The organism is Flavobacterium lindanitolerans (assembly GCF_002846575.1).
Classification (GTDB): domain Bacteria; phylum Bacteroidota; class Bacteroidia; order Flavobacteriales; family Flavobacteriaceae; genus Flavobacterium; species Flavobacterium lindanitolerans.
In genome coordinates, this window is record NZ_PJND01000008.1 from 115,343 (window position 1) to 230,685 (window position 115,343).

Sequence of the window (115,343 nt, forward strand, 5' to 3'; positions counted from 1 at the left end):
TTACTTTTCAATGCAATCATTTCACCAACATATTCACTCAGGCTTTTCTCAGAATGCTCTTTGCTATCCGGTATAATCAGGGCAATAGTTTCTGCCAAATCACCTACTATATGATAGGATTCTTCAAAAAGCCACAACGGAATGTTTGCCAGCTCTGAAGCCCATAATCGGAGTAAGGTTGTATTGACCGGCCTTGGAGGTCTGCGATGCGACAAGAGTGCAATGGTCCACACTTTATCCGGGTCACTGGCATGCAGGAAATATTCTGTCAATGCCTCCACCTTGACTGAAGTCTTATTCGAGCTGTCGAGTGTTTTAATGAGTGATGCAAAGTTTCTCATAGCTCTTCTTTTTTTTCAGCATCCTTTTCATTTCCAACAGAAATTTCCTCTTCATCGCCTTCGTATTGCGTATTTTCGGTCACTGCATCATATCCTAATTCCCTGAGGTAGGCACTAAAAATATCGCTATAGCCATGCGTGCAGATTATTCGTTCTGCTCCGGTTGCCTTGACGCTTTCAAGCAATCCCTGCCAATCGCAATGGTCACTAAGCACAAAACCTTTGTCGATTGCCCTGCGTCTTCGGGCTCCGCGAAAGGCCATCCAACCGCTGGCTGCTGCCGTCACATAGGGAGTCATCTTTCGTATCCATACGGTTCCGTGTGCACTGGGCGGCGCCAGTACCATACTACCGGGGAATGCTTCTTTTTTAGTTTCCTGCGTAATCCGGATTGTAGGCGGGAAATCGACTATAGTCCGCAATACTTCCGTCATATTTTCAACGGCACCATGCGTATAAATGGGTCCTATATCCGAATCCAGATATTTGAGCAATCGCTGGGCCTTCCCCAATGTATAGCCAAACAATACTGAAGTCCTTCCCTCTGCCTTGTTCTGTGCCCACCAGGTATTGATGTCCTGCATCACTTCAGCTTGCGGAAGCCACCGAAATGCAGGAAGTCCGAAAGTGTTTTCTGTAATAAGCGTATGGCAACGGATGGCTTCATAGGGAGTAGAAATCCCATCATCTTCCGTCTTATAGTCGCCGGTAAAAACCCATACTTCCCCTTTGTATTCTACCCTTACCTGCGAACTGCCTATAATGTGTCCGGCCGGATGCAGAGAAAAAGTGACCCCGTTAATTGTAAAGGTTTCACCCCATTCTTTTCCGGTTACAACAATGTCGCCCAAACGGTGCTTTAATATGGGAATATTGTAATGATGTGTGATGTAGTAACGGTGTCCAAACCGCGCGTGGTCAGAATGTCCGTGGGTAATAATTGCATTTTTTACCGGTCGCCACGGGTCGAGATATACATCGGCCTGGGCACAGTAGATTCCTTTATCATTAAATACCAGTAGCTTGTTCTTCATAAGTTAAATTAATAGCCAAAAGGGAAGCCTTATAAAGTTACAATCGTAAAAATAATTTTAAAAGAGGTTTCTGAGAAGTTTAACTTTTAAGGAAGTTTCAATGTTCAATTAATAGCTATTTCAAAAAACAAAATCCCTTTGCTTTCACAAAGGGATTTTCAGATTTTCCATCTTACGGATTATTGTTTTACAAATTTTTTATCAAGAATCTGCCCGTCTTCCATACGAAGTTTTAAAAGGTAAACGCCGGATGACAAATCTCCTATCGGAATTTTATTTTCTTCAATCGTTACGCTTCGTACCAATTGTCCGGTCATAGTGTAAACCTCTCCTGATGCTACTTTATTCTGCGAAGCCACAAACAATCCGTTGGTTGCCGGATTCGGATACAAAGAAATAGCGCTTTCCAAACCATGTTCCTCAACTCCTAAAACAAGACCATTCAGGACAATTATAGGACGTGTTCTCTTAGCCTGCACTGATGTAGCTATAGTTCCTCCGGTATAATTCAATGGCGGGTTAAACGGGTCGGCATTATCAGCCGCGGTATCTGTCCGAATCATTAAGGAAGTGATGTTTGGTGTTGCTGGAATCTGGTAAAACAACGTTGTGTTTCCATCATCGCCAGGTTTATTTGCATCTACAGTAATTACAAGATTATCTGTCCCGTTGTATGCAAAAGGAGTACTAAACGTAAATGTAATCGTGGTGCCTGTTTGCGTAAAAGTACCATTTGCCACTACCTGGCTATGTCCGGCAATACTAATCCAATCGGCTCCGGAAGTACCTACCACAGGACTGTATGATGACCTTGTGGTATGTCCTATCCATACGTCAATCATGCCGTTTGTATTAACCAACGAATTGGTATTGTTGACTTTAAAATCAATAGATGTAATGGTTCCCGCCGTACCAATCTCCGAAGCCATATAAATCATCTGTGCCAACGAAGTGGAATAATAAATCGAAATGGGCGTTGAAAGCCCAGCATTACTATCTGTCAATGTTCCGGAACCGATAGTAACCTGTGCAAAAGAAAAAGTACTTGCTAAAAAAGCAAGAAAGGGTAAAGTTTTTATCATAATTCACTGTTTTTAAGTTAAGTAAAAACAAATATACCAAGTATTTTTAGAAACAATACTACAAAATCCTAAATCACAAACCTTAAATCCTAAATCTTAAATCCTAAATCTTAAATCTAAATTTTCAATCATCTGTACCTATTAAAAAACATATTTCTGTATCTGTAACCAAATCCGAAACCTCTCTACCTTTACTCTAACAATTAGACTCGAGAAATCATGGAAACGCCCTTAACACATCAGGAAACACTTCAATTTGCTGAAGTATACCTTTCCGATATAGCACCGCTAAAAACAATTTTCTTTCAGGCATTCCCAAAAAATCAAGATATTACTCCTGCCTTTGGTGTACCCTTTTTAATAGCCAAAAAAGAAAACAAAACTGTAGCCTTTGCCAGTTTTATATTTAATTCAAAAGATGAAATTGACTTTAACGTTTACAATGCCTCTGTAATGACTGATGAAGAAAAATTAATCTTCGTATCTTTCGTTACCGACTATATTAAAAAACAGGATAACGGAAAATTTCGCAATCCTGAGCAATTAAAAAACATGATAAACAAAATATTGCAATGGCTCAACTAAATCACAACTTTAATAGTGTAAAAAAAAGAAACCATGCAGAAAAACTCAAGGAAACGCTATACCTGAAGATTGCCAAAATTATTGAAGAGCAGATTCAAAGCGATACTTTGCGCTTGGGAGACAAATTGCCATCGATACGTAGCGCCCAGAAGTTATACAATGTTAGTATCAATACTGCCAAGCAGGCCTATCTGGAGCTCGAAAGCCGTTCGCTGATTGAATCACGTCCAAAATCAGGTTATTACGTCAGTAAGACATCGCAACGTAAGCTTGCCCTGCCTACTGTGGCTAAAATTAGCAGTACTGAAAAAGAGAAAACTCCGGAAGACCTGATTGACAAAGTATTTGGAACCATTGCCAAATCTGATTTTACTCAATTTGCGTTGGGAATTCCGGGAAAAAATTTTCTCCCGTTGGCTAAATTAAATAAAAGCCTTATCAATACTGTTCGTCGCAGAAATGACGGCGGTACTGCTTACGAGCCCGTACAAGGCAACGAGCATCTGCTTCGCGAAGTGGCAAAATGGTCGCTCGTTCTGGAAGGAAAAATAACCGAAGACGACCTTGTCATTACTTCCGGTGCGATGAATGCCATTTACAATGCGCTGATGGCCGTAACCAAACCAGGCGATTCCGTAGCCGTAGAAAGCCCTGTTTATTTCGGATTTCTGCAGGCCATACAGTTGCTTGGGTTAAAAGCGGTCGAAATTCCTACCCATCCTATTTTTGGCGTAGACCTGGATGCCTTAAAAAAAGTGCTTCCTAACATAGCAGCCTGTTGTTTTGTGACCAATTTTAATAATCCGTTAGGTTTCCAGATGCCTGATGAGAATAAGAAAGAATTGGTACGGCTCATTACAGAATATAATGTTCCGCTAATTGAGGACGATATTTACGGTAATTTATTCTTTGGTGCAGAACGCCCCAAACCCTGCAAGTTTTATGATGAAGCAGGACTTGTGCTGTGGAGCGGTTCTGTTTCTAAAACGCTGGCTCCCGGTTATCGCGTGGGTTGGATTGCTCCCGGCAAATTCAAAGATAAAATTATACGGCAAAAATTGGTGCAGACCGTCTGTAATCCGTCACTTTATTCGGATGTTATTGCTGATTTTTTAGAACATGGCCGTTATGACCACCATCTTCGCACGTTCCGAAACAAGCTATATGCCAACTACCTGCAGATTCAGCGTGCCGTTGAAGCTTATTTCCCGGACAATACCAAAATCTCCCAACCTAAAGGAGGTTTTATGTTATGGCTGGAATTGGACAAACGCATTTGTACCGAAGACCTTTATGATGTAGCCGGAAACCAGAAGATTAATTTTGCTCCGGGAAGAATGTTCTCCCAATACAACCAATACAACAATTGCATGCGTTTGAATTATGCTCTGGAATGGACTGATCGTGTAGAAAACGACCTGGAAAAATTAGGAAAACTGATAAAAAACAGCATTTAAAATACAATAAAACTCCCTTAATGAACACAAATAAAGAAACAGACAACATCAGGATTGTCACTTATGAACCCCAATACCAGGAAGCTTTCAAATCCTTAAATACCGAATGGATTTCAAAGTATTTTGAAATTGAAGCTGCAGATACTATCGCATTAGACCATCCCAAAGAATATATCCTTGACAAAGGTGGTGAAATTTTTATAGCCCTTTTGAATGATGAGCCTGTAGGCGTTTGTGCTATGATTAAAATGCAGGAAGATTTTGATTATGAAATGGCGAAAATGGCCGTTAGCCCAAAAGCACAGGGAAAAGGCATTGGACTACTGTTGGGCAGATTTGTGATTGATTGGGCTACTAAAAACAACGCTACAACAATCTACCTGGAAAGTAATACTCAATTGGTGCCCGCTATCAATCTTTATTACAAGCTGGGATTTAAAGAGATTAAAAGAAAAAATTCCCCTTATAAACGAGCTAATATACAGATGCTTCTGGAACTTGGAAATAAAGAGTAAAATCGTGAATCATAATGAATAAGTTAAAGGGCTGCAGTAGCAGTCCTTTTTTAACAAATAAAAACAAGTAACAGCCTACACTATTTGATTGTGTTTCCGTAAATTTGCGCTGTGAAAAAAATGGCATCCATATTCGCATTGTTTATGCTCCTGAAGCCCGTGCTTCCAGTCATCGAATATGCCATTAATTACGACTACATCGCAACGGTGCTCTGTATTAACAAAGACAAGCCCGAAATGAAATGTAACGGTAAGTGTCATCTGATGAAGGAGCTTGCCAAATCTTCTCAGGACGATAGCGATCAGCCCAAAGAAAAAAGGTTTATGACTTCCGAAAGCCATATCCTGTTTTTTGAGGAAATACTTGATTTCGGACTCGTTCCTGTAAAAAGCCCTTTGGCCAATCAAAGTTCCAACACCTTCTACTCCAATTTGTACAGTCACTTGGATGGCAGGTCTATCTTCCGCCCTCCCGTTTTTTAATTTTTGATATTCCGAAAAGTGCCTGCTTATGGACTTTTCTCTTTTTTCTCCGCAAAAAAACTTGCGGAGCCAATACTCTTATATCAAATTTTAAAAAAACATCATGAAATCATATATAAAAAACATCGCAGTATGTATTGCATTTACCCTATTTCTAACTTCCTGTTCCAGTGATGACGATAGCAAACCCGTAGAGGGAACTTTTGGCGACGTGGAATTATTTTTTGACAATGGCGTGTCAGGCGATGCACTGACACTTGGAAATTCCTATACCAATTCTAATGGCGAAACCCTGAAACTACAACGTTTTAACTATATCGTGAGCAACTTTGTACTCATTAAAGAAGATGGCAGTCAATTTACCTATCCAAAAGACGACAGCTACTTTATTATCAGCGAAGAAGCCGGAACTTTTACAGTTCACTTAGAAAACGTACCGGTAGGCGATTATAAAAAAATCAAATTCGGTATTGGGGTCGACCAGCAACGCTACCTGCAGGGCGAAACTGCACAGCAAAGCTTCTGGGACCTGGCAGCCGTCAATAATATGACCTGGACCTGGTCTACAGGATATCGTTTCATCAATTTTGAGGGAACGTTTACTGCCGCCGGAGGCGATGGTGTTTCCAGAAACTTTATGGTGCATCAGGGAAGCAATACCGCTACCGATAACTATAGAGAAGTTACCCTTAACCTTCCAACCACAGCACGTGTCAGAACAGGAGAAATGCCAAACATCCACCTCAAAAGTGATGCGAATGTTATTCTGGACGGTGATAATAAGATTGCATTACGCCTGAACATGAATCCGGCCGGCACGGCAGCCAGCATTATGGGAGGAGAAAACCTCATCAGTATTGCGGAAAATACTAAAAAGATGTTTACGGTAGACCACGTGCACAATGGTGCCGGAACCCACCACTAATTCACCGTATTTCTAATCTAAAAAGAGGAATCCGGCCCTGAATAAGTTACAGGGCCGGATAGTCTCCGTATGCTAATCTGGAAACTCCAGGCAAAACTTATACAATGAAAAGAATAGCACTCTTTCTGATACTGCTATCGATATTCTCATGTCAGGATGATGATAGCAATTATACTGAAATCAACCAGCCGCTGGATTTTATTGTCCCGGCAAACTTTCCCGAAACAGCTCAGGACATTGGTCGTAATTTCCCAACACAAAAAGGTTTTGAGCTTGGAAGGAAATTATTTTATGATGGACGGCTTTCGAGAGACGGAACCGTTTCCTGTTCTTTCTGCCATGAACAGTCATCAGCTTTTACGCATCATGGGCACGATTTCAGCCATGGCATTGACAACCTTGCCGGAATCAGGAATGCTCCGGCTGTACAGAACATGGCTTTTCAAAGCGAATATTTTTATGATGGGGCTTCCAACAGTCTGGAAATGCTTTCGATAGTCCCCATACACAATCCCGTAGAAATGGATGAAACGCTGGAAAATATTGTATCCAAACTTAAACAGGACGCTGCCTATGTCAAGCTGTTTGCACAGGCATTCGAAAACAGGGAAGTCAGTTCAGGCAATATGCTTAAGGCATTAGGTCAGTTCATGACGATGATGATTTCCGCCAATTCAAGATATGATAAATTTGTACGCAATGAGCCCGGCGGAACACTCAACAATCAGGAATTACAAGGACGTGCCCTATTCCAGTCCAACTGTGCTTCATGCCACAAAACCGACATTTTTACAGACAATTCCTTTCGTAACAATGGCCTGCCACCCAATCCTAATCTAAATGATTTGGGCAGGGAAACCGTTACCGGATTTGCCCGCGACCGTTATAAATTTAAAGTCCCGAGCCTCAGGAATGTTGCACTTACTGCTCCTTACATGCACGATGGCCGTTTTGGTTCGCTGCAATCTGTATTGAATTTTTATTCTAACGGAGTACAAAACACGGAAAACCTCGACCCTTTGCTTCAACAGCATCCAACCTTAGGTATACCGCTCAATCAAACAGAAAAAGAAGCGATTATCGCATTTCTGAAAACACTAACCGATGAAGAGTTTATCCAAAACCCGCTCTTCTATTTCCGTACCTAAAATCATAATAATGAAAAAGATATTTTTTATTCTCGCATTATTTGCCCTTTTCGGGCAGACAGCCAGCGCAGGCGCCGAAGAAGATTCTATTTACAACCCGTTCCGAAACTACAGCCTGTTTTTTGGAGAAGACTGTGATGCCTGTGGTTGCTCTGCCAATGGCGGAAGCATGGGATTCAGTTCCATGCTGAATAACAATTTTGTGGGCATCCGGTATTTCCATCAAAGTTATAAAAGCCGTGACGGTGTGTTTAATAATTCTCCGTGGATAGATGAAAACTTCAACACCGCCCAGTTATGGGCAAGAATACCGTTGGGAAAACGTATCGAAGTTATGGGCCTGATTCCTTATCACTTTAACAACCGCGAAAAAGCAACAGGAAAAGAAGATATTAACGGATTAGGCGACATTACCGTAATGGGGTTCTATACACTTTTCGGAACCCGAACCGACAGTGCAACCGTATTTCACAAATTTCAATTAGGTGCGGGCCTAAAAGCGCCTACCGGAAAATATGACAGCGCCAATAACGGCAGCGTAAACCCAAGTTTCCAGTTAGGAACCGGAAGTTGGGATTATATGCTGGCTACAGAATATACTGTAAAGAGAAAGAATCTGGGACTTAATGCTATACTCAACTATATTTTCAAAACTGAAAATGAGAAAAAATATCAGTTTGGCAATCAGTTTAATTATGCGGCTACGCTGTTTTACAACGCTAAAATTGAAAACCTGAATGTAGTACCACAATTAGGACTTGCCGGAGAAAAATATGAGGACAATAAAGACCATGGCGAAAAAGTACCGCTCACGGCCGGAGACATATTGTTTGGTAAAATGGGCGTAGAAATAGGACTCCAAAAATGGGCGTTAGGACTAAGTACTATGCTGCCTATTAACCAAAATCTGACAGGTGGCAGAGTCGAGGCTAATTACAGATGGTCATTGAACCTGAACTATTCTCTTTAAATATCCAATTCCGGCTGTTGATTTCACTGCACAGACTCAATAGCCGGAATTTAAAAATCCGATAGGGTTCGTTGTCAGATTATTATAGCTTCTTTTTCTAAAAATCTTTATTTTAGCAGTACTATTTGACAATTCACGGAAACGGGAACGAACCTGTGGGAGTAAATGATTTTATCAAACTGCTTCAGTCAGAAAAACAAAAAGTGTTAGACAAACAATGGCTATTGATATGACCTGAAAGAAAGTATAAGCGAAGAGTTTAAAGAATAACCCCTAACAAGAAATACAATGTCAGTAGATTTTGAAATAATAATACGATTCCTGCTCGCCATCTTATGGGGTGGTCTTGTGGGTGCCGAAAGAGAATATAAAGGAAAACCTGCGGGATTCCGGACTACTATCATGATTTCTTTCGGAGCCTGTTTCTTTACAATAATGTCGATTGCCATTGGAGGCGACAGCAGTCCTGACAGGATAGCTTCTAATATTGTAACCGGATTGGGATTTTTATGTGCCGGAGTCATTTTCAAATCTGACAACCATATTAACGGAATAACCACTGCGGCAACTGTTTGGGCTGTTGCAGCTGTAGGAATGGGAATTGGAGGAGGTTATTATTTCGCTTCTGCAAGCGGCAGCATTCTCATATTATTTATCTTGTTGATACTTCCCTATTTTCAAAAAATCATCGATAAGAAAAATCAGTTAAGGGTACTTACCATTGAATACCGGCAAAACTCTGGGGCTCTTGAACTATGCGAAAACCTGATGAAACAGCACAGGATACGCTATCAGATGGTAAAGCAAATCAGGGAAAAGGAAAATATGACCGCCGTTTGGGAAATACATGGAAATCAGACCCATTTCATATCATTTAACAACAGGATTATGGCTGAGCCTTCCATTGACCGGGTTGAAACATTGCGCTAAAATACCCATCTGAAACCGCCTTTTGAAAAATGTTTTTAAAGAATTCAGCAAAAATATTTCTTCAATAATTTTTTAAAAAATTCTACATTGTTTTTATAAATGAATGAATATTCATTTATATTTGCACCATGAGAATGAGAGATGCAGACAAGATTAGTCTTGTCAGGCAAAAAGCAATTGAATTAATTGCGACACACGGCCTGGAAGGTTTTAGCATGAACAAGCTTGCCAAGGCTTGCGGTATTTCTGTGGCCACACTATACATTTATTATAAGGACAGGGATGACCTTATCCTGAAAATTGCAGTAGAAGAAGGAAACATAATGGGGGCTGCCATGATTGTTGGATTTGACCCTGAAATGTCGCTCGAAGAAGGCTTGCGTAAGCAATGGGAAAACCGTTGCAACTATTCTATGAAAAATCCTAAGACATCACTTTTTTTTGAACAGCTTCGTAGCTCGTCCTATCAGGAAGAATTTCTCGCCTCGTTCCTGAAAGAATTCAAGTCTGTTGTAGGCAAGTTCATGCACAATATCATCGAAAGAGGAGAAATTGAAAAAATGCCTTTTGAAGTATATTGGTCCATAGCTTTTGCCCCACTCTACAATCTCATCCGCTTTCATAACGAAGGAAAAAGCAAAGGAGGGAGACCTTTTAAGCTTACTGACGAAGTATTATGGCTGACCTTCGACTTTGTAATAAAAGCATTGAAAAAATAATTCATACGCTAATTAAAATCATCAATTCATCAAAAATATGGACAAACAACAATCCTTGTCTTTTACGGGTTATCAAAAATTCGTAATCTTTATATTGGCCATAACACAGTTTACGGTCATACTGGATTTTATGGTCATGTCGCCTTTGGGTGATATGCTTATGAAATCACTTGATTTAAAACCTTCGGCTTTTGGCGTTGCCGTTTCAGCCTATGCGTTTAGTGCCGGAGTATCCGGATTGCTAACGGCCGGTTTTGCAGACAAATTTGACAGAAAGAAGTTATTACTGTTCTTTTACATCGGTTTTATTATCGGAACTATTTTTTGCGGACTCGCAGAAAATTATACGATGCTGGTTGCCGCACGAATCTTTACCGGACTCTTTGGCGGTGTTATCGGTTCCATATCCATGGCTATTATTACTGATATATTTGCTTTGCAACAACGTGGTCGCGTCATGGGATTCATCCAGATGGGATTTGGAGCCAGCCAGGTTTTAGGGGTACCTATCGGTATCTATATTGCTACATTGTGGAAATGGGAAGCTCCGTTCTGGATGATTGCTGCTTTCAGTGTTCTCATAGCCATTGCCATTGCTGTCTATTTAAAACCGTTAACAGCTCACCTGTCCTTACAGCATGATAAGTCCGCCTTTGTTCACTTATGGCATACGGTTTCAAAACGCGATTACCGCATTGCTTTTACATCAACAGCCCTGCTTTCAATAGGTGGATTTATGATGATGCCTTTTGGTAGTGCCTTTGCGGTTAACAATCTTGGGGTTAATTATAATCAACTTACCATGTTGCTAATGGTTTCGGGTATCAGTTCGCTGGTTGTCATGCCAATAATAGGAAAACTAAGCGATAAAATAAACAAGTACACTTTATTTGCAGGAGCATCGGTATGGATGATGATTATATGTGTAGTTTATACTAATCTTAGTGTTACGCCCTTGCCAATTGTTATGGTATTGAATATCATGATGATGATGGGTATTATGAGCCGTATGATTCCATCTTCGGCTTTGACAAGTGCTGTTCCTGATATGGCAGACCGTGGCGCTTTTATGAGCATCAACTCTTCACTACAGCAAATTGCGGGAGGAATTGCCGCTGCAGTAGCCGGTATGATTGTTACGCAGGAAAGCAAAGGAAGTCCGTTAGTAAATTACAATATTGTAGGATATGTAATTGTCTGTATCTCCATTATCAGTATTATCCTGATGTGGCGTGTCTACAAGCTGACAATTAAAAAAACACAGTATACTCAGGTCGCCCCGTCAAAAGATGAAGCACCGCAAAACTTAAATGAAGTACTTTAAAAAGAAAAAGCGAAAAGAATATCTTTTCGCTTTTTTTATACTAATTGGATTTGCCCTATGATTTATGAAGGAACTGCCTTAATACATACTGCAATATTCCTTCGTTTCTATAATATTCAATTTCAATTTTGGAATCCAGTCGGGCAATGGCCTTAAATTGGATTTTTTCTCCGTTTTTCCTTTGGGCAGTAACCTCAACTTCTTTTAACGGCCTGATGTCATTGGCAATTCCGGTTATACTAAATTGTTCGGTTCCGGTAAGTCCCAAACTCTCCGCATTCTGACCGGACAAATATTGCAAAGGCAATACGCCCATCCCTACCAGATTACTTCTGTGAATTCTTTCATAACTTTCGGCCAATACCGCCTTAACGCCTAGTAAAAAAGTTCCTTTCGCAGCCCAATCTCTTGAAGAACCGCTTCCGTATTCTTTTCCGGCCAGAATAATCAACGGTGTCTGTGCTTCTTTATATTTAACCGAAGCATCATACACAGTCATTTCCTCTCCTGTTGGCAGGTATTTTGTATAACCGCCTTCTTTATCTGCCAATTTGTTTTTAATACGGACGTTGGCAAAAGTACCGCGAATCATAACCTCATCATGTCCACGACGCGAACCATACGAATTAAACTCTTCTTTAGGTACTCCGCGGCTAAGCAGGTATTTTCCTGCAGCGGATGATTCACCATAAGAACCGGCTGGCGAAATATGGTCGGTTGTAATACTGTCGCCCAAAACCAGTAATGCACTGGCATTTTCTATATCTTTCAAGGGTTGCGGATGGTCAGGAAGATTTTTAAAGAAAGGAGCTTCCTTTATGTAGGTAGACTGATTGTCCCAGACATATATTTTTTCGTTTGGCACCTCAAGGTTCTGCCAGATTTCGTTACCGTCAAAAATAGTCCCGTAGCTGTTGGCAAATTGTTTAGGTGATAATACTGAGCTCATGATGCTGTTAATCTCATCGTTTGAAGGCCATATATCTTTTAAATAGACCGGCTGCTGATTTGGGTCATAGCTAATTGGTTCATTTAAAAGGTCAATGTCAACGCGACCGGCAATTGCATAAGCAACAACCAGCATTGGCGACATCAGGAAGTTCATTTTGATTTGCGGATGTATCCTTGCTTCAAAATTTCTGTTACCGGAAAGTACAGAAGCCATTACCAAATCATGCTCTTCAATAGCTTTGGCTATATGCGCAGGAAGCGGTCCTGAATTTCCAATACAGGAAGTACAGCCATAACCTACGATATGAAACTTCATTGATTGCAGGTCATCTAATAAGTCGGCTTTGATGAGATAATCCGTTACAACTTTGGAACCCGGCGCCAAAGAGGTTTTGACCCACGGTTTTACATTGAGTCCGCGTTCTCTTGCTTTTCGGGCTACCAGTCCTGCTCCAATCATCACATAGGGATTTGAGGTATTCGTACAGGAAGTTATGGCGGCAATAACAACAGCACCATCCGATAACATGAACTGCTCCTGCCCTACAGTTACGGTAACGATTTTCATACCGTCTTCTATTTTTTCCTCAATCTTCGTATCCGGCACCATCGCAGTTTCCGTTTGTATGGGCAAACTGCTTCCTCCTTCGGCAAACCATCGTGTCAGTTGTTCCTGCGGTTTGATGTATTTACGCCCAAATGACTGATTCAGGACATCGATAAACGTTGTCGGAAAATTTTTCAGCAATATCTTATCCTGCGGCCTTTTAGGTCCGGCAACTGTTGGCTCTATCGTTGAAAGGTCTAATTCCAGAACATGTGTATAGGTGATTTCTTCATTTCCGGTACGCCACAATAAATTGGCCTTGCAGTAATCTTCTACAAGCTGCACCTGATTCTCCGAATGGTTTGTCATACGCATATATTCCAATGTTTTCTCATCAATTGGAAAATAGGTTACCGTACAACCAAATTCCGGCGACATATTGCCTATTGTAGCCCGGTCAGGAACAGTAAGATTATCCAGTCCCGGACCAAAAACTTCAACAAACTTTCCAACTACGCCATATTTGCGAAGCAGTTCGGCTATAGTCAAAACCATATCAGTTGCCGTAGAGCCTAACGGAATCTTTCCAGTAAGTCGTAATCCTATGACTTCCGGCATGATAAAATAGATAGGCTGTCCTAAAATGGCAGCTTCTGCCTCTATTCCTCCAACACCCCATGCTATGACGCCTATTCCGTTCACCATTGGTGTGTGGCTGTCTGTTCCTACCAGCGTGTCCGGAAACACTTCCCCATTACGCTCAATCACACCTTTAGACAGGTATTCCAGATTGACCTGATGGCAGATACCCATGCCCGGCGGTACCACACTAAAATTGCTAAACGACTTTTGTGCCCATTTCAAAAACTGATAACGTTCTTTGTTTCGCTTGTATTCTTCATCCATATTACGGGCATAGGAATACTCCGTTCCAAAATAATCGACCTGCACAGAATGGTCAATAACCAAATCTACAGGAATCAACGGATTTATTTCATCGGGATTCTTGCCTTTACGGGCAATTTCGGCCCTTAGTGAAGCAATATCAACAACTGCGGGAACGCCTGTAAAATCCTGCATCAGAACGCGGGCCGGCTTAAAAGGAATGTCCTTATCCGAAGCTTCGGGTTTCCAATTCAGCAGGGTTTCAATATTTTCGCGTGTAATCGCAAAATCATCAAAGTTGCGCAATGCATTTTCCAACAGTATCCGGATAGAAAATGGCATCTTTTTGATGTTGAATCCGTGCTTTTCCATTTCAGGCAGGCTATAATAAGTAAAGGCCCCGTTTTTGGTATTCAGCAATTTCTTAATCTGATAAATGTCTTTTGTCATAAATCACACGTATTAGTTAATTGAAAAGTACTATAAAGATAAGGCATCTCTCTGATACAGCAATATTTGGAATGCTGATTAATCGGGGAAAAATTATGGCTTTAGAAAAATTTACCTTACAAAACCAAAAAGCCCCATTTTCATGGGGCTCATTGCTTGCATAATTTAAGTAACTAATTCAAATCCTATATAATTGAAAACAATTATAAGTTCAAGCAATATATTGATATCGAACTATTTAAACTTAACTATTTACAAATATAGAAATTAGAACCAATTATTCCGAATGAAGTAACAGTCATTTCTGAAATCGATTGTTATTTCTTTTCAGATAATTCCTTGATTTTATTCAGCGCTTTGGGCCAGGTTTCATTGAAGAAATCCTCATATTCCTCGGTTATGCCCATATCAACCAAAAGCTGCGTCTTACCATTTACCATCTTTAGGGTATAATTTTCAAGGGCTCCGGCCCAATCGTTACTCTTTTCGTTTTCTGTATGCTCGATTCCGTCCATTATGACTCCTAAATGCTCAATAGACATGTATTCATTGGGAATGTTTTTTGCAATTCTGGCTATCATGCCTTCATTATCTGCATTCAGGAAAAGTACTTTACTTCCCTCTTTCCAATCCGTTTCTGCTCTCGATCCTTCGCTAAAAGGAGCTGTCCATTGCGGATAAGTATCTTTTCCCCATAAAATGTCCCATACTTTTTCGCGTGGTGCATCCACTTCTATTGAAAATTCTATTTTTTTCATCGTTTTATTGTTTTTTAGTTGTAGCAGTCTGTTTATCAGACCATCTATTACAAATATCCATCCTTTTTGATTAGTGTAAAGGGGTAAAATGCGACAATATCGAGGGTCATTTGGGTAAGATTTTTATTTTTTTTCACAGCCTATGCAACCATTTTCAAACGAGTTGCGTCTATGCTAATAGAAGTCGGTTTTTAATCGGCACCAGAAACACAAACTTTAAAACATATAAAAATGAAACGTATTTTACTTCTAGCTATCTTATTGCCAACATTCAGTTTTGCACAAGAAACAAAAAATGACAACACAGAAACATCCGGGCTAAAACCAAGATTTACCATTTCTGGAAATACAACTTTTTCCGACCCTTCACAAGCTGGATTGAGCCTGGAATATAAAAGCAAGAATTTAGACAGCGGAAGAAACTCTTCCAACATATTGAATCTTTCTTACGGAATGATGAATTATGACAACAATATTGTAGACGTAGACGGAACCGGTTTTGTAATTGAATTGGGAAGCAGAACCTATATTGAAAAAGGAAAATGGGACGGATTTTATGCTGAAAACTTTATTTCTTATGGAAACATAAAATTTGATGAAAATATTGGAGGTTTAGGAAAATTTGACGGAACCTATTCTTACTGGAGTATTATTAATCCAAACGTAGGTTACAGATTCATGATTGGAAAAAATGTAAGTATCGACCCGTATGTTGGAGCTAACTGGAAATGGGAAGTAAAAGGTAAAGGTGATGTAGACAATAAAGATGTCGATAACTTTGTATTCAGAGGAGGAATCAAAATCGGATACAGTTTCTAATTGTACAGTTAACTGCTAAGGCTAAAAATACAGAAACTGTTCCGAATTTTTAGCCTTACATAAATCTACTTAATTCGCAAATACCACATCATCAATGAAAAAATCATTTTTCCTTATTTCTTTAATTGCACTTATGATGCTTACAAGCTGCAGGGTTACCAAAACAATAACCATGATTAATGCCAAATCCAATGCAGCCGAAACCGAAGTAGAGTTCATAAAACATAAGATTACTTCCATTTCGTTCCTGCCATTAAGTGAAGAACAGGAAGAAATTGCCATTGGCATCTGGAAAAAGGAAAAGGAACAGTTGGAAAAAAACAGGCTGAAAAAAAATTCCGATATAGCATTGGTTATTTTTCAATCTGAAAATCAGTTCAGAAGCATCTTGACACCGGAACAGCTAAAGGAATACAAAGCAGAATATAACGATTCCATGATAACAAAATATTTCCTAAGCAACCGGGCTATGAATGAAATTAAAAGGATTTATAAATTGGAAGGAGAAATCAGATAAAACCTATCGGGCAAGCACACGCTCCAGTTCTCTTCTGTAAGTAATGCCCACCGGAATTTTTTGGCTGTTCACGACAAGTACATCTCTTTCATTTTCTTCAATCTTGTCAACGGCCACTATATAGGATTTATGAACCCGTATAAACTGCCCTCCCGGCAAACTCGCTTCCAGCTCATTGGTAGTCATTGAAGCCAAATATGTTTTCCCGGATGTAAAAATCTTGACATAATTGCCATAGCTCTGTGCAAAAAGGATCTTCCTGACATCAAGGTCTACTATTCCCCCATCTGCTTTTATGCTGATAAACAGATTGGAAACCATCGCCTTTTTTTCGGCATAAAAAGAAAAGAAACGCTCAATAGATTTCAAAAAACGTGGAAAATAAATGGGTTTTAAAAGGTAATCAATTACGCCATAATCATAACTTTCCAAAGCAAATTCAGAATATGCCGTAGTGAGGATGGTTCTGGGTTGTGACGGAAGAATCTTTAGCAATTCCAGTCCGGTTATTTCAGGCATATCAATATCAAGAAACATCAGGTCAACCGGGTTTTCCCTAATATAGTTCATTGCCTCAATGCCATTATAGCATTGGTGTACCAGTTCCAGTTCCGGATTTTGACGAATATAATTCGTTAGCACATAATGGGCCGCAGGTTCGTCATCAACAATAATGCATTTTTTAGGATCTTTCATCATTCGGCTATTTTTTTCAGGGGAAGTTCTAAATCGACTGTATATTCCTTACCCGAATTGTTGATGTCCAGTTTGTAATCATTGCCGTAAATAAGCTTTAGGCGTTCCGTCGTGTTCCTGATTCCTATTCCTGTAGAAACGACATTTACTTTCTTTTCGGGTATGGAATTTCGGATTTTCAGACACAATTTTCCTTTTTCTACGACTATGATAATATGTACATAGCAATTTTCAATAGCACAGGTTCCGTGTTTGAACGCATTTTCTACAAAAGCAATCAGCAGCATGGGAGAAATCTTATAGGCATTTTCATTATCAATCCTGCTTTCATAAGTAATCTCGCAACGATAACCAACGCGCTCCTTTTCAAGCTGTATGTAGCTGTTAATAAAAGACAGTTCTTCGTCCAGCGATACGCATTGTTTCGCATTGCTTTCCAGCTGATAGCGCATCAGTTGCGATACTTTCATAATCAAATCCGGAGTTCTTTGCGGAAATTCAAGGCTTATTCCGTAAAGCGTATTAAAAGTATTAAAAAGAAAATGCGGATTCAATTGGCTTTTAAGCGAGTTGAGCTGCATCTGGTTAAAGAGTAAAGCCTCTTCCCTTTTTTTCTTTTCTTCTCTGTAAAACTTAAGGAACATGACAGGCCCTAAAATACAGATTAAAGTTCCCACAACAGTTGCCAGTTGGTATTGGTAGCTCTTCTGGTGAGAGAATTCATATAAGGAGGAAGCTTTGGTTAGCCAAACCGATGAAATCTCATAAACGATAACCGAAAAAAGAAGCGCCAGCAAAATCGTCAGTCCCAGATATAAAAGTCCTTTATGTTTTTTTACCAATATGGGTAATAAAAAAAAGCGGTTGGCCTGTGCATGCAGGTATAGCATCAGGTAATAGCCTACACCGGAAAAAACAGCAATTGGAGAATTAAATAAAATCCAATCGTTTTTCAGGGAAAAAATAGAGAATGAAAACAGTAATATTGCAACCTCCTGCCACCATTTATTGTCCAAAACATTGTCGACTTTCAATTTCATTTTTTGCAATTAAGGCTACAAATTAACGATTTATTATTAAATTTTTATCGGATTTAATGACCAATTGAATTCGTCATTTTTTATGAACGATTTGTCATTTAAAACAGCCTCACCTGCTACGTCTGCTGTAAATTTGCACTTTCAAACTTATATCAGGCTTAAAAAATGACTACAAAAAGAATAAGTCTTTTCCTTCTAACCCTCTTTTTCTTTCAAGGGTTTTCCCAAACCCTTAGCCTGAAAGAAGCTGTAGAAACGGGAATGACTAACTACGGAACCCTAAAGGCAAAAAACAAATATGCCGAGGCTTCCAAAGAAAGCGTAAAACAGGCACGCAGAGACTATCTGCCCAACTTAAATCTGGCGGCCCAACAAGACTACGGAACTGTCAATGGCCAAAACGGACCTTTGTATGGATTTGGCGGACTTGGTGTTGCTTCATCCGGACTACCACTCCCTGAACAAAACTGGAATGCGGCTTTTGGGGCCTTATATCTGGTCAACATGAATTGGGATTTCTTCACTTTTGGAAGAGCAAAACAGCGAATCAATCTGGCAAAAGCAGATGCAGAACGCTCTGAAAAAGATTTGGAACAGGAAAAATTCCAGCACAAAATCAAAATTTCTGCTGCCTATCTTAACCTGCTGGCAAGCCAACGACTGCTTATTTCACAGGAAAAAAATCTGGAGCGAGCCGTTGTTTTCCAAAAAATAGCGGCGGCACGAGTAAAAAACGGATTGCTTCCCGGTGTAGATTCAACACTGGCTTCTGCCGAAGTATCCAGGGCAAAAATCATGCTGAATCAGGGCAAAGACCAGGTCAAAGAACTGAACAACAAGCTGGTGGCTCTTATGGGAACAGACATCAAAGACTATGTTCTTGACAGTACATTCGTAAAAAAAATACCGACGTCCATCCTAAGACTCGAAACAACAACCGACACACTAAATCCGATACTGCAATATTACAGAAGCCGAATTGATTTCAGCAAACAGCAGGTAAGGCTTTTCAAAAGGGAGTACTATCCTACTTTTAGTCTTTTTGGTGTTTACCAGACACGTGCTTCGGGATTCAATTCCAATTATGCTGTAGACCAGACTTCTTATACACGAAATTATTTTGACGGAATCAGTCCTGACCGCCAGAATTATCTTCTTGGTGTTGGTGTTACATGGAATCTTACCTCCATTGCAAGGTCAAGCAAAAAAGTGAGTGCCCAAAAGCTCATCTCAGAAGCTTTGCAGGAGGAATACAATGTAATTGACCAGCAACTCAAGACACAATCTGATGCTGCCGATGCCAAAATCAGATATGCCATGGACAATTATGCTGAGGCTCCAAAACAGGTACAGGCGGCAGAACAGGCCTATCTTCAAAAAACAACCCTCTATAAAAACGGACTGACCAATCTTGTGGATGTCACCCAAACGCTTTATACGCTGAACCGTGCCGAAATAGACAGGGACATCATTTATACCAATGTTTGGCAATCGCTTTTGATGAAAGCCGCCGCAACAGGAGATTTTGAATTATTTATTAATGAATTTTAATTTTTACCACAGATGAATTTAATACGTTTTGCACTTCGCAAACCTATCTCCATATTGGTACTAGTGGCCGGGCTTTTCTTTTTCGGAATTGGGGCCGTTCGTGACGTCAAAGTAGATATTCTGCCAAAAATGAACCTTCCGGTAATTTATCTGGCTCACCCTTTTGGAGGTTATACTCCAAACCAGATGGAATCCTATTTTGCAAAAAACTATGTCAACGTTATGCTTTTTGCCAATGGTGTCAAGTCGATTGAAACCAAAAACATTCAGGGATTGACATTGATGAAAGTGACCTATTATGAGGATACCAACATGGCACAGGCCGCTGCCGAATTAAGTGCGCTTTCCAACAGGATTCAGGCTGCTTTCCCTCCGGGTTCACAACCGCCGTTTATTATCCGTTTTGATGCTTCTTCCCTTCCTGTTGGTCAGTTGGTATTGAGCAGTAAAACGCGTTCCAACAATGAATTACAGGATTTGGCTAACGTGTATGTCCGTGCTTCCTTTACTTCAATTCCCGGATTGCTGTCACCGCCACCATTTGGAGGAAGCCCGCGAACTATTGAAATAAATGTTGACCCGGATTTATTGCGTTCACATAATCTTACCCCTGATCAGATTGTAGATGCTATCCGTATCAACAACCAAACGGCTCCTTCCGGAAACGTAAGGATTGGCGACCAGAACTATATCACGCCAACAAACAATACTATCAAGGAAATTAAGGATTTTGAAAAGATTCCATTATTCAAAGGCGGTATTCAAAACCTGTATCTTGGCGATGTAGCTACTGTAAAAGATGGTGCCGATATTACTGCCGGATATGCTTTGGTTAACGGAAAACGCTCTGTTTATGTGAGTATTGCAAAAGCCGGAGATGCTTCTACCTGGGATGTAGTACAAAAGCTAAAGGCAGATTTGCCAAAAATACAAAGCACGCTTCCGGAAGATGTAAAATTATCCTACGAATTTGACCAGTCTGTTTATGTAATCAATTCCGTAAAAAGTTTGATTACCGAAGGTATTATTGGTGCGGTACTGACTGGATTGATGGTACTTTTGTTTTTAGGTGACCGCAGAGCCGCTATTATTGTAATCCTTACCATTCCTATCTCTATCATTTCAGGTGTATTGTTCTTAAAATTATTCGGACAAACCATCAACCTGATGTCCCTCAGCGGATTGGCATTGGCTATTGGAATTCTGGTTGACGAAAGTACGGTGACTATTGAAAACATACACCAGCATCTCGACATGGGAAAACCCAAGGCACTCGCCATTTGGGATGCCTGTAAGGAAATTGCATTGCCAAAACTGCTGATTCTTCTCTGTATTCTTGCTGTTTTTGCCCCTGCATTTACCATGAAAGGAATACCCGGAGCCTTGTTCCTGCCGTTGGCTTTAGCAATTGGTTTCTCGATGATTATTTCCTTCCTGCTATCGCAGACGTTTGTTCCGGTTATGGCAAACTGGCTGATGAAAAGCCATCCTAAACAAAAACATGGTCCGGAAATGACAGACGATGAAGCTGAATTTATTGCTTCAGGACTTACGCCGGAATCAGAAGATGACACATTCAACCAAAAGAAAATATTAGTTGAAAGGAAGGATTTTAATAATGATGGAAAAATCAGTCGTTTTGAACGATTCAGAAATCGGTTTATGCGAATGCTGGAACGCCTGTTCCCGCTTCGAAAACCGGTTGCGCTTTTCTATTTGTTAGGTATCACAGGATTGGCAATACTGCTCCTTAATGTAATTGGACAGGACGTATTTCCTAAAGTCAATTCAAGTCAGTTCCAGATGCGACTTCGTGCTGCCGACGGAACCCGTTTGGAGCGTACGGAAGAAAAAGCCTTAAAAGCTTTAAAAGAACTTGAAAATATGGTAGGCAAAGAACATGTTTCTATCTCTTCGGTTTATGTTGGGCAACACCCTTCCCTCTTTTCCGTATCGCCAATCTATATGTTTACAGCCGGACCGCATGAAGCCGTTTTCCAGATTGGATTGAAAGATTATCATGCCGATATGGATGAATTTAAAGACCAATTTCGCGAAAGGATTAAGAAAATTCTGCCAGACGTGAAGATTTCTTTTGAACCAATCGAACTCACAGATAAGGTCTTGAGCCAGGGTTCTCCTACTCCTATTGAAATCCGTATTGCGGGAAAAAATAAAAAGCTGAATGAAGAATATGCCAATAAGATTATTGCCAAGCTAAATAAAATCAGCTATTTCAGAGACGTTCAGATTGCGCAACCTATCAAATATCCGTCATTGGATATTAATATCGACAGGACACGTGCAGCGCAGGTTGGCGTTGATATGAACGAAATATCGCGTTCCTTAATCGCTTCGACTTCATCTTCCCGATATACTGAAAAAAATACCTGGATTGATGAAAAAGCCGGACTGTCTTATAATGTACAGGTACAGGTTCCTTTAAACAAGATGAAAAGCGTTCATGATATGGGCGAAATTCCTTTGCTTAAAAATTCAACAAGGCCTGTCTTGAGCGATGTGGCTACAATCACGCCTTCTTTCACCTATGGAGAAAATGACAATCTAGGTGCCATGCCCTATATTTCTGTAACCGGAAATATTCACCAAACCGATTTGGGAACGGCTTCAAAAGACGTACAGAAAACTATCGCTTCTTTAGGAGAACTGCCTAGAGGTCTGTTTATCGAACCTATCGGATTAAGCAAAGTATTGGGAGAAACCATGAGCAGCCTGCAAGGCGGATTATTGGTTGCCGTGGTTGTTATCTTCCTGATGCTTTCAGCCAATTTCCAATCGTTCCGTATTTCGTTAGTTATCCTGACAACAGTTCCTGCGGTAGTTCTTGGTTCGTTATTGCTTTTGTTAATCACCGGCTCAACATTAAACCTTCAATCCTATATGGGAATCATCATGTCTGTTGGGGTTTCCATTGCCAATGCCGTACTTTTGGTCACGAATGCAGAACAGCTCCGGAAACATAACGGTGACGCGCTCCTATCTGCCAGAGAAGCGGCTTCTTTAAGGCTTCGCCCTATCCTGATGACCAGCGTTGCCATGATTGCGGGAATGTTGCCAATGGCCATAGGCCATGGTGAAGGAGGTGACCAGGTTTCGCCTTTGGGAAGAGCCGTTATTGGAGGCTTATTATTCTCTACTTTTACGGTACTGATTATCTTACCTCTGATTTTTGCATGGGTACAAGGTAAAACCTCAACACAATCCGTATCACTGGACCCGGAAGACAAAGAAAGTAAACATTATATATCATCATTACACCCACAAAATGAAAAATAATTTATACAGAACATCGGCCCTATTATTGCTTCTGGCTGTTTTAAACAGCTGTGGCCCGTCAGAAAAGGCTGAAGCCGCACCTGTTGAAGAAACAGCACCTGCTGCTATTGAAACTTTTCAAATCAGCAAAGAAAAATTATCTACAGAACTACGGATTCCCGCAGAACTCACAGGTTTTCAGCAGGTTGATATTTACGCTAAAGTAAGCAGCTTTGTAAAAGAACTGAAAGTAGATATTGGAAGTCAGGTAAAAAAAGGACAGCTTTTAATGGTTTTGGAAGCACCGGAAATCAGTTCCCAACTTGCCGCTTCAGAATCAAGACTCCGCTCTCAGGAAGCGGTCTATATGGCAAGCAACAGCACCTATAAAAGAATTCTGGAAACCAGTAAGGTAGAAGGAACTATTTCCAAAAATGACCTGGAGCAGTCTGAAGCCAGAAAAAATTCGGATTATGCACAGCTACAGGCGGCCAAAGCGTCTTATAAAGAAATCCAGAACATTCAGGGTTATCTGCAAATTCGTGCACCATTTGATGGAGTCGTTGCTGCCCGTAATGTCAATCTTGGCGCTTATGTTGGCCCGGCCGGAAAAGGCTCAGAACTGCCTTTGTTTACATTACAGGAACAAAGCAAACTTCGCCTTTCCGTATATGTTCCTGAAATGTATACAGGCTATTTGAAAAACGGAGATGAGATTAGTTTCAGCGTCAAATCAATGCCGGGACAAACTTTTAAAGCAAAAGTATCCCGTATGTCAGGAGCTTTGGATAGCCGACTGCGTTCAGAACGTGTTGAAATGGATGTTATCAATACTACTAAAAAACTTTTACCGGGCATGGTAGCTGAAGTATTACTACCACTAAAAGCTCAGGACAGCAATTATGTTATTCCTAAAACTGCATTGGTTACCTCAAGTGAAGGAACATTTGTTTTGGAAGTTGTAGATAATAAAACCGTCAGAAAACAAGTTCAAAAAGGCCGCGAAGTAGAAGACCGTGTGGAAATTTTCGGAGATATTCCCGAAAATGCACAACTGGTCAAACTGGCTTCGGAAGAAATAAAAGACGGAACTCCTGTAAAATAAAATTTCCTCCCCTTCTAAATAACCCTTTGGCTCCCGGAATCTTTTTCGGGAGCCTTTTTTATAATTTTAGCATCACAAAACCTTAGCGTCTTAGCGCCTTTGCGAGCAATTATTTTCACTCAAAGACGCAAAGGCGCTAAAATAAACTTATCGAGATTTATTACAAAAGCTAATCCTAAATAATCGCTTTTATTTCTTAAATTCGTAATTGTTCTATCCCAAAGCATGACCGACCTCTTTAAAAAATACATTATTGATACCCAATGCGCCACTGAAAGTCAATATGAAGAAGTGGAGCATCTTGTCCATCCTGTCAATATAGCAAAAGGGCAGTTATTATTACAGGAAGGCGAAATCTGCGACAAGGCCTATTTTGTTTGCAAAGGCATTCTTCGCTCCTATACTTTGGATGAATCCGGCAAAGAGCATACCATCCAATTTGCTCCGGAAAACTGGATTATTGCTGACAGAAGCAGTTTTTATTTTCACGAACCTTCAGAAATGTATATCGATGCTTTGGAAAACACCGAAGCGGTTTATGTGCAAAAAGAATTTTTCGACATTGCTGCAAAAAAGTTTGAAAATTTTACAAAAGTCAATACGCTTGCACTCCATAACAATATCAGGCATATGGAAAAAAGAATCAATTATCTTTTAAGTGCATCGGCAGAAAAAAGATATTTGAAATTCATTGAAACCTATCGCGATTTATCACTCAGGGTTCCACAACTGCTCATTGCCTCCTACCTGGGTATTACTCCGGAAGGTTTAAGCCGCGTCAGAAAAGAACTGGCAAATAAAAACTTCAACAGAGATTAGCCGTTATCCATTTCTTAACCTAGGTTAAGAGCCATGATTTTGATACTGTCTACCTTTACAGTAATAAAAAAACATACAATCATGGACTATACAATCACACATAATGAAAGCCGTAAACGATTCGAAATCAGTTTGGATGGAAAGACGGCCTATGTAAAATATGAACTTTTTGACGGAGGCATTGCTTATATGCACACTATTGTTCCTGCTGAACTGGAAGGTAAAGGAATAGCTTCTGCCCTCGCAAAATATGTCCTCGACTATGCAAAGAATAACGGACTGAAAGTAAAACCTTATTGTCCGTTTATTAATGCTTATATCGACAGGCATCCTGAATATCAGGAAAATTCACTTTTTCACACTAAACATTGAGTATCATGACAACAAAAAAAATAGAACGCATAATTGCACCACCAGCTCCGCATATGGTTGGGGATGGTTTCAGAGTACATAATTTTATCCCGTCTGCATATGGTTTGAGTATGCAACGCATGAGTCCTTTTATTATGATGGACTATAATTCTAAATTTTACTTTCCTCCTACGCAGGAATTAAGAGGCGTTGGCGTACATCCGCACAGAGGGTTTGAAACCGTAACTATTGCCTACAAAGGAAAAGTAGCACATCATGACAGTGCCGGCAACAGCGGTGTTATTGGCGAAGGTGACGTGCAATGGATGACCGCGGCATCGGGAATTCTTCACAAAGAATATCATGAAGAGCAATTCAGTAAAGAAGGCGGAGAGTTCCAAATGGTACAGCTTTGGGTAAACTTACCGGCAAAAGATAAAATGTCGGCTCCAAAATATCAGGGAATCACAAACGATGCTATTAACAAATTCCGATTGCCAAATGACGAAGGGCTAGTAGAAGTAATTGCAGGAACCTATAACGGTATTTCCGGAACTGCCTCTACATTTACTCCCGTAAATCTGTTGAATGCTAAACTGAATAAAGGAGCCTTCGCTTCATTTGATTTTCCGGCTTCCTATAATACGGCATTGCTTGTATTGGAAGGAAGCATCAAAGTCAATGGTGAAGATAAAGTGGCAACAGACCATTTTGTATTATTTGCCAATGAAGGCGAAGAATTTACGATTGAAGCAGTAGAAAATGCTGTGGTATTGGTTTTGGGCGGAGAACCTATTAACGAGCCCATAGCCGCACATGGTCCGTTTGTAATGAACACACAACAGGAAATAATTCAGGCCTTTAATGATTTTAATATCGGCCGTTTTGGATATCTTGAATAAAATAAAGCCCGAACTTAGTTGTTCGGGCTTTATTTTTGCTTAAAATTCCGTCTCAATTCCTATATATTCCTGATCCCCATTAATCCAATAACGTGAAATATAGTTTTCGTCCTCCTCAAGGCATTGAATGGCCTTATCAATTATCAGGGCATCATAAATCTTATAATCCTGTACCTGGTGTTCATCCAGAATAAGAATAACCTCAAAAAAGGTGGCCGGTTCTTCTTTTATATTGTCCGGAGTATCTGACTGGCTTTCAATATCGCAGAACGATTCCACCTTATACAATTCGGCTTTCCCCGATTTAAGGCAGTCTATTATCCTGTCAATGATGTCTCTCGTTGTCTCATCATCAAGGTTTTTACCTGCAATTTTTAATCTCTCCGGCATCTTAAATTGGCACATTGCGACCATTGTAATCTTTTTTAAATTTATTTTCAGCTTTTATAAATTTCGGCTATTTCTGCCAAAAAACCATTATACAATTGTCGCAATGATTTACAGATTTCATTACGTTAAAGTATAGCCAAACCCATCCATTTAGAATTACATTTTCTATCTTTGGTAAACAAACTAATTTGAATCTTGCTTGTAATTAATTTTAAATCAAAAATTTAGTATTAAGTATGAGACTATTCGAAGAAAAGATTAACATTGTATTGGCTGATGATGACAGGGATGAATGTGAATTATTTAAAGAGGCAGTTAGCGAAATCAATGAGAATTACAATCTTATTTTTTTCTCTAACGGCAAAGAACTTATGGACTACCTGAACGACAATGAAATCCATAATCCCGACATCATCTTTTTAGACCTCAATATGCCTTTTATGTCAGGAGTAGACTGTTTGAGACAAATACGTGCCGACGAAAAATATTCTGACACCGCAATTGCCATTTATTCCACCTCATCTTCCGACCAGGACCAGGAAGACACCTTTACATTAGGGGCTAATGTTTATATAAAAAAGCCAAGCGATTATGCTGCCATGAAAAAAATACTCCAGCATATTTTCAAAACCTACTGGCAATACCATACGTCAGACATGAACAGAGAAACTTTCCTGATTTCTGTTTAGTATTTGCAAAGGAATAAAATTCAAACATTTTAAAATAATGGAAAAGCCGGCTTTAAAACAAGCCGGCTTTTTTTATAAATAGAGAAATTGTTTGTTTTATGCAGAACGATAAACAGAAGGTGCCACCTGCATCTGTTTCTTGAAAAAATTATTAAAATGAGCCGGTTCTTCAAAACCCAGACAATAACTGATTTCCGAAATGTTCCAGTCTGTATGCTTTAGCAAGGCTTGCGCTTCATTAACCAATCGCTGTGAAATCAAATCGGTTGTGGTTTTTCCGGTAGTCATCTTAATGGCACGGTTCAGGTGATTGACATGAACATAGAGCTTTTCTGCAAAATCCTTTGCAGAACGGAGCGTAAACCGTTGCGATGGCGATTCTATAGGAAACTGTCTTTCCAGCAATTCCGTAAAAACCGAAGTTATTCTGGAATTTGCATCCGGATGTTGGTATAGTTTTTCAGACGGCTCAATTTTCATAGCACTGTGAATCATTTCCGTAACATAATTGCGAATCAAATCATATTTATAGACATAATCTGAATTGATTTCGTTAATCATCCTCTGGAAAATATCACTAATCTGTTTGTCCTGCTCTTCATTAAGAATATATGCCGGCTTGCCTCCTATTTTGAACATGGGCAGACTGGAAATACTGTTTCGTAATGACTCCGTAAAAAAGGCTTCTTTGAAAATACAGAAAAAACCTGACCTGTCGTCAGACAACGATTCAACAGTATAAGGCACCTGCGGATTGAAAAAAATAAGTGCGGAACCGTTAACTTCAAGGCTTTTATCGGCATAATGGAAAACATTTTTTCCTCTTGCCAGGCTAATTTTATAAAAATCTCTTCTTGTATAACTTATCGGGACATATACATCATTTTTATAACAGTCTTCAGCTCTGATAACATTAAAGTAGCCCAGACCCTGCTGTAAATCCTCAGGTAGGTAATTGAGCTTTTGTTTATAAAAATCTTCTATCGTTTCGGTCTTCGGCATAATTTTATTTTTTAGGAACCAGCCTTTTTACGGGCTGGTTGTATATTGTAAGTTTCAATTGTAAAATTCAAATACGGCTATCATTCCTGAAAGTCGGTTGAAAGTGTGGTATCCTTCCAATCTTCTAACATTTGTGTTAGCGTTCCTAATTTTGCTGACGCTCTTCTGTAAGCATCACTTCCAAGATATAATCTTACAGGAGGATTATCGCTTTCAGCCAGATGAATCATCACTTCTGCTGCTTTTTCAGGGTCGCCTAGCTGATTGCCATTCATTTTATGGAACTTATCGTGTGATGCATGAACCTCTTCATAATCTTCTATTGAATTCTCAGCGAACACCAGCGATTCTTTTGTCAAAAACTGCGTTCGGAAAGCTCCCGGGGCGATAGCCGTAACTTTGGTACCAAGTTGCCTTACATCATCTGCCAATGATTCTGACAAACCAATGATAGCGTGTTTGGCCGCCGCATAAATAGACCATCCCGTAGCAGGTGCAAATCCGGCTATAGAAGAAATATTGATAATATATCCGGAACGTTGTGCTCTTAGATAAGGCATGGCATATTTGATGACATTGATGGTCCCGAAAACGTTGATATTAAAAGCCTCCGAAATTTCTTCCTGCGACAATTCTTCAATAGTACCTCCTATGCCGTAACCGGCATTGTTCACAATCACATCAATCTTTCCATAAACTTCCTGTGTTCTCCTAATAGATTCAGCTACAGATTGTTCATCTACCAAATCTACTTCCAAAGGTAAGAAATTTTCTGAATTTCCTGCACCAACAGCTTCACTCAAAGTAGTAGCATTTCTTGATGTTGCGGCAACTTTATAACCTGTTGCAAGTAATTTTTTTACCAAGGCAAGTCCCAGTCCTTTTGAAGCTCCTGTTACATACCAAATTTTATCTGTTTTCATATTTTTTTCGTTTAATTAATAATAAATAAGGCTTGCGTCGTAAAAGAATTTAGTTGTCGAATCCGGTAGCTGCGGCATACTCCCGAACTGCTTCCATATTTTCTTTTACTGATTGTATTTTGACTTCTGCCATTGCATAAGCATCCTGTCCTAAAAACAAATGCACCGGAGGATTTTGCATTTCGGCTGTTCTGATAAAAGCTAAGGCTGCTTTATGCGGGTCACCAGGCTGATTGCCATTGATTTCGTTTTCATGTGCAGATTGGACATCTCTAACCGTTTTGTATTCCTGGAGTTGATTTTTAGGAACACTCAATGAGGAATCTTTCAGGAAATCTGTCCTAAAATAACCCGGAGAAACAATAGTTGCTTTTATTCCGAAAGGTTTTACTTCTTCTGCCAACGACTCTGTAAATCCCTGAACAGCGAACTTGGTTGCACAATAGATTCCAAAGCCGGGAAAAGCTCCTGTGAATCCTCCAATAGAAGAAACATTAAAAATATGTCCTGATTGTTGCTTTCTCAAATAAGGCAATACTTTTCGGATAACATTTAAAGAACCGAAAACGTTGACATCAAAGTTTTGTCTTGCTTCAACATCAGTAAGCTCTTCCAAAGCTCCTGCAAGACCGTAACCTGCATTATTAACAATAACATCAACTCTACCAAATTGGGCTACAGTTGCCTGTATGCTTTTTTCGATACTCTCTTCACTAAGAAGATTTACCTGCAAAGGCAGAAAATTATCCACATCACCTATAGCTTTTTTAAGTTCTTCTATACTTCTTGATGTGGCCGCCACTTTTTTACCTTCATTTATTAACTGTTTCACCAGAGCCAGTCCCAGGCCTTTTGATGCTCCAGTAATATACCAAACTTTCTGATTTGAATTTTCCATGATTTAGTTTTTTAAAAAGATTAATGATTCTGTTTGAATTTGATAAGGCAAAATTATTGGCAAAGTGGAACACAGTTATTGCGCAGAGCAAAGCAAAAATTGCAAAATTCAAACAATTCTTAATTTCAGGTGGATTGTACTAAGTAAAAAGCAAATGGCTCGCTTTAAGATCTCATAATAAACTTTGCGCCTTGGCGACTTTGCGAGCAACAATTTCACGCAAAGTCGCCAAGACGCAAAAGCTAGATTATTAAACACTTTCAATGAGCGATTAAAACTTTAATCAAAAATTAACAAATAATACCAATCGGTATATTTATCTTTGCCATGAAATTTTATCATATCATGGGCAAGGCAGAAAAAACCCGTTCCTATATTATAGAGAAAACAGCACCAATCTTTAATATTAAAGGTTATGCCGGTACGTCTATGAATGATATTACAGAAGCAACAGGCCTAACCAAAGGCAGCATTTATGGAAATTTCAAAAATAAAGACGAAGTAGCCCTGGAAGTTTTCGAGTATAACAAAAAGAAAATGCAGGACTTTTTTGCATTGGAAATCAGCAGGAAGAAAACCTATAAAGACAAACTACTCACTTTTCCTGAACTGTACAACCATGTTTTTAACGGGCATTTTATTGATGGCGGTTGTCCTATAATGAATACGGCAATTGAAGCAGACGATACCCATCCAATGCTCAAAGAGGCCGCTAAGAAAGCACTCTTAAATTGGAAAGACAGTCTGTCCAGCCTTATTCAAAAAGGAATTGACAGCAAAGAATTTAAACCGGAAACTAATCCTGAAGAAGCTGCCCTGCTAATGCTTTCTATTATTGAAGGAACCGTAATGATATCAAAACTCACCGGAAAAACAAATTACCTGAAGTCTCTCATGCATTCCTTACGCAAAATCATAAACGACTTATAAATTTTTTTTAATCAAAAATATACCGAATGGTATAAAATAAATTATTACTAAAATGAAAACAAGCAAAAACACAATCTTAATAACTGGCGGAGGCTCTGGAATTGGGTTTGAATTCGCCAAAATATTCTCTGAAAATGACAATCAGGTCATTATTACAGGAAGAAATGAGGAAAAATTAAACAAAGCTGCAGCTTTGCTTAAAAACACGACAGCTATAGTTGCTGATATTACCCGTGAGGAAGATATTGACAAACTGGTGCAAACAATCACAAAACAATATCCAAGCCTGAACGTGCTCATAAATAATGCCGGTAATGCTTCTTATTACGATGTTTTGGTTTCGGGTACCGATGCATTCACAAAGGCATCGGATGAAATCAATACGAACTACCTTTCAATCGTAAGGCTTACAGAAAGACTGTTACCCCTACTCAACTCCCAGGAAGAAGCAGCCATTGTCAATGTTTCATCGATTGTAGCTTTGGTTCCAAACAAAACCCTGATTACTTATTCTGCGAGCAAGGCTGCCTTGCATTCCTACACCCAATCCTTACGAATTGCTTTAGACAGGAGCCCTTATGCAACCCAGGTTTATGAAATAATGCCACCATTGGTGAATACTGAATTTTCAAAAGAAATAGGTGGTGAAAACGGAATCAGTCCTGAAGTTGTAGCCCAGGATTTATTGCGCGCCATTGGGGAAAACCAATATGAAATCCATGTTGGGCAGACATCTTACATTTATGAATTGTCACTCACTTCCCCTAAAGATGCTTTACTGACGATGAATTCCCAATCTTAAAAAGAACATGATGAATAAGGATGCCTTTAATTTTTTAAAACAGCATATTGGCAAAGAAGTCACACAATCGCCATCGCCATTTATGAATTGGCTAAAGCCAAAAATGATTGCCGTCACAGAAGGAAGTCTTTCTTTTGAATATACAGTCAGAAAAGAAATGACCAATCCTTTTGGAACGCTTCATGGCGGTGTCATAGGTGCTATAATTGATGATGCCATAGGCGCCACACTAATTTCTTATGGCGAACCTAATTTCTATGTCACCATTAATAATGTAATCGATTATTTCGCTTCCGGCAGAGAAAACGACATCATTATTGCGACAACTGCCATCAATAAAAAGGGAAAAACCATCGTCAATGCCCAGTGCGAAATCTGGAATAGCGATAAGACAAAAATGCTGGCCAAGGGCTATACCAACCTGCTAAAAACAGAAATAAAATGAAACGAGTAGTAATAACAGGCTTAGGAGCCATCACTCCATTAGGAAATTCTATTGACAAATTCTGGAATAATATTGTTGCCGGGAAAAGCGGCGCGGGATTACTGACCAAATTTGATACCTCGAAATTCAAGACGCAATTTGGATGTGAAGTAAAAAACTTCAATCCGGAAGAATATATGGACAGGAAAGAAAGCAGAAAATATGACCTGTTTACGCAATATGCCGTTGCGGCTTCGGAACAGGCTATCAAAGACTCCGGATTGGACTTTGAATCCATGTCTCAAAAAGAACGTTCAGAGATTGGCGTTATTTGGGCATCCGGAAACGGAGGTATTTCCACTTTTGAAGAGCAGTTAAAAGAATTCTTTACAGGTGATGGCACACCTCATTTCAATCCGTTCTTTATTCCAAAAATGATTGTAGACATTGCAGCCGGGGTGATTTCAATCCGGCACAAACTGCATGGTCCTAATTATGCAACTGTTTCAGCTTGCGCCTCCAGCAATACGGCACTAATCAATGCTTTTGACACCATTCGTTTGGGCAAAGCTAAAATCATGATTGCCGGTGGCTCTGAAGCAGCCATTACAGCAGCTTCTGTTGGGGGTTTTAACGCATCACAGGCATTATCAAAAAGAAATGAGGAACCGGAAAAAGCTTCCCGTCCATTTGACAAAAACCGTGATGGATTTGTAATTGGTGAAGGTGCCGGAGCCCTTATTCTTGAAGATTTGGATTATGCCATAGCCAGAGGTGCGACCATCTATGCCGAAATAGTTGGTGGTGGTATGGCAGCAGACGCCTACCATCTGACAGGAACTCCTGAAAATGGATTTGGTGCGGCTTTGGGCATGCAGAAAGCCTTAAACGAAGCCGGAATAACAGCCAAAGAAGTAGATTATGTCAATGCTCATGCTACCTCAACATCTCAGGGTGATAGCAGTGAACTGACCGCCATTCGGGAAGTTTTTGGAAATCATCCGGTGGCTATCAGCGCCACCAAATCAATGACCGGACATTTATTAGGAGCAGCCGGAGCCGTTGAAAGCATTATCACGGTTTTAGCTCTAAAAAATGATATCATTCCTCCAACAATCAATACGACAGAAATTGATGAAGCCATGACCGACCTGAATATTGTTTTGGGCAATTCTGTACGCAAAAAAGTGAATTATGCCCTAAACAATACTTTTGGTTTTGGAGGCCATACAGCCAGTACCGTTTTCAAAAAATATACGGATGGAATAACTGCCGGTTAAGGCTTTTTTTCTAAAAACAGGTCATTCATTTCATCATCAACAGGAGAAACTTCAAGTTTTTCCTGTTCTTTCATTCTGTCTGTAAAAAGGATTCCGTTAAGATGGTCGGTTTCGTGTTGGAAGATAACTGCGGTAAAACCTTCAATGACTTCTTCGTGTTTCTTTCCCGTTTTATCCTGATAGGTCAGTTTGATGCTATAATTTCTATAAACATTACCACTGATGTCGGGAATGGAAAGGCAACCTTCCATTCCTTTTTGCAACATAGACGACCTCCATATTATTTTGGGGTTCAGATACAGTTCAAAAGGCTCGCCTTCTTTATCAAAACGCTGCACCCAGATTACATTCCTGTTAATTCCCACCTGCGGTGCTGCAATTCCTATTCCCGGATTTGCAGGGTCGCGCATTGCCAGAAACATTCTCTCTGCCAATAATGGAAGTAGCTTGTCATCAGGGTCAATATCGGTAGAAACTGATTGGAGTATTTTTAATTCCTTCTCATCAGTAATCTGGATTACCCTGAGCATTGTTTTTGTATCCCCGGACTGAATCAGGCTTCTCTCCGACTTCGTAAAATGCTGTGCTGAAACTCCAAGTCCCAGAAACAAAAACACAAATAGCATGATTCTCTTTCCCATCATAAAAGATATACTTACTTTCTAATTAACAATAGCTGACAAAAAGAATAAAAAAAACAAACCTATAAAGAAAAGGGAACCTAATGACAATCCAATAATAGCGCAAACCCTTCCAGCACTTAAATTAGGATAACCATCATATTCGCCCGGATTTTCCCGATGTAATTGCATATCATTTCTTGCAATCACCAGTGCAATGATTCCCAGCACAATCCCGAAAAAACCATAACAAAATGCGGCTATTATTGACATAATTCCTAAAATAAGTACGGTCACTGCATTAGGAAGCTGTTTTCTGTAATAAAGTTTCCTGTACGGTTCCGCCCTTAATGGTTCCGGTCTTGGCGGTTCGGGTCTACCCGACTCCGGCCAGTGCGATTCTGGCCCAAAATTTCCATGTGATTGGTCTTCCATTGCTTAGATTCCTGCTATTACTTTAATTTCTTCTATAATTCTCAAGGCCAAAGCATCTGCTTCTGCCTGACTTTTTGCTTCAGTATAAATTCTGATGATAGGCTCTGTATTTGATTTTCTTAAATGCACCCAGTTTTGAGGAAAATCGATTTTTACCCCGTCAATTGTCGAAATATTTTCTGATTTGTATTTATCAGTCATAGCTGTTAAAATAGCATCAACATCAATCTGTGGTGTCAGTTCGATTTTGTTCTTGCTCATGAAATATTCCGGATAAGAAGCTCTCAACTCAGAAACTTTCATCTTTTTATTTGCCAGATGCGTCAGGAACAACGCAATTCCAACGATAGAATCGCGACCATAATGAAGTTCCGGATAAATAATTCCTCCGTTTCCTTCACCTCCAATAACCGCATTATTTTTCTTCATTAACTCTACTACATTGACTTCGCCAACAGCACTTGCTTCATATGTTCCCCCGTGATTATTGGTCACATCACTCAAAGCACGTGAGGATGACATGTTGGAAACCGTATTACCGGGTGTCTTGCTTAGCACATAATCTGCAACGGCAACCAATGTATATTCTTCCCCAAACATTTCTCCATCTTCAGAAATAAAAGCCAAACGGTCAACATCAGGGTCAACTACAATTCCAAAATCGGCTTTTTCGCTTACAACTAATTGTGAAATGTCTGTCAGGTGTTCTTTTAAAGGTTCCGGATTGTGCGGAAAATGTCCGTTGGGCTCACAATACAGTTTAACGACCTCAACCCCCATTAATTCCAGTAATTTAGGCACAATGATACCTCCCGAAGAATTCACGCCGTCAACCACCACTTTGAATTTGGCTTCTTTCACGGCTTCAACATCCACCAAAGGAAGCTCCAGCACTTCATCAATATGAATATCCATGTAAGCGTCATTTGGAATAATTTCGCCCAGGCTGTCTACATCCGAAAAATCAAATGCTTCCCTTTCGGCTATATCTAAAATCTTCGCACCTTCGGCACCGCTCAGGAATTCCCCTTTTTCATTTAATAATTTCAACGCATTCCATTGCTTTGGATTGTGGCTGGCGGTCAGGATGATTCCTCCGTCTGCTTTTTCCAACGGAACGGCTACCTCAACAGTTGGCGTTGTTGACAATCCCAAATCAATAACATCAATCCCTAATCCGATAAGCGTATTCACCACCAGATTATGAATCATAGGTCCGGAAATTCTGGCATCGCGGCCAATTACTACAGTCAGTTTTTCTTTCTTTGAGTAATTCTTCAGCCAGGTTCCATAAGCCGATGCAAATTTTACAGCGTCAACCGGAGTCAGGTTATCTCCTACTTTACCTCCGATGGTGCCTCGGATTCCTGATATTGATTTGATTAAAGTCATATTAAGGTTTGATTTTTTGTTTCAGAATTTAAATTGTTAGCAAATATATGAATTGCCGTTTAAGTAATATAAAATTCCTAAATTAGGCGAATGAATTTTCTAGCCCATATTTATCTCTCAGGCAATAACGACTTCATGAAAATAGGCGGTTTCATGGCTGATGGCGTACGTGGTAAAGACTACGAGCATTTCCCGGACGATATCCGAAAAGGAATCCTGCTGCATCGTGCTATAGATACTTTTACAGATGCACATGCCGTTTTTAGAATCAGCAAGCACCGGCTTCATGAACGATATGGCCACTATTCCGGAGTAATTATCGATGTTTTTTATGACCATTTTTTAGCCAAAAACTGGCAGGACTATTCGGATGAAAAGCTGGATGTTTTTGTACAAAACTTTTACCAGTCTCTGGAAGACAATTTTGATATGCTTACTCCAAAAGTCCAAAACATGCTACCGCACATGGAACGAGGTAACTGGCTTTGGAATTACCAGTTTGTTGACGGTATAGGAACTATTTTATCACAAATGGACCGACGTACTAAAAACACTTCAAAAATGGGCGAATCTGTGCAAGAACTGGAACAATTCTACAAAGAATTCGAGCAGGAATTCACTTTGTTTTTTAAGGAACTTCGGGAATTCGTAGCCGAGAAAATTAAAACTTTATAATACTTTTATCAATAAAATTTTAACAAAAGGCTTATTTTAGCGATTCTTTAATCGTAATTTTTCCAAAAGAAAAAATGTCAGCCAAAAAAGCACCTAAAATAAAAGTATTTTTCAGAAACATTTTCCGGCAAATTGAAACTTTGTTTTTTTTGTTCAAGAATTTCCTTTCTGAAAGGCATTTTATTTATTTATCCTGTGTTATCGTAGGGATTTCCTGTGCTTTTGCCGTAATTGTGCTGAAAGGTTTTGCGCACTCCGTTTTTGTATTTGCCACCTATGTGAACGGTTATTTAAAACTGCCTTACATCAATAGTATCCTTCCCATCATAGGAATCCTGCTAACGGTTTTTGTCGTCAAAAACGTATTGGATGGAAGTTTAGAAAAGGGAAGTTCCAGAATATTGTATGCTGTTGCAAAAAAGGGCGGAATACTGCCCAAAAAGCAAATGTATGCGCAGATAATCACCAGTTCCTTAACGGTAGGTTTGGGTGGTTCTGCAGGATTAGAGTCACCAATTACGATTACCGGAGCTGCTTTTGGTTCTAACTTTGCCCAAAAATACAGACTCTCGCAAAAAGACAGGATTCTATTGCTTGCCTGTGGTGTGGCTTCCGGTATTGCGGCTGCCTTTAACGCCCCTATTGCCGGAGTATTATTTGCTATTGAGGTAGTATTGACCGATGTGGCCATTACGGCTTTTATTCCGATTATGATTTCTGCAGCCACAGGAGCTTTGGTTTCAACCATCGTTTTAAACGAAGACGTACTTTTGTCTTTCAAGCAGCAACAGACATTTGATTATCATAACATTCCCTTTTATGTCCTTTTGGGAATTCTGGCGGGATTGGTTTCTGTTTACCATGCCCGAAAGTTTCAAAAAATAGAAGGCTTTTTTAAGAAAATCAAAAACGGCACTTATAAAAAGGCATTGTTTGGTGCTTCCATACTGGCGGTGCTTATTTTCTTTTTCCCGACACTTTTTGGTGAGGGTTATGAAAGCATCAAGACCCTATCTAATGCTAATCCGCAAATGCTTTTAGAAAACACCTTACTTGACGAATACAAGAGTAATGAATGGATTTTACTGCTGTTTGTAGGTATCACGATGTTATTGAAAGTGTATGCCACAGGACTTACTTTAGGCAGTGGTGGTAACGGAGGCAACTTTGCTCCTTCCCTTTTTGTGGGTTCATATTTGGGATTTTTTGTTGCTAAATTCTTCAACATTCTGGGCATTGGAAAAGAACTTCCGGTTGGAAACTTCACAATCGTAGGTATGGCGGGAATATTGAGCGGCCTGTTCCATGCGCCACTAACAGCCATCTTCCTTATTGGTGAAATTACCGGAGGCTATAACCTGATGGTACCCTTAATGATTGTATCGTCTATAAGTTTTGCCGTTTCCAAGCGATTCGAAACGCATTCAATGGATGTCAAGCATCTGGCGGACAAAGGTGACGTATTTACAAGCGATAAAGACAAAAATATTCTTTCCAACATTGATATTTTAAGCCATATCAATTCAGAATACAAAACCGTTAGTCCGGAAGACAAACTGGAAAGCCTCGTAGAATATCTTGCCAATTCCAGACAGGAAGTTTTTCCGGTGGTAAATGCCAAAAATGAACTCATTGGAATTATTGACTTTGAAGACCTGAAACCCATCGTTTTCAATTCTTTCCGGTTAAAATACACTACCATTCCTGAAGTCATGAAACCTCCTTTGGATGTGATTTCTTATGAAGATGGAATGGAAGTCGTCATGGAAAAATTTGAAAATGCCCATCTGGAACAGCTTCCCGTTACTAAAAACGGTAAGTATTTCGGATTCATTTCTAAAGTTCATGTGCTTGAAACCTATAGAAAGAAATTAAAAGAAATGGTCATCGAATAAAACGCAGAGAAAGGTTTAATCGCTATATTTTGCGGCTCTGCACCTTTGCGTGAAAATAATTGCTCGCAAAGACGCAGAGCCGCAAAGCATACATTCTTCTATAATCCAAAAACTTTAAACTAAAAGCTTTATCCTTTTTTAAAGACCATTTTATCTTTAATAAATTTTAAGTTTTGGACCTCAGTCTTTAACTAAAAATAAATTACAAAAACGTACCTTTGCGTTTTGCAAAAAATGCTATGCTAGACACTGAAAATACGATTGAAGTTTTGGGCGCCCGCGTCCACAATCTGAAAAATATTGACGTTACGATTCCTCGTGAAAAACTGGTAGTAATTACCGGGCTTTCAGGTTCGGGAAAATCGTCTTTGGCCTTCGATACAATTTATGCCGAAGGACAACGTCGCTATATTGAAACCTTTTCTGCTTATGCAAGACAGTTTCTTGGCGGTTTGGAACGCCCGGATGTAGATAAAATCGACGGACTTTCGCCTGTAATTGCCATCGAGCAAAAAACCACCAGCAAAAGCCCTCGTTCTACTGTAGGAACCATTACGGAAATTTACGATTTCCTGCGTTTGTTATATGCCAGAGCCGGTGACGCTTACAGCTATGTAACCGGAGAAAAAATGGTAAGCTATAGCGACGAACAAATCAAGGAACTTATTTTCGAACAGTTCAAAGGACGACGAATCAATATCCTGGCTCCTATAATCCGTTCCAGAAAAGGACACTACCGTGAATTATTTGAACAGATTACCAAACAAGGATTCCTGAAAGTCCGCATCAACGGCGAAATCAAAGATATTACTGCAGGAATGAAGCTCGACCGTTACAAAACACACGATATTGAAACGGTTATCGACAGGATGCTCATCGAAAATACACCGGAAAATGACAAGCGCCTGACCGAAAGCATTAAGACAGCCATGTATCATGGTGATGATATTCTGATGATTATTGACCAGGATAGTCAGGAAATACGCTATTTCAGCCGAAACCTGATGTGTCCTACTTCAGGTATCTCCTATCCGAATCCGGAACCGAATAATTTTTCGTTCAACTCACCAAAAGGGGCTTGCGACCATTGCAATGGCCTGGGAACCGTGAACGAAATCAATATGAAAAAAATCATTCCGAATCCGAAACTTTCCATCAAACAAGGCGGTTTTGCTCCTTTAGGAGAATACAAAAGTTCCTGGATTTTCAAACAATTGGAAATCATTGGAGAGAAATTCGGTTTTAAACTGACCGACCCGATTGAAAAAATCTCCGACGAAGCCATGGAAATTATCATGCATGGCGGCAAAGAGAAATTTGAGGTTTCCTCTAAAACACTGGGAGTTACAAAAGACTATAAGATTGACTTTGAAGGAATTTCCAATTTTATAAAGAACCAATTTGACGAAAGCGGCTCTACAACCATCAGACGCTGGGCAAAAGAATTCATGGATGAAGTTAAATGTCCGGTTTGCGAAGGTTCCCGTCTGAAAAAAGAATCCTTATATTTCAAAGTAAACGGAAAAAATATTGCAGAATTAACCGATATGGATATTTCTGACCTGGCGGTTTGGTTTGAGCAACTGGATAACGACCTAACAGAAAAACAAAAGAAAATTGCTTCTGAAGTCGTGAAGGAAATCAAATCCAGATTGAGCTTTTTAGTGAATGTCGGATTAAATTATCTTGCCCTTAGCCGAAGCTCCAAATCGCTTTCCGGTGGAGAAGCCCAACGAATCCGTCTGGCTACCCAAATTGGCTCACAACTGGTTGGCGTACTTTATATCCTGGATGAACCAAGCATTGGATTGCACCAAAGAGACAACGAAAAGCTAATCCATTCCTTAGAACAATTGCGTGACATCGGAAATTCAGTTGTTGTTGTAGAGCATGATAAAGACATGATTGAAAGAGCGGATTATGTTATTGACATAGGTCCAAAAGCAGGACGTTTTGGCGGACAGATAATCAGCAAAGGAACACCCAAGGAACTTTTAAAAGAACATACTCTTACAGCTTCCTATCTGAATGGTGAGATGGAAATTGCCGTTCCGAAAAAGCGACGCGAAGGCAACGGAAAATTCCTTAAACTCACGGGAGCAACCGGAAACAACCTGAAAAATGTTTCGATTGAGCTGCCTTTGGGCAAGCTGATATGCGTAACCGGAGTTTCCGGAAGTGGAAAATCAACACTCATTAACGAAACGCTTTATCCGATTCTGAACGCCCATTTCTTTAATGGTGTCAAAAAACCTCAGCCTTACAAAAAGATTGAAGGATTGGAAAATATTGACAAGATTATTGATATTGACCAGTCGCCTATTGGAAGAACACCGCGTTCCAATCCGGCAACCTATACCGAAGTTTTTTCGGAAATCAGAAGCCTGTTTACACAAACACCCGAAGCCATGATACGCGGTTACAAACCGGGACGTTTCAGCTTTAACGTTTCTGGCGGAAGATGCGAAACCTGCGAGGGTTCCGGAGTACGAACTATTGAAATGAGCTTCCTGCCAGATGTGTATGTAGAATGTGAAACCTGTCAGGGAAAACGCTTTAACCGTGAAACTTTAGAAATACGCTACAAAGGAAAATCCATTTCTGACGTATTGAACATGACAGTTGATGAAGGTGTGGAGTTTTTTGAAAATATCCCGAAAATCTACCGAAAAGTCAAAGCCTTGCAAGATGTCGGTTTAGGATATATTACACTCGGACAGCAAAGTACAACGCTTTCCGGTGGTGAAGCCCAACGAATTAAACTGGCCGGCGAATTGTCTAAAAAAGATACCGGAAATACATTTTACATTCTGGACGAACCTACAACCGGGTTGCATTTTGAGGACATCCGCGTTTTGATGGAAGTAATTGACAAACTGGTCGACAAAGGAAATACCGTCCTAATTATTGAACATAACATGGACGTTATCAAATTAGCCGACTATATTATCGATATCGGACCTGAAGGAGGAAAAGGCGGCGGACAGCTGATTGCCAAAGGAACGCCGGAAGAAGTTGCCAAAAATAAAAACAGCTACACCGCGCAATTCCTCAAAAAAGAGCTATCTTAGCAGGCTGATTAATTTTTAAGAAAGATGAAAAAAGAGACATTCGAAAACGAAGACGACAAAATACAAGAAGTATTTAAACAAAAAACCTGGAACGAAATACGAAGCAATGACTCCTGGGCAATTTTCAAGATTATGTCCGAGTTTGTTAACGGCTACGAAAATATGGGAAGAATAGGCCCTTGCGTTTCGATTTTTGGTTCAGCAAGAACTAAGCCCGAAGATAAATATTACCTGCTTGCAGAAAAAATTGCCTATAAAATAAGTAAAGCCGGATATGGTGTCATTACCGGCGGTGGTCCCGGAATTATGGAAGCCGGAAACAAAGGTGCCCACCTGGGAGGCGGAACTTCTGTAGGTTTGAATATTGAACTGCCTTTCGAACAGCACTTCAATCCTTATATCGATAAAGACAAAAACCTGAACTTTGACTATTTCTTTGTTCGCAAGGTAATGTTCGTGAAATACTCCCAAGGTTTCGTGGTTATGCCGGGTGGTTTTGGAACTCTGGATGAACTTTTTGAAGCGATAACGTTGATTCAGACCAAAAAAATAGGGAAATTCCCAATCATTCTGGTAGGAAGAGATTTCTGGGCCGGACTGATTGAATGGGTAAAAACCGTACTGATTGAAAAATACAGCAATGTAAGTCCTGGTGATATGGACCTTATTAAAATTGTAGACAACGAAGACGAAGTACTGGATGTACTGGATAACTTCTATAAAAAATACAATTTAAGTCCAAACTTTTAATTCAGGAATACCCAGTCACATATTAAAGAGCATCCTCAAACAAGGGTGCTTTTTTGTTTTTGAATCTTTAAGCCAATCTTAAGCAACCTTTATTAGGAAATGTATCTAATTATAAGTAAACTTGCTATAATTAAAATCATCCTTTGAAGACTTTTGCCAAAATTGCTATTGCCTGCCTGTCTTTATTTTTTTCCACCAGGGGAAATGCACAACATCATTCAAAAGTGAATGTTGAAATCAACAGCGAAGAAAAGTCTGCCTATGTCCAGCAGGAAATTACTTTCTACAACCAAACCGGTGATACGTTAACTTCAATTGTAGTAAACGACTGGAATCAGGCTTATTCTGATAAAAACACGCCTTTAGCCAAACGCTTTTCTGATGAATTTGTACGCAGCTTCCACCTAGCCCATGATGAAGACAGAGGAAAAACAGAAAACATAACCATTATTGACCAGGAAAATCTGTTTTTGAAGTGGCACCGATTTGAAAAGCACCCTGACGTGATTGAAATCAATCTTCGTGAAAAATTAGCTCCAAACGAAAGAATAATACTAAAACTGACCTATCAGGTTAAATTTCCTAATGACCGTTTTACAAAATACGGATGGAACGATAAAGGCGAATTTAACCTTAAAAACTGGTGCCTTGCTCCTGCCCGCTATGAAAACCATCGTTTCATAATGTACAGCAATAACAATCTTGACGATATCACCAATGCAGCGACTGATTTTGACGTAACTTTAAAACTGCCACCGGGACTGATCGCGACTTCAGACCTCGACGAAGTAAACCACATAAAAGACAGTTCATTTTCAACTTATGAACTGACGGGGAAAAACCGTCTGGACTTTAATCTGTTTGTAGAGCCAAAGACGACATTCTACAGTTACAAAAACAATAATGTTACGGTAGAAACCAATTTGAAGGAAAACAGGCTGAACGATATACAAAAAGCTATTGTAATTGACAGAATCGTGAATTTTGTCCATGAAAATATTGGAAGCTATCCATTTGAAAAAATAACGGTTTCCCAAACCGACTACGAGAGAAACCCTTTTTACGGACTCAACCAGCTTCCTTCCTTTATAAGTCCGTTTCCTGATGAGTTTATGTTTGAGATAAAATTCTTAAAGACTTACCTCAACAATTTTCTAAAAACCAGCCTGCATCTGAATGCCAGAGACGACAACTGGATTTATGACGGCATACAGATTTATACCATGATGAAATACATTGACGAAAATCATCCCAACAGCAAAATGATGGGTAACCTTTCGCAATGGTGGCTTTTGCGTGGCTATAATCTCACCACTATTGACTTTAATGAGCAGTACAGCTATTTCTATATGCTCATGGCCCGAAAAAACCTCGACCAGCCCTTAGGCGATCCAAAAAACACTTTTATTAAGTTTAACGAGCAGATTGCAAGCAAATACAGAGCCGGACTCAGCCTTAAATATTTAGACAATTATCTTGGAAATGATATCGTAGAAAACAGTATCAAAGAGTTTTATAACCTCAACAGTGAGCATATCACTTCCCGTACTGATTTTGAAAACATTCTCAAGTCCAATGCCAACCAAAATATCGACTGGTTTTTCAATACCATCATCGATTCCAGAGACATTGTAGATTATAGATTTACGGATGTTTCAAAAACAAAAGACAGCGTGACATTTACGGTACGGAACAAGACAAAAACCGTTGTCCCTATTCCTGTTTACGGAATTAAAAAAAATGAAGTCGTTTTTAAAAAATGGCTCAATAATATCAAAACCGACAGTACTTTTACCGTTCCGCGAAATGATGCCGATAAAATCGTATTAAATTATAAAAACGAAGTTCCGGAATACAATCTCCGCAATAATTGGAAATCTTTAAAAGGTTTCTTTTCTCAGAACCGACCAATCAAGTTCAATTTCATGAAAGACCTTGAAGACCCGTATTACAACCAGATACTTTACATACCCACAATAAGTTATAACCTTTATGACGGACTTTCGCCTGGTATTCGTTTCAACAATAAGACCATACTCGACAAACCGTTTATTTATGAAATCAATCCTATTTACTCTCCTAATACACAAACACTGACAGGTTCGTTTTCATTTCTGGTAAACCAACACAATCGCAATACCAACAGTCCTTTTAATGTCCGTTATCAGTTAAGCGGCTCCTATTTCCATTATGCGCCAGATGCAGCCTACACCAAATTAACACCAACGGTGACCATGCTTTTCCGTGAAAACAATTTCAGGGACAACAGAAAACAGGGCATCCAATTTCGGGAAGTCCTTGTAAACAGGGACAAATCGGCTTATAGTGTAGAAAGAACTGAAAATTATTCTGTCTTTAATGCCAAATACTATAATATAAAAACAGAAGTAACCAACCATTTTAATTTTTTAACCGACCTGCAGCTTTCAGGAAAATTTGGTAAACTCTCAACCGAAATCGAATACCGCAGGCTGTTTGAGGACAACAGGCAGCTAAATCTCAGATTGTATGCCGGAACTTTCCTCTATAATAAAACCAATACGGATTATTTCAGTTTTGCACTTGACCGCCCAACCGACTATTTATTTGATTACAACTATTACGGACGTTCCGAAAGTACCGGATTTTTTAGTCAGCAATTGATTCTTGCCGAAGGTGGTTTTAAATCAAAACTTGATACTCCTTTTGCCAATCATTGGATGGCAACCCTAAATGGTAGTTTCAATATCTGGCAATGGATTGAAATCTACGGAGATGCCGGATTCGTCAAAAACAGACACAATGACCCTAATTTTGTGTATGACAGTGGTATCCGACTCAATCTCGTTACCGATTATTTTGAACTTTATTTCCCGGTCTACTCCAGCAACGGATGGGAAGTAGGACAACCTCATTACAATGAAAAGGTACGCTTTATCATTACTTTCAGTCCAAGAACATTAATTAATCTCTTTACCAGAAAATGGTTTTAAATCTCAATTTAGGCACAAGAATATTGAGAATCAATTATTTCGTCTTAAAATTGCATAAAAAATAATTTTAAAGAGGTTTTCCTGATTATTTTCTATCCAAAACAGCATTTCAAACAACTTGACTGAAAATATCAAAATTAATTCTCTCTTGTTTTGTAAGCAGAAATGATTAAATTTGTTTTCTATTCAAGAAATTCCATTTTATGACACAGATAGCTTCCAAAAAAGAACTTTCGTTTGAAGATTTCAAAACTGAAGTATTGAATGACTATAGAATTGCCGTTATCAGCAGGGAATGCAGCCTGTTAGGGCGCCGTGAAGTTTTGACCGGAAAAGCCAAATTCGGGATTTTTGGTGACGGAAAAGAAGTGCCGCAGCTGGCTATGGCCAAGGCTTTCAAGAATGGAGATTTCCGTTCCGGCTACTATCGCGACCAGACTTTTATGATGGCTATTGGGCAAATGACAATACAACAGTTTTTTGCCGGACTTTATGGCCATGCCGATATTGACCATGACCCGATGTCTGCCGGACGTCAAATGGGTGGGCACTTCGCGACACACAGTTTGAATGAAGACGGTTCGTGGAAGAATCTTACCTTACAGAAAAATTCAAGTGCCGACATCTCTCCTACTGCAGGCCAGATGCCTCGATTGCTAGGATTGGCACAGGCTTCTAAAATATACCGAAACGTTTCAGGAATCAACAACAAAACCAATTTTTCTATCAATGGTAATGAAATTGCCTGGGGGACCATTGGAAATGCAAGTACATCCGAAGGTTTGTTTTTTGAAACCATCAATGCTGCCGGAGTTTTACAGGTTCCGATGGTAATGAGCGTTTGGGATGACGAATACGGAATTTCTGTACATGCCAAATACCAGACTACAAAAGAAAACATCTCTGAAATTCTGAAAGGTTTCCAAAGAGACAATGAAAATAAAGGTTATGAAATCATCCGCGTAAAAGGATGGGATTATCCTGCTTTGGTCACTGCTTATGAAAAGGCAGCACAAATTGCAAGAGAAGAACACGTTCCTGTGCTCATCCACGTTCAGGAATTGACTCAGCCGCAAGGTCACTCAACTTCAGGTTCGCACGAACGCTATAAAAATGCAGACCGTTTGGCATGGGAAGCTGATTACGATTGCATCCGTCAGATGAAATTATGGATGATTGCTATTAATATTGCAACTCAGGAAGAATTAGATGAGATTGACAATGCCGTTAAAAAAGAGGTTCTTGAAGGCAAAAAAGCGGCATGGAGCGCTTTTGTAGACCCAATAAAAACAGAACAGAAGGAATTGGTTGCTCTATTAGAAAACATTGCAGCTTCAAGCGAGAACAAGGTTTTTATCCAAAAGTTCTCTTCTGATTTAGCAGGTATTAAAGAACCAATCCGTAAAGATATTATCGTAACAGCGCGAAAAGTGTTACGTCTAATTGCTAAAGAAAACGGTAAAAACCAGTTAGCACACTGGATTACAGCTTATATTGAAAAAATACAGCCAAAATTCAGCTCGAACCTTTTCTCAGAATCCAACCAAAATGTTTTTTCTGTAGAAGAAGTACGCCCTCAATATGCAGAAAATGCGGAAGAAGTAGACGGAAGAATTATCATCCGCGACAACTTTGATGCTATTTTCAGCAAATATCCTGAAACGCTTGTTTTTGGTGAAGATGCCGGTAATATTGGTGACGTGAACCAGGGTCTGGAAGGAATGCAGGAAAAATATGGAGAGCTGCGTGTAGCCGATGCCGGTATTCGTGAAGCTACAATTTTAGGACAGGGAATTGGAATGGCGATGAGAGGATTACGTCCTATTGCTGAAATCCAATACCTGGATTATCTGTTGTATGCTATCCAGATTATGAGTGACGATTTGGCTACATTACAATACAGAACCAAAGGAAAACAGAAAGCACCGCTAATCATCAGAACCCGAGGACACCGTTTGGAAGGTATCTGGCACTCCGGTTCTCCAATTGGAATGATTATCAATGCTATTCGAGGAATACACGTTTTGGTTCCCAGAAACATGACCAAAGCTGCCGGATTCTACAATACCTTATTAGAAACGGATGAACCTGCTTTAGTTGTGGAATGCTTAAACGGCTACCGACTAAAAGAAGCCATGCCTGTAAATATGGGAGAATTCAAAACTCCGATTGGTGTTATTGAGACGCTTAAAGAAGGAAAAGATATTACTTTGGTCTCTTACGGTTCAACATTGCGATTGGTTGAGCAAGCTGCAAAAGAGCTTTTAGAAATAGGTATTGATGCTGAAATCATTGACGTACAGTCGTTATTGCCTTTTGACATCAACCACGATATCGTAAAATCACTTGCCAAAACAAACCGTCTGTTAGTCATAGACGAAGATGTTCCTGGCGGAGCTTCAGCTTATATCCTGCAACAGATTCTTGACGAACAGAACGGTTACAAATACCTGGACAGCAAACCGGAAACACTAGCTGCAAAAGCACACCGTCCGGCTTACGGAACCGATGGAGATTATTTTTCTAAGCCATCTGTTGAAGATATTTATGAAAAAGTATACGCTATTATGAATGAGGTGAATCCTGAAAAATTCCCGAATTTGTATTAATAGTCTTTTATATGAATAAAAAATCCAGCGTAAAGCTGGATTTTTTGTTTATTTAAAATCTTCTGGTTTAATAAAAAATTCCTTTTTGTTATACTTTTTATCAAGAAAAAGAACACGTTTATAATATACTTTGAAATAATTCTTTATTAGAATAGAATTGAGTAAAATAATTATCAAAAGTGCGTTAAAATTATAATTTGGATGCTCAAAAACCCATTCAAAGACTTCTTTTTCTTCTTTAATGAATTAAAGTTTATTTTTTGAGGGTATATCTTAATGGCCTATTTGCATCTATATTCTTCTACCAATTTTTTAAAATACAGAACTTTATAAATTAAGCCATCAATATAAAACTCCCTCCCTTTATGATACAAATAATATGTTGTACCATTGTACACAAAAGGCTGGCTTCCATACTGTTCTGGGTACTTTAATCTTAATTTCTCTTTAAAAGGATGTTTTAATAATTCCTCTATCCTTTTTTCAAAAGAAGGAGCAATCAATTTGAGTTCCGAAACACTTATTTCAAAATCTTTTTTTGAATCAATTCTCTTCTTGATACTTTCTTTTAAACTATCATTAATTTGTAATTCTGAATACTTACTATAAGCCTGCTCTAAATCTGGAGCAGAAACTATTGTATCAGATGTATTAAATATTAAATAATATGAATTCATGGCTTTACTTTGTTAATATTACTATTACACTTTCATCAGGGATGTACATTCTTAACTTTCAAGTCCATATGTCAAGATAAAGTAAAAAACTGCTAGATTAAAATCCTATTTTTCTATTTCTATATAGCCATGAGGGGTTACTATATACATTAATTCCAAATTTTCAGAATCTACAACAACAGTATGCTTCACAGGAAAATCAGCCTTGAAATCTAAATCATATGTAACCAAATGCATTCCTTTGGTTGTACCATCTCTAACAAGCCCTTTTTCTTTAAAGGCCAGATAATCTAAGCTTTTTTTTATATACTTTATTTTTTTATTATCTAAAAAATTTTGGACTTTTTGTAAAATTTCTTGCTTGTTCATAAGTTTGGTATTGGAATATTATTAAGATCTAATCTATTTACTTTTTCTTTTTATTTAGTAAATTCCCGGATAATGATTTTAATATTATTTGCTTTTAACTAAAACATATACTCTATATTTGAAATATAAAATATACAAAATGTTGTTATCAGATGTCTTACAAAAGTATTGGAATTTTGCTTCAATAGCTCACTTGAATCAGTTTTACACGAACCACAAAGGCGAAAAGCTTCCGTATATTAATCATATAGGAAGTGTCGTTCAAGAATTATATATCTTTTTATTACAAACAGAAAATATTTACGATATAGAACTAGCAATTGGTTGTGCTATTCTTCATGATACTATTGAAGACACTCCATTTACACATCATGATATTGAAAATCAATTTGGAAAAAAAATAGCCGATGGTGTTTTGGCTTTAACAAAAAATGAAACTATCGAAAATAAAAAGGAAAGAATGGCAGATAGCCTTAGAAGGATTAATCAACAACCAAAAGAAATTTCTCTAGTAAAGATAGCAGATAGAATTGTAAACCTACAACCACCACCTAAACATTGGTCCTTAGAAAAAAAAGAAAAATATTATGAAGAATCTAAGTTAATTCATAAAGAACTAAGTCCTTCAAATACTCTTCTCTCAAATCGATTGCTAGAAAAAATCAAAAATTATACAATTTATTTAAACGAAGTGAATCCTGAAAAATTCCCCGGTTTATATTAATCATATTTCATTATAATAAAAAATCCAGCCATTGCTGTGTTTTTTTTATTTACACTCCGTAAAATGTTTCTTCAGCTTCTTGAACTTCTCTTTTTAAATAACTAATCTTGGGAAATTTGACACACACATCAGATTCCTACCATTCCATCCTTCTGCATCAGGAAATTCAAAAAAGACCTTCCAGTAAGGAAAAAAAGTAGCTATGTAACATTATACATCGGATGATTTTTCTGTGAACAGACATTTTCTATTTGTCTTTCAATATTATAATCTACCGGGATAGGTTCTTTTTTTGTCTCATAAGACCAAATCAATGTCTTTCATAACCAGTTTGGCAATTTGAATTACTTTTTCTTCAGAAAGTTTCATATCAATAGTTTTATTTTACTGCAATTTTTTCCAACAGATAAAAAAATTATCTTTTTAGTGGCTCCGTATAATATTTCCCATCTTCATTTTTCAAAATTTTAAACTTTGACTGTCTATGTCCTACTTCATAAGGTTCACCATTATCATCTCTTGTTAAAATAAACATCATATTTCTACCATTCCAACCTTCTTCTTCTGGAAATTCAAAACTTGTTACCCAAAAAGCAAATATTTTGTGTTTATTTTCCTCAAATCCATCAATTTTTTATATTTTTCATACTGCTCTTCTATAGTTGTTTCAAAAGATGAAGGGCCTTTTTTAATATTATAAGGCCAATCTATGTCTTTCATTACTTGTAATGCAATTGTGTCTATTTGTTTTTCTGTGTAATTCACGTGTCAATTATTTTAAATTACTCCCAAATCCATTTCCTCTATAAGATTAGCCCAAGTTTCATTCTTAACATCATCATTTATCTGTAATAATTGACGTTTTAGTTCTTTTGCATATTGGGAATGGTTTTTATAGTATTCCCCAAATGTTTGAGGGATTTTAATTTCTGCTCTGAATCTTACGTATACATATACATACTTAAGGCTACTTTCAAGATCAGTATTCAAAACATGATACTCATCATTATCTCCCTCATAATTCAAATTAAAAACAATCTCACTTGTAAACATATCAATACACTCACTATAATGTGCTAGATCTCCTTTTCGTGTCCCATATTTTAAGTATCTGTTATTGATGACTTGTAATCTGTCCAACGTAATATAGTCACCACCATATCCTGAATAACTTGGAAGGCCTATTTCATATAAAATATATTTGGTCTTTTCAGATAATCTATCATTTACTTCTGTTACTTCTGGAAATGTCTTGCATTCTTCTCCAAAATATTGTTTTATTTCCTCTAGTGTTATCATAAATATTGACCTTTTAATTTTAATTATTTACGTTTTCAATGGTCTTAAATTCTCATATCTATTTTACACAAACATATTAATATATATTCTGGTGTAAAACTTCTTATAATCAAAAAATTACCTTTTTAAATAAAATGTATCTTGAAATTTCTTACTTATCGTAATAATTCACTACAAATAAAAAAATCCAGCTTGAGGCTGGTTTTTTTTGAGATATAAAGAAACTTATTTTAAATAATCTATTCCTTTTTAGTTATTGAATAAAACCAATTATTTTAAATTACTCCCAAATCCATTTCTTCAATAAGATTAGCCCAACACCCATTCTCAACATCTTTATTTATTTGTAAAAATTGACGTTTTAACTCTTTTGCATATTTAGAGTGATTTTTATAGTAATCACCTAGTTTTTGAGGAATCTCGAATTCATTGACATATTTTGTATACGTATATACATACTTAAGATATGCTTCCAAATTGGAATTCCAAAAATGGTATTCGTTATTATCTCCTTTATAATTTAAATTAAAAACAATCTCTCCAGTAAACATATCAATACATTCGCTATAAAACTCACTATCTCTTTTTCGGGTACCATATTTTAAATACCTGTTATGAATGATTTGTAATTTATCTAGCATAATATATTCCCCGCCATATCCTGAATAATTTGGAAGACCTATTTTATATAAAATCTGTTTTGTCTTTTCAGATAACTTATCATTTACTTCTGTTACTTCTGGAAATGTTCTGCATTCTTCTCCAAAATATTCTTTTATTTCCTCTAGTGTTATCATAAATATTATTGACCTTTAATTTTATACATTGGTCTTACACCCTATATATAAAACTTTTTTTCATATTATTTACTTTTTCGATGATCTTAAATTCTCAGACACATTTTATGCAAACATATTAATATATATTCTGGCGTAAAACTTCTTATGTTCAAAAAAAATTACTTTTTTAAATCAAATGCATCTTGAAAGTTCCTGACTTATCGTAATAATTCGCTATAAATAAAAAATCCAGCTTTAAGCTGGATTTTTTTTGAAAAAAAATTTAATTCTTTCACGTCTTACACAAATTAGTATTTCGGACTGCTTTCTTCTATTAGCAAGCTCTTGCTTTCTTCCATAAAGGTTTTAAATCTCATTAGATAAGCATATATTTCTTCATTTGAAAATGGCAATTTACCTACTATAGGCGCCCTATCCATTATACTTTCAAATTCAAAATCTGGATTATCTTTAGCCCAAACTAAAGCTTCATGTATGTGTTTCCTTTCTGCTAAAGTGTATCCACTTTTTAAAAATTCTGCATCGTCATCAGTTAATTTTATTGAAATAATTGATACAACATCATATAGCGGAAATATTGGTATTTGTAAATAAGTTTTTTCCATTTTTTTACTTGTTAAAATCCATCGATTATTTTTATTGTTTTAATATCAACACCATTATTTGCTAAGTGTTGAATTATTTGTTTATTAATTTCTTTATTTGGTTTATAATGACCACTTTTAGCCGAAATTTCTTGAATTACACCTTTAGATACTTTAATTTCTCCTGCGCTGGCTACTGGGTTACCAGAAAGGAAACTTGAATGATGGAATTTTTTCGGAAAATGAAACTTCGACGCATAAATACTTCCATCCGGACTCAATACAAAAATTGCTTTTTCTTTATCAAATATGGTTTTAGTACCTAATGTATCAAATAAATTACCTGAACCATCATAAAGCTTCCCTTCTTTGATCACAAGTTTATATTCTAATCTTTCTGTCTCATCTAAATATCTGACCTTCATAGGCGAACTCCATCCACGTCCTGTTTCTTCACCAATATACTTTGCTTCCATTTTTTTAAGCTTGAAATTAAGTCTTTTTGCTACATTGATTAAATCATCCAGAATTCTTATAGTTTTCTTAGGTCCTTTGTAATACATTTTTTTTAAAAAAACGCCTACTTTCTTTTCATTACCACTTTCAACAACTACCCCTTTATAAAGAACTTCAAAAATTCCTTCTTCAATCTTTCTTGCACTAATTCCTTTGTTAGCAAGATTTTTTGATACAAACTCAATAAAATCATCTGTAGAAGAGAATGCCAATTTAAGAATTTTTTTTATCGTTGAAACATTCGTAGGATTACTAACAATAATAACTTCTTCAAGCAATTGAGGCTTAAGATTTCTACCTACATTACTGGCTTCAATTTTTACTATGAATAATTCTAACTCTTTTACGAAAGTCTGGTTTTTAGTGCCAATATTTTTAAGATTTTTTAATTGTTGTAGTAGTTGAGGACCATTTTGCAATATTCCTCGAACTAAACTTGTCGTCAGCATCCCGGCTCCAAGCATTGCGTAAATAACATCCCAATTTTCTACAAACCACTGTCCTTCTTCATACTGCATCAAAAACGTTTTGACATCTTCATCCATTAGCGCCAGATCTGTTGTAGCTACTCCAATCTCCACTGCAGCAATCGCTAATGAGAGTCCGCTTGCCGTTCCTAATGAACCTACTGCCATTATTATAACAAGAATATCTAATGAAATTCGCAAAGTTTTCATTAATTCCTCATGGGCTTTTCTATCAGCCAAATAATAAGCATAAAGAGCCGGAACAGGTAGAGATTGCAAGGCATTCCCACTATTCCTCTTAATATTATTATCAACAACGATAACCCAATCAAGTGGCGACAACTGTCTTTCTTCAATAATTTTATAAATTACTCTTTTCTGATTTATTGCATATCTATTTACAATTACCCTTTCGTTCTTTGTCCCTGTTTGTACTCTATCTGTAATCATAAATTGTTTATTTGCATTCTGTATTGGCTTGCCTTTTATCAATTCATGTCCTCCTCCTTGAGTAAAAATAGGCATATCTCCTAACCTTTTTGGAGGGAAAAGATAATTTAAGCCAATAAGAAACTGGCAAAACATTAGCTTATAATCATAACTGCTAATATTGTTATAAATTTCAAAAGTTGTCTCTGGAAACATATTAAAATACTCAAATGTTTTTTGAGTACTACTAAAACCTTGTAACAAATTAGTAATAGCCGAACCTGTGTCTACAAACCATTTGCTTTCATCATATTTAGATAGTATGAACATATCAGCCCAAAGAGTATCATCTCCTCGCTCTTTGATTATAAAATCAAGGGCATTTTCATACATCCAATCGAGTTTATCTGGACGACTTTGTGCTTCTGTAAATGCATTATTAAAACGAGAACGTGCGTATTGAAAATTACGCTCACTTTTAATAGCCATTTTCAAATAACTTAATGTTAGATTAAAATGCAATGTGCTTTTTAATTCTATAACAATTGCATATTTATCTTTCTTCTTACGTGTATCATTAAATGGGTATTTTAAAGAATATCTTATTTCTTTATTTGAAACATTAATATTTACGTCCCAGTTGATTTTATTATTGGGATTAATAGAAATATATCCCTTTTCACTACTAAATTCAACATTTATTGGAATTTTAATCTCTTTCCCAGTAAGAGAATTTTTTACTTTAAAGGGAATTTCAATGGGAAAATTCACTACCGGACTTGTTCCAGCACTTGGAAAATCTTGCTCATAAGTTTCATAATTATCTATATCAAACCATAATGATGAATCACTTTCCCAGTTACTTAAGTCTTTCATTAATTTCGATAAATCTGTAACTGCTGGCATTGTTTTTATTTTTTAAATTATTTACTATACTATTTCGAGTGTTTTCTAGAAACTTTAGAATTTTCTCATCAAAATCTTCAAATATATTTGTTGCCATATCTTTTATTATAAAATAAGGGAAGAAGGGTTACCTTCTTCCCTTGTGGTTAAGATTAAAAATTCATGGATTCCTTAAGGGTTTCAATAGTAATCTGTGAGATAGTCTGGCTTGGCTCAGAATTAGTCTTCAGTTTTAAATATCCATCTTCGATAGCTATTTTTCCTATCATTTTTGAGGCTATTTCCTCAACTTGTTCCGCTAAATTTTCATCTTCTCCACTAAGCAACGAATCACTGACATAGAAATTTTCAGATTGTGGTACTGATGTCGGATCTTCAAAATCAGACAAGTCTTCATCAAATGGCAATGCTTTTTCCACTTTTAATCCGATGCTGTCTGCCTGAAGGATAGTCAGGGAAGTCGGGATTCTTGTTGCCCATGCTTTTCCTTCTTTCTGTCCTTCTGTCTGATTCAATTCGTCTACAATAGAAAGGAATAATTTGTCTTCAATTACCGGTACTTCGCCACCATTCCAGATTTGGCCTGTCTGCATATAATAACTTACAGCTTCTTCAAATCCTGGTTTAACCGTTACAATAACTCTTGCCATACCTGCCTGTATAAAGCTTCGGAACAATGGGTCGTTGTTTTCGTGTTGGTAGAGTTTATTCCAGCTTTGTCTTGCTCCCCAGTAATATGGATAGAAATTATATGACATGATGTCCCATTCAAATGCCTGTTCGATGAATTTCACGAAAGCTGTATAGTCATCAAGATTGGCATCTACCTGTATTTCATGATTACCAAAGTTTTTTACAACTCCTGCGCCTAGTGGTTTGCTCATATCCTTACCATAAGTTCTTTTTGCAGTAGCATTCTGATCAATAATATAAGAAATACAATTTTTACGCAGTATCAGGTTCTCAATCTGACGATAAAAACCACTATTCGCTTCTTTGATCGTTACTTCTTTTGCCTTTTCTTCCGCTAACTTTTGCTCATATTCTGCAACGGCATCTTCATAGGCATCTATAATTGCCTTGAAAGTTTCCTTTTTCCATCTATCTTTTACTTCGTTAGTAAGCTTGCATTCAACCGAAACATTGACATTACCATGGAAGAAATTTGCCATCGTATAAGAAACCGGTACACTTTGTACGTAACCTGTCAAAGGAAATGAGTCATTGAGCCAGATTCCACCATCATGACTTGAGATAGATTTATTTACCCTTCCAAGCGTGACATGCATCCCGGAATATACCTGTCTGTCATTATCTTTTGCTGCTGTAAAATTTACAAATCCTTGAGTCGTAATATATCCTTCAGGAATTTCAATCTTTCCTGATCCTGCAGCCCCTTCATGTCGAGATGCGGAAGTTCCATCATAAGCAACTCCAAATGAAGCGCCACAATGAATTATGTCTTCCGGTTTGTTAGGTATTTCAACATTGTATTTTCCTGCCCAATATCTGACCGTATTATCATTTACCGAAGCATAGTTCTCTAAGTTGAATTTAACGGCTGCGTTTGTTGGATCCTTATAGGTTCTTGGATCGACCGGTTCTACTAATTTTGTTATTGCTTGATTTTCAGCCATACCCAAAAAATGCAGTTTTGCAGGTTCAGGAATCATAAATTCAAACATAAGGCGCTTGCCATAGTTAACAACCTGGTTCTTGAATACCTTGTCTACCCAACGATAAACGCCCACAACATGCTTGTCGCCTTTTGTATTGTCAAAACCATGTTTGTTATTTTCTTCAAATTCATCAATGATTTTTTCAATACGTTCTTCCTTGACTTTTGCAACGATTCGCTCCATCGCACGCTCCGTAATTTCTTTAGCCTGGGTCACAGCCTGACGTGTACTTTCCTCTTTAGATGAATGTGTCGCCATATTGACATTACCACCAATATTATACTTACCTAAATCAGCATTAAAAAAAGTTCCAGCAGTAAAATCTTTATTATCCTGAATAATTTTGGCAACTTCATTCTGCATTTCATGGCGTGTAGTACTTGTAGTATCTGTCAACTGCTCTCTTTCACTTTCAGACGAAGTTGTAGTTGTGTTTTCGCTTCTACGTAGCCTACGGGTGGCTTTTTCTTTATATTCGCGCGCCATGACGTTTTCTATCGCCGCTACTTCACCTTCGACATAACCCTGGATACTTTGCTCTACTTTTTTATAATCGGCAATCCCTAGCTGTCTTACACCAAACCCGGAAGGAATAAACGTTCCTTCAGAACCCGTTTGAGGTACAGATGGTATTGTTGGTATCTCAGGTACTTCTTGTTTGGGATCAGCAATAGTTACCATACTTCTCCTAGATACACAATTAAGCGATTGGAAGAAATTAACAGCGAGTGATTTTTTAGCACCATTTGAAAAAGCAATCTCCACAGTCAATGTTTTCAGGGTCGAATAAAACTCGTCTTCTGTCAATCCATTAGTATGAAGATTCGGTAACGTCACTTTATTTCCTGTCCAACTTTGTGTAAAGTCAGTTCCATATGTTTTTACTCCAGATAAGCTCTCTGTTATAGTGGTAACCCCAATTATTTGCCAAGACAAATCCGGTGTCGAAAAAGAAAGATCAAAATTCACATACGTTCCTGCAAGAGTAGGACTCTTATAACTTTTTGGGCAAATCTGGTAGGCAAACGGCGCTGCTAAGATTTCTAGTGTTCCTGTAGCTGGAATTAATACGCCACCTATACTAATAGAAGTATTGCCTTGTCCCGGTGTATTACCAATAATGACACCTGTATTATGATTAATACCATCATCAATCAAAAGGTTGAGTCCTTCGAAAGAAGGCATAACAGGATCAAGAGAAAAGTTTTCAATTATGTCTGATCTTGATGCAATTTCTGTTTCAATTTCCAATAACTCCAAAAGTGTTTCATAAGAAGGAGCTGATAATACGCTCTGAAAATAAGCTAAATCCAGCTGATCCTTGAATCTAAATTCAAATTTTGGCAACTCTGGCTTTGGAATACTAACCGGATTGTCACACGGATCATTAGGATTGTATGGCACTTGAGGATCCCTTACAGTGCACCAATTTTGTCTTTCCGCCTCAAGAGCAGCTTCGTAAGTAGCCAAAATAGGCTTTATGTCTTCTTCATATTGCTCTAAAGCAAGATCATAAGCAATCTTATAATCTCTATTATAAATTTTTTCAACTTTTTGCAGCTCTTTTTTAAGTTTTCTGTGTCTTTCAATATTTGCATTTGATTGAGAAATGGCCTGCACCCTTTTCATTTCCTCGCTTGGTAATGTGATAGTCTGTTCTTCTCCTTCTTCAACACTTCTAGCTTCTAATGGAGTATTCGGTAATGCAGGAACATCTTCTACAAAAAGTTTTTTAGGCAATACTACCTTAGCATTCATCAAATGTTTGAGTAACTTAGTATTATTAGCATCGAAATTTTCTAAAACATGCACCGCAACCAAAAGTTGCATAAAAATTTCTTTTAAATAAAAATCTTTTTGGGTTATTACCTGATAGAAAAAATTGTCCCAAAGAACAGTTCTATCAACAGTATTCAAGACATTACCTAAACCTGTAACTTTATTTGCCAATTCAGAAGCAGTATAAGAATATTTATTTCTTGTTATCCAAATTGCAAATTGCTGTAGATCGTGGTTAAAATAATCACTAATTCCTTCCTCTTTGACAGGATTAAAAGTTTCTGAAAAATTTTTCATGGCTGCCCATTTGCTAGTACCGATCGGTCTATTTGTCACAGCATTATCAAACCCAGATTCATTCGCTATTCGATAAACAAAACGTTTGTCCTTGTTAGTTTCTTCTGGCAATTCCGGCGAACGCATCGTTACAAATCGGAAAAGCGTGTTTTTAATTTCTGTACTCATTTTTTTTCGTGTTTAAATTATAAGATTAATTTCTTGCAATATTCGTGGCAAATAGAATTCTTTGGTATTGTTTTCCGGACAACAAGATTTTGAATGGCTATTATCGAATGATTACAATGCAAATATATAAGAAATAAATCTTCTTTTCAAATAAAAATAAGATTATTTTCAAATAAATTTTTAAATAACTGATCTGTATCACTCTACAAGCCTTATCTAACTTAAATTATAACAAAAAAAATATAAACATATGTAAATCATACATTTAGCAACATGTGTTTTTTAGGAATTAAAAAATAAAAGCAGTTGAAAAAGAGATTTTCCAACTGCTTCTATTGTATTTTTTTCTTATTATATTAAGATAATTACCTAATCAACTTTATTTTGAAGAACCAGTAACCTCCCTAACTGTTTTCTATTAAAATATTGAGGTGTAGTTTTCATTACAAAATCCCTAAAAGCAATTGCTAACGGATTCCTGATCTGCGATAGCTTTCCTATTTTCCAGCTCATATTCACTACTGCATGTGCTTTTTCCTTCCGTAACATCGGATAAAGTCGGAACGCTTCATTTATAGAATGCTTTTTAAGCAACTCTCCCAGCACATGAGCATCTTCAATTGCCTGGCAGGCTCCCTGACCCAAATTAGGCGTCGTAGCATGGGCCGCATCACCAATAAGGCAAACGTTATCCAAACTCCATTGCTGTATGGGTTTTAAATCCATAATTGGAGAAACAAACCTATTTTTCTTTGGAGTGGCTTTTATAATTTGTGTTACCGATGGATGATAATCTTTTAAAAAAGGTAGAATGTCAGAATCAACTTCCGCCATATCCTTATCAGCAAGAAAATACCAGTATAGTTGACGTTCGTTAAGCTGGACAAAACCAAACCGGGTGCCTTTTCCCCAGGCTTCATTAGCTTCATTCCTATAGGTTCCCAGCAATTCGACCTTGTCAACTACGCCACGCCAACACCATTGTCCGGCATCACGCAATTCACTTTTCGGGAATAGCAATGTCCTTACAACAGACCGGATTCCATCGGCACCGATAAGGTATCGGGCTTTAACCGATGTACCGTCTTCAAATTCAACATGATGAATGTTTTCATAAGGAATAATATCCTTAAGTCTCTTGCCCAAAATGATATGTTCCAGCCCTACTTCTTCTGCCAATATTTTATGCAGGTCGGCTCTGTGAATGGCAATTGTACTGACATTTAATTGTTTTTCGAAAAAACGAAGGTCATTGGATGAAAGTTTGGTAAAATTGGGTTTGGTAAGATTCATGGCAGTAATCCTATTCCCATGCCGGGCAATCGTATCGGCCAGACCCAGATGACGGTATACCTGCATGGCATTCATTGCCAATATGATGCCTGCGCCTACGGGTTTTAATTCGTCCGCACTTTCATAAACTTTAAAAGAGATTCCTGCTTTTTTTAGAGCTAAGGCGGTAGTTAGTCCTCCTATTCCTGCTCCTATGATCGCTATTTCCATTTGCTGATATTTTGATAAGGCAAAATTGCAGTACCGAAAATGAAAAAACGTTCACTAAAGTTAATTAATTGCTTCGTTTTCGGATACGGCTCAGCGATTGTGCCGTGATACCTAAATAACTTGAAATGTATTTCTGAGGTATTTTCCTGATGATTTCCGGCGACTTCCGCAAAAGGTTCTGATAACGTTCTTCAGGGCTGTAAAAAAGCAAATCCTCTATTCTGCGCTTTGCTTCTAAAAAACAGATATCCGACATCGTTTTACTGAACCTGGTCCAGAAAATATCACTGTCTATTAATGTATCCAGATTCTTCTTTTGAAAAACCAAAATTTCCGTATCTAAGGTAGTTTTGATGATAAAACCGGATTTCTGATTGGTTATATAACTTTCGTAATCGCCAAAAAAGTCACCATTCACCTGAAGCAAGAAACTGATTTCTTCTCCCAAATCATTCACGCAGTAAGTCCTTACAGCTCCATTGACAATATAGCCCAACCAATCGCAAACTGCATTGCCTTCAAAGAGAATACTGTTCTTTTTAAACTCCCTGGTTTCAGAAACAGATAAGAATTCTTTTAGCCTGTCGGCATTTAATCCCAAACGTTGAGCGAGTTCTGCTTCATTTATCATGGTTTGATAATTTATTGAAACAAAAATAGTAATTTGGAAAGCAAATTTTATGCGATGGACAGTCCAAAAGATGTACTAAAACTGTTAGGCATTCCTGAAAAACAAGCCGGGGAGTTATTATCTATTTCCAGAACCAAACCAATAAGCAGCGGTAAAGACTATATTTCCGCAGGACAAACACCAAAAACATTTGCAATTGTCATCAACGGACTCTTCCGGTATTATTACATAGACGAAAAAGGGAATGAATTTACCAAAGGTTTTATTCCGGCAGCTACCGTTTTGAGTGCCTACTCGGCTATGCGCTACGAAACATCGTCCTTCTTTTACATTCAGGCTCTTGAAGACTCCGAGATACTGGAAATAGATTATAAAAAATGGCTGTTGCTGCAACAGGAGGATTCTTTTTGGGACAAGTTTCTTATCCAGGCGCTGGAAAAAGGATATTTTACCAAAGAAAAAAGAGAAAGGGAATTGCTTTTACTGGATGCCGAAGCGCGTTATAAGATTTTCACAACTGAATTCCCCGATTTGGAAAAAAGAATAAAACTGCAAATTGTAGCTTCCTATCTTGGCATACAGCCTGAATCCTTGAGCCGTATCCGAAAAAATAAGCCCGCTTAACATAAGTCAATTTTTTAACCGATTGCTACTTCTATTTTTGGGCCATAAACCTATTAAAATAGAATTTAATGACTTTTCAAAACAACACCATCCTGATTACGGGCGGAAGTTCCGGTCTGGGGCTTGAAATGGCAAAACAGTTTATCAGTCTGGGAAACAAAGTAATTGTTTGTTCGAGAACATCCGAAAAATTACGGCAGGCACAAAAGACAGTGCCTGGAATACTAACTTATACCTGTGATATATCTGTTGAAGAAGAACGTAGGAGGTTGAGCAAATGGATTGAAGAACACCATCCAGAAATAAATATACTAATCAACAATGCGGCTATTGTGCATCGTATTGAATTTGCTGATGATACAGAAAGCTACGAAAAATCAGCCCGGGAAATAGCGACCAATCTCCAGGCACCTATTCACCTGTGCCAACTATTCCTGCCATTGCTAGCAGTTAATCCCAATGCAAAAATCATCAATATTACTACGGGGTTGGTCTATGTGCCAAGAACGAATTATCCGTTTTACAACGCTACCAAAGCTGCGCTGCACTCGTTTACTCAGGTTTTGAGAAATCAGCTTAAAAACAATTCTATAAAAGTGACAGAAGTATTATTTCCTGTTGTAGATACTCCCTGGCACGAAGGCAATGCACCAAAAATAGCCATAACACCTCATAAGGCTGTAAATGAAATGATCAAAGGCCTAATAAACGAAAAAAATGAAATAAGGGTTGGCAAAGTCAGGATATTGTATTATCTCGCACGCCTTGCCCCTAAATTTGCGTTCAGAAAAATCAATTCTTTGAGATGAGCCAAAAATGATTGCGGTAATCTTCTATATTTGCAATAAAGCCCATTCTATGAGACTAAAAGCAACCTTATTATTCTCTTTATTCCTATTCTGCTCCTGCAAAGAAGAAACCAAAATCCAAAATGCAGTAAAAGAAGAAGAACCAACTGAAACTATAGAAACCGCTGTAATTCCATCAGAAGAAAGCTTCCGCTTTAAGGATTTCCAAATCAGAAAAGGAGGATTAGGACGCATAAACGTAGGCATGTCTTTGGAAGAAAGCGAAAAATACCTGAGAGGACTCACCCGAAAACGATGCGACCCCTTTGATTTTGGATTTGATGGAGGTGGCGATGCGTATATCTACTATTGGAAAGACCAGCCCGTTTTGGCACTTATTCCTGAAATGGATACTAATATATTACTCGCTATTGCTGCCATACACAAAGAACTGAAAACAGATAGCGGATTACACCCCAATGCTACCATAAAAGACATCCAGCGTCATTACGATAATTTACCGCTATATCAAAATCTTATGATGAGTTGGGAATTTTTGTATGACGAAAAAGCAAACTGGGATTTTGTATTTATGAAAGACCCCGAACATCAGGTAGGCAACTATGAAACCCCTGACGCTCCCGGCAAAGTAATAGATTTCAACGCCAAAACAGATTGGATTACCATTCACTAAGGCAAATAGTTCTTAATTGCAATTAGGACAATACCCTGAAATAAAACCATTAAAATTAGCAACACTATAACCCGCAGGCAAATTAAGATTGGCTTCGTTGGGCATACATTCTACCTTATCACAGCCTAAACAACGAAAATGAAAATGGTTGTGATGATGGTTTTTCTTTTCACAATTAATACAAATTGCAAAATATTGCTTGCCGTCATCGCCTATAATCCTGTGTGCAATACCCTCATCACAAAAACGATTCAAAACCCTGTAAATCGTAGCCCTGTCTGCCTGTCCGTCTAAAGTATTTAACAGATTTTCATGGCTTAGTGCCTGTCTGGATTTCTTCAATGAATCAAGGATTATACTTTTTGTTTTGGTATTTCGGGTACTCATAATTTTATTTTTTAATGCGACTTAGTTGCAATAATACAAAAAATATTTATCTTTGATACGTTTAGCAGAAATCTATTTTGGATTTTACTGCTTAATTTTAACATACCACACCTCTACCCACTTTTATTAATCTAAATACGATTACAATGGCAGACAGCAACACTTTTGAAGTTATCATTATAGGCGGTAGCTATTCCGGCCTTTCGGCAGCAATGAGCTTAGGACGTTCTTTACGAAAAGTCCTGATTATTGACAGCGGAAAACCTTGTAACAGGCAGACACCGCATTCCCACAATTTCCTGACACAAGACGGGGAAACACCAGCAGCAATTTCACAAAAGGCAAAAAAACAGGTGATGGATTATCCCACCGTCAATTTTCATGAAGGTCTGGCTATAAAGGCGCATAAAACAGGGAATGATTTTGAAGTAATCACAGAAACAGGAGAAAAATTCACTTCAAAAAAATTGATTTTTGCAACCGGATTAAAAGATATTATGCCTGAAATAGATGGTTTTGCCGACTGTTGGGGCATTTCTATTCTGCATTGTCCTTATTGCCACGGTTATGAAGCGCGTGATACTAAAACCGCTATTTTGGCCAATGAGGATAGCGGTTTTCATTATGCGCAACTGCTATCAAACTGGACAAAAGACCTTGCACTTTTCACTGACGGAATTTCAATACTGACAGCAGAACAGGCCGAAATAGTCAAAAAAAACGGAGTAAAAATCATCGAAGAAGCTATTAGTCATATTGAACACGACAAAGGGAAAGTGCGTCATATCGTCTTTAAAGACGGCACCCAATTTCCTGTAGAAACCATTTACTGCAGACCTAATTACATACAACACTGCCCTATTCCTGAAGAATTAGGCTGTGAATTGACGGAACAGGGACTTATAAAAACCGATGCTTTTCAAAAAACAAATATAGACGGCGTATTTGCTTGCGGAGACAGTACAAGCGGAAGGTCTGTTGCCGTGTCTGTTTCTACCGGTTCAATTGCCGGAGTTTTTGCTAATAACGAATTGACAGGAGAAGCATTCAATAGCTAACAAATAAAAAACCGGCGGTAAATTAGCGCCGGTTTTATACTTCCATCTTATTTTTTAGATTTCTTTTTCTTTTTGGCTTTTGCTTTCGCTTTGGCTGCTTTTTTTGCCTTCGCTTTTTTTCTGGCTTTTTTCTTCTTTTCCTTCTCTTTTTTCTTTTTAGCTTTTGCTTTTTCTTTCTTCTTCTTTTTGGCTTTTTTGATTTTTTCCTTCTCTTTTTTAGCCTTTTTAGACTTCTTCTTATCTTTCTTTACTTCTTCTGTATTTTCTTGAACTGCCTGTGCTGCTACCGGTTTTTCTGCCTCTTGCGAAACTACTTCTGCATTTTCTTTAGGTGCCGATTTATCAGAAACAGTTTTGCTTGCAGTAGTCGTTTTTGAAACTGCTGCCGTTTTTGCTGTTGCAGGTTTGGAAGCAATCGTTTTTGAAGCATTGGATGTTCTTGCGGCAGGTTTTGTTGTAGTTGGTTTTGCCACTGTTGTCCCTGGTGCTGTTGCTCTTGCAGTAGCAGGCTTTGCTGTTGTGGTTTTAGCTGTTGTACCAGCGGGCCTTGTTGTTTTTGCTGTTGCAGCTGTTTTTGGACTTGCCGGTTTGGCTGCGGCCGGAGTTGCTTTTGGAGCATCCTGGCTTTTCTCTGGCGTATTGCCTGAATTGGTTTCGCTTATCTGACTCATCTTATTGAATTTACTATTTGTTTATATTATTAGAAATTAATTGAAGTATTCCAGCGCATTTCGCTAAAGTTAATCTATTGTAAATTTAACGTTAACAAAATTAAGTCTTTAACCTATTCGCCAATGTTAAGTTTTCACCGGATGCAAAAACTTAACATTGGAATTTTTAGAAAAAAATAACATGTAGCCAACTCTTGTCAAAATCACAACAATTCCCAATATCTTCATAAAATTGGTGATTTGGGCCATCTATTTTAGGGTTTTTAAATAAAATTGAGTAAATTCAAAATATAAACCTTTAAAATTCCTATCCCATGAAAAAGTCAATCCTTATCGTTGGCATGACAGCGCTTTTTGCTTTTGCCTCCTGCAGAGAAGATAAAAAAGTACCTGACCCTGCTCCTAAAACGCCACCTGTAGATAACCCTACACCACCACCTTCGCCAACAACCGGAGTACCCGCTACACCACAAGATGAAGATGGAACTAATATTTCGGTAAGCAAAGATGGCGCTGCGGTTGAAACAAAAGACGGTAAAAATAAAACGGGTATCAGCGTTTCTAAAAATGATGCCTCTGTCGAAATCAAGAAATCTAAAAACTAAACAGATAAGCCGGCAAAGTTTGCTGGCTTATTTAATCAAAAGTCATTTACGGGTGTAAAAAACATTTAAATACATCTAATTTTTTACTTTATATAATATTGTTTATATCACTATAAATAAACCATTTGACAAAACGATATTATTTAAAAACAAAAGAATTATTACTATGAAAAAAATATTCTTACTGTTGTTTGGCATCGCTATTCTGGGAGCGTGCAAATCAAAACCATCGACTCCAAAAATGGCAAAATTAGAACTCTCTCAAGTGAGTCCGTCGCAAAAAAATAAGGCCTACGAACTGGGAAAAAGAGTACTGAATGCCTGTAATACTTCCAAATTCAAACCTTTCACAAAAGAAGAAGCAACCGACAAGGTAATACAAAACACTACCATAGAAAGACTATCGAGCACCTGCAGGAAATTCTCAATCAAGTACGGAAAATTTGAAGACTTACGACTGGTTGAAGTGATTAGGAATAATACCGACGAATCACTTATCTTTAGATATAAAGCGGATTACCAAAGAAAATTTGCTCAAAAAGAATTACAGGTTACGTTAGATAAGGACAACAAGGTAGCCGCCATTCGCTCAACAGATTGGACAGATATTTATACACCGTAGGCAATATTTACCTATTTTAGCATACCAAACCTGAAAAATGAACACCAACGAACAGATTATCGAAGAGTTTTATGCAGCCTTTGCTGCCCAAAATGCAGAAACCATGTCCAGCTGCTACCATCCGGATATTGTTTTTGAAGACCCTGCTTTTGGAAAACTGCACGGAAAAGATGTTTCTGATATGTGGCATATGCTCATTGAACGGGCAAAAGGAAACCTGAATATCAAATTTGCCAATATCAAAGCTGACGGACAAAAAGGAACCGCCACCTGGATTGCCACTTACCATTTCACAAAAACCAACCGAAAGGTCGTTAACAAAATAAACGCTTCTTTTGAATTTAAAGACGGGCTGATTATCAAACATACTGACTCGTTTGATTTCTGGAATTGGGCAAAACAAGCCTTGGGAACAACGGGCTTATTGTTTGGATGGTCTTCCTTTCTTCATAAAAAAGTACAGCACCAGGCTTTGGAATCTTTGAGAAAATACCAACAAAAGAATAACATAGGCAATTAAAATTAATAATCTCTATTACGGGTTTATCCTATGCGCCTCTACGGCTTTGCGTGAAAAATTGCTCACAAAGTCACAGAGGCGAAAGTTTGTTTGCCCAAAAGCACTCAATTAACAAACATTTAAAATCCAAAACCGCCATAATTGCTTAATTTTAAGGAAATATCATTTCCCTTAGAATTTTACATTATGACAAATCCAATTTTAAACTCTTTCCTACCCTTATTTTATATTGCCTGGTCTGATGATGTACTCACAGAAAAAGAAGCTACCCTGCTCCAAGAATCCATTAATTCGCAGGATTGGCTGACCAAAGCAGACAAAAAAGAACTGCTTTCTAAAATAAACATTGACAATCCGCCAACAAGAACAGAGCTTCTCGAATGGAAGGACTCTATAAAAAAAGCCGTAAATGAAGACAGTGAAGAGGAATCGCTTACGGATATTGCCCTAAAACTCGCATTGCTTGACGACCCTAAAATCAGCAATGAAAAACTAAAACCGCTTTATTTCTATCTTCAAAATCTGGAGAAATCATTGGGAATCATTAGTAACGAAGCAGTTTACGCCTTTAAGGAAACACATGACACCATTACTTCAAAATATAGTACCGAGGCTACTTTTTCAGTTGAAAAACTAACCGAAATATTAGACGGAAACCAAGCTGAAATCATCAATACCGTCAAGAAGGTAATCAGCCGTCCCACTTTCAAATACGAAACCTCTACTGATATTGAAGTCTATCGTGAAAAGGTCCTGAAATGGTGCAAGATACTTGCCAAGGAAGGACTTGGAGCTACCGCCTATCCCAAAAAACACGGAGGACAGGATGATATTGAAGCCTACTTCTCTATTATGGAAACCCTTAGCTACCACGATTTGAGCCTCGTTATCAAGTTTGGAGTGCAATTTGGACTTTGGGGAATGAGCATCCAATCACTCGGAACAGAAAAACATTATGCAAAATACCTGAAAGACATTGGTTCGCTTAAGCTTCCCGGTTGTTTTGCCATGACAGAAACCAATCATGGCTCTAATGTTAAATCGTTGGAAACGACAGCTATTTACGACCACAAAACAAAGACTTTCACAATAAACACACCACACAAGCTCGCCAGAAAAGAATACATTGGTAATGCGGCCCGTGACGGACAAATGGCAACCGTATTTGCAAAACTAATCATTGACGGCAAAGACCATGGTGTTAATGCTTTTATCGTGCCTATACGCGATTCAAAAAACAATGTGCTGGAAGGCATAACAATTGAAGACTGCGGTCATAAAATGGGCCTGAACGGTGTCGACAATGGAATTATTTACTTTGACAATGTCATCATTCCTAAAGAAAATATGCTCGACAGGTTCGCATCCATCAACAGCAAAGGACAATTTGTAAGTCCTATTGCCAGTGATAACCGTCGCTTTTTCACCATGCTCGGCACTTTGGTAGGTGGAAGAATTGGCGTTCCGCGTTCCGCCCTGGCCGCCGCAAAATCGGCCTTAACGATTGCCATACGCTATGGCGACCAAAGAAGGCAGTTTGGACCACAGGGAGGCTCTGAAGTACCTATCTTAAACTACAGGATACACCAGCGCAGATTGATGCCCTATCTGGCAAAATCATATGCTGTCCATTTTGCACTGCAATATGTCACGCAACGGTTTGTTAAAAGACAGGAATCCGAAATGCAGGAAATTGAAGCACTGGCTGCCGGAATGAAAGCCTATTCCACCTGGAATACACGCGATACGATTCAGGAATGCCGTGAAGCCTGTGGCGGAAAAGGCTATTTGTCTGAAAACAGGTTTGATGCATTGAAAAATGATACCGAAGTCTATACTACTTTTGAAGGTGATAATACCGTACTGATGAATCTGGTGGCTAAAAACCGACTTACCGAGTTTAGAAATCAGTTTGGAGAAATGAATGTGCTAAGCCTTTTCAATTATGTAGTCGACCAGGCCAAGACTTCCATCACTTATAAAAATCCTTTTGCCACAAGGAATACAGATGAAAACCATCTGATTGACAGCGAATTTCATATCCATGCATTTACTTTCCGTGAAAAAGAAATACAGGCTTCTGCCGCAAAACGCATCAAAAAGCTGCTGAATAGCGGCCTGGATTCTTTTGACGCATTTAATATCGCACAACATCACTTGATAAACGTAAGTCAGGCCTATCTGGAAAGAATTGTATTAGAACAGTTCCAGCTACAGGTTGAAAACACAAAAGACGAAGGTTGCAAGGCTGTTTTGAAAAAACTCTGTCAACTTTACGCACTTTCAACACTTGAAAAAAATGCCAGCTGGTATCTGGAACAGGGGTATATGGAAGGCGTAAAAACAAAAGCAATACGGAAATCGGTAAATCAATTATGCTGGGAAATCAGGCAGAATGCCGTGCCTTTGGTCAATGCTTTTAATATACCGGAAAGCTGTTTGAGCGCGCCTATTGTCACAAAACAATAAATCAAGCCTTTAGCAGCAGGTCAATATTCCAATCCAAATCCGGATTATAGACCAACTCACCCTTTTTTACTTCAAGCGGACAATCAAAATTGTTGGTATAAAGACTTCCTGTGCCTAAACCCTGAGGCATTGGATTCTGTTTTTGAAACGTCCATTGGGCAATGGCATTCAAACCAATATTGCTTTCTAAAGCTGAGGTGGCCCACCAACCAATATTGTATTTTTCGGCCAATGCAATCCATTCCTCAGAACCTCTAAAACCACCTATAAGACTTGGTTTTAAAATGATATATTGCGGCCTGATTTTTTGTAACAGGGCTTCTTTTTGAGCATAATCAAAGACACCTATCAACTCTTCATCCAAGGCAATAGGAAAGGGAGCGTTTTTACACAGCTCTGACATACTGTCATGTTGATTTTTTTGTATAGGCTGTTCTATGCTATGTATTTTAAATTCAGATAATTGATTTAATTTAAACAAAGCTTCACTTGAAGTAAATCCGCCATTGGCATCAACCCGGATTTCTATTGTAGAATCATCATAGTTTTCGCGTATAAAGCGCAATAACCTGAGTTCTTTTTCAAAATCTATGGCTCCTATTTTGAGCTTTATGCAATGAAATCCTTCAGCCAGTTTTTCTTCGATTTGCGACTTCATAAAAGCAGGCTCACCCATCCATACCAAACCATTAATCGGGATGTTTTTTTTGCCATTTGTAAAATCGGAAGGGAACAATAAAAAAGGTGTTTCGCTTTCTAATGACAGGAAAGCCATTTCAACTCCAAACTGTAACGAAGGAAATTCGAGGAGCATTTCCCAAAGCTTTTCTTTTCCAAGATGTATGTTTTCACAAACCCATTTTAGCTTTTCTTCATAATCCGGCCTGTCGTCTGCACTTAACGTTCTCAGAATACCGCACTCACCTATTCCCAGTTTGCCATTTTCCTCCAGAATAAGGAACCAGGTTTCTTTATGGGTCATTATGCCTCGGGAAGTGCCTGATGGACGCTTAAAATCGAGAATATACTTTTTATAGGACGCTTTTAGCATAGTCAATCTGTTTATTCTTCAAGCAGTTTTAAAATCCTGTCAAAATCATCACTTACAAATCCTGCCTTTCTCAGGTCATCAAAATCAAATTGGGTTCTGGCTTTCCACGACAAGGTTGGAGTAACGTTTTGCCCTCTGTATTTTTTATGGATTTCTTTTGCCTTTTTGTAATCGCCTTTCAGCAAATATACATGCGCCATATTCAATTGAATAAGCAATTCCGACTCATCCTTGCCTTCTCCTTCTTTTAAAGCCTTCATTGCTTTGTCAAACTGTTTGGAATACAAATAATATTGCCCCAAAGCGTTATAATCCAATACAGAGGCATTTCCGTTCTCCATAATCCCGGTCTGTAACAAATCAATTGCCTGTTCGTATTTCCTGTTTTTAAAATATTGCATCGCATCCAGTCTTATAGCAGTCAATATCGATTTGTTTGCCGGTTTTTCCAAAAGACAGGCATTGCCAAAATCCTTAAAGGCTTTGTTTTTCTCAATTGCCAAAAGATTCTGGAATTCCTGGAATTTATAGCGCTTCTGCATTTTTTCGAGAATGCAAAGCGAGAAATCATCCGCATTCAGCATTTTCTTAGCCAGGTCAGAAGCCTTAATCTGCCTGATAATTGTCTGCCTGTTTTCCAATGTCCAGCCCCGGCTCAGCTTATTATCAACCCATGGCACGATTTCAAGGACAATTTTCTGTTTCATAATCCAGTTCATACTTTCAAAGCCAAACCACAAGTACTCCTGTCCTGTTTTTAAACAGGAAGATTTGTCTATAGAAAGTCGTCTGGCTTCTTTGTTTACCGGACTATTCTGAAAAAGGCAGGCATTGTCTGTTTTCCCTTTCTCTTTATACTCTTTTGCAAAGGCATTGCTTGAAAATATTCCGTATTTGCATTTATCATCACCGGAAATCTTAGAAGTCAGAAACACAGCACCGGCAGCACCCTGACTAATACCGCTTGGGTCTGGTATTGCTTTTAAGAGCGAACTAAGACTGTTTGCCATTTGCTGGTTTTCATCCAGAATTGTAATTCTGTAAACAATTTCTGTTGTACCCATTGGCAGGTCTTCCGTCTTTACCGTTATCTTTTCTCCGGCCGAGACAATGATTTCTTTTGTTGTAGCGCGCTCTTTATCCCAATAGCCATCTTGCTGTGAGAAAGCAGATTGGGCTAAAACCAAAAACAAAAGAAACGTAATTTTTCGTGTAAGCATTTTTGCAAATAATTCATTAGTTGCTCCCAGAGCATAAAAAAAAGAAAAAGGACTAAAAATCCTTTTTCCTTACTTTTTTATTTGTATTAAATATCGATGGAATCCCCGATTTCCAATAGCATCAGGTCTTTTCCTCTGTCAAAAAATTTCTTTTTGGCTTCTTCCTTATCGATTTTGATATAACCGAAAGTATCATAATGGCAACCTAAAATCTTATCGCATTCCACAAAATCAGAAGCAATAATGGCATCTTCAACATCCATTGTGAAATTGTTTCCTATCGGAAAAATAGCCAAGTCTAGTTTGGTTCTTAATGGAATGAGCTTCATGTCAAAAGTCAGGGCAGTATCGCCGGCAATATAAATATTCTTATGTTCGCCTTCAATCACAAAACCGCCAGGATTCCCGCCATATTTGCCATCATTAAACGAACTGGAATGAATGGCGTTCACATATTTTACAGTTCCGAAATCAAATTTCCAGCTTCCGCCATGGTTCATTGGATGGCTTTTTAGTCCTTTTGCTTCAAAATACCATGCGATTTCTGCATTTGAAACAATGGTTGCCCCTGTACGCCTGGCAATAGCCTCTACATCGAGTACGTGGTCACCGTGTGCATGCGTCACTAAAATATAATCGGCTTTAAGTTCCTCAATATTGATATGGCTTGCCAATTCATTTGCAGTTATATAGGGGTCTACAATGATATTTTTGCCTCCTACTTCGATACCGAGGCTTGCGTGTCCGTAGAATGTAATTTTCATAGTTTTTTATTTTAATTATTTACAATAATATCCGAAAGGAAAAAAATCAGGCATAATGAAAGCAGTACTGACAAAAGAAAAGTACTGATTGCCAGTTTTTTTAATTCCGGGTCTAATTTTTTAGGGTCTTTATTTTTATACACCGTTATCAAATGGCTGATTAATGGGAAATAAGCCACGACGAAAATATACTGGTCAAACTGAAAATTATTCAACACCGCAAAAACAAGCACCAAAATCATGGCAGAAATTACCAGAAAATAATGGTATTTTTTTGCTTTTGCTCCGCCAATTTTCACAACAATAGTATTTTTACCTGATTTTCTATCCGATTCTTCGTCTCTCATGTTGTTGAGGTTTAGTACTCCTACACTCAAAAAACCTATCGCTATAGCCGGAAGGAAAAGTTTATAGTCCAACTCTTTAGAATATAAAAAGTTAACACCCAGCGTACTCACCAACCCGAAAAACACAAAAACAAAAAGGTCACCATAACCACGGTAGCCATAAGCCGTATTCCCAACTGTATATCGGATAGCCGAGGCAATAGCCAGAAGGCCTAATATTAAAAAGAAAATCGAGTAACCTATATTCGTTTCGCCAAACGCGAAATAAATCAGCAAAACGGCTGAAATAAAAGTCAGTACAGAAGTAATGATAATGGCCCGTTTCATGGCTTGTGGCGAAATTACGCCGCTTTGGATTGCCCGTTTCGGACCAATCCGGTCTTCATTATCGGTTCCTTTGATTCCGTCACCATAATCATTTGCAAAATTGGAAAGTACCTGAAGTCCCAGTGTTGTCAGGATGGCAAAGCCAAATAGCTGCCAGTTAAAAACTTCGGTCGGCGTCAGCACATTGGCTGTCGGATATGCCAAAGCATACATACTCCCCACAATAATTCCTGATACCGAAAGTGGCAATGTTCGCAGACGTGCTGCTTCTACCCAATGTTTCATTTTTAGTGTTTATTCGTAAATAGTGTTTCTTTTTCAGGCAAAGTTACATCCAGTTCTTTTCGGATGTCTCCACCTGATACAGCCAATAGTTGACCAATTGTTTTATATGAGTGAAATCTCCAAATCTAAAGTCTACGTCACCTGCAGCCGTATGCAAAATCAAGTGCCCCACATCGGCACTTTTATGCCAAAAATATTGTTTGGCAGTAATCGCCTGGATTTTATGCGGCTCTATAATCTCGTGTTCCACATCCCAGGCTCCGTGTCTTTTTATGATAAAGTCCTGATTTACATACAGTGCATGGTTTCTATAACCAAAATAAATCAGGCTGCTTATAAGACATAAATATACAAAAACAAGCGGAATATACAGGCCCATATTTCCAATTTCTGCATAATGCAAAAGGGTTAAAATAACGGCCAGAAAAGCAACAGCAGAAAATGTTCTGAAAATCAGGTAGCGAAAATTGGAGCGGTATTGGTTTCCCTTTTGCGGAATTTTTCCGAGGATAATTCTAAGAATTTCATCCCTTTCTTCCGTATTGCAGCCCGGAATTTCAATTGCATTACTTTTTTTCTTCTGTTCCTTTACTTCATCACTCGACGCCTGCTTCATATTCATATCCAATATCCTGAATTTTTTCTGGAAATAATTCTGGCTATAGGATGTAATCTGGACTTTATCAGGATTGAGCAGCGTATTCTTCTTTGCAAACAATCCGGATGTGATGACCAGTGACTGTTTCTGCTTAATCATTACAAAATCAAAATGCTTGATAAAGATTCGGACAATATTGATGAGCAATACCAAAACCAACAATCCGAAAATTAAAATTCCGGCAGAAAAGAAACCTGCTCCTCTTTCAAAAACAGTATCTACCTCTTTCTCATCGATTTCAAACGCATTAATCGCATCTTTAAAACTTTGATAAAGCGTAATGACAAAGGTCACTAAAAGCGCTATGGTCCGCCCGTAATTGGATGTAATTCCTACTTTAAATAAAGTGTTGTAACTTATTTTAAGAAAGGTTTTTGACTCTTTTATTACTTCTTGATTATCGTCAAGTGCTTCTTCCTCCTTATTGCCATAATCAAGTAATTTTTCTTTAAGTAGCAATGCCAATCTTTGGTCGATTGCCCGAATGCTGATTTCTTTTTTATCGGTTCCTGCCGTATCAATATCCAGGCTATAGACACCAATTATTTTTTGGATTATGGACTGATTGATGTCAACCTGCTGGATTTTGGAAAGCTGAATACTGATTCTGCTTTTGTTGATAACACCTTTTCTCAATACAAACTCCTGCTTTTCTTCGTCCAGATAGAAAGTAAAATTCCTGTATTTCAAATAGCCAATCACCAGGGTGAGTACAACCAATCCTAAAAAACCGAGTCCAACAACCAGATATTGGTCTTGCTTAAGCTTAAATAGAATTAGCAATAAAGGAACCCACATGGCACGGACAACACCCTGAAAAGTGTCGGCAAACATGACTATGATTCCCGTAACCGATTGCCGTTGCGGTGTCGTAAAATCAAGCCTCATCAGATGTGGTTTTGGATTTTTTGCATCAGCAGTTCCTTAATGCTTTCTGCTTTTTCTTTTTCAATTCCGGAAATTTTCACGTCGCTGGTGTTTCCACCTGCCGTAAATATCTGAATCTGTGCCAGTTTATATATTCTGGAAAAAGCACCCTCATGCATTGCTACATGCTGAATCCTGTTGAAAGGCATTACGGTGGTTGTGGTTGAAAGCAAACCTCTTTTGTAAAGGATATCCTTATCTCTTAAAGCAAAAGCACGTCTTTTCACAGCCATAACCGAACTGAAATATAAAATCAGCGCAAAAACCGCATACGAAATTCCAAAAACCAGATAGGTCTGAGTATTCTGAAAATCTTCATTGAAATAAATCAGTACACCAATTCCAATAGCTATAATCAATAAAACAATAGCAATATTGATGTAGACTACCTTGATATAATTCTTATTCAGTGGCGAAAAGTGCACTTCCTCAAATTTTGGAAGCTGGTTTATGTCAATGGTTTCATTTGTAAATTCCATCGCAGTTAGGGGTTTCTATAAGTTAGGATGCTTTGTTTGTGGGGCTATGGCAAATATTTCTTTTCGAAGTTTGGTTTTCTTTTTTCCAGGAAAGCGTTTCTTCCTTCTTTGGCTTCGTCTGTCATATAAGCCAGACGCGTTGCTTCTCCTGCAAAAACCTGCTGTCCGACCATTCCATCATCTGTAAGGTTCATGGCAAATTTCAGCATTTTTATAGAAGTTGGCGATTTGGCCAAAATTTCCTGAGCCCATTCGTAGGCTGTATCTTCTAATTCAGCATGAGGGATTACAGCATTGACCATTCCCATATCAAAAGCTTCCTGTGCCGAATAATTTCTTCCTAAAAAGAAAATCTCCCTTGCTTTTTTCTGCCCAACCATTTTTGCAAGATATGCCGAGCCATAACCTCCGTCAAAACTTGTTACATCTGCATCCGTCTGTTTAAAAATAGCATGTTCTTTACTTGCCAATGTCAAGTCGCAAACCACATGAAGGCTATGTCCGCCTCCAACGGCCCATCCCGGAACTACTGCAATGACTACTTTTGGCATGAAGCGGATTAAACGCTGCACTTCCAAAATATTAAGGCGGTGCATTCCGTCATCGCCCACATAGCCCTGATGTCCTCTAGCCTTTTGGTCACCACCACTGCAAAAGGAATATACACCATCTTTGGAAGATGGTCCTTCAGCAGATAACAGGACAACACCAATGGAGGTATCTTCCTGTGCGTCGTAAAAAGCCTGATAGAGTTCGCTTGTCGTTTTTGGACGGAAAGCGTTCCTTACATCCGGACGGTTAAAAGCTATCCTGGCAACGCCATTGGACTTCTTATAGGTTATATCTTCAAAATCTTTAACAGTTTCCCAGTTTATTGAACTCATTTTTATACTATTTTAGCGTAAAAATAAATCATTTTTTACAGACTACGAATAACAAAAATTAAAATCTAAATGAGACAGACTTTCTTACCTATTGCTTTGCTTGCATTTGCTTTTTCAGCATATTCTCAAAAGTATGAGTTCCAAACCATTAAAGATATAGAAGCGACTCCTGTGATTTCTCAGGACATTACCGGAACCTGCTGGAGCTTTTCTTCTACTTCTTTCTTAGAAGCTGAAATTATCAGAACAACAGGCAGGAAAATCGACCTTTCTGAAATGTACAATGTGCGTAATACCTATCCTAAAAAGGCATGGAATTATGTAATGCGTCAGGGAAAAGCACAATTTGGCGAAGGCGGTCTAAACCATGATGTTATCAATAGCGCTATGCAATTTGGTCTTGTGCCTTTGACAGCCTATTCCGGTTTGGTAGGAAATGCAACCAAGCACGACCATTCTAAAATGGCAAAAGAACTGGAAGATTTGCTGAAAAAATATGCCGACCCTTCCAAAAAACTGGATCCGAAATGGAAAACTGAAGTTGAAGCCATATTGGACAAATATATGGGAGCTAATGTAACCGAGTTTACTTACGACGGAAAAAAATATACGCCAAAGAGCTTCCTGGAAATGACCAAACTAAATCTTAAAGATTATGTGACAATCACTTCTTTTACCAACGAGCCTTACTACAAGACTTTTATTCTGGATATCCCTGACAATTTTTCTAACGGAAGCTTTTACAATATGCCTCTTGACGAGTTTGTACAAAACGTTGATAACGCTTTAGACAAGGGCTACACGCTGGCTTTGGATGCCGATGTAAGTGAAAAAACCTTTTCCGGAAAAAATGGAATTGCTGTAATCCCGGAAAACGAAGCGGATGAAAAGACGATTCTTACTGAAATTAAGCCGGAAAAGAACATCACTCCTGAATTCCGCCAGCAGGAATTTGAAAACTTCAATACTACAGACGACCACCTGATGCATATTGTTGGTAAAGTAAAAGACCAAAAAGGCAATATCTATTATAAGGTAAAAAATTCATGGGGTTCAAAGAATCTTGGAAATGACGGTTATATCTACATGAGTGTTCCTTACCTAAGATTAAAAGCCATTTCTGTACTATTGCACAAAGATGGACTTTTGAAGAAAACCAAAAAAGAATTAGGCGTCTAACGTTTCCATAAAATAATAAGTCGGGATTTTCTAATCCCGATTTTTTTGTTTGAACTATTTTCTTAAATTTAAAGATGAAAAAATTTTATTCAGACCATCATATTCCTACGGTCACTATGCTGTGGCTGATTGTTCTCTTTTTAATCGCCACCCCTTTTTTTACACCCAATCAAATCTGGGGTGAAATGTTTATCCCTATTATCATAGTTACACTTTGTGCCCTTCTTATTCTATGGATTCTTTTGGACACTAAATATGTCATCAAGAATTCATTCCTCCATTACACATCAGGACCTATTCGCGGAAAAATTGATATTTATAAAATCAATGCAATAGTCCACCAAAAAAAGTGGTTTGTACAATCAACGCTTAAACCAGCTTTGGGCAGCAAAGGACTTATCATCAAATATGGCAAATTTGACGATATTTATATTTCGCCGAAACGAAAGCAGGAATTCATTGATGCCTTGTTAGAAATCAATCCGCACATCGAAATCGAGTAGAAAAACTGTTAAATTTTACTCTTTGAAAATTATGTAATCGGCAATTTTGAAAAGTTTATTTTATCGAGTATTCAATAAATCTTTCTTATTGTTTTCGTTTCGATAAAATGTTGCCGAATTCCGAAAATTTATGAACAGCGGTTGATAAGTCGCCTAGTCTTTCCTCTATATTTTTTTGATAACTTTATCATACAAAAGCTCTAATAATGAGCTTTTTATAAAGTCCACTAAAATATAATGAGGTATGGAAAACATTAATTTTCTGGCATTTGCAATGCCTGCTTTTTTCCTTTTCGTCTATTTAGAATATAAATTAGCACAACGCAAAAAGCGTCCGGAAATATTCAATTATGAAAGCTCTGTTTCTAATATCAGCATTGGCCTGGCAGAACGACTGATTAATCTTTTTATAGCGGCAAGTTTCTACCAGCTTTTCTATTATATTTATGAGCATTACCGAATTTTTGACATTCCCGGTAATTTCTGGATTTGGATAGGGCTTATTCTTGCAACTGATTTTGTCTGGTATTGGTATCACAGGCTCGGACATGAAGTAAACTTCTTTTGGGCCGCACATATTGTCCATCACCACAGCGAGGAATTTAATTTTACGGCTGCTGCCAGAATTACGACCTTTCAGGCTATCATCAGGACAGGATTCTGGTGCATATTGCCTTTTCTAGGTTTCCATCCCAAGATGGTAATTACTATGTTACTGGTTCATGGTGCGTATTCTTTTTTTACTCATACACAGGTCATCGGACGTATAAAATGGCTGGAGTATGTGTTCGTAACGCCATCGGTTCACGGTGTGCATCATGCTTCGGATGAAAAATATCTTGATAAAAATTATGGCGATATGTTTACTTTTTGGGACCGAATGTTTGGAACTTTTCAGGAAGAAGAAGAAAAACCAAAGTACGGTTTGACGCATCCGCTGAAAAGCTACAGCTTTCTATGGCAGCATTTCCATTATTATTTTGAAATATATGAGTTATGGAAACGTTCCAAAGGTTTTAAGGCAAGATGGGATGCTGTTTTTGGCAGTCCTGCAGCTATGGACCAGGACATTCGTCCAATGCTAGAAAAACGGTTCCTGCAAGACAAAACTGATAGAAGCCACCGACTCAAGTTCCGAAATTATTTATACATACAGCTTGCCGTGAGTACGCTTATCCTGACCGTATTTACCTATTATTTTGGAAGTCTTGGGTTTTATGATAAGATTTTCGGGCTTTCCTTTATTATAATTACACTAATTAACTGCGGGGCTTTGCTGGAACAACGCAAATGGATTTATTATTTGGAATATTCAAGGCTTTTTATTCTTTCTACCTATTTGCTTTATATCGAAAATCTTGCTGAATATTTCCTGGTTCCGGTCATTATCATGATAGCGGCTGAGAAAATGTTCTCCCTAAGCCGAAAATACCAAAATCTGGTACTGCAAATGGAAAGCGCAAAAAGATAATCAGCCAATTTTTACTGATGTCATATTTAAGGAACCGCCCACCAGCTTGTCATTAAAGAATACTGTATCTTCCTGATTGTCCTGTAAGGCAAGCGAATACAGCATTGGATAATAATGGTCTGGCGTTGGAATAGCCAGTTTTGATGCTTTGCTTAGGTTTTCGTAATCAATCAGGGCTTTGTGGTCCCTATTTTCGATTTTCTGTTTAAAAATATCGTTCATTTCTATGGCCCAATCAAAACCATATTCCGGTTCGCGTAATTTTTTCCAGTCAATCATTCGGAGGTTGTGTACCATGTTTCCGCTTCCGATAATTAGTACGCCTTTTTTGCGAAGTAAGGCTATCTGTTTTGCCAGGTCGTAATGGTATTGGGCAGGTTTGCTGTAATCAATACTCAGCTGCAATACCGGAATGTCTGCGTCAGGATACATATGTCTCACGACAGTCCAGGTTCCGTGGTCGAGTCCCCAATCATGGTCAAGGCCAACATTAGTAGAATGAATCAGTTTGGCTGTTTCTGCCGCCAGTTCCGGACTACCTTTCGCGGGATACTGTACATCAAACAAAGCCTGTGGAAAGCCTCCAAAATCATGAATTGTTTTTGGATTGTTCATGGCTGTAATGTGTGTACCACGTGTTAGCCAATGGGCTGAAATGACCAGAACGGCTTTGGGTTTTGGGATTTCTTTTCCCATTTTTGCCCAATTTTGGGAGAATTCATTGTCTTCTATCCCATTCATTGGAGAACCGTGTCCTATGAATAGTACCGGATGTTTTATGTCTTCTTCGTTTAAGTCTTGTGTCCAATTATAAAAAGGCTGTAATGATGCCATAACTATTCCTCCTGTTATTGTTTGAATAAAATGCGAACGTTTCAATTCTTTAATATTTGTATATACAAATGTACGAAATATTCTTTTACAAACTAAATAACCGTCAGGAAGTTAAAATCTAATCAAAGTCAGAACCTTTAAACATTAGCCCTTTTTTAGAACGCAGATAACGTGGAAAAGAAATTATCGCGGATTTGAGAAGATTAAAACCTTAGTACCTCAGAAACTAGCGCCTTAGGACCTCTTTTAGAACGCGGGTTAACACGGATTTTAAGAAATTACCGCGGATTTGAGAAGATTAAAACCTTAGTACTTCAGAAACTTAGCGCCTTAGTACCTCTTTTAGAACGCGGATTAATGCGGATTAAGGAAATTACCGCGGATTTGTGAATCTTAAAAACCAGTACCTCAGAACCTTAGCACCTTAGTGCTTTTTTAGAACGCGGATTAATGCGGATTAGGAAAATTACCGCGGATTTGTGAACCTTAAAAACTTTGTCCCTCAAAACCTTAGCATCTTAGCATCTCAAAAAAAGCTCCCTCGTAATCGAGAGAGCTTTTTATTATTTTTTTCTTGAGCTTTTGAAAATATAGCCTATTCTTGCATGAAGGTCAAGCCAAACTTCACCGGAATCATCAAAAGGATGTTTTTTATTAAAAATAAAATTATATCCTAAACCCGCACCAAGTTCATAGGTAAAATCACTTTTTCCTATATTTCTTTTCATTGCCCATTTTGGAACAACAGCTACCTGATGATTCAAATAAGCATTTTCAACTCCCGTAATGACAAACCAATCCGGATGGTAGCTCACTGTAAGAGCAATAAAATTTGCTGCGTTGTTATGGATATTTTTTCCCTTAGCGCCTCTTTTTTCAAGATTGTAGTACCAACGAGGCTCAAAAGTAATTACGGGTACAAGGGCATCAAAATCGACACTCCCCTCATTATCATTATTTTTCTGTGTAAAAACATCGAGTCCTATCTCAGTCTTTAGCGTAACCTTTTCAGAAAGCCTGCTTTCATTATTCAACCAAAATCCAAAGAAACCGGTTTGGAATGAGAATGTTGATTTTTCGACTGAATAATCCTGAGCAAAAATGGTGTGGGCAGAGAGAAGAAACAGAATGTAAATTTTTTTCATTTTGGATTTGATTTATTTAGCCGGCAAAAGTAGTAAAAACTTTACTTTTACATTTTAAATTATTTTACCAAATAAATCCCGTCTTCTTTTATTTCAATCAGTTTTTGCTTATACAGCACACCTATTGCTTTTTTAAATGTCTTTTTACTCATTTTCAACACCGTTTTGATGTCTTCCGGGTGGCTGTTGTCGTTCAGACGAAGGAAACCACGGCTGGCACGAAGCTCATCCATGATTTTCTCAGCATTAGGCTCAACGGCATCAAAACCCTGTTTCTGTAAAGCCACATCAATTTTATTACCCGGACGAATGGCCTTGATATAACCGCGTAAACGGTCGCCGGTCCTGATTCGGTCATCATATACTTCATCCTTATAGATTAAACCTTTGTGCTGTTCGTTGATGATAACATTGATACCCAAATCCGTAATATGAGAAACAATCAGGTCGACTTCTTCTCCTACTTCAACCGTAAGCTCTTCATTATTTAAGAACTGATTGGTTTTGCTGGAAGCAACCAATCGGTTTGTTTTTTCGTCCATGTAGAGGAAAACCAGATAACGCTTTCCTTTTTCCATTGGGCGGGCCTGTTCCTTAAACGGAACAAGTATGTCTTTTTCCAATCCCCAATCCATAAAAGCGCCTATACGGTTGGTATAGTTTACTCTCAAAAGCGCAAATTCATTAAGCTGGATATAAGGTCTTAAAGTTGTGGCTACGGGTCTTTCTTCGTGGTCAAGATATACGAAAACTTCTATTTCTTCTCCTATTTCAAATACTTTCGGGACATATTTATTGGGTAGCAAGACATCCTCTTTCCCATCGGTTAAAAATAATCCGACTTGCGTGTCCCTATCAATTGTCAGCGTATTGTATTTTCCTATTTCAATCATTTCTTTTCAGTTGCAAAGTTTCTAAGTTGCAGAGGACAAAGGTACAATCTTTATTATAAAACCTGTTTGTCCTTTTTTAAACCAGTTCTTTAAAATACTGCAGCAATATTTTGTCGTTTTCCAAAGTAGGCGTAAAAATTTCCAATATTACCGTTTTTTTACTGGCATAAAATGCTTTAAGCCCATCTTCCAGAGCAGTTTCATTACTGGCAGAGAAATAATCAAAATGATACATTTTTGCCAATTGTTCTCCTGTCAGACAATGTGAAGTTTCAAAATAAGTATTAAAGACAGGTGTTTCCTGATGTCCGGGAAGAATCCTGAAAATACCGCCTCCTCCATTGTTGAGCAGGATAATTTTGAAATTCTTTGGGATATAATTATTCCACAAGGCATTACTGTCATAGAAAAAGCTGACATCACCAGTAATCAATATGGTTTCTTTTCCGCTGGCCAGTGCTGCGCCAACTGCTGTTGAGGTACTGCCATCTATACCACTTGTGCCGCGATTACAGAAAACGGCAATACTTGGGTCAATATCAATTAATTGGGCATAACGGATGGCAGAACTGTTACTGATTTGCAACTGACTGTTTTTGGGCAGGCCAGGTATTATCTTATCAAAAACCGTAAAATCCGAAAATGGTATTTTGGAAACATACAAATCGTGTTTTTCTTTTCTGGCTGCTTTTAGCTCTTGTGCCTTCTTATTGTAATCTGACACAATAACAGTTTCCGATAAAAATTGCTTCAGGAAATCATTAGGTTCAGCAATAAAATGCTTGGTTAATGCACCAAATGTATCATAAGCCCGTAAAGTATCGATATGCCAGTGTGCTTTTGGTCTGTATTTCCTTAAAAAAGCCTTGATTCTTTTTGACACCACCATTCCACCAAAAGTCAGGAGAATTTCCGGCTGGAAATCTTTAAAATCCTCATCGGTAAAAGGTGTGATTATGGTATCAATATTGTTTATAAAATTAGGATGGTGCAGATTGGATGTCGTTTCTGTCATGACTACTACCGAAGAATCCTGTGCCAGATGATTAATAACCGCTTCATCAATTGTGTCCGGGTCGTTGACTCCTACCAAAACCAATTTCTTTTTGGCCGTATTCCATTGTGAAATATACGGTGTTAAATCTTCATCAGAGTTTGGATTTTCAAAGGTAGTTTCAGAAATAACAGGAGTGACTTCCGGTTTAGAAACGGTTTCGTACAAAGGCTCTTCAAACGGAGCATTAATATGAACAGGGCCTTTCTTAACCAAAGCCAGAGTTATTGCATCGGCAATTTTGAGGTCGTTTTCCTGAGAAGCTTCTTCCGTCAGATTAGCACTGTAGATAATATGGTTGGCATAAACATTCTGTTGCCGGATAGTCTGTCCGTCCCCAATATCAATCTTGCTCAACGGCCTGTCTGCTGAAATTACAACCAAAGGAATCTGGCTGTAAAAAGCCTCTGCAATAGCCGGATAATAATTGAGTAAGGCTGAGCCTGATGTACAGACAAGCGCGACTGCTTTTTTGGTCTGCTGTGCCATTCCCAAGGCAAAAAAAGCGGCACATCTTTCATCGGCTATACTATAGCATTTAAAGTCTGGATTGCTGGCAAAACCAATAGTTAACGGGGCATTTCGTGAACCTGGAGAGATTACGATATCGGTGAGTCCTTTAGTCCTGCAAATCTCAATTATGCTTTGTGCTAAAGGTATTTTAGGATAAATCATTCTTTATAGTATCAAAGCCTCAAAGATACAAAGATACTAAGGCTTTCGGCTCATTCTTAACAAGTTTTTCTATCTTTGGAAGTGAAAATATTATGACATGGAAATCCATATCCGAACTGCCAGAATTGAAGATACAGAAGCTATTTTAGAAATTGTGAATGATGCCATATTAAACACTACGGCCATTTATGATTATGATGTCAGGACCTTAAATGAACAATTGAATTGGTTTAGGGAAAAAGAACAGCAAAATTTTCCCGTTATTGTTGCAACGGATGAAAATGACAAAATATTGGGATTTGGAACCTATGGCAGTTTCCGTTTAAAAGCAGGCTATAAATTTACGGTAGAACATTCTGTGTATGTCAGGGAAGGTTTTTCAGGAAAAGGAATTGGAAAACTAATTTTATCCGAATTAATTGAAGTTGCTAAAAAACAGAAACTTCATACCATAATCGGGCTTATTGATACTGATAATGCCGGAAGTATTGCCTTTCATGAAAAATTCGGCTTTGAAAAAGCAGGTGTTCTCAAAGAAGCCGGCTATAAATTTGAAAAATGGCTGGATGTTCAGCTCATGCAATTGCTTCTGAAATAAGAAAGGCTTTCAAAACCTGAAATTCTGAAAGCCTTTCTTTATTTGTTCAAAAAGGTTTTAAGCCTTAATCCAATTTACAATTTCAGGGTCGGTTGGCAGTGTTTTAGGCGATATTACTTTTACCAATTCTCCTTTTTCGTTAATCAGGTATTTTTGGAAATTCCATTCTACTTCTGAATCCTGCAAGCCATTTTTAGATTTCTGGGTCAGAAATTTATAAACCGCATCCATATCATCTCCTTTGACTGAAATTTTAGACATCATCGGGAAAGTCACACCATAATTTCTTTCACAAAAAGCCCCTATTTCTTCATTCGTTCCCGGTTCCTGTGAGGCGAAATTATTAGCCGGAAAACCAACAATAACAAACCCTTTGTCTTTGTATTGGTCGTAAATTGCCTGCAAGTCTTTGTATTGCGGTGTTAATCCACATTTTGAAGCTGTATTGACAATTAAGACCTTCTTCCCTTTCAAAGAAGCAAAATCAAAATCATTTCCTTCCAAATCCTTTACCTTAAACTGGTAGATTGTTTCTTTACTCATTGTTTTATTTTTTGGTGTTGCCGTTTTTGTGTTTTTTTCCTGTGCCTGGTTCTGCTGACATGCCAGACAACCCAATAACGCAAAGGCGAAGGCTAATTTTTTCATCGTTTTTATTTTTTATAAAATTAGAAAATTCAAAAACTGTTTTCGTTTAAACTTTTGTTAAATAAAAATGAGTGTCGAAAAGTCTATATGCAAAAAATAGGTTTTTCAAGGATTCGAAATTGAATCCTTTTTATTTTTTCTTTCCTATCAATAATTTAGGCATGATTTACTTTTTCTTTACTACGAAATATACCACATATCCAATAAATAGTACAAATTGAACAGTAAATACAATGTAAAGATTACCAGCTAAATTTTGATATCCATTTATAAATAACATGGTTGTACTAGTTAAGAATATAAATTGAACTATACCCCAAATCAAGATTACCTTCATGTTTTTCATTTATAATTGTGCTACAGAACAAGCAGCTATTAAACCTAGTGTCCATGCAGGACCTGTAAGTGATCTTGCAATATCACATCGATTGTCTTGTGTACAGACATCATTTCCGCAAGCATAACATTTGGAAAATTTATATTTTGCACAATTTTCCATCCTATCGAACTTATGATTACACGATGATTCTTCACCATGACAATCGCACTTACTATAAGGAATACCTACAAATGTATTCTGCAAATCAGAAACTAACCCAGAGTCAATATAATTTTTACCCTGTGATTTTAAATCTGCCGTAAAAATCTTTATACCCTTTTTATTAGTAACAGTTAATGTATTTTTTTCTTCTTTATAGAATAAGAGATACGATTTATCTATAAGCGTAATAACCGCAGTTTTTTGGGTTACATCTTTAATATTTGTAAATTCATAAACTCTTACATGGGTAAAATTATAAGTTGTGACAGTGGCGGTTAAAAAGGAAAGCTCTTTTTCATAATCTTTAATCTCATTATATACAATAGTATAGTTTTTGTCTTTATCATTGAAAGGGTCAACAGTCATTTCCATTTCATCTTTTGACATTTTACGTTGGTAATTTTCTGAAGCAGTTGTAGGGTTTTCAGAAATAGTTTGTGGATCCTCGTGGCATGATGTTAATCCTAAGAAAATAATTAATAGAATTGCGGCGCTAATTTTTTTCATGGCTTATATGTTTTAGATTAAAAAAATAAATATAACTTTTTTTATAAAATAAACATATCTCTCTTTCGTGATTTTATATTCAACAAAAGATAGCTATCGATAATCTAACACCAAATTAAAGAATAGTGATTTGCCGAGAAATTTCAGTTATGAGTTTTTATTTTAGCCCAAACAAAATGGATTAGAGCAATTTGAAGAATCCATACAAAATGAAAGAAGAGGAAAAACTCATTTCCTACAACTTTTTCTTTAAAATCTTATGGTGCTGAAGCTTGAATTGTTGAGTATAGGTTATAGATAATTATTTTATCTGTCCGTCTTTATAGTTTAAAACTTCAAGTATGCTGTCTTTTAAAATTTGGGTTTCATAGACTATTAAAGTACCGTTGCCATTTTTAATAGTGCCTTTGTCGATATCATTTCCTTTAAAGTTTTTGGCAAAATCTACATAAACCAACTTCCCGTTTTCATAATTTCTGATGGTATGGATTTGTCCGTTGGGGAAAAACCACTTCCAAACTCCCTGAAAATTTCCTTCTTCTGCTTTTCCTAATCCGTATAAAATGCCATTTTCATGGTAGAATTTCCAAAGACCGTCAATCTTCCCGTTTTTAAACTTTCCCGTTTGCCTTAAAAAACCATTAGGATGAAATACTTTCCAGTTTCCGGTTTCCAGATTATTTTTAAATCTTCCTACCTGATAAAGCCTTCCATTTTCATAGCTGTATTTCCATTTACCTGTTTTCTTATTGTTTTTTATTTTTCCCGTTTCAATGTAGCCTTCCTTTTGGATGCTTACCATTTTAGTGGAATTACAGGAAATAAATAAAAGCGCCATCAGAACAGTTACAAACTGCTTTAAACGTATCAGCAAAATAAATCGATTAGCTTCTCAAATATTTTTTTTGCTTGAAATAAGCCAGAATCGAAATCAAGGTTACAATTCCAATCGACACAAAGACAAAATTAGGTGTTACTACCTTATCACCGCTGGCATAGGAATGCAATCCGGTCAGGTAGAAGTTCACACCAAAATAGGTCATCATGATGGAATAGAAAGCAAAAACGCTAAACACGTTAAAAATCCATGTTCCTTTTAGTCCCGGAACCAATCTGGCGTGGATTACGAATGCATAAACCATGATACTAATCAATGCCCATGTTTCTTTAGGGTCCCAACCCCAGTAACGTCCCCAACTTTCGTTAGCCCATTGCCCTCCAAGGAAGTTTCCTATGGTAAGCATTACCAGACCAACTGTTAATGACAATTCCGTGATATAGGTAATTTCTTTGATATTTAATTCCAACTTCTTGCTGTTCTTTTTATTGGCAAAAATCATCAGCAATAGCGAAACTAAGCCCAGTATCATTCCCAGTGTAAAAGGTCCGTAACTTGCCACAATCACGGCTACGTGAATCATTAACCAGTAGGAATTCAATACAGGCTGCAGGTTGGCGATAGCAGGATCCATCCAGTTCCAGTGTGCAATCATCAAAATCATCGAAGCAACAAAGGCTGTTGAAGCTACTGTCAATTCAGATTTTCTTCCGAAAGCCAATCCAAAGAACATGGTTGCCCAGCCTACATAAATCATCGATTCATAAGCATCACTCCACGGTGCGTGTCCTGAAATATACCATCTCATAATCAATCCGGCCGTATGAAGGATAAAAAAGAAACCGATAAGGATATGGAAGGCTTTTACAATAACACGAATGGCTTTTCTGCTATTAAATATCTTTACAATCGTGAACAGCAGCATGAAAACACCTGCCATCATATACAAATAGTATAATTTTTTAAAGATATCGTATTTGTTGTAAAGGATTTCTGAGTTGATTTTATCATCACTTGGACGAACTGCCTTTCCGTATTTCTTTTGGAAAAGCGTAATGCTTTCCAGAATTTCATCCGCCTGCTTGTAGCCGCCTGATTTTCTGGCTTCATTCAGGAATCCCATATAGGCCGGAAGTACATTTTTGGTATAGGTTGAATCTACACCTTTAATGCCCGTTTCATTCAATTCCAGATAGGAAACCCATTTATTGGCCTTGTTATACGGAATCGGGAAAATCTTTAATATTTTTCCACTCAAAGCCGCATTCAATAGCACTACTTTTTTATCGACATCTATAAAATCTTTCTGGAACTGGTTTGGAATGGCCGCTTTGTAGGCTTCGTCCAGATAAGGTGATAATTTGTAATTGCCCTGCTCGTCAAAAAAGCTGATAAATGGAACGTGTTTTGCCTTCAGGTCAACGCCTAAGATTTTATGCAGGCTATCATTGTCTTTTTTCAGGTAAACAAAAGGCACATTGAACCAAACTTCCGGATATTGTGACATTGATAAAAACACCTGGTCGGAATTATAGCCTTTATAGTGGTCGCTCTTGCTCACTTTTCGTAACAATTCTGATGAAAACGTATTGATAGGCTTCATTCTTCCGCCATCATCCTGAATTACGATTCTTCCAAATTTTGCCGCATGTTCCGGCTTAACTTCGATAATTTTCAACAGGGAATCAATCTGTTTTTCTGTAGGCATTACTCTTTTTAATGGAGCAGCGTTACCCGTTCCGTGATTGTGTCCCGGGGCATTATGGTCGTGCTGTGCAAAACTTCCGGCACTCACAAACAATAATAAGAGGGTAATCAGCTTGGCTTTTCTTGATTTGATTTTGTCCAGTTTTTTCTTCACAATACCAAATCTTGAGTTCTTATCAAATAAAATGGCCATCATGCCAATGTATAAAAGGAAATATCCGATATAGGTAATCCAGGTTCCCCAGAAATCGTGGTTTGCAGATAGTACCGTGATATTTGGTTCATAAGTATCTCTCAGGTGATTGTCTGTATAATCGTAGGATGCCTGGAAAAAACGGTAACCTCCGTGGTCAAGAACATTATTCATAAAAATTTCGTAGTCAAAAGGTTTCTCGTCTTCCACGGTAATTTTACTCCTGAAAGCCGAAAAGCTTTTCAAAGTTCCAGGATATTTTTCCGCAATAAAATCGTTCAGCTTGATTTTAAAAGGTAATGTATAAACTTTACTTCCGTAAAACAGCGTAAAGTCAAGACCTCCAACTTTAAAGGATTGAGGCTCTCCCATTTTTCCTTTGGAACCAATTAAGGTTACATCCTGCGTCTTCCCTCCCGCCTTAATTGTCACAATTAAAGCATCATCAGTAGTTTTGTCTTTATAGTCATTGTTCGATTCATAGGCAACTTTTCCTTTTATGGCAGCTTCCGGGAAAACAAACTGAGCCCCGCCAACATTATATAAGGAACGGAACATCAAATCCTGTACAGAATCTTTCACAACTGTACCCTGAAATTTGTCCGCCATACGCATAAACTGTCCGCCAAATGGTGCTTTGAAAGTATATTTGTCGCCTTCTTTGATAACATTTACCGCACCGTTTGTTGGTTTATTGAAAGCAAAAAGCACATTGTGGATGCTTTGTACTTCACCTTCTTTTAGGTAATGCTCATGACGCGACCCGTCTCCGGATTCAACCATTTTAATATATAATGTTCCATTCGGGTCTTCTTTAATGACCTCTTTGGCATTCATGATAAAGTCCTTGTATTCTATTTCATAAGGAGTGTCAGCAAATTTGCCCTTGATTGAGAAATCATTGTCCGTTACCTGTGAAAGCAACAGTTCCTTTTCTTCAACACGGCGTTTCATTTCGCCTTTATATTCGCCATCCACAAAAACATTGAGGAATGTTTTTTCGGAGTAAACCTGATTTTCAGAAGCACCTTCTGCAATAGACATCATTCCTTCATAACTGATGTGTCGGGTTACAAAAGCACCTATTAAAATAAAAATGAAGGAAAGATGGAGTAATAATGTAGCCCATTTTTCCTTCTTATGTAATTGGTATTTCTTGATATTTCCTATAAAGTTAATCAGAAAGAGAAACATAATTGCCTCAAACCACCAGCTGTTATAAATTAAAATCCGGGCAACATCGGTATTGTAAGCGTCTTCAATAAAAGTACCGATTCCCATTGCAGCTGCAAAAACGATAAATAAAACAGCCATTAAACGTGTGGAAAACAGGAAGGAAAAAATCTTATCCATGAAAAGTGGAATTACATAGTTTAAAAAGTGCCACAAAAATAAGGAAAAATGTTTGATACAACCGTTAATCCTACTCCTGCGTTTTTCGTAATTCCTTGTTAATTTTTTCTAAATATTTTAAGTCATTTTTAATTCTGTATCAAAAATCCTGAAACCTCATGAAATAATTGGGCGTATTGCGTTACCATTTAAAACTACAGGCAGCAGCACATTTCCTGCAAGCCTCTGCACATTCCCTGCAATGAGCATGATGGGCAAATTTTTCACATTCTACGGCACAGGCGGTACAGATTTTAGCGCACAACTTCATCAGGGCAGTGGAAAACCCGGAGTTCCTGGAACAGAACTTGACACAAAGAATGCAAATTTCTGCACAATCACGGCAAAGCAAAATACAGTGCAGGTGATTCTTATCATTCATTTCGATACAATTGGCGGCACAGACTTCACAGGCACCAAAACAGGCAAGGCAGGCTTCAACTGCCAGTTTAAACTTTTTCATAATCCTCCTACATTAAAACTTTTCAAATCCTTTACTTATTGGCTATTATAAATGTAGTGATTTAATTGCCTTCTTTATTCTAAGAGTCTGTTAAACCTAAAGGAATTATTGAAATAAACCTTCCTTGTAATTCATAACTAAATCCCTAAATTAGCGGCATGATTAGAGCAACTATAATCGGTTCCGGAAATGTGGCACAGCATCTTATCCATGCTTTTAAAAAAAGCAACGGAATTGAGCTGTCACAAGTTTTCTCACGACAAAAGGAAAGCCTTTCGCATCTGGTTGAGGATTCAAAAATAATCAATGACCATAGTCAATTTTTAGAAGCAGATATCTATATCATTGCTGTTTCTGATAGCGCCGTTGCTGAGGTTTCTTCAAGTCTTCCGTTTGAGAACCGACTTGTCGTGCATACTTCCGGTAGTGTTCCTTTGAGTGAACTACATCCGAAAAACCGCAGGGGCGTTTTTTATCCGTTACAAACCTTTACGAAAAACAAGGAAGTCGACTTTTCTACCCTACCAATATGCATGGAAAGCGAGTTTGACGATGATTATACCATTTTAGAAAATGTTGCCGAAGCAATTGGCTCCAAGCATTACCTGATTAGCTCTGACCAAAGAAAATCGCTGCATGTTGCCGCTGTTTTTGTCAACAATTTCACCAATCATCTTTATCAGATTGGGAAAGAGATTTGTGCTGAACACCAGCTACCGTTTGAAATTCTCAAACCGCTGATTGCCGAAACCGCCAATAAAGTGCAGCATCTTTCACCATTAGAAGCCCAAACCGGACCGGCAAAAAGAAACGACCTCAATACCATTCAGGCCCATTTGGCGTTACTTACAGACAATACACAAAAAGAAATCTATAAAATACTAACACATTCCATTCAACAATCTAATGTCAAAAAGTTATAAAGAAATCATGAACGACATCACGACTTTTATTTTTGATGTCGATGGCGTTCTGACCGATAGTTCTGTCCATATTACCCCAACCGGCGAAATGCTCCGCGTTATGAATATTCGCGATGGTTTTGCTATGAAAGCAGCAGTAGAAAGTGGCTACCATGTCTGTATTATTTCTGGCGGAAGTAACGAAGGCGTCCGAATCCGATTGCGAAATCTTGGCATCACAGACATCCATTTGGCTTGTCCGGACAAAGTTGAGGCATTCAAGGAATATACGGATATTTATAATATCAAACCGGAACAGGTGCTTTATATGGGTGACGACATTCCTGACTACCATGTGATGAAACTGGTGGGTCTTCCTACCTGTCCGTTGGATTCGAGCCCTGAAATCAAAGAAATCTGCACTTACGTTTCTCATAAAAATGGCGGCCGTGGAGCCGTGCGTGATGTTATAGAACAGGTAATGCGCGTACAGGGAAAATGGATGCAATATTTCAACGGAAAACACGATTAATAATTTACTGAACAGTAACCTATGTCTTTTTTAAAACTAATACGCTACCAAAACCTCATTATGCTTGCTATAATGCAATTGGTTTTCAGGTACGGATTTTTAGAATCACAGTCCATTCCTCTTGCCTTAAAGGACTGGCAGTTTGCGCTTCTGGTATTTTCAACCCTATGTATTGCGGCCGGCGGTTATCTTATAAATAACATCTTTGACCAGGCCACGGACGAAATCAATAAACCGGACAATGTGGTAATTGGAAAACAGATTTCAGAAAGCATGGGATATAATATTTATATTGCCCTGAATGTTATAGGCGTTGGTATTGGTTTTTATCTGGCTAATGCGATTCACAAACCTAACTTTGCCGCCATATTTGTTATTATTGCCGCTACATTATATGTATACGCCAATGGTTTAAAACAGACATTGCTGATTGGCAATATTATTATTGCGCTGTTGCTTTCATTGAGCATTCTTATTATCGGGATTTTTGACTTGCTGCCAATGGTTATACCTGAAACCCAGGCAGGTATGGGCATTATTTTCAATATCCTTATTGATTATGCCGTATTTGCCTTTATCATCAATTTTATCCGTGAAATTGTTAAGGATATGGAAGATGTCAACGGTGATTATAATCAGGGAATGAATACGCTTCCTATTGCTTTAGGCTTAGCCAGAACGGGCAAGGTAGTTTTCGGGTTGAGCTTTATTCCGTTGGGACTGATTATTTATTACATTAATGAAAATCTGTATTCCAACAACCTGTTTTATGCTTCTGCTTATGGTTTCTTATTTATATTGGCACCGCTACTCTACTTTACCATCAAGATGTTTTCTGCCAAAAAACAAAAAGATTTCCATCATCTGAGCAGGGTATTAAAGTTTGTTATTTTTTTCGGAATCCTTTCTATAGCTGTTATTAATTTCAATATCAAATATGCTTAATCCTCATTTAAAAAACTACACTATCCTGTTGGCATCAGGGTCACCAAGAAGACAGCAGTTCTTTAAGGACATGCATCTGGATTTTGAAGTACGCCTGAAAGAAGTAGACGAAATCTATCCTGAACATCTCAAAGCTTCCGAAATCACTGATTTTCTGGCTAAACTAAAAGCCGATGCTTTTCAGGATGAATTGGCTCCAAACGATATTTTGGTAACCAGCGATACAATTGTATGGCATAATGGAAAAGCTTTGGGAAAACCTAAAGATTATGATGATGCGTTCCAAATATTGAGAGCTTTGTCTGATTCCACCCATAAAGTCTATACATCCGTATGTTTCAGGCATAATGGAAAAACCGACATCATTAATGAGGTTACTAAAGTTACTTTTGCCCATTTATCAGACGAAGCCATTGCCTACTATCTTGATAATTTTAAGCCGTATGATAAGGCCGGAGCTTACGGCATTCAAGAGTGGATTGGCATCATAGGCATTAGCAAAATAGAAGGTTCCTACTCTAATGTAGTGGGGCTTCCCGTCCAAAAAGTTTATGAATATTTCACTACCTTTGGGAAAAACAGCTAGAAAATGTCCTTTTTCGAAGAAAATACTCCAAAGATTGTAAGCACAGTCGTACTGCTGGTTTGCGTAACAATTATTCGTTTTATTATTACAACCCTGATAAAACGATACGCCAAGCATGCAGAAATTAACGAGCATCGTGCTATTCTGGTCAGCAAGTACATCAGCATTGTTATTATGGCTATAACTTTGGCCGGTGTCTTTATGATTTGGGGCGTCCGAACAAACGACATCTATATTGCCTTTACTTCTGTCATTACCATCATTGGCGTTGCTTTCTTTGCCCAATGGTCTATACTGAGTAACATAACGGCAGGGATAATATTGTTTTTTTCCTTTCCTTTCAAAATTGGTGATACTATCAGAATCCACGATAAGGATTTCCCGCTGGAAGGAGAAATTGACGATATCAAGGCTTTCCATACCTATTTGAGAACCAAGGAAGGAGAACTCGTAACCTATCCAAACAATCTGCTGCTACAAAAGGGCGTTTCTATTGTGAATACCACACGGGAGGAACGGGAATTCATGGATTAGCATCTTACTTTGCTTTACATAAGCATAATCTGGATGCTATTTTGTAACTTCACTTTAACCAAGGTCATCCCAAATAGTAAAAATTGCCCAATGCTTAAGAAAATCAGATTCTTTTTACTCCTGTTGACTCTGTGCTGCTGCCACTATTCGCATGCGCAGGAAAAGCCCGTGAAAAGAGATTCTCTGAAAGGCTATCGGGACATTGAACGCTATTCCAAAAAAAGAGGTTTTACCAAATTCCTCCATAAGCTTATTTTCAAGCCTGTAGATTCAAAAAAACCAAAAAACAGGCAGAAAGATAAAGTCGTACTTAAAAGCTACAGCCAGTATGAAGGAAAAATTATCCGGAATATCTATATCACAACGCTTGATCCTTTCGGGTTTTCGGAAAAAGATACGACTAAAAAAGCCCGTAACGGATTTGAAAGGTTTGGAAATAACGTCCATATCAAAACCCGCCAGCTCACAATAAAAAACCTGTTGCTTATCCGAAAAAACAGGCCGCTGGATTCGCTTCTCGTCAAAGAATCCGAACGTTTAATCAGAAGCCAAAGATATATACGAAGCGTTGACTTTACTACCCGATTGGTAGGAACAAATGCTGATTCTGTTGATATTTATATCAGGGCGTTGGATTCCTGGAGCCTGATTCCGAATGCTTCCGGGTCGACTTCCAAGACTACTTTTGAGCTTACGGAACGAAATTTTTTAGGAACCGGACATGAATTGGACAATACCTACCGACAGCGATTCGACAATGGAAGGAGTGCCGTCAGTACGCGATATACGATTCCTAACATTCTTAATACCTATATCCGGACATCGCTCGCCTATCGTGTTGATGAGCATAATAACTACTCCAAAAGTATTTCCGTTGACCGTCCTTTCTTCTCTCCTTTTGCCAAATGGGGAGCCGGAGTCTATATTGGTCAGGATTTTACGGTTGATTCCTTACCGGATGCTACGGGACGTTATGCGGCACAAAATTTTAAAGTGGGAACCCAGGATGCCTGGGTAGGAAAATCGACCCAAATATTCAAAGGAAATTCCGAAGAAGACCGAACCACCAATTTCATTACTTCGTTCCGGTTCGTGAGAAAAAATTACAGCGAGTTCCCTGCGCCGGAATACGACAGCCTAAAGTATTTCTCTGACGAAAATTTCTATCTGGTGGGATTTGGTATCACTTCCCGAAAATTTATTCAGGATAAATACCTTTTCAATTACGGCATTACAGAAGACGTTGCCATTGGAAAAGTATATGCACTCACGGTAGGCCATCAGAATAAAAACCACATCAACCGACTGTATGTGGGCGGTCGCTTCTCTTTCGGGCAATATTTCAAATGGGGCTATTTTAGTACCAATGTCGAATATGGCACCTTCTTTAGAGGGCCAATCACACAGCAAACTGTCTTTTCTGTTGAGGCCAATTATTTTACAAATCTTATTGAATTGGGCGACTGGAGGCTGAGGCAATTTGTAAAACCAAGACTGGTAATAGGCAACAACCGCTTTCCTACGGTTGCAGACCGGGTAGACCTCAATGAAGAAAACGGCATACCGGGTTTTAGCAGCTATAAGTTGCGGGGTACTAAAAAAGCATTGTTAACGCTGCAAACCCAATCCTATTCGCCCTGGAATTTAGGAGGATTCCGTTTTAACCCTTTCTTTACTTATACGATTGGCCTGCTGAGCAACGAAAACAACAACCTCTATAAAGGAAAAGCCTATTCCCAAATTGGCATTGGCGTTATAATCAGTAATGACTTTCTGGTGTTCAATTCCTTTCAGTTTTCTTTCTCGTATTATCCTAGTGTTCCTATTGATGGCAGTGGGAATATGCAAACCAATTCTTTTAAAACAACCGATTTCGGAATGCCGAATTTTGAATTTGGAAAACCGCAAACCGTACCTTACGATTAGTTAAATATTTCTTAAAAAAATCGTACTGGCATCATTATTGGTTTTTGTTCTCCAACGAAGAACCTAAAAATACAGCGCTATGAAAACTCTAAAAGTATTAATTGCAGGATTGGGCCTTTTAATGGCCGGTACGCTTGAAGCACAAGTATCTGTTAATGTAAGTATCGGAAGTCGTCCGGATTGGGGTCCGGTTGGATACACAGAAGCAAATTATTATTATCTTCCTGACATTGAAGCCTATTACGATATCAGAGCCTCGAATTTTATCTACATCAACAACGGAACCTGGGTAAGAGCCCGATATTTGCCAACCCGATACCGTAATTATGATTTGTACAACGGTTATAAAGTAGTATTGACAGATTATCATGGGTCAAGACCTTATGCCCATTTCAATACCCATAAGGTTAAATATTACAGAGGACCGAGACCACGTCCGGTTGTCGTAAGAGAAGTTCACCACTATCATGACGACCACAAGCATTACAAAAAACATAAAAAACATCACAAGCATCGCCATGATGACTAATAAAATAAGGAGAGCCTGACAGCTCTCCTTTATTGTTAAAGTCTTAGTAAGAAAAACACATCCGAAAAATTAATTATTATATTTGAAAGTTAGTTCCATAAAATCAAAATGATACCAAAAACTGCTTACCACTCCCTCATTCTTTTTCTTCTTTCATTCTGTACGGTGAATGCCCAGAAACCGCAAAAATTAAGTTCTGGTGAAATCTACGAACAGGTACAAAAACTCAACTTTTTAGGGTCGGTTTTATACGTAGCCGCACATCCTGATGATGAAAACACCAAACTGATTTCCTATTTTTCTAATGAAGTAAAAGCCAGAACCGCTTATTTATCATTAACGCGGGGAGATGGCGGACAAAACCTGATTGGTTCTGAACTTCGCGAATTGCTTGGCGTTTTAAGAACACAGGAACTATTGGCAGCGAGAAGAATTGACGGCGGTGAACAGCTATTTTCACGGGCCAACGATTTTGGTTTTTCCAAAGAGCCTAACGAAACTTTTTCTATTTGGGACAAGAATCAGGTGTTGAGCGATGTAGTTTTAGCCATCCGAAAATTCCAACCTGATATTATCATTAACCGTTTTGACCACAGAAGCCCGGGAACCACACACGGACATCACACCGCTTCTGCCATGTTAAGCATGGAAGCTTTTGACCTTGCCGGAAATAAAAACAGTTTTCCGGAGCAGCTTTCTTCCTTAAAAACCTGGCAGCCAAAACGAATATTTTTTAATACCTCATGGTGGTTTTACGGCTCCGAAGAAAAGTTCGCACAGGCTGACAAAAGCAAAATGGCCACTATCAATGCCGGTGTTTATTTTGGAATTAAGGGTAAAAGCAATGGCGAAATAGCCGCGTTGAGTCGAAGCCAGCACAAATGCCAGGGTTTTGGTACTATAGGAACGCGTGGAGATGAAATGGAATATCTTGAATTTCTAAAAGGCGACTTGGCTAAAGATAAAAACAACCTGTTTGAAGGCATCAATACCACCTGGTCAAGAGTAAAAGGAGGCGAAGCTATTGGAAAAATCCTGAACGATATTGAGGCGCATTTCAATTTCAAAGACCCGTCTGTTCATATCCCGAAATTAATCGAGGCCTACCAATTAGTCAGCAAACTGGAAGACGAACATTGGAGGGCTATCAAAAAACAGGAATTGGAAAATATTATCCTGGCTTCGGCAGGATTGTTTTTTGAAGGTGTTTCTTCAGAACAAAGCACAAATCCGGACAGTGATTTTACCTTAAAGCTTGAAGCCGTAAACCAGGGCGCACAAGATGTTGAACTGGTTGCCGTAACTTTCCTTAATAATCCTGAAAATGGAATCATTCAAGGAAAAAAACTGGATAAGAACAAACCGTTCAAGACTGAAAAAAAATTACATACGCTTGCCTCTACTCCCTACACTTCTCCGTATTGGCTGAATGAAAAAGGAACATTGGGAATGTATACCGTCAAAGACAGGGCCATGATAGGACGACCGGATTCTGAAAAGCTCAAATTAAAATGGAGCCTTAAAATTGCCGGACAACCACTGGACATCTACAGAGAAATTATCTACAAAATTTCCGACCCGGAAAAAGGCGAAATCTACCAACCTTTTGAAGTATTGCCGGAAGCCACGGCTACTGTAATTGATGAGGTCACCATTTTCTCCGATTCCAAAACAAAACCGATTTCCGTAAGGGTAAAATCCGGAAAAGCGAACTTAAAAGGAAACATCAGCCTGCAGGTTCCTCAAGGCTGGACTGTTTCTCCTGACAAAATCGATTTTGACATCGCGATGAAAAACGATGAAAAGATTGTGGTATTTAACGTAACACCGCCTTCCTATGAAAATAAAGGCGTCATTGCTCCGGTAATTACTGTTGACGGACAAAAATATACGCAGAAATTAACGACCATCCAATACGACCACATCCCGAAACAATCGGTACTGATGCCATCTGAAGCTTCGGTTGTCCGATTAAATATTAAAAAAAGCGGACAGGTTATCGGCTATATCGAAGGAGCCGGAGATGAAATTCCGCAAAGCCTGAAACAGATTGGCTATGATGTAAGAATTATAAAACCTGCTGAGATTACGGAAACGGCTTTGTCCGGATTTGATGCCATTGTTATGGGAATCAGGGCGTATAATGTTATTACCGACCTTCAATTCAAACAGCGTTATCTTTTAGATTATGTTAAAAACGGAGGAACAATGGTCGTACAGTATAATACTTCCGGCAGACGTGGATTCAACGGCTTTAACGTTCCTGATTTTTCTCCTTACGAATTGAATATTTCCAGCGACAGGGTGACGGATGAAAATGCAAAAGTTTCTTTTTTAAACGCAACGCATTCGGTATTAAACCATCCTAATAAAATAACAGAAGCCGATTTCCAGGGTTGGGTTCAGGAAAGAGGATTGTATTTTCCTGACAAATGGGCTCCTGAATTTACGCCTATATTGGGTATGAAAGATTTAGGAGAAACTGAAAAACAAGGAAGCCTTTTAGTCGCAAATTACGGAAAAGGATATTATATTTACACAGGATTAAGCTTTTTCCGCGAACTTCCGGCCGGAGTTCCTGGAGCGTTTAAGCTGTTTACCAATCTTATCTCTATAGGAAAAAAGGACAAATCATAAATTAATGAAAGAAAAGAAATTAAGAAGCTGGAAAAGAAATTACACCCTGGTGCTTGTAATGAATGCCCTGTACATTCTGATTTTTTATTTTATAATGCAATATTTTTCATAAATGCAGGCAATTGACTGGGTAGTTTTAATCATTACGCTTTTTTTCATCGTTTTTTATGGCGCATGGAAAACGCGGGGCAGCAAAAACGTACAGGATTATATACTGGGCAACAACGAAACGCCATGGTATACTGTAGGAATCTCCGTAATGGCAACCCAGGCCAGCGCCATTACTTTTCTTTCCACTCCCGGACAGGCATTTAATGATGGTATGGGGTTTGTGCAATTCTATTTCGGATTGCCGTTGGCGATGATAATCATCTGTATCACTTTCATACCTATTTATCACAAACTTAAAGTTTATACAGTCTATGAGTTTTTAGAACAGCGTTTTGACCTTAAAACACGTTCTCTTGCTGCTATACTGTTCCTGATTCAGAGAGGCTTTTCAACCGGAATCACGATTTATGCACCCGCCATCGTATTGTCATCCATATTGGGCTGGAATCTGAACCTGATGAATATCATTATTGGTATACTGATTATCATTTACACGATGACAGGCGGTACAAAAGCCGTTAATGTTACCCAAAAACAACAGATGTTTATCATCATGTCGGGGATGTTTATTGCCTTTTTCATCATATTGAGCCTGCTTCCTAAAGAAGTTTCCTTTAATAATGCATTACAGATTGCCGGCGTAAATGACAAGATGAATATCCTTGATTTTTCGTTAGACAAAGAAAAAAGATATACGGTCTGGACCGGAATCACGGGCGGTCTGTTTTTAGCCCTCTCCTATTTTGGAACAGACCAGTCGCAGGCACAACGCTATCTTTCAGGCAAATCTGTAAAAGAAAGCCAGATGGGACTTGTATTTAACGCACTTTTGAAAGTACCGATGCAGTTCTTTATTCTTTTGGTCGGGGTGATGGTCTATGTCTTTTTCCAATTCCAGTCGGTTCCAATTAACTTTAATCCGAACAGTAAGGCAAGTATTGAAAAATCAGTATATGCCGGTGATTACAAGCAACTGGAAAACCAATTGGTTGATATTGCTTCAGAAAAAAAAGAAGTAACATTGGCTTATGTCAATCAACTGAATATAGAAACAGACAATAAGGTACTCAAAAACAGGATTATTGCCTTAGCAGAAAAAGAAAAAACAATTCGTGAACAGGCCAAAGTCCTGATTAGTAAAGCCAATAAAAAGAACAAGACTACAGATAGTGATTATGTTTTTATCCATTTCATAATACATTACCTGCCAAAAGGATTTGTCGGGTTGTTACTAGCCGTGATTATTTGCGCGGCCATGTCATCAACAGCAGCCGGAATCAATTCATTGGCTTCAACAACCGTAATCGATATCTATAAAAGAAACATAAAAACGGAGAAATCCGAAGCGCATTTCGTGAAGGCTTCTAAAGGCTTTACGCTGCTTTGGGGTATCATTGCCATCTTATTTGCCTGTTTCGGAACCTTATTTGAAAACCTGATTCAATTTGTCAATATTATCGGTTCTATATTTTATGGTACTATTCTGGGTATTTTCCTCGTTGCCTTCTATATTAAATATGTGAGGGCACAGGCCGTATTCTGGGCAGCCGTATTCAGCCAGATAGCCATATTCGTAATTTATTATTTTGCGATATACATCTTTCCTCCGGGCAAAGAAAAACTGAGCTACTTATGGCTCAACTTTATAGGAGTTGTCATTACCATCATTATTTCCGTAAGCCTTCAGTATTTCAAAAATTCTAAAGAAATCAAAGCATAAAAAAAGCCGATTGCAATGCAATCGGCTTTTTGTTTGTATTCAATGGAATTATTTTTTGCTCCACTCGTTGATGCTGTCTTTGTTCATTTTCACATAATCAGCATTATTTGCCTTTTCTGCAGCAGCCAAAGATAATTTCGCTGTTTCGATAGCACCTTTCTTATCTCCCAGTTTAGATTGGATTAATGATTTTTGTCTCAGGTACCAAAAAGGAGCTTCTCCTTTTGTTTTCTCGATAGCAGCATTAACCCAGGTCAGGGCTTTGTTCATATCACCGTTTGACTGGTAAAAATATTGTGCTGAAGCGAAATAATCATCTGCTTTTGGTCCTGCCAAAGTAGATTCGATACTTGCCATAGCTGTTTTTTGCGTAGGAACATCGAACTTAACGGCTACAAGTGTTTTTTCCCATGAAATTTCCAGGCTTCCTGAATCGTTGCTGATTCCGTTTACCGCAATGGTAAAAGTTTCAACATTTCTGTTCAGATTTTCCGGCTTAACGCTTGTTCTTAAAGCTACCTTATTTTCATTCCATTCTGCCGGTAATCCCCAGTTGTTGGTGTCTTTATAGAAAATAACATCCCATGAGTCTGCTCTTGGAACCGTAAAAAGGCTGTAGCTTCCTTTTGGAAGGTCTTTTCCTCCTATTTTTACATCTTCACTAAATGTGATTATAGTATTGCCATTGGCTCCGGTTCTCCATGTTTTTCCAAAAGGAACCAAATCTCCAAAAACAGCCCTTCCTTTTGCACTGGGGCGAGAATATTCGATATGTACATCTGTTAATCCGACTACCTGAGTAATGTCAGATTTCGGACTTGCCTGAGGCGTTTTTACTTGAGCATTGGCCGTCAATGTGATTAAAAGTAATCCTGCGGCAATAACTATCTTTTTCATAATAAATTATTAGATTTTGATTTTTGCGAATTTAATAATTTCAAGTCATTTAAATGTTAAATAAAACCAAGAAAAAATAACTTTTTGTTTAACATAATTAAATTTAAATTAAACAATATTGTATTTTTGTAGTATGAAATTATATACACTACATACAAAACAACAACTTCCTGTTTCAATAGAAACGGCCTGGGAATTTATTTCCAATCCTAAGAATCTGGAAATAATCACTCCCAAATCCATGCAATTCAAGACGCTTTCGGGTGATGAAAAGGAGATGTTTGCCGGGCAGATTATCCATTATAAAATCACTCCGTTATTTGGAATTTCAATGCAGTGGGTTACTGAAATCACACATGTTCAGGAACAAAAATTCTTTGTTGACGAACAACGTTTCGGTCCTTATGCCTTTTGGCACCACAAGCATTTTCTAAAAGCGATTCCGGGCGGTGTTGAAATGGAAGATATTGTTCATTATAAATTGCCTATGGGCCTATTGGGCCAATTGGCACATCCCTTTATGGTCAAGCCAAAGCTGGATGAAATCTTTGCTTACAGGCGAAAAAAACTCATCGAAATTTTTGGCGAATTTAAATCCTAAATCATGAATATATTCTGGTTCAGACGTGACTTACGTTTAGATGATAACAAGGCATTGTTTGAGGCATTATCAAACAATGCCACACTTCCTGTTTTTATATTTGACAAAAACATCCTTAGTGAACTTCCTAAAGATGATGCCCGCGTGACTTTTATTTCCGCATTGCTGGACAATATACAGGCCATCCTAAAACAAAACCATAAATCACTGGCTGTTTTTCATGATGGCCCCATACACGTTTTTAAAAAACTGGTTGCTGAAAATGCAGAGATAAATGCCGTCTACACCAATCACGATTATGAACCTTATGCCCAAAAACGGGATGCTGAAGTTGGCGCATTTTTAAAATCTAAAAACATAGCCTTCCATACTTTCAAAGACCAGGTGATTTTTGAAAAAGAAGAAGTGATAAAAGAAGATGGTAAACCTTATGTTGTGTTTACGCCCTATTCTAAGAAATGGAAAGAAAACTTTAATGAAAAGCTTACCGAATCCTTTCCTTCTGAAAAGAAACTGGCTGAAATAGCCCAACATTCCTATCCGTATCTTTCACTAAAAGAGATCGGATTTGAAGCATCCGGGATAAAAGTTGCCGACTATAATATTTCAAGCGCGCTAATTGAAAATTATGCCGAAACCCGTAATTTTCCCGGTATAGAGGGCACGTCTCATTTAAGTCCTCATTTGCGGTTTGGTGCTGTCAGTATCCGAAAGATTGTAAAAACAGCGCTCAAACACCGAAAAGAAACTTTTTTAAATGAACTGATTTGGCGGGAGTTTTTCATGCAGATTCTTTGGCATTTTCCAAACACGGTCACAGAAAGTTTCCGTCCGAAATATGACCATATCCAATGGCGTAACAATAAAACCGAATTCCAAAGCTGGTGTGAAGGAACTACCGGCTATCCAATAGTTGATGCCGGAATGCGGCAATTGAATGCTACAGGAACCATGCACAACCGCGTTCGAATGATTGTGGCCAGCTTTTTATGTAAGCATCTCCTGATTGACTGGCGTTGGGGCGAAGCGTATTTTGCTGAAAAACTATTGGATTATGAGCAATCCAGCAATATAGGCAACTGGCAGTGGGCTGCGGGAAGCGGTGTCGATGCCGCTCCTTATTTCCGGATTTTTAACCCAAGCGAACAGGTTAGAAAATTTGACAAAAATTTAAAATACATCCGGAAATGGGTTCCTGAGTTTGAGCAATTGGACTACAGGCCAATAATCGACCATAAGGAAGCACGGGAAAGATGCCTGGTAGTATATAAAAAAGCAGTCGGATAACGACTGCTTTTGTTTTATGCATTTATATTTTTTATTTTCTCGAAATTCAAATCCCGGAAATCGGTTATCACCATATCTGCCTTTGACTGGTCCTGCCCTGTTCCGCTTTCACCTTTGTAGGCAATACAAAAAATCCCCGCCGCTTTGGCAGCCGTAATTCCGTTGGTACTGTCTTCAATAACAATACATTCATTGATAGGCGCTTTTGAATAGGAAGCCGCTTTTAAGAAAATAGCCGGATTGGGTTTGGATTCAGGAAAATCCTCACCACTGACTTTGTGCGTGAAATACGGATTCAATCCGAAACGCTCAAAAACCTTGTTGATAATGGCCATTTCAGAAGAGGAAGCCACTATCAGCTGTATACCGTTATTGTATAAATCAATAATAAGTTCCTTAACGCCCGGCATCAGATACAGGTCTTCCTTTTTATCAAAAGCCTCTATAAAAAGTTTGTTTTTGGCTTCAATCAGTTCTTCTACTTCATGAACCAATTGAAAATTATCTTTGATTTTCTGATAAATCATCTTATTGGAGTTTCCTGTGAAAGTGTGGTACATTTCATCCGGAACGGTAATATCCAAATCTTTAAATTGCAATAAACTCACATCATAATGAACCGGTTCGGTGTCAACTAAAACACCGTCCATGTCAAAAATTACGGTCTTAACCATTTTTATTTTACTTTAAATTCTTAATCTTTTCGGCGTTTAGCTCGTTAAAATGATTGATAATCCTATCTGCTTTTGACAAATCCTGAAGCTTGGTGTTTGCGCTTCTGTAACCTATACAAAAAATTCCTGCTGCAACCGAAGCTTCAACTCCGTTGGTACTGTCTTCTATAACAATGCATTCGTCTTTTTTCCCTATTGCTAAAGAAGCCGCATATTCAAAAATAGCCGGATGCGGTTTTGACTTCGGAAAATCTTCGCCACTCACAATATCCGAAAAATACTGATGCAGCTTAAAACGGTTAAAAACGCGTTCTATTGTTACCTTTGAAGCCGATGATGCAACAATGAGCTGAATACCGTTTTTATAAAGGTCTTTTATCAAATCCTCAACTCCTTCTATAAGATGAAGGTCTTTTTTAGTATCAAAGGCATCATTAAAAATATTTCTCTTTCTCTGTATCAAATCCTCGACATCGTGGTCCAGACCAAAAGCATGTTTTAGTTTCTGGAAAACATTTCGTGTAGAGTTTCCGGTAAAAGTAGCAAACAGGTCATCGGTTACAGAAATTTCCAGTTCATCAAAATGCTGGAAATAGGCATATCTGTGAACGGGTTCCGTATCAACGATAACGCCGTCCATGTCAAAAATTACAGTTTTTATCATTGTTGTGTTGTGTGTTTTGAGTAGTTTAGTTCTTATTCTTTCTTCAACAGATATCGGATTACTGTTTCTGCCGCATGAAGCCCGAATAATCCCGGCATATAGCTATTGGTTCCGTAGAATGATTTTTTGAAGTTGGAACCGTCTGTCATTCTCAAACTATTCGGGTCCTGGATTTCATAGGAATAAACAGCTTTCACGCCTTTATCGATTCCGGCTTCTCTCAATCTTCTTTTAACAGCCTTTGCCAGATAGCAGTTTTTGGTTTTACTGATGTCGGTTACTTTTACTTTACCTGCTTCCATTTTGCCTCCGGCGCCCATACTGCTGACAATTTTTATTTTTTTGCGTTTGGAAGCAATAATCAGGTTTAATTTTGGTGTTATACTGTCAATACAGTCCATCACATAATCAAATTCATCGGTAACAATCTCAAAAGCCCTTTCCGGCGAAAGGAATTCTTTTATTCTAGTTAGCTGTAATTCGGGATTTATATCCATCAGACGGTCACCAACCACATCAATTTTTGGCTTGCCCACGGTAGAATGCAATGCGGGAAGCTGACGGTTAATATTGGTAATGTCAACAACATCACCATCAACAATTGTCATTTTTCCAACACCCGCCCTGGCAATAAATTCAGCTGCAAAAGACCCTACACCACCTACTCCAACAATCAATACGTTTGAATTCTTTAATTTTTCAAGACCTTCTTTTTTGAACAACAATTCGGCTCTTTCTGTCCACTGCGCCATTTTCTATAATTTATTTTTGTACTTATTTTTTAAAAACATTTTTAAAATTCTGCTCTACAATTCCCTGCAAATCTTCAGGATTTTTGCCTTTGTACTTCGAAGCTACGGCATATACTTCTTCTATTGTTTCTTCAATCGTATCCGTTTCCAGGAAAAAACGATTATCCGGAACATTTTTAAAAACCGATTCCAATTCCGGGTTCCGCAACAAATATTTACCAAAAGAAAGATAAAAACCATTTTCCAGCAATTGTCTGGCCAATTGTTCATTTTTTGAGAATCCGTGGATAATCATCGGAACCGTAATCTTTACATCATTCCTGATGGCTATTAATTCCTGAAACGATGCTACACAATGGATAACCACCGGTTTTTGATATTTTTGAGCCAATGCCAATTGTTTTCTAAACACCTGTTCCTGCAGGCTAAACGGAATTTCAATTCTTTTATCCAGTCCGCATTCGCCAACAGCCAGACAATTGGAAGTCTGTATTTTTTCTTCTATAACGGCAAGGTCATCTTCAACCCTATCCGCTACAATATACCACGGATGAATCCCTATCGAATACAACGGAATGGACACATCGAATTCCTGCGGATATTGATTGACCAATTCCAGGCAACCGGGATGGTTTGAGAATTTATGCGTGTGGAGATTGTATAGCAAAGCTTATTTTTTAAATTTTTTCACTCCAGCCTTAATTTCAATCGCAAGATCATTTTCCTGTGGAGGAATCGGGCATGAATATTTATGATTATAGGCACAATACGGATTATATGCCGTATTAAAATCAATAGAGATTGTATCGCCTTGTGGTATTTTCAAATCAATATACCTTCCACCTCCATAACTGTCAACTCCGGAAGTCAGGTCTGTAAAAGGCAAAAACAATGCATCCTTATATTCTTCTATTTTTTTCAAATCCAGACTTTGGTAAAGATTTACCTTGAACTTTTTCCCGTCTATCGAAAAATGGGCTTCACCATATTTCACATACATGGGTTTTCTGGAGGTAGTCGTTGGCATTTCAAAAGGTTTTTCGTCCGGAGTTCTTATGAACTTTGCATTGACGAAAAAATTTCCGTTTATGGGATAAAAATCCAAAGCCTTAAATGTTTTCAAATCTTTCTTTAGCAAGGGACTTTTTACCGAGTCGGCATATTCCGCATTTAATTCTTTCTGGAAAGCAACAACAGCTTCTTTATCAAAACTTTTTTGCGCCAATAAAACGGTCGATACCAATAAAAACAGCAGGTTGAGGAAGCTTTTCATGAATTTCAATTTTTATGCAAAAATAAGCAAAATTATCGATTACGCTTTCCAAAAAAAGGGAAGCAAACTTTGTAACTTTGTGTCAAAAATTGACTATCTGATGCTCCAAACGGCCTTCAAGCGCTATATAGATTCCTTTCGGGGATTTTCTAAAGAAATCTGGATACTGGCACTTATTACTTTCATCAACAGGACAGGAACAATGGTTCTCCCATTCCTTTCGAAATATATGAAAGAAGACTTGCATTTTGACTATGACGCCATTGGAACGGTTATGGTCTTTTTTGGTTTGGGGTCAATGATTGGTTCCTGGATTGGCGGAAAGCTTTCCGATAGGATTGGTTTTTACAAAATAATGATTTTCAGCCTGCTCACCAGTGGTCTGCTGCTAATTTTTGTGCAGTTTGTCACTTCATTTACAGGAATGTGTTTTGCCATGTTTGGTATTATGCTTATCGCAGATATGTTTCGTCCGGCCATGTATGTTTCTCTGGGAGCGTATGCCAAACCCGAAAACAGAACCCGTGCTTTTTCACTGGTCCGGCTTGCAGTCAATTTAGGTTTTGCCGCCGGTCCGGCATTGGGAGGGCTGATTATTATGGGAATTGGCTACAAAGGCTTGTTTTGGGTTGATGGTGCTTCCTGTATTATTTCCATACTGATTTTTGCTACATTGGTGAAAGAAAAGAAACTAGCTACCCATCAAGACCATGAGGATGCTGAAAAAGCGGTTGTAAAATCTGTATTTTGGGATGGCCCTTTCTGGATATTCCTTTTCGGAAGCTATTTAACAGCCCTGATTTTCTTACAGCTGTTCTCAACATTGCCGCTATACCATTCCGAATGGTATCATATCACAGAATTCCAAACCGGATTGCTGATGTCGTTAAACGGCCTGCTCATATTCTTTTTGGAAATGCCGATGGTGACTTCACTCGAAAGAAAACAGGTCAATCGCCTGAAACTCATACTATGGGGTACCTTTCTGTTAAGCGTGAGCTTTTTTGTACTACTTTTTGACAATTGGGCCGGCATACTGATTGTCAGCATGCTTTTTATGACCTTTGGAGAAATACTGAATTTTCCGTTTACCAACTCTTTTGCTATGAGCCGGGCTCCAAAAGGACATGAAGGTCGTTATATGGCCCTGTTCACCATGAGTTTCAGCCTGGCACATATTACAAGCGCCAAATTGGGGTTAGGAATTATTTCCCGCTACGGCTATGCGACAAACTGGTTGGTAATGGGGGTTTTAGGACTCCTCTCCTGTGCCAGCATATTGTATCTGAAAAGAATAGTTACACAAAACAAATAAGCTGATTTTATTCACTATCGGGAGGTTTATACGATAGGAAAGAAAGTGCTGAAATCTATTTTCTATAATTTTCTATTTTATACATACAACACATAAACTTAGCGCTTCAGAACCTTAGTATCTCTTTTTATTCCAGCCACAGGTTTAAAAAATTACACCGATTTAAAGCTTCTCTATAGAAATGAAAGAAGACATAAAAAGTTAGACTTTAATCATTTTGTATATCAATCAATAAAACACTCTTAAACCATCTTTTTGTTTTTCAGACAATTAACACACATAAATCATTATTTTTGTGTTTTCCTTTTTGATAGCCTTACAATAAAAAACTAAAATTTACGTTAAATAACTAAGAAAATAGTTTGTCAACTAAAAAATTAGTTATACATTTGTCTTGTTAGAGTTAGGATATGGATTATCTCCTGAATAGCATTTAAAAAATTATTCAGGAGAAAAACCATTAAAAAAGGAACAAGATGCAGAAGTTAACAAACAAAGAAGAAGAAGTAATGCAGATTTTATGGAAGCTGGAAAAAGCTTTCGTTAAAGAGATAATGGCTGAAATTAAGGAAGACCAGCCACATTATAATACATTATCTACTATAGTAAGGATTTTGGAGGAAAAAGGATTTGTTGGGCATACTGCTTTTGGAAATTCACACCAGTATTATCCTATTGTAGCGTTGGAAGATTACAGAAAGCGTTTTATGACAACCGCAATTGATAATTATTTTGACAGTTCCTATAAAAATCTGGTTTCGTTTTTTGCGAAGGAAGAAAAAATTTCTGCCGATGAGCTACGCGAAATTTTAGACATGATTGAAAAAAAGAAATAAATATGGAAAACTTTATCCTATATTTTGCAAAAGCGTCAGCTCTATTGGCCGTATTTTTCTTAGCCTATTATTTTTTGCTTAGGAAAGAGACTTTCTTTACTGCCAACAGATGGTTCCTTTTGGCCGGAATAATAACTTCTTTGCTTTTGCCAAAGATAATTTTTGTAAAGACAATCTGGGTTGAACCTGCTGCCACAGTAAATTATGCTCCAATTGAAACAGCAAAAGAACCCATTGCTTTTGATGCTATTCCTAATGCTGAAGCCGGATTATCTTCACCCCTACATACGGTATCAGAAAACTCAGTTATAACTACTGAGCCGCTTATGGTTGAAGAACCAGCCTTTGAAATCAACTGGCTGTATGTTATAGTTGGCGTATATCTTATAGGAATGTTTTTCTTTTTGGTGAAATTTATCCAAGATTTTTGGGGCTTGCGAAAAATTTTCCGCAACCAGACTGTTGAGCTTCACGGAAGATTCAAATTTGTGGATACTGACAGGATACAATCACCTTTTTCATTTTTTAATTATATCGTCTATAATTCGAATCACTTTAAAAAAGAAGAACTGGAAAACATACTGGAACACGAAAAGGTACACAGTTCGCAAATGCATTCTGCAGATATGATTTTAAGCCAGTTGTTCTGTATCGCATTTTGGTTCAATCCTTTTGCCTGGCTACATAAAAAAGCTATCGTTCAGAATTTAGAATTTATTGCCGATTCAACAGCTTTAAAAGCCGTTCCGGACCGTATAATTTATCAGAAAACATTATTAAAAGTAAGTGCACCTCATCACTGCATTCCAATTACTAATCATTTTTTTCAATCATTAATCAAAAAACGAATCGTTATGTTAAACACAAACCAATCCAAAAAGAGGAATTCCTGGAAGTACGCCATCGTATTGCCATTGCTGACAGTCTTTATGCTCCAGTTCCAGGTAGAAACTATTGCACAGGAAAAAGAAGGCGGAAAAGTTCAGGAGCAACAGACAAGCAATTATGAAGTCAGAGTCGATAAAAACTCTACTGATGACTATTTGAAAGCACAGTCAAAAATCTTTAAGAACAATCACGGAATTGACCTGAAATTTTCCAAAATCAAAAGAAATTCAGACAAGGAAATTGTTGCTATCAAAACAACTTATAAGGATAAAAACGGTAATTCCGGTGACTCCTACCTAAAAGGTAAAGAGCCCATCCAACCTTTCCTTTTGAGCAGAGAAGACAATAAGGTAGTTGTTTCGAATGTGCCGGCTGTTTACGGAAGTTTTAATACACCAACCGTTTACGGTAAATTCAAAAACAATTCGTCGCCGGTAGCTTTGACATATAAGACAGGAATGCCTGCAATGCCAATACCTCCTGTTCCTCCAACAATGCCAAATGTGCCAGCATTACCCAATGCGCCAACATTCCCACAATTGCCTGCACCTCCTACACCTCCAAATACAGAGTATGATGAAAATAGTGCGGAGTGGAAAAAATTTGAAGAGCAGATAGCAAAATTCGAAGCCGAAATGGATGCAAAAGAAAGCGATATAGCAAAATACGAACAAGCTATGGAAAAATTTGCCGCACAGGTAGAAGCTACCTACACTAAAGATGTTGAAAAACAAATGGCCGAATTTGAGAAAAAAATGAAGGTCTATGAAAAAGAAATGGAAGTATATGCCAAGCAAATTGAAACTCTAATGGAGAAAGAGGAAAGAAACAGATAACCAGAAAACAAATAAAAAAAGCTGTCAATAGACAGCTTTTTTTGTATCTTTAAGATAAAAAGTGATGTTTAAGATATTAGCAAAACTAAATAAATGGCTGTTGCCTAACTATACTAAACAAGGTTTGGATTTGGCGAAGGCAACCAAATTCCAAAAAGCAATTATAGCCTGGAAATACTACGTTACCATCCACGCACTGGACTAATACTTTAAAGGAGAAAAAATATCGTATTGCCTTATTTTTTCCCTTCCGTTGAGGAATGTAAGCTCCATCAGGAAATTGCATTGCACAATCTCACCGCCTAATTTTTCTACCAATTCGCATACTGCTTTTGCCGTTCCGCCCGTAGCCAGTACGTCATCATGTATTAATACTTTGTCGCCTTTTTGTATGGCATCGGTATGGATTTCTAACGTATCCTGTCCGTATTCCAAATCATAAGTTGCCGAAATCGTCGTAAACGGAAGTTTTTTGGGCTTTCTTACCGGAACAAAACCGGCGTTTAGTTTATAGGCCAAAAGTGTGGCAAAAAAGAATCCCCTGCTCTCCACTCCCACGACCTTATCAATTTTTACATCAGGCAAACCATTGAGTAACAGCTCCAAGCACATTTTTGAAGCTTCCGGTTCAGCTAAAAGAGGCGTTATATCTTTAAAAACAATTCCTGGTTTTGGAAAGTCCTGAATATCACGGATGTACTTTTCTATTGACATTTTTATTACATTTAATTTAGAAATTGATTTGCAAGATAAACATAATTTCCTATATTTGCACCCGCATTAAGGCCTCGTGGCGCAACTGAATAGCGCATCTGATTACGGCTCAGAAGGTTACAGGTTTGAATCCTGTCGAGGTCACTTCAAAAGGACAAATCAAAATTTTGATTTGTCTTTTTTTTTATCTCATAAACTCTTTTATTAAACAGTAATATAAATCGTAAGGCTTCATTCGCCTCACTGTTGGGTATTTATATATAATAAGTTTCATAGCAAAGTGTTTAAAGGATGGCTGGAATAAATGTAATAAAAAACCCGTGCCTGGCACGGGTTTAAAAATTATTTATTTCTTAATCAGCTTTTTAGTATCTACTATCTTACCATTACTTATCAGGGCTACCGTATAAAGGCCGCTTGGATAATTGGAGATATCTATGCTAATTTCAGTATTTTTTACATCCAGGATGTAATTGTTAGAGGCTCTGTTTGCACCATAGCTTCCAATGATTGACAGATAGGCAGAATTTGTGTCGTTCAGCTTGTATCCTACTGTAACATTGTCTTGCGCAGGGTTAGGAGCAATACCTCCTAAAGTACTAGGATTAAGTGTTACGGCTACTTCGGCATAATCTTTAGTTCCGTCTGCCAGGGCTACTACTTCAAGCTTGTATTTCTTAGCAATGTCTACCGCTACTGTCAGATCTTTTCCCTGATAGATAAGTTTGCCATCAGCATACCAATTGTAAATCACTGCTTCATTTAACTGTGCTGCACTGAAGGTAATGATTTCGTCCCTATCTGCTTTTTTATCGCCTCCTGCATCAGCAGAAAGTCTTCTGCCTTCAGTTTTTCCTTTATTAACCAGATAGGTCTCGCCACCTACCACGTTTCCGGTTTCAAGGTCGCGTTGCACAATATGGTAAACAAACTGCTGTGGCCTGGCTTCATCGTTCGTAAAATTAAAGGTCAGATTAAGCGTTCCCAGTTCTTCAGGCTGGAACACGATGTTATTCAGAGTGGCATAGTTTGACCTGACCAGGTATGCCATTCTTTCCCGACCTTCAACAAATCCACGGGCTAGTCCGCCGCCTTGCTGCCATGCTCTGTAAAGCCTTTCATCCATTTTAATAGCTACCTGAGCTTGCTCAAAAATAGGTCGCACGCCAGGAATGTCTTCGGCAATAAATTCTAATAAATATTTTTTAGGAACTCTGACAGGATTACCAACTCCTACAACACCTCCTATGCTTCCGTTAGCCAATACATCGACAACGGTTACGTTTTTCCACGCAATATTATTGTTGTTCTTAACATTCATATTGAGGTCTGCTGTTTCCGGGAAGGTCATCGGGTCATTGGCGGCTTCAATTCGTGTTAGCAGACAGAAATGCCATGGTTCGGGATTGATAGGCGCATAGTCGGCAGGGTTTGGAACGTTCCATGCAAAGGCTATAATGGTTTCTTCTCCCGGTTGAAGTACCGGAATCGGGATTCCTGCCAACGCTCCAATCTGTTTGCCCATTAGCACACCGCCTACGTAATAGGTTCCGTTCCAACTCAACGGCCAAGCCAATGAGGTTCCGGCCTTTGCCCAATATAGTTTTAAGCGTTCACTTCCTGTTGAAGCCACACAGCTTTTGTTTCTTACACGTACATAAACATAGTTTGGGTTAGTTGGGCTATAATCCGGATTTTGATGTACCAAACCGTTATCATTATAATTTCGTACCCAGATATCTTCACTGGCCCACATGTATGGCGAGATGGTATTCGGTTCAATTCCTAAATCACCGGGACTATCTTTTACATACAAATCTAAGGTTGGTGAATACATCTGCTGCGCAAGTTGTACGGCAGCATAGGCGTCTATCAATCCATAACCTAACTGTTCGTTCCATGTTCCGTTACCTCTTCCTGCTGTGGGTGAAAAGACATAGCTTGGCAATTTTTGAGAAGTGCTTTCTATAATGTCGCGTACTTGCTGACCTGTAAGACATGGATTTACTGAAAGAATCAGGGCTACCAATCCGGTTACGTGCGGTGCTGCCATTGAAGTACCGTCCATCGATCCCACGCTGTTGGTTGGAAGTGTAGACAGAATATTGCTACCTGGGGCTACTACGTCTAGTTTTGGACCATAACCCGAAAAGCTGGATCTTGATCCTGAAGAGGTGATCGATCCTACAGTCAGAATATTATCGTGAAAGTTACCCGGATAATCCATTACCGGCCCGCCGCCGCCATAGTTTCCTGCTGCAAAAACCACAAGGGTTCCTTTTCCTCCCCTGCCGTTTGTCATAGCGTTGACGATGGCATTTTCCAAAGCCAAACTATACAGCTGGGCATAAAATATTCCACCCTGGTCGCCCCAGGAATTGTTAATTACATCTGCTCCATTTGCTACGGCCCAGTTAATACCGCCAGCCAGTTGTAATGAGATGCCCGGAACAACCCCTAATGAGTGGCTTACTGAAATTAGTTTTGATTTTGGTGCTACTCCAACTACCTGAAGGTTGTTGTCTTTTATGGCTCCTACAGTTCCTGCCACATGGGTACCGTGTGTATTACCCGAGATAAAAACGCTAGGACTTGAACCACTCTGTGCGTCAAAACTCAAAGGTGAGATGTTGGCAGCCAGGTCATTGTGTGGCTTGTAGATTCCCTGATCAAGGATGGCTACATTCACGCCATTTCCCTGTGAAAGCGTCCAGGCCTGACAGGCGTTGATATCGACATTTGGGTTGGCACTGTTGTTAAGCCCCCAAAGACTGCCAAAGTTAGTGTCGTTAGTACAAACAGACCTGAAATTGAACATGAATGCCGGGTCAATACCTTCAAACTGTCCGGTTTCATAAAACAGGTTCGCCATCTGCAGTGAGTTGCTTTGGTTTTCCGGCTCTACTGCCATCACGTACCATAAAGGCATTCCATAAATCTGCTGTACGATTTTTACATTATTCTCTGAGGCCATCTTTTTAAGCAACTCAAATCCTCTTTCGTCTTTCAGTTTTACATAAAAAAGGCTGGAAGTTCCAATAGAAGGCGCATTAGGTCTTTTAAAGAAAAGCGAAACGCTTTTGATTCCCTTAACCTTTCTCAGGTCGCTGATGGCCTTTTCAAAGTCGGCTGCAGAAGGTTCTGACAGGAATTCCAGTTTTCCAAACTTTTGATGCTCACCTGTAGAGTTGTCGTCCTGCAATGTTACGTCTTTAAACTTAAATCCTACAAGAGCCGATTTCTCAAAGTCGGCTGAAGTATTGATGTTCAGAAATTTCCGGTCGAGGTTGAGGGCGATTTTTTGGTCTTTATAATAATAGAAGTAGCTATTTTTTTGGGCATTCATCCCAATAACACTCATAAATAAAACGAGTAATAGTGTGTAAATTTTATTGTTC

At 38.2% G+C, this 115,343-nt stretch carries 107 protein-coding genes and 1 tRNA gene (2 of these 108 running past the window's edge); 58 read left to right on the forward strand and 50 right to left on the reverse strand.

What is annotated here, in order from left to right:
* The 3 genes from B0G92_RS10370 to B0G92_RS10380 form a co-directional block, all read right to left on the reverse strand.
* Nucleotides 1-341 carry the beginning of an ATP-dependent DNA ligase gene (locus B0G92_RS10370; RefSeq protein WP_101472141.1) on the reverse strand. Its footprint begins 1,261 nt before the window's first position, so the window shows 341 of its 1,602 coding nt (coding positions 1-341); it begins with the start codon at nucleotides 339-341; the stop codon falls past the left edge of the window.
* The gene (locus B0G92_RS10375) at nucleotides 338-1,375 is read right to left on the reverse strand and encodes a ligase-associated DNA damage response exonuclease (protein WP_056066374.1); all 1,038 of its coding nucleotides are present in this window, start codon (nucleotides 1,373-1,375) and stop codon (nucleotides 338-340) included. Before B0G92_RS10375 ends, B0G92_RS10370 begins: the two co-directional genes overlap by 4 nt.
* Nucleotides 1,376-1,554: 179 nt before the next feature.
* On the reverse strand, nucleotides 1,555-2,457 hold the full coding sequence (locus B0G92_RS10380) for a T9SS type A sorting domain-containing protein (protein ID WP_101472142.1): 903 nt from the start codon (nucleotides 2,455-2,457) through the stop codon (nucleotides 1,555-1,557).
* Nucleotides 2,458-2,676: 219 nt separating this feature from the next.
* On the opposite strand from B0G92_RS10380, the gene B0G92_RS10385 reads away from it, so the two are divergent.
* The 10 genes from B0G92_RS10385 (at nucleotide 2,677) to B0G92_RS10430 (ending at nucleotide 11,513) form a co-directional block, all read left to right on the forward strand.
* Complete coding sequence (locus B0G92_RS10385) at nucleotides 2,677-3,042, forward strand: hypothetical protein (protein ID WP_101472143.1); 366 nt, start codon at nucleotides 2,677-2,679, stop codon at nucleotides 3,040-3,042.
* Nucleotides 3,030-4,499 carry an aminotransferase-like domain-containing protein gene (locus tag B0G92_RS10390; protein WP_101472144.1) on the forward strand — a complete coding sequence of 490 codons (1,470 nt, stop codon included), beginning with the start codon at nucleotides 3,030-3,032 and terminating at the stop codon, nucleotides 4,497-4,499. The genes B0G92_RS10385 and B0G92_RS10390 overlap by 13 nt, the downstream gene beginning before the upstream one ends.
* A 20-nt stretch (nucleotides 4,500-4,519) precedes the next feature.
* Nucleotides 4,520-5,014, forward strand: coding sequence for a GNAT family N-acetyltransferase (locus tag B0G92_RS10395; RefSeq protein WP_101472145.1), 495 nt, complete (start codon nucleotides 4,520-4,522; stop codon nucleotides 5,012-5,014).
* A gap of 120 nt (nucleotides 5,015-5,134) precedes the next feature.
* The gene (locus B0G92_RS10400) at nucleotides 5,135-5,497 is read left to right on the forward strand and encodes a hypothetical protein (protein ID WP_235498546.1); all 363 of its coding nucleotides are present in this window, start codon (nucleotides 5,135-5,137) and stop codon (nucleotides 5,495-5,497) included.
* A 103-nt stretch (nucleotides 5,498-5,600) separates the two neighbouring features.
* Entirely contained in the window at nucleotides 5,601-6,422 is an 822-nt protein-coding gene (locus B0G92_RS10405; RefSeq protein ID WP_101472146.1) for an MbnP family protein, read from the forward strand.
* A gap of 104 nt (nucleotides 6,423-6,526) precedes the next feature.
* Nucleotides 6,527-7,570: a cytochrome-c peroxidase gene (locus B0G92_RS10410; protein WP_101472147.1), complete on the forward strand. Its 1,044-nt coding sequence runs from the start codon at nucleotides 6,527-6,529 to the stop codon at nucleotides 7,568-7,570.
* A 10-nt stretch (nucleotides 7,571-7,580) separates the two neighbouring features.
* Entirely contained in the window at nucleotides 7,581-8,540 is a 960-nt protein-coding gene (locus B0G92_RS10415; RefSeq protein ID WP_101472148.1) for a transporter family protein, read from the forward strand.
* Nucleotides 8,541-8,828: 288 nt separating this feature from the next.
* Nucleotides 8,829-9,470 carry an MgtC/SapB family protein gene (locus B0G92_RS10420; protein ID WP_056066341.1) on the forward strand — a complete coding sequence of 214 codons (642 nt, stop codon included), beginning with the start codon at nucleotides 8,829-8,831 and terminating at the stop codon, nucleotides 9,468-9,470.
* 128 nt (nucleotides 9,471-9,598) lie between these two features.
* Nucleotides 9,599-10,189 (forward strand): TetR/AcrR family transcriptional regulator, encoded by a 591-nt coding sequence (locus B0G92_RS10425; protein WP_056066338.1) that lies wholly within the window; start codon nucleotides 9,599-9,601, stop codon nucleotides 10,187-10,189.
* Between the two features lie 37 nt (nucleotides 10,190-10,226).
* Complete coding sequence (locus B0G92_RS10430) at nucleotides 10,227-11,513, forward strand: MFS transporter (RefSeq protein ID WP_101472149.1); 1,287 nt, start codon at nucleotides 10,227-10,229, stop codon at nucleotides 11,511-11,513.
* A 55-nt stretch (nucleotides 11,514-11,568) separates the two neighbouring features.
* Here the strand turns inward: B0G92_RS10430 and acnA are convergent, their stop codons facing one another.
* Nucleotides 11,569-14,346, reverse strand: a complete 2,778-nt coding sequence (gene acnA / locus B0G92_RS10435; protein ID WP_056066331.1) for an aconitate hydratase AcnA — start codon at nucleotides 14,344-14,346, stop codon at nucleotides 11,569-11,571.
* Between the two features lie 317 nt (nucleotides 14,347-14,663).
* A complete protein-coding gene (locus B0G92_RS10440; protein WP_101472150.1) occupies nucleotides 14,664-15,104 on the reverse strand; it encodes an SRPBCC family protein in 441 nt (146 codons plus the stop codon).
* A 231-nt stretch (nucleotides 15,105-15,335) separates the two neighbouring features.
* Here B0G92_RS10440 and B0G92_RS10445 point away from each other — a divergent pair, with 231 nt between their 5' ends.
* Together B0G92_RS10445 and B0G92_RS10450 are read left to right on the forward strand one after the other, a co-directional pair.
* On the forward strand, nucleotides 15,336-15,923 hold the full coding sequence (locus B0G92_RS10445) for an autotransporter domain-containing protein (RefSeq protein ID WP_101472151.1): 588 nt from the start codon (nucleotides 15,336-15,338) through the stop codon (nucleotides 15,921-15,923).
* Between the two features lie 94 nt (nucleotides 15,924-16,017).
* A complete protein-coding gene (locus B0G92_RS10450; RefSeq protein WP_101472152.1) occupies nucleotides 16,018-16,440 on the forward strand; it encodes a hypothetical protein in 423 nt (140 codons plus the stop codon).
* Between the two features lie 3 nt (nucleotides 16,441-16,443).
* Here B0G92_RS10450 and B0G92_RS10455 read toward each other — a convergent pair whose 3' ends face one another.
* Both B0G92_RS10455 and B0G92_RS10460 read right to left on the reverse strand, forming a co-directional pair.
* A complete protein-coding gene (locus tag B0G92_RS10455) occupies nucleotides 16,444-17,139 on the reverse strand; it encodes a LytR/AlgR family response regulator transcription factor (RefSeq protein WP_310793705.1) in 696 nt (231 codons plus the stop codon).
* The gene (locus B0G92_RS10460) at nucleotides 17,136-18,176 is read right to left on the reverse strand and encodes a sensor histidine kinase (RefSeq protein WP_101472153.1); all 1,041 of its coding nucleotides are present in this window, start codon (nucleotides 18,174-18,176) and stop codon (nucleotides 17,136-17,138) included. Before B0G92_RS10460 ends, B0G92_RS10455 begins: the two co-directional genes overlap by 4 nt.
* Nucleotides 18,177-18,341: 165 nt before the next feature.
* Here B0G92_RS10460 and B0G92_RS10465 point away from each other — a divergent pair, with 165 nt between their 5' ends.
* From B0G92_RS10465 to B0G92_RS10490, 6 genes are all read left to right on the forward strand, one after another.
* Nucleotides 18,342-19,727: a TolC family protein gene (locus B0G92_RS10465; protein ID WP_101472154.1), complete on the forward strand. Its 1,386-nt coding sequence runs from the start codon at nucleotides 18,342-18,344 to the stop codon at nucleotides 19,725-19,727.
* A 12-nt stretch (nucleotides 19,728-19,739) separates the two neighbouring features.
* Nucleotides 19,740-23,024 carry an efflux RND transporter permease subunit gene (locus B0G92_RS10470; RefSeq protein WP_056066314.1) on the forward strand — a complete coding sequence of 1,095 codons (3,285 nt, stop codon included), beginning with the start codon at nucleotides 19,740-19,742 and terminating at the stop codon, nucleotides 23,022-23,024.
* Entirely contained in the window at nucleotides 23,014-24,108 is a 1,095-nt protein-coding gene (locus B0G92_RS10475) for an efflux RND transporter periplasmic adaptor subunit (RefSeq protein WP_056066311.1), read from the forward strand. Before B0G92_RS10470 ends, B0G92_RS10475 begins: the two co-directional genes overlap by 11 nt.
* Before the next feature lie 225 nt (nucleotides 24,109-24,333).
* On the forward strand, nucleotides 24,334-24,927 hold the full coding sequence (locus B0G92_RS10480; RefSeq protein ID WP_101472155.1) for a Crp/Fnr family transcriptional regulator: 594 nt from the start codon (nucleotides 24,334-24,336) through the stop codon (nucleotides 24,925-24,927).
* A gap of 81 nt (nucleotides 24,928-25,008) precedes the next feature.
* Entirely contained in the window at nucleotides 25,009-25,299 is a 291-nt protein-coding gene (locus B0G92_RS10485; protein WP_101472156.1) for a GNAT family N-acetyltransferase, read from the forward strand.
* Between the two features lie 5 nt (nucleotides 25,300-25,304).
* Complete coding sequence (locus B0G92_RS10490) at nucleotides 25,305-26,180, forward strand: pirin family protein (protein ID WP_101472157.1); 876 nt, start codon at nucleotides 25,305-25,307, stop codon at nucleotides 26,178-26,180.
* A gap of 39 nt (nucleotides 26,181-26,219) precedes the next feature.
* Here B0G92_RS10490 and B0G92_RS10495 read toward each other — a convergent pair whose 3' ends face one another.
* Nucleotides 26,220-26,570 (reverse strand): hypothetical protein, encoded by a 351-nt coding sequence (locus B0G92_RS10495; protein WP_101472158.1) that lies wholly within the window; start codon nucleotides 26,568-26,570, stop codon nucleotides 26,220-26,222.
* 236 nt (nucleotides 26,571-26,806) lie between these two features.
* Between B0G92_RS10495 and B0G92_RS10500 the strand changes: the two genes are divergently transcribed.
* Nucleotides 26,807-27,259 carry a response regulator gene (locus B0G92_RS10500; protein WP_056066298.1) on the forward strand — a complete coding sequence of 151 codons (453 nt, stop codon included), beginning with the start codon at nucleotides 26,807-26,809 and terminating at the stop codon, nucleotides 27,257-27,259.
* 96 nt (nucleotides 27,260-27,355) lie between these two features.
* Here the strand turns inward: B0G92_RS10500 and B0G92_RS10505 are convergent, their stop codons facing one another.
* From B0G92_RS10505 to B0G92_RS10515, 3 genes are all read right to left on the reverse strand, one after another.
* On the reverse strand, nucleotides 27,356-28,261 hold the full coding sequence (locus tag B0G92_RS10505) for an AraC family transcriptional regulator (RefSeq protein ID WP_056066295.1): 906 nt from the start codon (nucleotides 28,259-28,261) through the stop codon (nucleotides 27,356-27,358).
* Nucleotides 28,262-28,341: 80 nt separating this feature from the next.
* Complete coding sequence (locus B0G92_RS10510) at nucleotides 28,342-29,184, reverse strand: SDR family NAD(P)-dependent oxidoreductase (protein ID WP_101472159.1); 843 nt, start codon at nucleotides 29,182-29,184, stop codon at nucleotides 28,342-28,344.
* A gap of 49 nt (nucleotides 29,185-29,233) precedes the next feature.
* Nucleotides 29,234-30,082, reverse strand: coding sequence for an SDR family oxidoreductase (locus B0G92_RS10515; RefSeq protein WP_101472160.1), 849 nt, complete (start codon nucleotides 30,080-30,082; stop codon nucleotides 29,234-29,236).
* 327 nt (nucleotides 30,083-30,409) lie between these two features.
* Between B0G92_RS10515 and B0G92_RS10520 the strand changes: the two genes are divergently transcribed.
* From B0G92_RS10520 to fabF, 4 genes are read left to right on the forward strand one after another with little or no spacing between them, the layout of a single operon-like run.
* Nucleotides 30,410-31,012, forward strand: coding sequence for a TetR/AcrR family transcriptional regulator (locus tag B0G92_RS10520; protein ID WP_245867794.1), 603 nt, complete (start codon nucleotides 30,410-30,412; stop codon nucleotides 31,010-31,012).
* A 52-nt stretch (nucleotides 31,013-31,064) separates the two neighbouring features.
* Nucleotides 31,065-31,814, forward strand: a complete 750-nt coding sequence (locus B0G92_RS10525; RefSeq protein WP_101472162.1) for an SDR family oxidoreductase — start codon at nucleotides 31,065-31,067, stop codon at nucleotides 31,812-31,814.
* Between the two features lie 7 nt (nucleotides 31,815-31,821).
* On the forward strand, nucleotides 31,822-32,259 hold the full coding sequence (locus B0G92_RS10530) for a PaaI family thioesterase (RefSeq protein ID WP_245867800.1): 438 nt from the start codon (nucleotides 31,822-31,824) through the stop codon (nucleotides 32,257-32,259).
* The gene (fabF, locus tag B0G92_RS10535) at nucleotides 32,256-33,518 is read left to right on the forward strand and encodes a beta-ketoacyl-ACP synthase II (RefSeq protein ID WP_101472163.1); all 1,263 of its coding nucleotides are present in this window, start codon (nucleotides 32,256-32,258) and stop codon (nucleotides 33,516-33,518) included. The genes B0G92_RS10530 and fabF overlap by 4 nt, the downstream gene beginning before the upstream one ends.
* Here the strand turns inward: fabF and def are convergent.
* From def to glmM, 3 genes are read right to left on the reverse strand one after another with little or no spacing between them, the layout of a single operon-like run.
* On the reverse strand, nucleotides 33,515-34,162 hold the full coding sequence (gene def / locus B0G92_RS10540; protein ID WP_310793704.1) for a peptide deformylase: 648 nt from the start codon (nucleotides 34,160-34,162) through the stop codon (nucleotides 33,515-33,517). The two genes, fabF and def, sit on opposite strands and share 4 nt — an antisense overlap.
* Before the next feature lie 18 nt (nucleotides 34,163-34,180).
* Complete coding sequence (locus tag B0G92_RS10545) at nucleotides 34,181-34,573, reverse strand: CCC motif membrane protein (RefSeq protein ID WP_101472164.1); 393 nt, start codon at nucleotides 34,571-34,573, stop codon at nucleotides 34,181-34,183.
* 3 nt (nucleotides 34,574-34,576) lie between these two features.
* Nucleotides 34,577-35,965: a phosphoglucosamine mutase gene (gene glmM, locus B0G92_RS10550; RefSeq protein ID WP_101472165.1), complete on the reverse strand. Its 1,389-nt coding sequence runs from the start codon at nucleotides 35,963-35,965 to the stop codon at nucleotides 34,577-34,579.
* 90 nt (nucleotides 35,966-36,055) lie between these two features.
* On the opposite strand from glmM, the gene B0G92_RS10555 reads away from it, so the two are divergent.
* From B0G92_RS10555 to B0G92_RS10580, 6 genes are all read left to right on the forward strand, one after another.
* Nucleotides 36,056-36,640: an acyl carrier protein phosphodiesterase gene (locus B0G92_RS10555; RefSeq protein WP_101472166.1), complete on the forward strand. Its 585-nt coding sequence runs from the start codon at nucleotides 36,056-36,058 to the stop codon at nucleotides 36,638-36,640.
* 74 nt (nucleotides 36,641-36,714) lie between these two features.
* Complete coding sequence (locus B0G92_RS10560; protein ID WP_101472167.1) at nucleotides 36,715-38,535, forward strand: chloride channel protein; 1,821 nt, start codon at nucleotides 36,715-36,717, stop codon at nucleotides 38,533-38,535.
* 239 nt (nucleotides 38,536-38,774) lie between these two features.
* Nucleotides 38,775-41,606: an excinuclease ABC subunit UvrA gene (uvrA, locus tag B0G92_RS10565; protein ID WP_056066265.1), complete on the forward strand. Its 2,832-nt coding sequence runs from the start codon at nucleotides 38,775-38,777 to the stop codon at nucleotides 41,604-41,606.
* A 24-nt stretch (nucleotides 41,607-41,630) separates the two neighbouring features.
* Nucleotides 41,631-42,356, forward strand: a complete 726-nt coding sequence (locus B0G92_RS10570; protein ID WP_056066262.1) for an LOG family protein — start codon at nucleotides 41,631-41,633, stop codon at nucleotides 42,354-42,356.
* Between the two features lie 224 nt (nucleotides 42,357-42,580).
* Nucleotides 42,581-45,328, forward strand: a complete 2,748-nt coding sequence (locus B0G92_RS10575) for a hypothetical protein (protein WP_056066735.1) — start codon at nucleotides 42,581-42,583, stop codon at nucleotides 45,326-45,328.
* A 203-nt stretch (nucleotides 45,329-45,531) separates the two neighbouring features.
* The gene (locus B0G92_RS10580; protein ID WP_101472168.1) at nucleotides 45,532-47,937 is read left to right on the forward strand and encodes an alpha-ketoacid dehydrogenase subunit alpha/beta; all 2,406 of its coding nucleotides are present in this window, start codon (nucleotides 45,532-45,534) and stop codon (nucleotides 47,935-47,937) included.
* Between the two features lie 281 nt (nucleotides 47,938-48,218).
* Here the strand turns inward: B0G92_RS10580 and B0G92_RS10585 are convergent, their stop codons facing one another.
* Entirely contained in the window at nucleotides 48,219-48,614 is a 396-nt protein-coding gene (locus tag B0G92_RS10585; protein WP_101472169.1) for a hypothetical protein, read from the reverse strand.
* Nucleotides 48,615-48,719: 105 nt separating this feature from the next.
* Nucleotides 48,720-48,983, reverse strand: coding sequence for a hypothetical protein (locus B0G92_RS10590; RefSeq protein WP_101472170.1), 264 nt, complete (start codon nucleotides 48,981-48,983; stop codon nucleotides 48,720-48,722).
* 139 nt (nucleotides 48,984-49,122) lie between these two features.
* On the opposite strand from B0G92_RS10590, the gene B0G92_RS10595 reads away from it, so the two are divergent.
* Entirely contained in the window at nucleotides 49,123-49,707 is a 585-nt protein-coding gene (locus tag B0G92_RS10595; protein WP_101472171.1) for an HD domain-containing protein, read from the forward strand.
* A 582-nt stretch (nucleotides 49,708-50,289) separates the two neighbouring features.
* Here the strand turns inward: B0G92_RS10595 and B0G92_RS10600 are convergent.
* The 8 genes from B0G92_RS10600 to B0G92_RS10635 all read right to left on the reverse strand — a co-directional run bounded on the left by B0G92_RS10600 (nucleotide 50,290) and on the right by B0G92_RS10635 (nucleotide 60,765).
* Entirely contained in the window at nucleotides 50,290-50,472 is a 183-nt protein-coding gene (locus B0G92_RS10600) for a hypothetical protein (RefSeq protein WP_101472172.1), read from the reverse strand.
* A gap of 12 nt (nucleotides 50,473-50,484) precedes the next feature.
* Nucleotides 50,485-51,006 carry a hypothetical protein gene (locus B0G92_RS10605; RefSeq protein WP_101472173.1) on the reverse strand — a complete coding sequence of 174 codons (522 nt, stop codon included), beginning with the start codon at nucleotides 51,004-51,006 and terminating at the stop codon, nucleotides 50,485-50,487.
* Between the two features lie 275 nt (nucleotides 51,007-51,281).
* Nucleotides 51,282-51,803 (reverse strand): hypothetical protein, encoded by a 522-nt coding sequence (locus B0G92_RS10610; RefSeq protein ID WP_101472174.1) that lies wholly within the window; start codon nucleotides 51,801-51,803, stop codon nucleotides 51,282-51,284.
* Nucleotides 51,804-52,093: 290 nt separating this feature from the next.
* The gene (locus B0G92_RS10615; protein WP_101472175.1) at nucleotides 52,094-52,411 is read right to left on the reverse strand and encodes a hypothetical protein; all 318 of its coding nucleotides are present in this window, start codon (nucleotides 52,409-52,411) and stop codon (nucleotides 52,094-52,096) included.
* A gap of 11 nt (nucleotides 52,412-52,422) precedes the next feature.
* Nucleotides 52,423-54,708, reverse strand: a complete 2,286-nt coding sequence (locus B0G92_RS10620; RefSeq protein WP_121366412.1) for a hypothetical protein — start codon at nucleotides 54,706-54,708, stop codon at nucleotides 52,423-52,425.
* 152 nt (nucleotides 54,709-54,860) lie between these two features.
* A complete protein-coding gene (locus tag B0G92_RS16695; RefSeq protein ID WP_180326429.1) occupies nucleotides 54,861-58,631 on the reverse strand; it encodes a hypothetical protein in 3,771 nt (1,256 codons plus the stop codon).
* A 369-nt stretch (nucleotides 58,632-59,000) separates the two neighbouring features.
* Nucleotides 59,001-60,134 (reverse strand): FAD-dependent monooxygenase, encoded by a 1,134-nt coding sequence (locus B0G92_RS10630; protein ID WP_101472177.1) that lies wholly within the window; start codon nucleotides 60,132-60,134, stop codon nucleotides 59,001-59,003.
* A gap of 64 nt (nucleotides 60,135-60,198) precedes the next feature.
* Nucleotides 60,199-60,765, reverse strand: coding sequence for a Crp/Fnr family transcriptional regulator (locus tag B0G92_RS10635; RefSeq protein WP_101472178.1), 567 nt, complete (start codon nucleotides 60,763-60,765; stop codon nucleotides 60,199-60,201).
* Between the two features lie 33 nt (nucleotides 60,766-60,798).
* Between B0G92_RS10635 and B0G92_RS10640 the strand changes: the two genes are divergently transcribed.
* The 3 genes from B0G92_RS10640 (at nucleotide 60,799) to B0G92_RS10650 (ending at nucleotide 62,871) form a co-directional block, all read left to right on the forward strand.
* A complete protein-coding gene (locus B0G92_RS10640; RefSeq protein WP_245867804.1) occupies nucleotides 60,799-61,389 on the forward strand; it encodes a Crp/Fnr family transcriptional regulator in 591 nt (196 codons plus the stop codon).
* Nucleotides 61,390-61,457: 68 nt separating this feature from the next.
* Complete coding sequence (locus B0G92_RS10645; RefSeq protein ID WP_101472180.1) at nucleotides 61,458-62,198, forward strand: SDR family oxidoreductase; 741 nt, start codon at nucleotides 61,458-61,460, stop codon at nucleotides 62,196-62,198.
* Between the two features lie 49 nt (nucleotides 62,199-62,247).
* Nucleotides 62,248-62,871, forward strand: a complete 624-nt coding sequence (locus tag B0G92_RS10650; RefSeq protein ID WP_143395021.1) for a hypothetical protein — start codon at nucleotides 62,248-62,250, stop codon at nucleotides 62,869-62,871.
* Nucleotides 62,872-62,883: 12 nt separating this feature from the next.
* On the opposite strand, the gene B0G92_RS10655 is transcribed toward B0G92_RS10650, so the two are convergent.
* Nucleotides 62,884-63,258, reverse strand: a complete 375-nt coding sequence (locus B0G92_RS10655) for a Fur family transcriptional regulator (RefSeq protein ID WP_101472182.1) — start codon at nucleotides 63,256-63,258, stop codon at nucleotides 62,884-62,886.
* Between the two features lie 146 nt (nucleotides 63,259-63,404).
* Between B0G92_RS10655 and B0G92_RS10660 the strand changes: the two genes are divergently transcribed.
* Complete coding sequence (locus tag B0G92_RS10660) at nucleotides 63,405-64,316, forward strand: NAD(P)/FAD-dependent oxidoreductase (RefSeq protein ID WP_101472183.1); 912 nt, start codon at nucleotides 63,405-63,407, stop codon at nucleotides 64,314-64,316.
* A gap of 47 nt (nucleotides 64,317-64,363) precedes the next feature.
* Here the strand turns inward: B0G92_RS10660 and B0G92_RS16700 are convergent, their stop codons facing one another.
* Nucleotides 64,364-64,987: a hypothetical protein gene (locus B0G92_RS16700; protein WP_101472184.1), complete on the reverse strand. Its 624-nt coding sequence runs from the start codon at nucleotides 64,985-64,987 to the stop codon at nucleotides 64,364-64,366.
* Nucleotides 64,988-65,301: 314 nt separating this feature from the next.
* Between B0G92_RS16700 and B0G92_RS10670 the strand changes: the two genes are divergently transcribed.
* The 4 genes from B0G92_RS10670 (at nucleotide 65,302) to B0G92_RS10685 (ending at nucleotide 69,203) form a co-directional block, all read left to right on the forward strand.
* The gene (locus tag B0G92_RS10670) at nucleotides 65,302-65,592 is read left to right on the forward strand and encodes a hypothetical protein (protein ID WP_101472185.1); all 291 of its coding nucleotides are present in this window, start codon (nucleotides 65,302-65,304) and stop codon (nucleotides 65,590-65,592) included.
* 166 nt (nucleotides 65,593-65,758) lie between these two features.
* Complete coding sequence (locus tag B0G92_RS10675) at nucleotides 65,759-66,214, forward strand: hypothetical protein (RefSeq protein WP_101472186.1); 456 nt, start codon at nucleotides 65,759-65,761, stop codon at nucleotides 66,212-66,214.
* Nucleotides 66,215-66,251: 37 nt separating this feature from the next.
* Nucleotides 66,252-66,734 carry a nuclear transport factor 2 family protein gene (locus B0G92_RS10680; protein WP_101472187.1) on the forward strand — a complete coding sequence of 161 codons (483 nt, stop codon included), beginning with the start codon at nucleotides 66,252-66,254 and terminating at the stop codon, nucleotides 66,732-66,734.
* A 186-nt stretch (nucleotides 66,735-66,920) separates the two neighbouring features.
* On the forward strand, nucleotides 66,921-69,203 hold the full coding sequence (locus B0G92_RS10685) for an acyl-CoA dehydrogenase family protein (protein ID WP_101472188.1): 2,283 nt from the start codon (nucleotides 66,921-66,923) through the stop codon (nucleotides 69,201-69,203).
* 1 nt (nucleotide 69,204) lies between these two features.
* On the opposite strand, the gene B0G92_RS10690 is transcribed toward B0G92_RS10685, so the two are convergent.
* From B0G92_RS10690 to B0G92_RS10720, 7 genes are all read right to left on the reverse strand, one after another.
* Nucleotides 69,205-70,254, reverse strand: coding sequence for an o-succinylbenzoate synthase (locus tag B0G92_RS10690; protein ID WP_101472189.1), 1,050 nt, complete (start codon nucleotides 70,252-70,254; stop codon nucleotides 69,205-69,207).
* A gap of 11 nt (nucleotides 70,255-70,265) precedes the next feature.
* On the reverse strand, nucleotides 70,266-71,474 hold the full coding sequence (locus B0G92_RS10695; protein ID WP_101472190.1) for a tetratricopeptide repeat protein: 1,209 nt from the start codon (nucleotides 71,472-71,474) through the stop codon (nucleotides 70,266-70,268).
* A gap of 86 nt (nucleotides 71,475-71,560) precedes the next feature.
* Entirely contained in the window at nucleotides 71,561-72,238 is a 678-nt protein-coding gene (locus tag B0G92_RS10700) for a metal-dependent hydrolase (protein WP_056066198.1), read from the reverse strand.
* Nucleotides 72,239-72,249: 11 nt separating this feature from the next.
* Entirely contained in the window at nucleotides 72,250-73,197 is a 948-nt protein-coding gene (menA, locus tag B0G92_RS10705) for a 1,4-dihydroxy-2-naphthoate octaprenyltransferase (protein WP_101472191.1), read from the reverse strand.
* Between the two features lie 43 nt (nucleotides 73,198-73,240).
* Complete coding sequence (locus B0G92_RS10710; protein WP_101472192.1) at nucleotides 73,241-74,743, reverse strand: PH domain-containing protein; 1,503 nt, start codon at nucleotides 74,741-74,743, stop codon at nucleotides 73,241-73,243.
* A complete protein-coding gene (locus tag B0G92_RS10715; protein ID WP_101472193.1) occupies nucleotides 74,743-75,261 on the reverse strand; it encodes a PH domain-containing protein in 519 nt (172 codons plus the stop codon). The genes B0G92_RS10710 and B0G92_RS10715 overlap by 1 nt, the downstream gene beginning before the upstream one ends.
* A 44-nt stretch (nucleotides 75,262-75,305) precedes the next feature.
* On the reverse strand, nucleotides 75,306-76,145 hold the full coding sequence (locus B0G92_RS10720) for a 1,4-dihydroxy-2-naphthoyl-CoA synthase (protein ID WP_056066185.1): 840 nt from the start codon (nucleotides 76,143-76,145) through the stop codon (nucleotides 75,306-75,308).
* 69 nt (nucleotides 76,146-76,214) lie between these two features.
* Between B0G92_RS10720 and B0G92_RS10725 the strand changes: the two genes are divergently transcribed.
* The 3 genes from B0G92_RS10725 (at nucleotide 76,215) to B0G92_RS10735 (ending at nucleotide 79,298) form a co-directional block, all read left to right on the forward strand.
* Nucleotides 76,215-77,324: a C1 family peptidase gene (locus B0G92_RS10725; RefSeq protein ID WP_101472194.1), complete on the forward strand. Its 1,110-nt coding sequence runs from the start codon at nucleotides 76,215-76,217 to the stop codon at nucleotides 77,322-77,324.
* Nucleotides 77,325-77,398: 74 nt separating this feature from the next.
* Entirely contained in the window at nucleotides 77,399-77,827 is a 429-nt protein-coding gene (locus tag B0G92_RS10730) for a PH domain-containing protein (protein WP_101472195.1), read from the forward strand.
* Between the two features lie 244 nt (nucleotides 77,828-78,071).
* The gene (locus tag B0G92_RS10735) at nucleotides 78,072-79,298 is read left to right on the forward strand and encodes a sterol desaturase family protein (protein WP_056066176.1); all 1,227 of its coding nucleotides are present in this window, start codon (nucleotides 78,072-78,074) and stop codon (nucleotides 79,296-79,298) included.
* On the opposite strand, the gene ygiD is transcribed toward B0G92_RS10735, so the two are convergent.
* The 4 genes from ygiD to menD all read right to left on the reverse strand — a co-directional run bounded on the left by ygiD (nucleotide 79,299) and on the right by menD (nucleotide 83,899).
* Nucleotides 79,299-80,132, reverse strand: coding sequence for a 4,5-DOPA-extradiol-dioxygenase (gene ygiD, locus B0G92_RS10740; protein WP_056066730.1), 834 nt, complete (start codon nucleotides 80,130-80,132; stop codon nucleotides 79,299-79,301).
* Between the two features lie 563 nt (nucleotides 80,133-80,695).
* Entirely contained in the window at nucleotides 80,696-81,277 is a 582-nt protein-coding gene (locus tag B0G92_RS10745) for a hypothetical protein (protein ID WP_101472196.1), read from the reverse strand.
* 59 nt (nucleotides 81,278-81,336) lie between these two features.
* Nucleotides 81,337-82,170: a CvfB family protein gene (locus B0G92_RS10750; RefSeq protein ID WP_056066170.1), complete on the reverse strand. Its 834-nt coding sequence runs from the start codon at nucleotides 82,168-82,170 to the stop codon at nucleotides 81,337-81,339.
* 76 nt (nucleotides 82,171-82,246) lie between these two features.
* On the reverse strand, nucleotides 82,247-83,899 hold the full coding sequence (gene menD, locus B0G92_RS10755; protein WP_101472197.1) for a 2-succinyl-5-enolpyruvyl-6-hydroxy-3-cyclohexene-1-carboxylic-acid synthase: 1,653 nt from the start codon (nucleotides 83,897-83,899) through the stop codon (nucleotides 82,247-82,249).
* A 97-nt stretch (nucleotides 83,900-83,996) separates the two neighbouring features.
* On the opposite strand from menD, the gene B0G92_RS10760 reads away from it, so the two are divergent.
* Nucleotides 83,997-84,497 carry a GNAT family N-acetyltransferase gene (locus B0G92_RS10760; RefSeq protein ID WP_101472198.1) on the forward strand — a complete coding sequence of 167 codons (501 nt, stop codon included), beginning with the start codon at nucleotides 83,997-83,999 and terminating at the stop codon, nucleotides 84,495-84,497.
* Nucleotides 84,498-84,554: 57 nt separating this feature from the next.
* Here B0G92_RS10760 and B0G92_RS10765 read toward each other — a convergent pair whose 3' ends face one another.
* From B0G92_RS10765 to B0G92_RS16875, 5 genes are all read right to left on the reverse strand, one after another.
* A complete protein-coding gene (locus B0G92_RS10765; RefSeq protein WP_056066160.1) occupies nucleotides 84,555-85,145 on the reverse strand; it encodes a glutathione peroxidase in 591 nt (196 codons plus the stop codon).
* Nucleotides 85,146-85,491: 346 nt separating this feature from the next.
* Nucleotides 85,492-86,193 (reverse strand): hypothetical protein, encoded by a 702-nt coding sequence (locus B0G92_RS10775; RefSeq protein WP_101472200.1) that lies wholly within the window; start codon nucleotides 86,191-86,193, stop codon nucleotides 85,492-85,494.
* Between the two features lie 301 nt (nucleotides 86,194-86,494).
* On the reverse strand, nucleotides 86,495-87,067 hold the full coding sequence (locus B0G92_RS10780; protein WP_143395022.1) for a toxin-antitoxin system YwqK family antitoxin: 573 nt from the start codon (nucleotides 87,065-87,067) through the stop codon (nucleotides 86,495-86,497).
* 10 nt (nucleotides 87,068-87,077) lie between these two features.
* Nucleotides 87,078-90,284, reverse strand: a complete 3,207-nt coding sequence (locus B0G92_RS10785) for a cytochrome c biogenesis protein CcsA (RefSeq protein ID WP_101472202.1) — start codon at nucleotides 90,282-90,284, stop codon at nucleotides 87,078-87,080.
* A gap of 181 nt (nucleotides 90,285-90,465) precedes the next feature.
* Nucleotides 90,466-90,786, reverse strand: a complete 321-nt coding sequence (locus tag B0G92_RS16875; protein ID WP_101472203.1) for a four-helix bundle copper-binding protein — start codon at nucleotides 90,784-90,786, stop codon at nucleotides 90,466-90,468.
* A gap of 158 nt (nucleotides 90,787-90,944) precedes the next feature.
* Here B0G92_RS16875 and B0G92_RS10795 point away from each other — a divergent pair, with 158 nt between their 5' ends.
* The 9 genes from B0G92_RS10795 to B0G92_RS10835 all read left to right on the forward strand — a co-directional run bounded on the left by B0G92_RS10795 (nucleotide 90,945) and on the right by B0G92_RS10835 (nucleotide 101,208).
* Nucleotides 90,945-91,709: a Rossmann-like and DUF2520 domain-containing protein gene (locus B0G92_RS10795; RefSeq protein WP_101472204.1), complete on the forward strand. Its 765-nt coding sequence runs from the start codon at nucleotides 90,945-90,947 to the stop codon at nucleotides 91,707-91,709.
* On the forward strand, nucleotides 91,693-92,220 hold the full coding sequence (locus B0G92_RS10800; protein ID WP_056066141.1) for a KdsC family phosphatase: 528 nt from the start codon (nucleotides 91,693-91,695) through the stop codon (nucleotides 92,218-92,220). The genes B0G92_RS10795 and B0G92_RS10800 overlap by 17 nt, the downstream gene beginning before the upstream one ends.
* Nucleotides 92,221-92,241: 21 nt before the next feature.
* On the forward strand, nucleotides 92,242-93,165 hold the full coding sequence (locus tag B0G92_RS10805) for a geranylgeranylglycerol-phosphate geranylgeranyltransferase (protein WP_101472205.1): 924 nt from the start codon (nucleotides 92,242-92,244) through the stop codon (nucleotides 93,163-93,165).
* Nucleotides 93,158-93,751, forward strand: coding sequence for a Maf-like protein (locus tag B0G92_RS10810; protein WP_101472206.1), 594 nt, complete (start codon nucleotides 93,158-93,160; stop codon nucleotides 93,749-93,751). Before B0G92_RS10805 ends, B0G92_RS10810 begins: the two co-directional genes overlap by 8 nt.
* Nucleotides 93,752-93,754: 3 nt before the next feature.
* Nucleotides 93,755-94,285 (forward strand): mechanosensitive ion channel domain-containing protein, encoded by a 531-nt coding sequence (locus B0G92_RS10815; protein WP_101472207.1) that lies wholly within the window; start codon nucleotides 93,755-93,757, stop codon nucleotides 94,283-94,285.
* 90 nt (nucleotides 94,286-94,375) lie between these two features.
* Nucleotides 94,376-96,211 (forward strand): BamA/TamA family outer membrane protein, encoded by a 1,836-nt coding sequence (locus B0G92_RS10820; protein ID WP_245867812.1) that lies wholly within the window; start codon nucleotides 94,376-94,378, stop codon nucleotides 96,209-96,211.
* 79 nt (nucleotides 96,212-96,290) lie between these two features.
* Nucleotides 96,291-96,740: a hypothetical protein gene (locus tag B0G92_RS10825; protein WP_101472208.1), complete on the forward strand. Its 450-nt coding sequence runs from the start codon at nucleotides 96,291-96,293 to the stop codon at nucleotides 96,738-96,740.
* 108 nt (nucleotides 96,741-96,848) lie between these two features.
* Nucleotides 96,849-99,377 carry a PIG-L family deacetylase gene (locus tag B0G92_RS10830; RefSeq protein ID WP_101472209.1) on the forward strand — a complete coding sequence of 843 codons (2,529 nt, stop codon included), beginning with the start codon at nucleotides 96,849-96,851 and terminating at the stop codon, nucleotides 99,375-99,377.
* Nucleotides 99,378-99,489: 112 nt separating this feature from the next.
* Entirely contained in the window at nucleotides 99,490-101,208 is a 1,719-nt protein-coding gene (locus B0G92_RS10835) for a sodium:solute symporter family protein (RefSeq protein ID WP_101472210.1), read from the forward strand.
* A 48-nt stretch (nucleotides 101,209-101,256) separates the two neighbouring features.
* Here B0G92_RS10835 and B0G92_RS10840 read toward each other — a convergent pair whose 3' ends face one another.
* Nucleotides 101,257-102,105, reverse strand: coding sequence for a DUF2911 domain-containing protein (locus tag B0G92_RS10840; RefSeq protein WP_101472211.1), 849 nt, complete (start codon nucleotides 102,103-102,105; stop codon nucleotides 101,257-101,259).
* Between the two features lie 133 nt (nucleotides 102,106-102,238).
* Here B0G92_RS10840 and B0G92_RS10845 point away from each other — a divergent pair, with 133 nt between their 5' ends.
* Nucleotides 102,239-102,706, forward strand: coding sequence for an SRPBCC family protein (locus B0G92_RS10845; protein ID WP_056066113.1), 468 nt, complete (start codon nucleotides 102,239-102,241; stop codon nucleotides 102,704-102,706).
* A gap of 3 nt (nucleotides 102,707-102,709) precedes the next feature.
* Entirely contained in the window at nucleotides 102,710-103,993 is a 1,284-nt protein-coding gene (locus B0G92_RS10850) for a cryptochrome/photolyase family protein (RefSeq protein ID WP_101472212.1), read from the forward strand.
* A gap of 14 nt (nucleotides 103,994-104,007) precedes the next feature.
* Here B0G92_RS10850 and B0G92_RS10855 read toward each other — a convergent pair whose 3' ends face one another.
* The 5 genes from B0G92_RS10855 to B0G92_RS10875 are packed head-to-tail and all read right to left on the reverse strand — an operon-like array spanning nucleotide 104,008 to nucleotide 107,356.
* A complete protein-coding gene (locus B0G92_RS10855; RefSeq protein ID WP_056066107.1) occupies nucleotides 104,008-104,667 on the reverse strand; it encodes an HAD family hydrolase in 660 nt (219 codons plus the stop codon).
* 7 nt (nucleotides 104,668-104,674) lie between these two features.
* Nucleotides 104,675-105,331, reverse strand: coding sequence for an HAD family hydrolase (locus tag B0G92_RS10860; RefSeq protein ID WP_101472213.1), 657 nt, complete (start codon nucleotides 105,329-105,331; stop codon nucleotides 104,675-104,677).
* A gap of 32 nt (nucleotides 105,332-105,363) precedes the next feature.
* Nucleotides 105,364-106,083: a tRNA threonylcarbamoyladenosine dehydratase gene (locus tag B0G92_RS10865; protein WP_101472214.1), complete on the reverse strand. Its 720-nt coding sequence runs from the start codon at nucleotides 106,081-106,083 to the stop codon at nucleotides 105,364-105,366.
* Nucleotides 106,084-106,105: 22 nt separating this feature from the next.
* The gene (locus B0G92_RS10870; RefSeq protein WP_101472215.1) at nucleotides 106,106-106,750 is read right to left on the reverse strand and encodes a TatD family hydrolase; all 645 of its coding nucleotides are present in this window, start codon (nucleotides 106,748-106,750) and stop codon (nucleotides 106,106-106,108) included.
* 3 nt (nucleotides 106,751-106,753) lie between these two features.
* A complete protein-coding gene (locus B0G92_RS10875; protein ID WP_101472216.1) occupies nucleotides 106,754-107,356 on the reverse strand; it encodes a DUF1684 domain-containing protein in 603 nt (200 codons plus the stop codon).
* 100 nt (nucleotides 107,357-107,456) lie between these two features.
* Here B0G92_RS10875 and B0G92_RS10880 point away from each other — a divergent pair, with 100 nt between their 5' ends.
* The 4 genes from B0G92_RS10880 (at nucleotide 107,457) to B0G92_RS10895 (ending at nucleotide 111,436) form a co-directional block, all read left to right on the forward strand.
* Entirely contained in the window at nucleotides 107,457-108,671 is a 1,215-nt protein-coding gene (locus B0G92_RS10880; protein WP_101472466.1) for an MDR family MFS transporter, read from the forward strand.
* A gap of 476 nt (nucleotides 108,672-109,147) precedes the next feature.
* Complete coding sequence (locus B0G92_RS10885) at nucleotides 109,148-109,507, forward strand: BlaI/MecI/CopY family transcriptional regulator (protein WP_056066092.1); 360 nt, start codon at nucleotides 109,148-109,150, stop codon at nucleotides 109,505-109,507.
* A 2-nt stretch (nucleotides 109,508-109,509) separates the two neighbouring features.
* Nucleotides 109,510-111,231 (forward strand): M56 family metallopeptidase, encoded by a 1,722-nt coding sequence (locus B0G92_RS10890; protein ID WP_101472217.1) that lies wholly within the window; start codon nucleotides 109,510-109,512, stop codon nucleotides 111,229-111,231.
* Between the two features lie 64 nt (nucleotides 111,232-111,295).
* Entirely contained in the window at nucleotides 111,296-111,436 is a 141-nt protein-coding gene (locus B0G92_RS10895; RefSeq protein ID WP_056066087.1) for a hypothetical protein, read from the forward strand.
* On the opposite strand, the gene B0G92_RS10900 is transcribed toward B0G92_RS10895, so the two are convergent.
* Nucleotides 111,433-111,945: an adenine phosphoribosyltransferase gene (locus B0G92_RS10900; RefSeq protein WP_101472218.1), complete on the reverse strand. Its 513-nt coding sequence runs from the start codon at nucleotides 111,943-111,945 to the stop codon at nucleotides 111,433-111,435. The genes B0G92_RS10895 and B0G92_RS10900 overlap by 4 nt on opposite strands.
* A gap of 70 nt (nucleotides 111,946-112,015) precedes the next feature.
* Between B0G92_RS10900 and B0G92_RS10905 the strand changes: the two genes are divergently transcribed.
* Nucleotides 112,016-112,089, forward strand: a tRNA-Arg gene (locus B0G92_RS10905).
* A gap of 202 nt (nucleotides 112,090-112,291) precedes the next feature.
* Here B0G92_RS10905 and B0G92_RS10910 read toward each other — a convergent pair.
* Nucleotides 112,292-115,343, reverse strand: partial view of a S8 family serine peptidase gene (locus tag B0G92_RS10910; RefSeq protein ID WP_101472219.1) — the 3' portion only. 2 nt of this gene lie beyond the right edge of the window; only the last 3,052 of its 3,054 coding nucleotides appear in the window; only part of the start codon is in view: it crosses the right edge, with 1 base visible at nucleotide 115,343; it ends in the stop codon at nucleotides 112,292-112,294.

What these genes read in the sequence shown, in the direction of transcription:
- B0G92_RS10375 (WP_056066374.1), bottom strand. Translation starts at nt 1,375, where the DNA reads ATGAAGAACAAGCTACTGGTATTTAATGATAAAGGAATCTACTGTGCC.
- B0G92_RS10380 (WP_101472142.1), bottom strand. Translation starts at nt 2,457, where the DNA reads ATGATAAAAACTTTACCCTTTCTTGCTTTTTTAGCAAGTACTTTTTCT.
- B0G92_RS10385 (WP_101472143.1), top strand. Translation starts at nt 2,677, where the DNA reads ATGGAAACGCCCTTAACACATCAGGAAACACTTCAATTTGCTGAAGTA.
- B0G92_RS10390 (WP_101472144.1), top strand. Translation starts at nt 3,030, where the DNA reads ATGGCTCAACTAAATCACAACTTTAATAGTGTAAAAAAAAGAAACCAT.
- B0G92_RS10395 (WP_101472145.1), top strand. Translation starts at nt 4,520, where the DNA reads ATGAACACAAATAAAGAAACAGACAACATCAGGATTGTCACTTATGAA.
- B0G92_RS10400 (WP_235498546.1), top strand. Translation starts at nt 5,135, where the DNA reads ATGGCATCCATATTCGCATTGTTTATGCTCCTGAAGCCCGTGCTTCCA.
- B0G92_RS10405 (WP_101472146.1), top strand. Translation starts at nt 5,601, where the DNA reads ATGAAATCATATATAAAAAACATCGCAGTATGTATTGCATTTACCCTA.
- B0G92_RS10410 (WP_101472147.1), top strand. Translation starts at nt 6,527, where the DNA reads ATGAAAAGAATAGCACTCTTTCTGATACTGCTATCGATATTCTCATGT.
- B0G92_RS10415 (WP_101472148.1), top strand. Translation starts at nt 7,581, where the DNA reads ATGAAAAAGATATTTTTTATTCTCGCATTATTTGCCCTTTTCGGGCAG.
- B0G92_RS10420 (WP_056066341.1), top strand. Translation starts at nt 8,829, where the DNA reads ATGTCAGTAGATTTTGAAATAATAATACGATTCCTGCTCGCCATCTTA.
- B0G92_RS10425 (WP_056066338.1), top strand. Translation starts at nt 9,599, where the DNA reads ATGAGAATGAGAGATGCAGACAAGATTAGTCTTGTCAGGCAAAAAGCA.
- B0G92_RS10430 (WP_101472149.1), top strand. Translation starts at nt 10,227, where the DNA reads ATGGACAAACAACAATCCTTGTCTTTTACGGGTTATCAAAAATTCGTA.
- acnA (WP_056066331.1), bottom strand. Translation starts at nt 14,346, where the DNA reads ATGACAAAAGACATTTATCAGATTAAGAAATTGCTGAATACCAAAAAC.
- B0G92_RS10440 (WP_101472150.1), bottom strand. Translation starts at nt 15,104, where the DNA reads ATGAAAAAAATAGAATTTTCAATAGAAGTGGATGCACCACGCGAAAAA.
- B0G92_RS10445 (WP_101472151.1), top strand. Translation starts at nt 15,336, where the DNA reads ATGAAACGTATTTTACTTCTAGCTATCTTATTGCCAACATTCAGTTTT.
- B0G92_RS10450 (WP_101472152.1), top strand. Translation starts at nt 16,018, where the DNA reads ATGAAAAAATCATTTTTCCTTATTTCTTTAATTGCACTTATGATGCTT.
- B0G92_RS10455 (WP_310793705.1), bottom strand. Translation starts at nt 17,139, where the DNA reads ATGATGAAAGATCCTAAAAAATGCATTATTGTTGATGACGAACCTGCG.
- B0G92_RS10460 (WP_101472153.1), bottom strand. Translation starts at nt 18,176, where the DNA reads ATGAAATTGAAAGTCGACAATGTTTTGGACAATAAATGGTGGCAGGAG.
- B0G92_RS10465 (WP_101472154.1), top strand. Translation starts at nt 18,342, where the DNA reads ATGACTACAAAAAGAATAAGTCTTTTCCTTCTAACCCTCTTTTTCTTT.
- B0G92_RS10470 (WP_056066314.1), top strand. Translation starts at nt 19,740, where the DNA reads ATGAATTTAATACGTTTTGCACTTCGCAAACCTATCTCCATATTGGTA.
- B0G92_RS10475 (WP_056066311.1), top strand. Translation starts at nt 23,014, where the DNA reads ATGAAAAATAATTTATACAGAACATCGGCCCTATTATTGCTTCTGGCT.
- B0G92_RS10480 (WP_101472155.1), top strand. Translation starts at nt 24,334, where the DNA reads ATGACCGACCTCTTTAAAAAATACATTATTGATACCCAATGCGCCACT.
- B0G92_RS10485 (WP_101472156.1), top strand. Translation starts at nt 25,009, where the DNA reads ATGGACTATACAATCACACATAATGAAAGCCGTAAACGATTCGAAATC.
- B0G92_RS10490 (WP_101472157.1), top strand. Translation starts at nt 25,305, where the DNA reads ATGACAACAAAAAAAATAGAACGCATAATTGCACCACCAGCTCCGCAT.
- B0G92_RS10495 (WP_101472158.1), bottom strand. Translation starts at nt 26,570, where the DNA reads ATGCCGGAGAGATTAAAAATTGCAGGTAAAAACCTTGATGATGAGACA.
- B0G92_RS10500 (WP_056066298.1), top strand. Translation starts at nt 26,807, where the DNA reads ATGAGACTATTCGAAGAAAAGATTAACATTGTATTGGCTGATGATGAC.
- B0G92_RS10505 (WP_056066295.1), bottom strand. Translation starts at nt 28,261, where the DNA reads ATGCCGAAGACCGAAACGATAGAAGATTTTTATAAACAAAAGCTCAAT.
- B0G92_RS10510 (WP_101472159.1), bottom strand. Translation starts at nt 29,184, where the DNA reads ATGAAAACAGATAAAATTTGGTATGTAACAGGAGCTTCAAAAGGACTG.
- B0G92_RS10515 (WP_101472160.1), bottom strand. Translation starts at nt 30,082, where the DNA reads ATGGAAAATTCAAATCAGAAAGTTTGGTATATTACTGGAGCATCAAAA.
- B0G92_RS10520 (WP_245867794.1), top strand. Translation starts at nt 30,410, where the DNA reads ATGAAATTTTATCATATCATGGGCAAGGCAGAAAAAACCCGTTCCTAT.
- B0G92_RS10525 (WP_101472162.1), top strand. Translation starts at nt 31,065, where the DNA reads ATGAAAACAAGCAAAAACACAATCTTAATAACTGGCGGAGGCTCTGGA.
- B0G92_RS10530 (WP_245867800.1), top strand. Translation starts at nt 31,822, where the DNA reads ATGATGAATAAGGATGCCTTTAATTTTTTAAAACAGCATATTGGCAAA.
- fabF (WP_101472163.1), top strand. Translation starts at nt 32,256, where the DNA reads ATGAAACGAGTAGTAATAACAGGCTTAGGAGCCATCACTCCATTAGGA.
- def (WP_310793704.1), bottom strand. Translation starts at nt 34,162, where the DNA reads ATGATGGGAAAGAGAATCATGCTATTTGTGTTTTTGTTTCTGGGACTT.
- B0G92_RS10545 (WP_101472164.1), bottom strand. Translation starts at nt 34,573, where the DNA reads ATGGAAGACCAATCACATGGAAATTTTGGGCCAGAATCGCACTGGCCG.
- glmM (WP_101472165.1), bottom strand. Translation starts at nt 35,965, where the DNA reads ATGACTTTAATCAAATCAATATCAGGAATCCGAGGCACCATCGGAGGT.
- B0G92_RS10555 (WP_101472166.1), top strand. Translation starts at nt 36,056, where the DNA reads ATGAATTTTCTAGCCCATATTTATCTCTCAGGCAATAACGACTTCATG.
- B0G92_RS10560 (WP_101472167.1), top strand. Translation starts at nt 36,715, where the DNA reads ATGTCAGCCAAAAAAGCACCTAAAATAAAAGTATTTTTCAGAAACATT.
- uvrA (WP_056066265.1), top strand. Translation starts at nt 38,775, where the DNA reads ATGCTAGACACTGAAAATACGATTGAAGTTTTGGGCGCCCGCGTCCAC.
- B0G92_RS10570 (WP_056066262.1), top strand. Translation starts at nt 41,631, where the DNA reads ATGAAAAAAGAGACATTCGAAAACGAAGACGACAAAATACAAGAAGTA.
- B0G92_RS10580 (WP_101472168.1), top strand. Translation starts at nt 45,532, where the DNA reads ATGACACAGATAGCTTCCAAAAAAGAACTTTCGTTTGAAGATTTCAAA.
- B0G92_RS10585 (WP_101472169.1), bottom strand. Translation starts at nt 48,614, where the DNA reads ATGAATTCATATTATTTAATATTTAATACATCTGATACAATAGTTTCT.
- B0G92_RS10590 (WP_101472170.1), bottom strand. Translation starts at nt 48,983, where the DNA reads ATGAACAAGCAAGAAATTTTACAAAAAGTCCAAAATTTTTTAGATAAT.
- B0G92_RS10595 (WP_101472171.1), top strand. Translation starts at nt 49,123, where the DNA reads ATGTTGTTATCAGATGTCTTACAAAAGTATTGGAATTTTGCTTCAATA.
- B0G92_RS10605 (WP_101472173.1), bottom strand. Translation starts at nt 51,006, where the DNA reads ATGATAACACTAGAGGAAATAAAACAATATTTTGGAGAAGAATGCAAG.
- B0G92_RS10610 (WP_101472174.1), bottom strand. Translation starts at nt 51,803, where the DNA reads ATGATAACACTAGAGGAAATAAAAGAATATTTTGGAGAAGAATGCAGA.
- B0G92_RS10615 (WP_101472175.1), bottom strand. Translation starts at nt 52,411, where the DNA reads ATGGAAAAAACTTATTTACAAATACCAATATTTCCGCTATATGATGTT.
- B0G92_RS10620 (WP_121366412.1), bottom strand. Translation starts at nt 54,708, where the DNA reads ATGCCAGCAGTTACAGATTTATCGAAATTAATGAAAGACTTAAGTAAC.
- B0G92_RS16695 (WP_180326429.1), bottom strand. Translation starts at nt 58,631, where the DNA reads ATGAGTACAGAAATTAAAAACACGCTTTTCCGATTTGTAACGATGCGT.
- B0G92_RS10630 (WP_101472177.1), bottom strand. Translation starts at nt 60,134, where the DNA reads ATGGAAATAGCGATCATAGGAGCAGGAATAGGAGGACTAACTACCGCC.
- B0G92_RS10635 (WP_101472178.1), bottom strand. Translation starts at nt 60,765, where the DNA reads ATGATAAATGAAGCAGAACTCGCTCAACGTTTGGGATTAAATGCCGAC.
- B0G92_RS10645 (WP_101472180.1), top strand. Translation starts at nt 61,458, where the DNA reads ATGACTTTTCAAAACAACACCATCCTGATTACGGGCGGAAGTTCCGGT.
- B0G92_RS10650 (WP_143395021.1), top strand. Translation starts at nt 62,248, where the DNA reads ATGAGACTAAAAGCAACCTTATTATTCTCTTTATTCCTATTCTGCTCC.
- B0G92_RS10655 (WP_101472182.1), bottom strand. Translation starts at nt 63,258, where the DNA reads ATGAGTACCCGAAATACCAAAACAAAAAGTATAATCCTTGATTCATTG.
- B0G92_RS10660 (WP_101472183.1), top strand. Translation starts at nt 63,405, where the DNA reads ATGGCAGACAGCAACACTTTTGAAGTTATCATTATAGGCGGTAGCTAT.
- B0G92_RS16700 (WP_101472184.1), bottom strand. Translation starts at nt 64,987, where the DNA reads ATGAGTCAGATAAGCGAAACCAATTCAGGCAATACGCCAGAGAAAAGC.
- B0G92_RS10670 (WP_101472185.1), top strand. Translation starts at nt 65,302, where the DNA reads ATGAAAAAGTCAATCCTTATCGTTGGCATGACAGCGCTTTTTGCTTTT.
- B0G92_RS10675 (WP_101472186.1), top strand. Translation starts at nt 65,759, where the DNA reads ATGAAAAAAATATTCTTACTGTTGTTTGGCATCGCTATTCTGGGAGCG.
- B0G92_RS10680 (WP_101472187.1), top strand. Translation starts at nt 66,252, where the DNA reads ATGAACACCAACGAACAGATTATCGAAGAGTTTTATGCAGCCTTTGCT.
- B0G92_RS10685 (WP_101472188.1), top strand. Translation starts at nt 66,921, where the DNA reads ATGACAAATCCAATTTTAAACTCTTTCCTACCCTTATTTTATATTGCC.
- B0G92_RS10690 (WP_101472189.1), bottom strand. Translation starts at nt 70,254, where the DNA reads ATGCTAAAAGCGTCCTATAAAAAGTATATTCTCGATTTTAAGCGTCCA.
- B0G92_RS10695 (WP_101472190.1), bottom strand. Translation starts at nt 71,474, where the DNA reads ATGCTTACACGAAAAATTACGTTTCTTTTGTTTTTGGTTTTAGCCCAA.
- B0G92_RS10700 (WP_056066198.1), bottom strand. Translation starts at nt 72,238, where the DNA reads ATGAAAATTACATTCTACGGACACGCAAGCCTCGGTATCGAAGTAGGA.
- menA (WP_101472191.1), bottom strand. Translation starts at nt 73,197, where the DNA reads ATGAAACATTGGGTAGAAGCAGCACGTCTGCGAACATTGCCACTTTCG.
- B0G92_RS10710 (WP_101472192.1), bottom strand. Translation starts at nt 74,743, where the DNA reads ATGAGGCTTGATTTTACGACACCGCAACGGCAATCGGTTACGGGAATC.
- B0G92_RS10715 (WP_101472193.1), bottom strand. Translation starts at nt 75,261, where the DNA reads ATGGAATTTACAAATGAAACCATTGACATAAACCAGCTTCCAAAATTT.
- B0G92_RS10720 (WP_056066185.1), bottom strand. Translation starts at nt 76,145, where the DNA reads ATGAGTTCAATAAACTGGGAAACTGTTAAAGATTTTGAAGATATAACC.
- B0G92_RS10725 (WP_101472194.1), top strand. Translation starts at nt 76,215, where the DNA reads ATGAGACAGACTTTCTTACCTATTGCTTTGCTTGCATTTGCTTTTTCA.
- B0G92_RS10730 (WP_101472195.1), top strand. Translation starts at nt 77,399, where the DNA reads ATGAAAAAATTTTATTCAGACCATCATATTCCTACGGTCACTATGCTG.
- B0G92_RS10735 (WP_056066176.1), top strand. Translation starts at nt 78,072, where the DNA reads ATGGAAAACATTAATTTTCTGGCATTTGCAATGCCTGCTTTTTTCCTT.
- ygiD (WP_056066730.1), bottom strand. Translation starts at nt 80,132, where the DNA reads ATGGCATCATTACAGCCTTTTTATAATTGGACACAAGACTTAAACGAA.
- B0G92_RS10745 (WP_101472196.1), bottom strand. Translation starts at nt 81,277, where the DNA reads ATGAAAAAAATTTACATTCTGTTTCTTCTCTCTGCCCACACCATTTTT.
- B0G92_RS10750 (WP_056066170.1), bottom strand. Translation starts at nt 82,170, where the DNA reads ATGATTGAAATAGGAAAATACAATACGCTGACAATTGATAGGGACACG.
- menD (WP_101472197.1), bottom strand. Translation starts at nt 83,899, where the DNA reads ATGATTTATCCTAAAATACCTTTAGCACAAAGCATAATTGAGATTTGC.
- B0G92_RS10760 (WP_101472198.1), top strand. Translation starts at nt 83,997, where the DNA reads ATGGAAATCCATATCCGAACTGCCAGAATTGAAGATACAGAAGCTATT.
- B0G92_RS10765 (WP_056066160.1), bottom strand. Translation starts at nt 85,145, where the DNA reads ATGAAAAAATTAGCCTTCGCCTTTGCGTTATTGGGTTGTCTGGCATGT.
- B0G92_RS10775 (WP_101472200.1), bottom strand. Translation starts at nt 86,193, where the DNA reads ATGAAAAAAATTAGCGCCGCAATTCTATTAATTATTTTCTTAGGATTA.
- B0G92_RS10785 (WP_101472202.1), bottom strand. Translation starts at nt 90,284, where the DNA reads ATGGATAAGATTTTTTCCTTCCTGTTTTCCACACGTTTAATGGCTGTT.
- B0G92_RS16875 (WP_101472203.1), bottom strand. Translation starts at nt 90,786, where the DNA reads ATGAAAAAGTTTAAACTGGCAGTTGAAGCCTGCCTTGCCTGTTTTGGT.
- B0G92_RS10795 (WP_101472204.1), top strand. Translation starts at nt 90,945, where the DNA reads ATGATTAGAGCAACTATAATCGGTTCCGGAAATGTGGCACAGCATCTT.
- B0G92_RS10800 (WP_056066141.1), top strand. Translation starts at nt 91,693, where the DNA reads ATGTCAAAAAGTTATAAAGAAATCATGAACGACATCACGACTTTTATT.
- B0G92_RS10805 (WP_101472205.1), top strand. Translation starts at nt 92,242, where the DNA reads ATGTCTTTTTTAAAACTAATACGCTACCAAAACCTCATTATGCTTGCT.
- B0G92_RS10810 (WP_101472206.1), top strand. Translation starts at nt 93,158, where the DNA reads ATGCTTAATCCTCATTTAAAAAACTACACTATCCTGTTGGCATCAGGG.
- B0G92_RS10815 (WP_101472207.1), top strand. Translation starts at nt 93,755, where the DNA reads ATGTCCTTTTTCGAAGAAAATACTCCAAAGATTGTAAGCACAGTCGTA.
- B0G92_RS10820 (WP_245867812.1), top strand. Translation starts at nt 94,376, where the DNA reads ATGCTTAAGAAAATCAGATTCTTTTTACTCCTGTTGACTCTGTGCTGC.
- B0G92_RS10825 (WP_101472208.1), top strand. Translation starts at nt 96,291, where the DNA reads ATGAAAACTCTAAAAGTATTAATTGCAGGATTGGGCCTTTTAATGGCC.
- B0G92_RS10830 (WP_101472209.1), top strand. Translation starts at nt 96,849, where the DNA reads ATGATACCAAAAACTGCTTACCACTCCCTCATTCTTTTTCTTCTTTCA.
- B0G92_RS10835 (WP_101472210.1), top strand. Translation starts at nt 99,490, where the DNA reads ATGCAGGCAATTGACTGGGTAGTTTTAATCATTACGCTTTTTTTCATC.
- B0G92_RS10840 (WP_101472211.1), bottom strand. Translation starts at nt 102,105, where the DNA reads ATGAAAAAGATAGTTATTGCCGCAGGATTACTTTTAATCACATTGACG.
- B0G92_RS10845 (WP_056066113.1), top strand. Translation starts at nt 102,239, where the DNA reads ATGAAATTATATACACTACATACAAAACAACAACTTCCTGTTTCAATA.
- B0G92_RS10850 (WP_101472212.1), top strand. Translation starts at nt 102,710, where the DNA reads ATGAATATATTCTGGTTCAGACGTGACTTACGTTTAGATGATAACAAG.
- B0G92_RS10855 (WP_056066107.1), bottom strand. Translation starts at nt 104,667, where the DNA reads ATGGTTAAGACCGTAATTTTTGACATGGACGGTGTTTTAGTTGACACC.
- B0G92_RS10860 (WP_101472213.1), bottom strand. Translation starts at nt 105,331, where the DNA reads ATGATAAAAACTGTAATTTTTGACATGGACGGCGTTATCGTTGATACG.
- B0G92_RS10865 (WP_101472214.1), bottom strand. Translation starts at nt 106,083, where the DNA reads ATGGCGCAGTGGACAGAAAGAGCCGAATTGTTGTTCAAAAAAGAAGGT.
- B0G92_RS10875 (WP_101472216.1), bottom strand. Translation starts at nt 107,356, where the DNA reads ATGAAAAGCTTCCTCAACCTGCTGTTTTTATTGGTATCGACCGTTTTA.
- B0G92_RS10880 (WP_101472466.1), top strand. Translation starts at nt 107,457, where the DNA reads ATGCTCCAAACGGCCTTCAAGCGCTATATAGATTCCTTTCGGGGATTT.
- B0G92_RS10885 (WP_056066092.1), top strand. Translation starts at nt 109,148, where the DNA reads ATGCAGAAGTTAACAAACAAAGAAGAAGAAGTAATGCAGATTTTATGG.
- B0G92_RS10890 (WP_101472217.1), top strand. Translation starts at nt 109,510, where the DNA reads ATGGAAAACTTTATCCTATATTTTGCAAAAGCGTCAGCTCTATTGGCC.
- B0G92_RS10895 (WP_056066087.1), top strand. Translation starts at nt 111,296, where the DNA reads ATGTTTAAGATATTAGCAAAACTAAATAAATGGCTGTTGCCTAACTAT.
- B0G92_RS10900 (WP_101472218.1), bottom strand. Translation starts at nt 111,945, where the DNA reads ATGTCAATAGAAAAGTACATCCGTGATATTCAGGACTTTCCAAAACCA.